We start from the raw sequence: 115,343 nt of genomic DNA, 5'->3' as shown, positions 1-115,343 counted from the left end.
AAGACCAGATTCCATTAATGATATACAGGAGATGCGCGAAGTTTTTAGGAGAATTGATGATCTTGTTCTTAAATTTTTGAATGAATTTAAAGGCAATTGGGATAAAACCCTACATGTATCCTTTGAGAAGGGTGGAAGTGCGGAGATATCTGCATTATGGCTTTTTACGCATACCATTACACATGAATTTCACCATAAAGGACAAATTGTAAAAATAGGCAGACAACTTGGATATATCCCTCCAGACACAGACCTCATTGAGTTTTAAAGCTCATTAAAGGATAAAACGCTTAATGCTGCCTAAATGGCGGCATTTTTTGGTTTGTTATTAGATGAAAAGGAGGTTAGTTCGTCAGACTGGAGTAATATAGGAGGGGAATAGCGAAATTAAAAGGAAATGGATTAAAAAGTAAAATTCTTTTTGGCATTATGGCTTATTCAGCTTTTTATATTCTGCTTAGGGAAATTATGTTGATGCTGCAGGTTAATGGCTATGTTATTTATTCTGCTTGGGATAAGAATGATTTTACAACAGGAAAGATTTTTAATGATGTTCTGGCTATTGTTGCGTTAGCAGTAACGTGTACGAATTATTTTCAAAAGTTGCGGTCTGGGGTTTACTATCATAGTATTGTTTCTTCCTCTCTATTTCACTTTTGTATTTATTTTTCTTATATTTACTGCATATGATTATCAACAACTTAATAGAGAATAGACCAAGGAGCAAAAAAATATTATTAAACTAGATATCAATCATATAAACGGGCAATACGATACGGTTTCTCTTTACTCTTACAAGAAAATGCTTCCGTTCATTTATAAATTTCAATCTAAGTATGATAAGGACTTTAAAGCTTCTGGTAGTTTTGATTATGTTTCTGATTTTGGTAATCACAAGTATTCTGTCAGCAGGGATGGAAAGACACTTACAATTGACGATCTATAAGTGAAATTAAATGAAAGCACATTATATTAAAGTATTATGTGTTCAGATTGCTTACTTCACTAGAAGAAATAGGGACATCAATACCTTGGCCTGCGATTAAATCGCAGGATTTTTTTAATACGAAACGGAGATCCATCACAGGGAACCTTTGTTCATTACAGTGAAGTTTGGAATAACAGAAGGATCTTTCATACTAATCGTGACGATTAAGAATTCCAAGGCTTAGCACTATTCTCAACTATATTACTAAAATTCCAGGAAATTTCGTTAAATAAAATAAATAACTATTTTACCATTTACTGTGTTAAAATTGACGAGTATTAAACTTAATATAATGGGGGGAGTAGTATGAAAAAAATAGTAAGCTTGTTATTGGTCTTTGTGTTTATCGCAGGATTATCTTTTCAATCGGCTGCCAGTGCTGCTGTGAAGCAGTATGCAATGGTGACAAAGGATGTAAATGTGAGGGGAAAAGCCTCCACTTCATCTAAAAAGCTTGGGGTATTGAAAAAGGGGACAAAAGTGACTGTTTATGCTAAAACGAAATATGGTTGGGCACAGATCGTTTACAAAAGTAAAAAAGCATATATCTATTCTAGCTATCTTCATTTCTACACATCTGCCAAGGCAGTAAGCTACAAAATGAACACAGCCAAAAAATACGTCTACAAGGATAACTTTGGAGATACTGTTACCTACACATTTGCTGGTATGAATAATGGCTGGAATCAATGGTATGAAAATAACTCCATTGCTTCTTGGGAAAAAGAAGACGCTAAAGGGTTATATACCCAGATTCCTTTTATTAAAAATTCAACGTCAACAGACTTAAAATATCCCATTAAAGTAGGCGAAAAGTGGCTATTTTCAAGTCTGGGCGGAACGAAAGCATACGCGACCGTCACAGGAATAAACAAAACGGTTAAAGTGAAAGCTGGAACATTTCAAAAGGTTATTGTTGTCAATATAACGGATGGTGAAACCACTGAAATCAACTTTTTTGCGCCGTCAGTTGGTATGATTAAAAGCATCATCAATGTTAAAGGTGATGATCAGAGCATTTCGATGGAACTGGCTGAAATAAAGAAAAAATAGAGGGAGAGTTATCTCTGTTTTTAATTACCCTTTAAGTATAGGCATTATGTTGATAATTGCTCGTTTTTTTGCTCATTTTACAGGAAAGAAGGGAACGAAAAGCAAAAATTTTGCTTTAGTTTCCTGTCTTTTTTGTAACCTTTCAGCTTGCTAAAGGTGTGTGAACCAGCCGTTTTACAAAAACCAACAGAATTTTTCTAAGTGTAAAAATAAGTCTCTGTTATTCTTGCGTGTTGATTTTCGCTGGAGACACTAGCAAGCTTTGCTAAGCACGAGTCTCGCGCCTTCGCTCAATCAACATCTTTTTTTACAGAGCAGAGACTAAAAAGGAAACAAGCCATCTGCTAAGAGAGGATTTGCTATATGTTAAGAAAAAATTTGATCTTTATTTTTATACTCGCCTTAAGTCTGGCTGGCGTGGTACCTTCCAAAGCTGATAGTGATACCACTCCGCTAATTCTTAAGACAGCTTCAATCAATCAGAAGGAATTCCATTCAGGCGATACCATTAAGATGGAATTTACGGTCGAAAACGATAATGAGTCAGGCCCCGCTGAAGATGCTGATATTACCTTGGCAAATGGTTCTTCCAGCAAGACCATTTACTCCATGATGCGTTATACCGGAAATAATACATATGAGTTTTCATATAGAACGGATGGCATGCTTCAAGGAAACTGGTATGTAGAGAGTATTACACTGTATGATAATGCCGGGAATAGTAGTACCTATGGAAGCGGGACACCTTTGATATCAAATTTAAGTTTTAGTATGCTGGATGGAGAAACAGATTCAACGCCTCCAGAGCTTACATCCGTAAAAATTAGCCAGTCTACAGCGAAGCCTGGTGATAAGGTAATCGTGTCAATCGAGTATAATGACGAAAGCGGGTTATCCAATGGTTCTGTTAGTTTTAGGCATATTGAAACAAACGATTATCCATCCTCCCTTTTCGCGGGCTTCCACTATAACGATGTAACGGGGCACTATGAAGCTGAAATAACCATACCAAAGAATGTGCGAAACGGGGAATACGATATCGGTGATCTCTCTCTTACAGATAAGGCGGGAAATGAAATTCGATATTGGTATAATAATCAAGACATGCTTGCGAATGCTAAATTGACCATATCAGGTGGAATTACAGATAATTCAGGACCTGTATTCAACTCTGTTACTGTTGGTGAGAATAAGCTATACCCTGGCGATTTATTGGGCGTAACTGTAAATGGAGAGGATGTAGGGTCCGGAATTAAAGCTGTACAGGTATCATTCAAACGCGAAAATACCCAAAACTCAAATGATGTCTTTTGGGGCAATCTCAGGGCTGGCAGCACGAATAACGAATGGACAGGACAATTGCAGGTGCCTGCCTATGCTTCCGAAGGGACTTATTATATAGACCAAATCTATTTACAGGATCAAGTTGGAAATTCAACCTTTATTAAGCCGGATGCGTCATTGCCAACTGTACAAATTTTGCCTTTTTATACGGGGGTAAATTCAGGGCTTCTTCAAAGAGGGACTGACTTTGATCCAATGGCGGGTGTAAAAGCCTTGTCCAATGCGGAAGGTGACAGGACAAAAGATATTGTTATGAAGGGGTCAGTTGATTCTAGTTCAGATGGTATCTATTTACTCACATACTCTGTACCGAGCTGGCATTTTCATGAAATGAATTCGAACACAGGTACTTACTATTACAATGCTTACAGATGGATAACTGTAAACGACCAGCAGCCAGCCGATCAGGATTTCGACACAACTTATTTTAATGAAAGTGTGAAGATCGGCGTACCATCCAATAGTACAGTTAGTTTGTCAGATGGGAAAACTCTGAAGAACCTTTCGTCAGCTACAACGGTGACAACGGACGGCTCTTATCAGGTAAGCACAAGCACAAACACAAGTAATGTTAGAATGGCAAGTGTAAATAATTTCTTGGCCATGAACCAAAAGAGTGCTTTCAGTCCAGTAGCAACAAAAAAAACAATCAAGTTTGTGATTGATAAACAAAAACCTGCTGCCCCTGTGCTTTCACCGATTTATAGTGAATCTGTTACAATAAGCGGTAAAACGGAGGCCTACTCAAAAGTAAAAATTTTATGCAATGGAAAGTTCCTTGCTGCAGGCAAAACTGACTCAAAAGGTCAGTTTTCAGTCCGAATTCCTAAACAGACGGCAGGAAGCACTATCTCTGTTCAGGCAACAGATCGGGCAGGAAATGTTGGAAGCGCTACTGTAAAAAAAGTGCTGTATGTACCATCTCTGCAGCCTGTCAGCAATGTATCGTTATATGTATCGGGAAAATCAATGCCAAAGAGCACGCTGAAAATTTACTCTAATGGCGTATACATTAAAACAGGTAAAGCAGATTCCAAGGGATATTATAAGATTTCGATTCCAAAGCAGAGCCAAGGGAAGGAATTAAAGGTAGTTGAAACTACCATCAAGGGTATCCGTTATACCAGCCTTCCAGTTAAAGTATTAGACAAGCTTCCTCCTGCTCCGCCTTCTATTAATAAGGTAACGAAGAGTTCTGTTTATGTAACAGGACATTCCGAGAAGGGGGCAACCGTTTTGGTATATAGGGGTAAGACAAAGATTGCTGCAGACAAAGCAGCGGCAACCGGAAAATTTAACATTGCCATTCCAAAGCAAAAAGCAGGGACTATTTTGACCGTCTATGCAGTGGATGCGTCAAACAATAAAAGCAAACCAGGTTATATAAAAGTGCAATAATAATCTATATAGGCATCCTTTTATTTATGCTTTGTTAAAATGTATATCATTTAACAAGCTTTTATAAAGGGTGCCTAATCTTTTATATGCAATTTTAAAGACTTGTTCTTCCTGCAGGTTGATACTCGCATTAGAGATTGGCTTTACGGCGTGGGCGATAGAGGAGCCTCTTCGTCGTTGTCTTCCCATAACTCGTTTATCAATGCCAATAGTGAGCCACAATAACAGTACCATCTTAAAAATCATAAAAGGAAGATAAAATGGATGCAGACAGAAGAAAAATCTAACTACAGTAAAATTATTGGAAAGTACAATCAAAAACACCGCAAAAAACTGCGATGTTTTTGATTGTACTTTAAACAGAACCCTTACAATATGATGCCCTTTGGTCAATGAGCCATTTCATGGCTTTGAACGGTTTTATGATGTGAGGAAGCAGGGGCATGTTTAGTGACTGTTCATACTATCAGCCTAAATTAACGCTCTTCCAAACTTGATACATTCACACTTTGCTTTTGGTTCGGGTTATCAAGAGGGTGAATTGTGGCTAAGCCGTTTTGTTGATCCACATGCTCAATGTAAACGTCGGTTCCATTATAGGTTACCTTTGTCATGCTGGATGTATTAGAAATTTCTTGTGCTCTCTTTGCGTCCATGATTACAGCCTCCTTTTTTATGTACAGTTACAGTATCTGTTTGTCGTCCAATTCTATACGCAAAAAATTTTACAGAATCAAAGACTCTGGAGTGGGATGAAAAAAGAAACATCATGGGGATGATTACAAAGAAAAAGGATGCGTGGTAAATAAAAATAGCTTCATTTCGAAGATAAAACAAAACAGGAAAAGGCATTCAAGTTTGTTGTTTGAATACCTTTGGGTTTGGTACAAGCTCCTCCATACAGCTGAGGAAATAGGGTCTATCCTTTTAACACCATTGCTTCAAGCCTCGGCTCTTTACCGGCAAACCCAATTGCTGCGACAGTGTAGGAACGATTAGCACTCAACTTAATATTTGGAATCATTAATACAGTTTGGCCCGTCTCTGAAACACGAACCTCCAGGTTTACCATGGAAGGAGCAAGTTCAAGATAGGGTGTTACTTCACCAAAGGATATGCCTTTAAATAATGTCTGGCCATTTTCCAGTACAATATCAACGGCTGGAGCATCTGGTGAAAGATGGAGGAAACGGACTTTTGTTCTTCTTGAAGGTGCTGCCGGTTCATCCACAACGACCAGTAAATCTAGCTGATCAACTGCTCCTTTTGCTGATGCAGTGTAATAAACACCTGGTTTTACGGTAATCGTTTTACTGATAATAGGAGACTTTGTTTCTCCTTCAGGGTAAATTTCAATTTTGTGGCGCCCTGCCTGGAGCTGTAAATATTTGCTTACCTGCTTGAAGGTCACACCTCGTAAAGCAGCCTTGTTATCAACATATATATCAACGGCTGGTGCATCGGGTGACGCATGAAAAACCCTGACCAAAGCGCTTTTTTTATAGGCACGGTCATTCTCTAGCGCCTTTTGCATGGCTGCTAAATGCATTTGGTAATAATGTATGTGTTTGGAAGGATCTAAGTATTTATAGTATTGTGCCAAAGAATCATACATAGATGCCTCTTGGAGATGATGCTGAGCACTGGATTTATAGTCCCGCATTGAGGTACAGTCCTTTCCTATATGGTTATATACCTAATTAAATTATGCGGAGTGGAAAATAGTGTGCTGGAAATTAAAAGACAAAAAGAAAAAGGATCTTCCAATTCGCAAGGAAGTATCCTTTCTTAAACTACGTTGTTAGTTCATCCGGAAAATAATAAGGCTCTTTTCGTAAACTTTGTTGTTATTTAACACAAACAGCCTCAGTAGTAAACCTGTGAATTGCTTACGAAAAGATGCCACGAAGACTCAATTTATACAGAATTTAAGATTTTTGCGATAAGCAGCAATCTATGCAAAAACAGTCAATAATGAAAACAACCTGTGGTGTTGGCCTACATCATAAAGGGGCGGGAGTGATGATAAAGCTTCAACGCCGGATGGGAGCCTTTCACTATAACTTCCGCAATGATTTTTGCCATTGCCCTGCTGTAAACCAGTCCATTATCCCCATAAGCAAATAAGAAGTAGCAGTTTGGATATTCTTCATATTCTCCGATGATTGGAAGGCCATCGTGCATGCCTCCGTAAAAAGCACCTAAGTAATATTCAGGCCTTACGTCAATGCTTGGAAAAAGCTTATTAAATTCTTTTATGAGCTTTTCTTTTTTATTGGGAATTTTAGAATCACGTGCATCAGGGTACATTGTATTTTCATCTAATCCCCCAATGATAATGCGATTGTCAAAGGTGGTTCTTATATAGATATATGGCCTGGCTGTTTCCCAAATCAGTGTTTGGTTATACCAGCCGTCAAAGCTGTCCACTGGATTAGTTACAACTGCATATGAGCTGGTGAGGATACTGTTCTTTTCTTTTTTAAAATCAAGCCCTTCATAGCCTGCCGCAATAATGGCATGACGTGCTTTAATAGAATGGCCTTTATCGGTATGAAAGGTTGCGATATCTTTTTGGAAAGATTGGCCGCTGATCCTTGTTTCCTCGAAAATGCGTACTCCATTTTGATGAGCTTTTAATAGAAGCCCATGATTATACTTAAAGGGATTTATCTCTCCATCGTTATAGATATACAAGGCAGACTCTTTTCGAAATGGATAGCGCTTGCTAATTTCATTTTCTGTCAGCATGTCGGCTGAAAATCCATGTTTGGAAAGATAGCTAAACTCTTTTTGCAGTTTTTCTGCACCGGCATGATCACTCGCATAATATAGGCTGTCCCTTCTTTTAAAATCCGGGTCAATGTCCATGTTTTGAGAGTCTGACTCAATATCCCGAATGGCTTCCTGGCAAAGCTTTGTATGCTGAATGGATGCTTCTTCCCCGAAGCTATTTACTAGCTCAAAGAGCATTTTATCTCCAAGGTACTGAAGAAGTGCCGTATTCACACTTGTACTCCCGGTACCTATTTTACGTTTATCAACAAGCACGACATCAAGGCCTGATTTCATAAGACTATAAGCGCATTGAGCACCTGAGTTTCCCCCGCCAATTATAACAACATCACACGTAATATCCTCTTCTAAAGATGGGTATGCAGGAGGCTCCTTCAGCGTAAGTGGCCAATAGTATTTTCCGCTATGTAAATCCATATCTCCAACTCCTTATTTAACATTTCTCTGCTAGTATTATCTCCTGATCTTTCAACACCATTCTTCAGAAAATGATTCTTATTCACTTTGCTGCTGTCTAAAAAGGACCATGAGTCATACAAAAGATTCAGTGAAGCAAAACGATTGAAGGGTGGTGACAGACCTGCATTGGTAAGAGGAGCTCTAGTGAGTGACCGATAGGAGCTGGAGCTGAAGAGGGACCACATTGCTTAATAAATTTATTCATTAGTAATGGCTTCCTGCAGGTTGATTTGCGCTGCAGACACTCGCTTTCCGCTCCAATCAACCATTGAGTTAAATCCAAATTGGGAGTGTACAAAGTCATAGGCAGAAGTTCTAATCGTCCTGCCGGTTGATTGCCACTCCGAGTACTCGCTTCCTGCTGGCTATAGCGGAACCCACTCCGCCGCAAGCTTTTGTGGGATATCCCCGTTCTCTTCCCTTTTTCTTTTAGGCTCTTTTCGTAAACTTTGTTGCTATATAACACCAAAAAATGAAATTCACAGGCTCTGTAGTAAACCTGTGAATTGCTTACGAAAAGAAGCCACGAATACTCACTTTACACGAATTTAACACTTTTGCGAAAAGCAACAATCTATGCGAAAACAGCCTTCTTTTATGTTCAGAAATAGTAAAAGAGGCGGCTCAAAAGACCACTTGTATCTGACCTTTTGAGTCACCCTCGAAATTTAATTCTTTATAAGGTTATTTCAATTTGATACTCTTCAATCCAGCTGTTAATTTGAATAAGATAGTCAAGCAAGCCTCTTGCCTCTGTACCATTAATCTGCTGATCCTTACCTTCTGCAATCGTTCTTACTCTTTCGGCATTAATGAAAGCAAGAATAGGGGAAGATGGTTCGTCGAGAATTCTAAGCATCCATTGACTGACAGCTTGTAGATAGTGCTGGTCTTTTGTGCTTGGATATGCGCTTTTTCTGCGGTTGCGCACATCGTCCGGCAAGATGCCTTCAAAAGCCCTGCGGAGAATGCCTTTTTCTATATTATCAATGCTTTTCAAATCGTAAGGTACGTTCCATAAATACTCTACCAGACGGAAGTCACAAAACGGTACACGAACCTCAAAGCCTGTCATCATGCTGGCACGGTCCTTGCGATCAAGCATGAACGGAAGAAATCGTGTGATAAACATATAGGACATTTGCCGTTGTTTGGCTTGCTTTTCATCTTCCTCTTCTAGAAAAGGAACTTCAGATTTAGCTTCTTGGTATCTTTTTCGGCGATATTCCTCCGGTGCAACCTTTTCCTTTATCTCATCTGAAAGGATTTCAGAGAAGTAGCCAAGGTTTACCAGCCAAGGGAATATATCAGCATTTAAAAACTGCTCCTGATGAAACCATGGATAGCCTGAGAAAACTTCGTCTGCAGATTCACCTGAAAGAGCCACTGTTGCATCTTTTTTCATTTCAGTAAATAAAAGATAAAGGGACGTCTCTAATTCACCGACTCCCGGCAAATCCACGCGCTCTCATTGGAACAAGGAGATTGTCAGCAAGCTTGTCCGCTCCCAATACTACCGAGTGATGGTCGGTTCCAACATATTCGGCAACCCGTTTTACCCAAGGCTCATCAAGATCGCGCCGGAGAAAGTCTTCTTTAAAATCCTGCTCATTATTAACGAAATCAATAGAGTAGGTATGAAGCGTTTTCCCTTCTTTTTTATAATTGGTTCCAGCTAAAGCAGTAAGACCGCTGGAATCAAGTCCTCCAGAGAGCATGGATACAAGCGGAACGTCGGAAACTAGCTGACGGTTGACCGTATCCTGTAAGAGAGTCTGAATAGTATCAACAGTTTTCTCGATATTGTCTGTATGTTTTTTGCTCTTGAGCTTCCAGTATTGTTTTATAGCAGCCCCATTTGCCTTAAAGGTTACATAATGGCCTGCACGTACTTCTTTAATTTCTTTAAATACACCTATACCTGGAGTCCGCATTGGACCCAGTGCAAAAACCTCAGCCAGACCCTCTTTGTCTATTTTAGCTTCAACAAAAGGGTGAGAGAGAAGTACTTTTAATTCAGAACCAAAAATAATTGAGCTTCCGCGTTCTGTATAAAACAGTGGTTTAACACCTAAATGATCACGTCCAAGCATAAGCTGGCCAAGTCTTTCATCCCAAATGCCAAAAGCAAAAATCCCATTAAAACGGGTAACACATGATTCACCCCATTCTAAATAAGCATGGAGGAGTACCTCTGTGTCAGATGAGGTTTGGAATTGGTGTCCAGTTTCTTCAAGCTCCATACGAAGCTCTTTAAAATTATATAGCTCTCCATTATAGGTAAGAGCAATTGTATGATTTCCATCTTTATAAAGCATTGGCTGACTGCCCCCTTCAGGGTCAATGACAATTAGCCTTCTATGGCCAAAAGCAGCTCGTTCAGATATCCAAAATCCTTCAGCATCAGGCCCTCTGTGAATAATAGAATCAGCCATTTTTTTAATTACCTGTTGCTGATTTGAAAGGTCTTGCTCCCAATCAACCCAACCTGCTATACCACACATATACTTGCCTTCTTTCTTTAATATGATTTTGCGATGATGTTGTAAACCAAAGATCACTCGGGCTAGGCATGTGTCCCATCAATCTTTTAAAAACACACTTTAATGGTAGAGATTTCCAAAGATAATCTCAAATAATTGTATGTTATCTTTCAAAAAAATGGCATAAAGCCCCAAATTGGGAATAAGTGATTGACCTTTTTTCTTATAAATACGGGTATGAAAGGAGAAGATTTGTGTAAAGAGTCATAGTTCGAAATAATTATTTTACTTAAATAATAATTGAGTAAATAAACTATTTTTCTGCCAAGGAAAACAGTTTATATTTTAGCTAAATAAAAAGCGGCTTTCGGGAAACATAAAAGTACAATCTGAATGAAGGAGAGAGAAAATGACCATTGATCGAGTTTGTACGATTGGGCCGTCCAGTGAGAGCAAAAAAGCTCTAGAAAGTCTCTGGAGGCATGGGATGACTATTGCCAGGCTGAATATGTCACATGGAAGCCATGAAAGCCATGCAAGGGTGATTTGCTTTATAAAAGAATTAAACCGTGAAAATAAAGGAGAAATTAAGATTCTCGCAGATCTTCAGGGTCCTAAAATAAGACTGGGACAAATTGAGGGAGAAAAAGTAATGCTGCAGCCAGGGCATCCATTTACACTTTCGATTGAGGAAATAGCGGGCAATGAGAAGGAAGCCAGTGTCGATTATAAGGGACTAGTAAAGGATGTAAAGCGAGGGGATCGAATCTTAATGAATGATGGAGCAGTGGCATTAAAAGTAAAAGATGTCACCCAAACAACTGTTTCGGCTGAAATTACATCAGGCGGTGAAATTTCTTCGCATAAGGGAGTGAATCTGCCGGGAATAGAGACACAATTGCCTGCTATAACAGAAAAGGATAAAAGCGACATAGAATTTCTTGTAGAAAAGGATGTTGACTTTATTTCCTGCTCCTTTGTCCGTAGAGCAGACCATCTCAAGGAAGTGCGAAACTTTATAAATGGTATGAAAAAAGTCTGTCCATTATTAATAGCAAAAATTGAAACCATACAAGCCGTTCATCATTTCAGAGAAATCTGCGATGAGGCAAATGCAGTAATGATTGCCCGCGGGGATCTTGGGGTGGAGCTTCCATTTGAGTGGATTCCGCTCTTGCAAAAAGCAATGATTCATGAGTGCAGACTAAAAGGGAAATTTGTTATCACCGCAACTCAAATGCTCCAGTCAATGGTGGAAAATCCACTGCCAACCAGGGCAGAAGTAACAGATGTGTTTCAAGCTGTATTGGATGGAACAAATGCTGTCATGCTTTCAGCAGAAAGTGCAGTAGGCAGCTATCCAAGTGAAAGTGTAAAGACATTAGCCAGTATAGCAGCATGTGCGGAGAGGGCGAAGGAAACAAAAGCATTTGACTTTGAAGCTATGATCGATTTAGTAAATACACTTAGAATATGACTTGTTATCGAATATACATTTCCCCCCTGGCTGTTAGAAGTCCGGGGGTGTCAGCATTTTAGCAGCAAATTCAAAGTTTTGATGAGGAAAAGAAAACGTGCCAAAGTTATAAAGGGTGTCAAAACAACGAAGCCCTTGATGTAAGCCAAAACATAAAAAGCAAGAGTCTCTAACATCATTTAAAAAGGACACATGGATAATCCTTTGTACGTAAAGCAACAATCTATGCGAAAACAGCCTTTAAAAAACAAGGGAAGACACTCTTACACATCAAGTGAAGAACTATTCTTTATAAGTTAAGATAATTCTGTCAACAGAAAATTGTGCAATCAGAAGAATAATCATCGCCTTATAGACATAGGGATATGGCAGGGATAATTAGCTGAGGCAAAGAACGAAAGGAGAAACCTTAGTATGATAAGTAAAGAAGCCATTGAATTAGCCAAAAAAATAGTTGAATTGGATATAAAAAGAGATATGATTTGGGAACAATTAGCAAGCTTGGCTGGTAAAGAGGCTTATAATCTGCTGCGTTATGTTCAAAATAGCTGAGAGAAATTTTACTTTAAAAGGATTAAGGGAGTTTTAAGTTGGGTAAGATAACCTTGGTGTAATTAATTTAAAAGATTATGGGACTTATATAATAAAAAACACTTTCTTACATTAAAATTAATGAATGTTCATATAAGACAGAAAGGTGATTTAGAATGGCTGTAAAGGATGAAAAGAAGAAAGGCACATTGATCAATGAACTAATTAAAAATGGTATTTATAAGCTGTTTGATAAACAGCTTTACGAATTGCCCATTATTGTACTGGAAAGCGAATATAATAAGCTAAGAGGCTGCTGACAAACATTCGTATTAAATCAGAAGTACGGTTAAGAAGCAAATAATCAGGAAACAAAGGGAGCAACAAATAGCTGTTGTTCCCTTTATTTGTTTGGGAGCACAAATATTGTGGATATAAAGTTTCAATACCCATAGCATCAAATCCAACAGCTTTACTTGCAGGAATCAAAAAAGCAATCTAATATTAATAGAGCAATAATTTGGTTGCATAAGGTCAGGTTTTTTAGTAGAAAATTAACTGGCAAAAGCTATATAGTATGAACTTAAATGTCAGGAGTTTTAGTATGTTTACAATTATATCTGCTATTATTATTTTTTTATTGACGTTACTGTTTGTTATTTGGCAGCCCAAGGGTCTTTCTATCGGCTGGTCTGCATGCGGCGGGGCAGTTCTTGCTTTGCTTTTTAAAGTAGTGAGCCTGCACGATGTAGTAAGGGTGGTTGATGTTGTTTGGGATGCCACGCTGACCTTTGTTGCCCTCATTATCATTTCCCTCATATTAGATGAAATTGGCTTTTTTGAATGGGCAGCGCTGCATACGGCTAATGCTGCCAAAGGAAACGGCAAAAAAATGTTTATTCTCATCTCGACATTAGGTGCTGTTGTAGCTGCCTTATTTGCAAATGACGGTGCTGCCCTGATCCTGACACCGATTGTGCTTACCATGGTCAAACAATTGAAGTTTGACTTGAAAATGGTTATCCCTTTTGTCATGGCAAGCGGCTTTATTGCGGATACTACTTCACTTCCTTTTGTAGTCAGTAACCTAACAAATATTGTGACAGCAGATTTTTTTCATATTCCATTTCTGAAGTATGCTGCAAAAATGGCTGTCCCCAATCTGTTTTCACTAGGGGCAAGCATGCTATTCCTTTATCTTTTTTATAGAAAAAGTATTCCAAAATCATTTGATCCATCGGTTTTAAAAAAACCTTCGAAAGCTATTAAAGATAAAGAAATGTTCAGGTTTTCCTGGCTGGTGCTTTCAATATTATTAATCGGCTACTTTATCGGACCAGCCTACAGGATTCCAGTTTCGCTTATTTCAGGGGTTGTCGCAATATTTTTTCTGGTAATGAGCCGGAAAAGTCCTGTCATTCATACAAAGGCTGTCCTAAGAAATGCACCTTGGGCCATAGTGTTTTTTTCAATTGGTATGTACATCGTCGTATATGGGCTTCGTAATGCCGGGTTGACAACTATGCTTGGTGATCTGATTGAGGCTTCTTCACATCATGGACTTCTTGCGGGCATACTGACGATGGGTTTTGTATCCGCATTTTTATCTTCTGTCATGAATAATCTGCCGACTGTTTTAATTGATGCGCTCGCCATATCAGGTGTCCATGTGAGCAGCATTATGCGGGAAGGGTTTATCTACTCCAATATTATTGGGACAGACCTGGGGCCAAAGATGACACCGATTGGCTCGCTTGCAACACTTCTTTGGCTCCATATATTAGCTGGAAAAGGTGTGAAAATCACTTGGGGTACCTATATTAAAACAGGGATTATTCTTACCATTCCTACTTTGCTTTTAGCTTTAATCGGGCTTTATATCACACTGATGCTTCATCATGGCTGAGAAGAAAAGGGATTCAGACGTAGAAAAAAGCAAGGTTTTAATAAATAGTCTTTGTTTTTTAAAAATTGCCGAGATATAAAGAAGAGCTTGCCATTATTGGGCAAGCTTTTCCTTTTTTATCAATTTTTTTTAATAAGAAAACAAGACATTTCACACAGCCCTGCAGCATAGACATGTTTGCTGAAAAGCCGGAAGCAGCTGCTTCTATTTCCTAAAACCGTGTATATTTTTTAAAATGAAAACCGCCAGCCCCATCCTTCGCTGCCGGAAGTGACGGCCCCTATTGCCGTCCTGCCATTTATAAGTGTAAAAAAGAGAAATGAAGAAAAAGTGAATGTAACGTTAAAATTTTATTAAGAACAAAATATAGATAATAAAGGTGGAATTATCAATATAAGTCAAAAGGAAAACCGTCGAAATTTGCTACATTAATCCCTAGGTGAATTTAAGAAAAAATTAAGGATGAAAGGATACCATGAAAGAAACAAATGGGCTGAATGGAGAGAGATGAAAGTGAATTCAAATAAACTGGTGAGTAATGGCGTAAAGGTGGTATTAGTTTCGTCGCTGGTCGGATTTGGAACAATTTCGGTGCCCGGGGCGTATGCTTCTGTGATACCGAATACGGCTGCTTCAGGCACAGCAGGATCAATAACTGCAGGGACAGGCAACGGCAGCTCAAATGTGGATGGTACACAAGAGTCCCCAGAAGCTTTAACGGATATTGAAGTAAATGGGAGTAAGCTTGGCCTTTCTTCTCAACCAGCTACATATACCGATACTGTGGTTAATAATACAGACAAAATAAGCCTGCTGCTAAAAAGCGGAGATCCACAAGCAATGATCAAAGTGAATGATCAAGAAGTTCAAAATGGTCTCGCATCTGATTTCCCCCTGCAAACAGGAACAAACGAGTTTACAATCCAAATAGAGAGCAGTGACCAAGTCGTAACATCCACCTATCAGCTAATCGTTACACGGCAAAAAAGCAGCGATAACATTCTTAAAGATATAAAGATTTCAGCAGGAAAACTATCGCCTTCATTCCAAGCAAACGTCACTGCTTACGATGTTAATCTGGATGAAAATACTTCTTCTCTTATTATTGGTACAGAGCTCGAAGACAGCACGGCCAGTGTTACGGTAAATGGTAAAAAGGATGAAGGTAATGGGATAAAAGTGGATGTTCCACAAGGCAAATCTTCCGTAAATATTAAGATTACGGCCGAAAATGGAGCAGAGAGAGTGTATACCCTTTCAGTCGTACGGGCCGTTCTTTCTCCTGGTACGGATAACGGGCATGGAAAGAAGCCTGTCAGTAATCCTTCTCCGTCGCATGGAAAAGGGGCAGGAAAACCAGGGGCAGGGGGCTATTCCGGGAAACCGGGGGGCTATTCTGGGAACCCAAAAGGAAAGCCCTCTTCTGATACAGGCTGGAAGGGCAAGTCTGCTCCTGCCAGCCATAACAGTTCAGAAAGAAGCTTTGGGAGTGGAAGTAAAAGCAGTCAATACACGACTCACTACCAAAATATGAGTGCAGGCACCATCACGAATGCAAATAGCAGGACAGCTGGTTTCCTGGGAACAGCAGGAGGCGGCTCTCAAAACAATCAAACGGTAAATAGTGCAGCAAATCTATCAGGATTAACGGTTTCAGCAGGTACCTGGAACAAGGAGTTTAAACCGAATGAGTATACGTACCATATTGCATTAACAAGTGATATTGATAAGGTAACTATTCAAGCTGTACCGAGTGACAGCGGGGCATCCGCTGATATTCAGGGAAGCAGTGATGATACCATTGCCATTGGTGCAGACCAAGCTAAAACGATCATTCCTATCGTTGTGACAAAGGGGACTGAACGTAAAACCTATGTTTTGGTTTTTGATAAACAAGTGGTGACACCGACTGTGAAAACGGCTGTAACCAATGATACAGATTCAAGCTCAAGTTCTGTAATAAATACATCAGCTTCTTCCAATTCTTCTGTCATTAATACTGTGCCCAACACCAGACAAAATCAGAGTTTATCGCTATGGACCCGTATCATCCGGGCAATTCAATCTTTTTTTAGCTAACAAGAAAAGCGCAGGCGCCTTGCACATCGGCGTATGGATTTCATAGTCTGCGACTGAGATAAAGGAAACACAGCGAGGCCGTTCACGAGCTGATGTTGACTTATCGCAGGGAGGAGACGTAGAAATCCACTAGACGAAAGGCGCTGGAGCTGGACAGAGACTACCCTATGTTAATAATTGATTTAATAAAACATTTCACTTCTTATCTTAAAATAAAGGCAAAAAACAAGTCAGGTGTCTGCGGGACATCTGACTTGTTTTTTTGTTTTCTAATTTAAAATGATAACTTTTACAGTTTGGCGGCCAAAGTTTAGGGCAGCCTGTGAGTTTGGCATTAAGATATCAATGCGGTTTCCTTGAATGGCTCCGCCCGTATCACCAGCAATGGCAATTCCGTAGCCTTCTACCCATACTTTTTTGCCAAGCGGAATGACACTTGGATCAACTGCAATAAGCTTCATGTTTGGGTTGGTTGCTATATTATAGCCTAGTGTGGTGATATCACCTTTTGTATCATCATGGCTGTATGCTGTTGCAGTGACATAAAATTCTTTACTGCCAGAAGGGCTGCTGTCATTTGAAACGGATTGTGGCGGGGTCTGGTTTGCCGGCTGTACTGCAATCTGTTTTGCTTGTGCTTGTGCAGCTTGTTCTTCTTTCTGTAAAGCGGATTGAATGTCACTGATTTTAGCCTGCAGGCTGGATTTACTTTGATTTGCAGCAGATAAATCCTTATTAATGCTGGAATAACTGGATTTAAGCTCGTTTAATTTCATTTGCTTCGCTTTAAGATTTGCCTGAAGCTCGTTTTGCTTAGCAAGCAATTGAGATTGATCCTCTTGAAGAGAAGCTTGTTTTTTATCAATGGCTTTTTTGTCTTCTTGTATTTTGGCAATGTCGTCTTTTTGTTCTTTAATAATATCATCATCTGCATTAAACAGAGTGCTAACGGCACTGATACGGTTTACAAAGTCTCCAAAACTATCAGCATTCAGCAGGGTGTCAATGACAATATTAATTCTATCGCTTTGCTGAAGTGCAACCAGACGTTCTTTAATAATATTTTTTCGAGCAAGGACCTTATCCTCAAGCTTCACAATCTCTTCTTTTTTCTGTTCAATTAATTGATTGGTTTGCTTTATTTTTTGCTCAGTTACAGCAACATCTTGTTTATTTTTATCTATAACAGCTTGTATTGAGTTCCATTCTTGCTGGGCTTGATTCATTTCTTGGCTAACTTGTTGCTTTTGTGCTTCCTTGTTTTGAATCAATGTTTGATTTTGTTCAAGCTTATTTTGTGCGTTATGTAATGTTGATTGATTTGTTTTTGCGTATACTCCGATGGTGGCCGAAATACATAATACGATTGTTAAAAATGTGACAAAACTGCGTCTTATGTACTGCATAAAACAACCCCTTTCTTCGTAGTTACATTTATATCATAAAAAACGCAAGGAAAGGTTACAAAACTATTAAAACAAAATCGTTTTTGTCATGAAAATTTAACATAAAGTAAATGGTTCAATAGTTGGATTTTACAGGAAAAGACCACAAAAACTTAACTTATAGCAAATTAATTCCTTGATTATCAGCAGTTTTAAGCTAAGACCCCGCAAAAAAACGGAATAATATGGGTTGATTCCGCCGTTATGGAAGAGGAGCGGTGCGTTGAAATAATTTTGAAATATAATAGAGTAATTTTGATGATTTTTAAAATATTTCATAGGCGTCAGCCCAATTTTAAATGAGAAAAGCCTCCAAAATTTAAAGAAGCACATACAGTATAAAGAAAAAAATGAGAGGAGGTGAGTGTATGCCTCCATATATTTATCAGCCGATGGGATACAGCCATTATCCTGGCCATCCTTATTATTCTCAACCTATGGGATATTATCATGGTCACCATCCGTATTACCATCACCATTATCATCCCTATTATCCTGGTTATCACCATGGTTATTATCACCCAATGGGCCATGGCGGTTATTATGGTCACATGTAAAAAGACAATAAGACTATCTGAGAAGGTATGGAATCTTCCATATCTTCGCTACATAAGAGGAGATATAGGCAGCGTTCTGACCATCCTGCTGGTTGATTTCCGCTGCAGGCACTCGCTTTCCCCGGGGCGGTTGGGAGCCTCATCATAGCAGGCTCCTTCGGGGTCTCCCAAAGGCCGGCTGATCCCGCAGGAGTCTCGTGCCTTCCGCTTCAATCAACCTTAGAATTAAATCCAAATTGGGAATGGACATAGATATAGGCAGCGGTATGATCATCCTGCTGGTTGATTTCCGCTGCAGGCACTCGCTTTCCGCGGGGCGGTTGGGGAGCCTCATCATAGCAAGCTCCTGCGGGGTCTCCCGAAACACGCTGATCCTGCAGGAGTCTCGTGTATCCGCTCAAATCAACTTTGGATTCGTTTCTATTCCTGGCTCTAACAGAGATATGGTGGAGTGCCCCGATCATTCTGCTATTGAATTCCTCTGCAGATGTCATTGCTATTCAACCTGTTTGTTCTTTTCTGCTCAAATAAATTTTTGTCAGAGACACCATGCTATATTCGCATTAATTGTTCTTCTACCCTTTTCCTTTTTCTGTCCAAAAATAAAAAAGAGGTGACTCAAAAGGCCGCTTATAACCGCCTTTTGAGTCAGCCTCTTCCTATTGATTTGCGGAAAAGCAGGGGCTTTCTGCTTTTCTTAATACCCTTTTCCATAGTCTACTACATTGATAAAGGGCTTGCTTTCTGTTAAGTAGTTTTTGAGATTTGGAATAAAAATGTCTTCCAGCACTCGTTTATCATAATATTCTGTAGAGCCGGCAGTATGAGGCGTTATGATAACATTCTCCATATCCCAAAGAGGACTTGCCTGATCCAGTGGCTCGTTTTCAAAGACATCCAATCCTGCACCGGCAATTTGCTCTTCTTGCAGGGCATGTATGAGTTCTTTTTCAACTACTGTCTCCCCGCGTCCGATGTTAATAAAGAAGGCTGAAATCTTCATAAGAGAAAACTCTTTTGCCCCAAAGACATTGCGGGTATTATTTGTTAAGGGCAATGTATTGACTACATAATCACATTCTGGCAGTACAGAATGAAGCTCATCCATCACAGCTATTTTGTCCACATTTTCTTCATTTTTAAGGGAATTGCGTACACCAATGACCCTCATACCAAATGCTTTTGCTATTTTAGCGGTTTCTTTACCAATAGCGCCGATTCCCAAAATGCCGATTGTTTTTTCGTGAATTTCTAGCTTCAGACCGCTATGGTCCCATTTTTTCTTTTGTTGATTCCGAACATATTCAGGAATCTTCCTTGTTAGTGAAAGCATTAAAGCAAAGATTGTTTCAGAAATAGGATAAGCATGCACGCCGTTTGCGCTGGTTAATTGGATGTCTCTGGCTTCAAGCTTTTCGAGCGGAAGGCTATCAACGCCCGCACTCCAGGTTTGAATCCAGCGTACCTTTGATTCCTGTTCCGATACACTGGATGCTAGTTCCTTCTTCCAGCCAACAATGATTTCTGCATCCTTGATATGATTACTCCAGATAGAAGAATCCTTTCCGGCTATAACCTCCCAATCCTGCAGCAGCTCTCGTATTGCATTGATATAGTTTTCATCAATATTCTGTGTTATGACTACTTTTCTTTTTGCCATGCTGTCACCTCGTCTCATATTCTTCCATTCTATGTTATCAGAATGGACAAAGACAGAACTAGTAAACTGTCTTCCTTTCTTTAGAAAAATGCTTTTCGGCTGTCCAAGAAAAGGAAAGGTATAAAAAAAGCTGACTCTAAGGCGTTTGATGTTAGCCTTTTTGAGTCAGCCTGCTGTTAGGCTTCTATGATTTTTTCAAAATCAACTCTTTTATTAATTAAATACATAATGGGTGCCCCAATTACCAATACCGCAAATTCCCCGATAGCTGTAACAAGCCATGTAGCTATAAAAGGGAGATGAAAGGCAAGATGAAGCTCCAGTGCAATCAGGAACATTGTTATAGTAAACACTACAGTGTTTACGAGCATCCTGGCCCAAGTGGTTTTGATAAAACGGGAAGTAGCCATCGTGATTAAAAGAGATATGGCAGACTGTCCTACTCCAAAAACAAGATCATAAGCGACCATTGGAGAGAAAAATAAATTGGCTAAAAAGACGCCAATAACGATTCCGAAGAAATATTTTTTATTGAAAACAATCAGATGATTAAATATTTCGGGAACGCGAAATTGGAAACGGCCAAAGGCAATAGGCTGAATAATAAAAGAAATTACAACATAGAGAGCTGCCACAATGCCGTTTACAGCAAGTGTTTTTGTGTTCATTGAAAGATTCCACTCCTTAGTTTTTTAACGTGGGATGGTTTCGAACCACGTGAGGAATAAGATCAAAAAAATATCTTATCGTACATTAAAACGGCATGTCAATACAACAATGCACCTATAAGATTCTATTGGATGTTTTTCCGGCTATTGAAATAGGAATCTTATATCCCTGTATCTCGAGAGACGAGGCGTGTGCCACTGGATTTACAGATTTCATTCCATATTCGCCTTGTTCGCAGTCAGCTTTTACATTTTTGATCGATGCATGGACGTTTGCACCAATATCAATTCCTTTGGGAGAGGAATGGTCAATAGTTATGTTTGAAAGAATAACCTGATCTGCATGATTGTCTCCTCCGAATACTTTCAGGTCTGTGCCTGCTGTACTAAAATCGCGAAATGAAACATTCTGAAGCCTAATATTTTGTGCACGATATTGTATAGCAAGAACAGGATTTTTTTTATAATCATAATTCCGATCGCCAATTAAGGTGAAATGATTGATTGCGACATTTCGATAGGCAGAGATGACCATCCCACGTGGACTTGAATCAGTATAAAGATCCGAAAACACAGGGGCCATCGCCACAATACTGGTAGCCATGATATTGTAGGCTGTTTTGGATTCTGGATGTTCCTTGTAATGGTGGCCTATATGGCGGAAATTATAAGAGCGATTATCATGGAAAGAAAAGTGTCCAATAATTTGTACATTACTCGCTGCAGAAGAGTTATGGTGTGCCTTGATTTCAACGCCTCCAAAACAGCGTGCTGAAGAATTGTTCACAAGCCAAACGTTTTGAGAGCCATCATCAATTTCAAAACCATTAGAATTTGAAAAGCCTTTTTTGTGTGCCCTTCCACTGGGATCGCACATATGGGAATGGGTAATGAGGATATGCTGGCTGTGGTGTGTGGTAATTCCGTCATCTCCAAAACCATAGCCGGTCAATTGGTCCATCCAAATGAACTCACTTCCGCGGGAAGCCCTGTTGCCGTCACCAGAATAATTGTACCGTACAGAAGTAATATCAAAGCAATGAAGGCCTGGATTGATCGCCTCTGTATTCCTGACCCATCCGTATTTCACATTAGCGAACGTTAAACAGCTGGATCGATTGCTCCCTGTACTTGAATTTTCATTATGATTAAGACGTTCTACATTCCAGTCAAGGCTTAGATTCTGAACAAGAATATGATGATTTCCTCGGCGATAATGCATGTTGGTAATTAGTCTCCTGCTTTTTGGGGCCAAGGGGTGCAATTTTATGGTAGTAGCACCTTTTCCCATGCCCTCGAGAAATGTCCAGGAAGGCAAACGGAGCCCTTTTATGATAAAGACCCCTTCAGGAACAATTACCTTCACTTTTCCTTTGCCAATTGCCTTTTGAAAAGCTGCTGTATTATCGGTTTTTCCATCGCCTATTGCGCCAAAATCTGCTACATTTACTTCTCTTTTGGTTTCCTTTGATAGATTGGTATATTCCTGGTCTAACTGGCTTTTCCAATATGGAACGGGGGTTCCTTCCTGATCCAGTAGTGTATTCGGCATTTCGGTATACTCATATTGAACTGTTTTCTGAAATACTCGCCGGAAAAGGAGAGGGATTAACCTTTTGTTTATAGGGCGGGGACAATGTGTATCTTCTTCATATAACAGCCTGGTTTCTTTTAATGCTTTCTCTATATCAAACGAATAACCATGGGTTTGTTTTATTAGATTGCCATTTTCTAGAGGATCATGATTTTTTCCAAGAATGATCAAATGATTCACCTCATTTACAATTTCTCAGGCTGTATAGTATTCCCTCTGTCTTTGTGTGTAATCCCCTTTAAGTTAGTTGGATGTGATAGCAAAATTATGCATAATCCGCTTTTCATACTGAGATTTGTGCATCTTATCCAATCAATCAACATTGATTTTTACCATGGGGATTGAAAAACAGCCAGCAAATGCTGACCGGCATTAGCTGGCTGTTCTACAATGGTTGTGTTAGAGAATAACATCTTTCCTTTGGAGTTCTGAACTGATTTCTTTTGAACGCCTTGCAGCATTTTGGATGGCTTCAAAAATGGCTTTTCCTCCTCCGTACTGTTCTAATGCTTTAAGTCCGGCTGCTGTTGTTCCATTTGGTGAAGTAACCTTTTGTCTTAGCTGTGATGGAGTATCTTCCTGCTGAATCATCATTTTAGCTGCACCTTGAATCATTTTTGCAGCAATTTCTCGGGCAATTTCCCTGTCTAGTCCATTTTCAATAGCAACTTCTTCTATATGCTCCATTAAATAATAAAAGTAAGCAGGCCCGCTTCCAGCAATTCCTGTAAATATATCCATATGTTCTTCTGGAATTTGATATACATCACCTATACATTTTAACAGTGCCTCAGCCGTTAAGATGCTCTCATCATTTGTATAGCTGCCAGTTGAAAAGGCTGTAACTGATTCACTTATCATGGCAGAGGTATTGGGCATTACCCGAATGAGCTGCTGTCCTTCTTTAAAAAAACTGCCCATATAATCTAATGAAATGCCGGCTATGACAGACAGAATTAATTGATGGGGAGCCACTTTATCACGAATATAATGAAGGGCAGTTTCTGCATCCTTAGGTTTCATGGCTAAAACAAGGACATCCATTTCTTCAAAGGGAATATGTTCCTTATCCATAATGGTTATATCGTATTTCGTTTGGAGATGGTTCAGTCGATTCAGGTTGCTTTTATTTGTAACGGTAATGGTATTAGGAGGTATATCACCTTTATTTATTATTCCTGAAATCATGGCTTCCGCCATGGATCCTGCACCCAAAAAGGCAATCTTCTTCGATTGTAGCATGTTTTTTCTCCTCTCTAAGACCGTTAGATTGTTAATTATCTTAACATCTTCAAGAGGAATGTCAAGGCAGCAAAGGTGTATTTTTATATAGCTGGAGCATTGTTTACAGAAACACTTTTTTAGTATTGGATTATTTAATGAAGAAACTCGTCTAAATCGGGCGATATTTGTCGCAAACCTAGAATTGTTTTTCGTAAGATAGAGAGGATGAACCAGGGGACTTTCGCAGTAATCTATTCCTTTGGTTTGCAGTTGCAGAATCAAGAGTATGACTCGCGAAAATGTATCAAAGGAGTCTTAATAAAAGCGTTAATAAACCAGAATCAATTTGTTGACAAAAGCATTTCTAATCCGTAATATAGTTCTAGTATCAAATATTTTGTGTCACTAAATATTCGAATCTAGCACTATTTTTATACTTTTCTCCCGCTATAAAGCGGGAGTTTTATTTGAGTTTACCAGTGTAAAAGTATAAGGGTGCCAGCAGAATATTTCTAAGTAATCATCCTATATTTTTCAATTCTTCAAGGAGGTCCATCACAATAAATGGATATTCATCAAACTTCATCTGATTCTCGCAGCAGACGTTCCATCTTTGGCATTATGATTGCAGGGGCTGTCGTAGCATTTTTAAATCAGACTCTTATCAATGTTGCCTTGCCTCAAATGATGAATTCACTTCACATTACAGCGAGTGTCGCCAACTGGTTAACCACAATCTTTATGCTGGTTAATGGGATTGTCATTCCGATTACCGCCTTTTTAATGGAACGATTCACTACAAGGCAGCTTTACCTTTCTTCGATGGGATTTTTTGCATTAGGCACTCTGATTTGCGGAATTGCTCCGAGCTTTTCCATTATTTTGGTTGGAAGGGTTATTCAGGCAATTGGTGCAGGTATTCTTTTTCCGCTTATTACGAATGTTATCTTCACACTATACCCTCCCAACCGCCGCGGATTTGCAATGGGGATATTCGGCGTTGCAATGAACTTTGCCCCAGCGATAGGCCCTACTCTTTCAGGATGGGTTGTGGAACACCATTCGTGGAGAGTACTGTTTTTCATTATCTTTCCTTTTGCACTGTTAAATTTTTTATTGTCCATTTTTATGGTGAAAAACGTAACAGAAACAAGCCGTCCAAAGCTGGATGTCCTAGGGGTTGTATTATCAACAATTGGATTTGGCGGGATTCTTTACGGATTTGCTGAGGCTGGCACGAAAGGCTGGACAAGTGCTGATGTATTGATCATGTTTGTGGCAGGGGCCATAAGCCTATTGGTGTTTGTTTGGAGACAAATGACGGTAAGCCATCCAATATTGGAATTTAGAATTTTCCGTTACAAAATCTTTACTTTAACGACGCTAATTAATGTGATTGTCACTATGGCCATGTTTTCCGGTATGATTTTAATGCCTATCTATATGCAGAATGTTAGAGGTTTTTCTCCATTGGATTCAGGCTTAATGCTATTGCCGGGCGGAATTGTCATGGGAATCATGTCTCCCATTACGGGAAGATTATTTGACCGCTATGGGGCGAAATGGCTCGCGGTTTCCGGTTTGGCCATCACGATTATCACAACCTATGCACTGTCACAACTAAAAACAGACACTTCCTTTACGTATGTAGTAATCGTTTATACTGCCAGGATGTTTGGAATGTCTATACTTATGATGCCTATTTTTACTGCAGGCTTAAATGAACTATCTCTCGACATGAATAAGTATGGAACAGCTATGGTGAATACACTGCGAATGGTAGCAGGTGCAGTTGGAATGGCTTTCTTTGTGTCCATTATGACAAATAGAGGGGCTATACATGCAAAACAGCTTTTTATAGACAAGCACATTCTTCCTGCTGATAAGTATCATGCTGCACTCGCTTTGAAACAAGGAGCCGTAATGGGAATTAACGATGCCTTTAACATCGCTACGATTTTAACGGTTATCGCCTTTGTTTTAGGTTTCTTTATCCGAAAGACCTCTCCAGAAGAGCAAGAAGTGGAAGAAAAGGAACTGTCTCTTTCAGTAAACTAAAAATCCACTTATAATTATATAAATGAAGGCTCCCCCTCCTTAATGGATGGGGAGCTTTTCTGCTTTAGCTCACTAAAGGGGTCTGACCCCTTTAGTGAGCTAAAGCGATAATTTTCATGTTCCAGTATTTTTCATGTAGAAAAAATATGAAAGAATTGCCTAACTATGATATCTTTGAAAGGGAGGATTTTTACTTAAAACCTCTTAAATCACCATGCATTATAGATACATACAGATATAAAAATAAATGGAAGCAGGCAGCTTTTCTCATTTAAATGGCTTTATTATTTTCAACGTTGAAAATTGCACGTTTTTTAACAAGAAAGTGTTAAAAAACAGCAACAGCCTTCGTTAAGACATCGCCCTAAAGAAAAAGACTGCACTGGTATGAATTTAGTGAAAAGGATAGGATTAGAATGCGAAAAGCGGCAATTGGATTGCTTGTAGTAGTCATATTCATGTTAACTGCTTGCAATAATAATAAGATATCGAACTCAAGTAAAACAGCACAAAAGAAGCCAGTCGTCCAAGGGAAAGAGTTATACCTGACAAAGCAATCTTCCACACCGAGTGACACACGCGGACTCATTTTGAAGAATATTGGAAATCCATTGGACGTTGATGAATTAGATACGGGTTTAATGGATTTATCACAGGAGCACTTTTCTCCTCAGGATTACTATCTTCAAGTAGGAAAGTACATCAATAAAGCCAATTTAAATGAGTGGGTAAATCGAAAGTCAAAATCAAATCCCAATGGTCTTAATCCAGAAATCCCGGGGAATAAGGATTCCCTGCAATTAGAAAAAGCTTATCCGCCTATCTTATCCTATGTCCTTGAACAGGATTATCTGGATAAAAGCGGAAAGACGGCGGGGGTATCTATTGCGGTTGCTTTGGATAAGACGGTTCAGGTCAGCTATACGGATGCCCAGGGGCTGGTTTACAGCGACAGTGTGACCGTCGGCGACAGCGCGTTTACCCAAGAGGGTGAAAACATTGGGGAAAGTATTATTAAACAGCTTAGGAACAAACATATCGTTCCCAATGTTCCTATATTTTTAACCCTGTATCAAACGGCAGATACTGATAAAAGCATTGTACCGGGATACTTCTTTGAAAAAGCCTTTGTGGATACAGGTGAAGGATCTATCGATAGCTGGTCAGGTGTGGACAGAAAGTACTATCCGTTTCCAGATTCCTCAACAAGTACACTGGACAAGGGAACATCGGACATGTTTCAGAATTTAAAGGATGATTTTGGAACCAATTTTCCAGATGCCAACTATACAATGGTAGGAGAGGGTCTTTATGTTGATAAACAGCTTACCAATCTGGAAATTGACATAAAAGTTCCAGGTGCGGACCGGCCTCTTGTAGAAGCAATGACGCAGTATCTTGCCTCAGAGCTCCAAAACAAGGCGCTGCCGGATTATATTCCAATCAGCATCAGGCTCATGGATATTGATGACGAAAAAGCTTTGATTACTTGGGACCCGGAAAAAGAATCAATTGGGACATATATCTATTAGTATAATACTGAAATGAAATAACCATGAGAGAGCCGCAATTACCACAAGTGAGCTCTCTTTTTTGTTTTGGCAATCATGCGTTTTAGGGTGTATAAAAGCAACAATCTATTGTAGAAATTCTATACAAATAGAGACGTTCCGCTGCTAAAGAGGACGAATAAAGGGTAAAGGACATATTTCTAAAAAAATACGGGGAATATGTTGTAAAATGTTTAGAAAAATATTGAAACAATTCGTGAGCTTAATGCGTCTAATTATTAAAAGGAAAGCTCTTTTCGTAAATTTTACAGTATTAAAACTTGTGAATAGGATACGAAAAGATGCCACGAAGACAGACAACACACGCAATAATCCTTTGTAAGTAAAGCAACAATCTATGCGAAAACAGCCAAAGGAAAAATAAAATTGGGAGGACAGGATTCTCAAATAAAATGATTCCACAGCCAATACTATTATTAATGAATACTTATATAAGATAGGGGTATTAAAGTAGCAATAGATAAGTATAAAAGGATATATTTTTTCATACCATATTAATAGAGCAAAAGGTGAGAGGATGGAGTTAAATGCTAAAAAGAGCAGCTTTTATATTGATTGCAGCAGTAGCGTTGTTTGCAAATGTTTCTGTTTCTGAAGCTAAGACTGTAGCCAGGAAGCCTGTAATTGAAAAACAAACTACTTATATCACAGGAATCTATAGTAAAGGCAATCATATGTATGGACGTTTTGATTATATTCAGTGGTATTTTGGAAAAGCGGCAGACAGAGAGTTTTTGAAGGATTGCAAGTGTAGTAAATATATGAAGCATGCTCCAGATATGTATTATATTCGGAATGTGAACCCGAGAATCCGCACCATTTCAATTTCTAAAAACGCACAATATGTACTTCAAACCTATAATGATGAAATTAAGTGGAATCAAAAAGTGACAAAGGCTCAATTCTTAAACTTTCTGAAGAAACGCAATCAGTATCATAGTATTCCGTTCCATTTAGAAATAAAGAATGGCGTTATAACAAAGATTACTGAGCAGTATATACCTTAATGGAGAAGGATATTTATATTACGCGAGAGGGGGCAATGCCCTCTCTTTATTTTGTGTTAAAGCACACAATTGATAGTGAATGGGGCGATTAAAGAGGAAATCAACAGACAAAATTAGCAGAGAATCATTTTGTAATGGTTACCTGCGCAAACATAACTATTTTTATAAGGCTGTGCTAAATTTCAATGTTGTTAACTGCTGTTTTTTAGCATATTCGTGTGAAACAGCAGTTTCACACGCCTTTCAGCAAAGCTGAAAGGTTCCTTTCTTTACTGTAAAATGAGCCAAAAAACAACATTGTCTTGTAACAAAGCCTTTTATAAAGTTACTAGGCAGCCATTGTGCTTGTTCCTTCTATACAAAACGATTTTATTTCGTTCTATCATAGCGCAGGAAAATGTACGAAAAGAAGCTTGTAAAAAGTTTTTAAAAGGAATTTGAACTTTTTTGCACAACAGCTAGTCTTTTTGTTATAAGATAAATCAAGTAGTCATTATTTTGATAGGAAGGGGAAACACATTGAATTATCGTTTATTTAAAGACATCCATGGATTGGCCGGACATAATCATGTAATTGATGCATTTATGATATTCTGTACAAATAAAGCTATTTATATTTTCGCAATTGCTTTGCTGCTCATTTGGATATTTGGAAACAAATCATACAAAAGGGATGCATTATATGCAGGTATAACAGGGATTGTTGGACTTATTGCAAATGTAATCATTTCACATATCTATTATGAGAAGCGTCCATTTGTAGCTCATCATGTTCACACACTCATTTCTCATGCTGCTGATGCTTCTTTCCCTAGTGACCATGCGACTGGCTCTTTCGCTATTGCATTTTTCATGCTTATACGCCATCGTAAAATAGGCGGGCTGATGCTAATATTAGCTCTGTTAACAGGATTTTCCCGTATCTATTGCGGCATTCACTACCCATTCGACGTAGTTGGAAGTATCGTAGTAGCCTTTATTGTTACTTTTGTTATTACTAAACTGGCACCAATTCTGGATCCGCTTGTGAATGCCATTGTTTCTCTGTATCTGTCCATTATTGGCAAGCTGACAGGCAGATCCTCAGAAAAAACAATTGGTCAATAATAATAATGAATATGGCTTCTTATTCAAAGAAAGCCCATCGCGCAAAAAGCCGGGAGAAGATAGTTTCTCCCGGCTTTTTATAATGCTGTTTTCGCATAAATTGTTGCTTTACGTACAAAGGATTATTTCTTGAGTTGTCTGTCTTCGTGGCAACTTTTCGGAAGCTCTTCACAAGTTTTAATACTGAACACATATTTATAATGATATTACTGTGCCCAATAGCAACAAAGTTTACGAAAAGAGCCTTTTATAAAGATAAGTAGTTAACCCATCCAGCCTTTGTCTAGCTCCAGCGTCCTTCTAGTACTCCTCCGATAAGTAGGCATTAACTCTCATGAACTGCCTTGTTATGTTTCCTTTATCGCAATAGAAGACCATGAAATCCGTACGCCGATGAGCAAGCGCTTGTGATTTCCTTTTTCCATTTTTAAAAAATAAGGCTCTGCAAAGCTTCCCTATTGATTTTCGCTGCAGTCACTCACTTTTGCCAGGCGGTAGCGGGACTGTCATCATAGCAAGCTCCTGCGGGGTCTCTTCTTACACACTTTTCTGAGCAGGAGTCTCAGGCCTTTCACTGCAATCAACGTTGAATTCTAATGAACATTAAGTATTACTCAGATTTGCACAGCGCAGTTTGTCCTGCCTGTTCAGTCCTGACCAATCAATTTGGGGATAAAGTCAACATAGATTTGTCACAGTGCCAAAGAAAAAAGAAACTGATGAAGTATGATCAATCAGAAAAATGGAGCTGGTACGGCAGTTTTTACAAAGTATTCGCTGAATGTTCCGTTCAGAATTTCAAGGCAATTCAATTGGTATCCAAGCACACAGCCGCCATCAATGCAAATTTTATTATGTCCGTAGTAGATATTTGCCTTATTATGAAGCTTTATCGCTGGGGTATGTCCATGTATAATGGTTTGCTGGAAAGGATGGTCAGTAAACAAAAAGGGATCCCTTATCCAAATCAAATCATCATTCATTGTTTTTTTCCAATCTGTATGGATTGGATTAATGCCTGCGTGGACAAAAATATACTGTTCTAATTCATAATAATAAGGAAGAGAGGATAGAAATTGAAGTTCTTCCTTGTATTGTATCTTTAAGTAGTCTCTTATTCCACCCTCAGAGATAGCGCTTACATTTTTGTCCCTAAGAAAGGATTCAATAGTGGTTATTCCTCCGTTGCGAAAAAAACGATTTTCGTTCCGGGCCGGATCTTCAAGCCAATCGCAAAACATTTTATCATGATTCCCTTTTAAAACAATCGCACCGTCTTTTTCTGCGAGTTCTTTTATAAACATAACCACTTCACGGCTGTTCGGTCCTCTATCTACGTAGTCCCCTAATAAAATAAGCTGATCACTTGAAGCATTATACTTCGCTAACGAAAGCAGCTCTTTAAATTCATTGTAACAGCCGTGAATATCGCTGATTGCAAGTATCCGTTTCAATTTGGATCAACTCTTTCCCATAATGTAATAGCAGAAGGAAAATGCGGACATGGCCGCGATGGTATAATAGATTAAATAAAGTATACTATAAAATAAAATGATTTAGCATAATCATATTGAAAAACCATTAATATATCAATATTGCAAGTATTAACAAATATGAACAATATTGTATTTAAAAAATATTTATTAACTCAAATAGAAGTATAAAGCATAAAAGGAGTGATTTCTAATGAACCTTTCTTTTGATCACCTGGTGCACTTTACAAACAATCCGATCGTGACCGCTGAAACATTAAAACAAAAAGGGTTTTCAGTCTCTCAGGGCGGCGAGCATGCTCATTGGGGCACCTTTAACGCTTTAAGCTATTTTGGTTTAAGCTACCTCGAATTTCTGGGGATCAATCATCGTACTATTGCTGAAACTGCAGCATTAGAAAATAACTTAATTGAGCAAGCAGTCCAATGGCTTCCGAACAGGGAGGGGTTTGGAAGAATTGCGCTTAGAACAAATGAAATTGATTCTGTTGCTGCAAGAATGAAAGACTTGGGGTTTAAGATACATGGCCCTGTACCTGGAAAGAGGACAAGGGAAGATGGCATCACGATCCAATGGAAGATGCTATTTATCGAAGCTTCTAACGATGAACTCCCATACCCATTCTTCATTCAATGGAATCAGTCAGACGAAGAAAGAAAACAGGATCTTGCTAAAAATCAGCAAGCTCATTCCATCAGCAATTTAACATTCAAAGAGGTTGTGTTTGCTGTTCACGACAGCTATAAGACTGCCAATAGATGGGCTGATTGCCTCGGGCTAAGGATGTCTCCTCTTGAAAAGGAAAAAGAAACACACAAGCTTGTTCTGAATGGTGGAGATCTCATATTTACATCAAGCAAAAATAATAGAGTTTCTGAGTATCTCGAAAGACATGGAGAAGGCCCTTTTCTAATGAAGTTTATCGGGGATAAACCCCTTCCTGCAGCTGAAATTTCAGGAGCCTATTTTCAAGTTAATGAGTGAGGAGATGATTCAATGTCGCAGCTTTATTTTGCGTCATCAATAGGAAAGAAAAAACCGGTTACTGTCAACAATCAAAACACAGCCTGTCCATTTTGCCAAACTAGTGAGCTTCAAAACATCATTGAAATGGATGAGTCAATTATTCTGCTTAAAAACAAATATCCTACATTGCAGAAAACACTTCAGCTTGTGCTAATCGAGACGGATGATTGCTTTGGCAATCTTTCATTTTATGATAAGAAACATTTATATAAGCTTTTGAAATTTGGTATTCGTCACTGGCTGAAATTGGAAAAGGACCCGCAATATCAGTCTGTTATTTTTTATAAGAACCATGGTCCGCTTTCGGGAGGCACCATTCGCCATCCTCATATGCAAATCGTTGCTCTTGAGGATGTGGACTACAAAAGTAAAATAGAGCCTAAATATTTTCAAGGAGTGGAAATTTATAAAGACAATTCAGTCGAATTTAATATTTCCAGTTTCCCTATCATGGGCTTCCGAGAATTTAATGTTAAGCTGTTTGATATGGAAAAAGTAGAAACGATGGGGGATTGTATTCAGACAGCTGTCCGATTCTTAGTAGACAATCCAGAATCGAAATGTGACAGCTACAATTTATTTTTTTATAACATGGGAGAGTATATCGTTTGTAAAATTGTCGCTAGGTATGTTGTGTCGCCATTGTTCGTAGGATTTATGATTCCCCAGGTGGCAAATGATATTGAAAGGACAGCCGAAAAAGTAAAAGAAGACTTTCTTCATCTCTAATAAAATATAAGAAACCTTAAAAAAAACCTGGTTTGTAAGTATTACAGGAATTCGTTTTCGGGTACTTTCTTAATAAGAAATGGCGTATAAATTGGTATACGTCATTTTTTCTTTATTAAAATTACTGCGAGTTTTTTATGAATTTAACATAGCAATTGACAACATTAGTTAGGATGGACAATAGGTAACGTATAAATAAAAAATAATGATATTTTTCAGTATTAGAGTTATGAAGGGGATTTATTTCAAATGAGGCTAGTTTGCCGTAAATGTAAAGTAGAGATTTCTAAAGAGATAACAGCATTAAAAGATTTAGCTTTATTAAATAACAATGATGGTGAAGATTACATACCTAAAGGATTTTTTAGGATTTTTTAGGATTGAAACTGGTGCACAAGATATTAATACTAAGGGTTTAATTATTATAAACTTAACGGATTTAATCAACACTAACTATCATTCTGATACAAGCAAACTAAATGGGTGCTGTGGATATGATGGATTAGACGGAAATAACCGTGTTTGCAAAAATAATCACCAAATAGGAACTGAGAACTCGGATTGTTGGATGTCACATTTTATTGCGTTGGAACCACATTTATTTGAATTTGTTTAAAATCACGAAAGGGGCGCGCTAGTAAAAGAAGGAATAATTAAAAATAAAGTAGAATATACATAACTGTGACTTCTATTTTTTAGGCTGTGTTAACTTTTAATGTTGATAACTGCTCGTTTTTTAGCTCATTTTTATAGTAAAGAAAGGAACAAAATGCAAACAAGTTTGCTTTTTGTTCCTTTCTTTACTATAACCTTTCAGCTCTGCTGAAAGGCGTGTGAAACTGCCGTTTCACACGAATGAGCTAAAAAACAACAGTGTCCTTTAACTGAGCCATTTTTTAAAGGGGACTTGATTTATGCCGGAAATTAATTCAAAACACTTTAGACTTGAAAAGATACAGGAAGGTGTATATGCAGCAATTGCAAAAGACGGCGGCGGAGCAGCTGCAAATGCAGGAATTATAGATTTGGGAGATAAAACAATTGTTTTTGATACGTTTAACACGCAGCAAGCTGCAGGAGATTTAAAGGAAATCGCAGAAAGAATTACAAAACAACCAGTTTCTTGGGTTGTTAATAGCCACTGGCACGGTGATCATATTAGAGGAAACCAAATCCTTAAAAACAGTAACATATTAGCTAGTGAAACAACACTTCAAAAAATGAAAGAAAATCACCCCAAAAGAATTGCTAAACAAAAAGAGGATATATCTGGATTGAATCATTATATAGAATCACTCCTCCAGCAAAGCAAGATTTCCACAGATCAGAAGTTAGAACATAATATAAATTTCCTAAGAGAGATAGCATTATCATTGCCTACCCTTGAATTAGTATTGCCGCAATATACCTTTAAGAGCGAATTCACCATATATGGAACAAAACGAAATGCTATAATATCATCACTTGGCACCGGACACTCAGAATGTGATTCTATCCTGTACTTGCCTGAAGATAAAATAATTTTTATGGGTGACCTATTGTTTGTTGAGACTCATCCATCCATCTTCCCTGAGTCGAACCCCCTAGAATGGGCAAACACCTTAAATAGAATGAGTAAATTTGATGTTAAAAAAGTGGTTCCTGGCCACGGTCCAGTTGGTGTAACAGAAGATATAACAAAGTTAAAGGACTACTTAAACGAATTGATTACTTTGTCAAACACAGACATTAATACAGAAGAAATTTTGGTACCTAGGAAATATAAAGAATGGGTATCCTCTGAATTATTTATTGGAAATTTAAGAGCGTTAAAAAAGGCTAAATGTAATCCTGTTCTATAATTAAAAATGCAAGCTTCTTTCTGATATAGCTTATCGAGTGTATGAGATAAAAGCAGGCTGTCATTGTGGATAGCCTTTTTGTTTTTACCGTGAAATTACAAATTACTAAAATTGTAGATGTTTCTTGTCCAGATCCTGGTAGAAGCTTTCAAATCAAACCTTCAAGCCGACTTGTTTTATGCTTGTCGCCGATAAGCAGGCTCCTTGCGCTTTTTTATATAGTCGAGAAAACATCATAATCCTCCAACGTTAAATGCTGTTTATTCGCCAGCTTATTCAGGCTGTCCATATACCTGTTCATTATATTTCTTGCATCTTCAAGCATGCTGTTTACTTCTTGCACTTTACTTTGATCATTATTAATAAGCACCTCTGACATCATACTAAATGCCTGAAGCTGGAGGCTGGCAGCCTTAACATATAAATGATGGATATCTTGCACTTCTTTTGTTTCGGGATGGATTGCCTTTAATTGGGTCACGAAATCTGCATACATTGGAATGACATCATGATTTAAAGTAGTATATAAGCTTTGATCGCTCGTATAATTTGAGCCTGTAACAGATTGATAGGACTCCACTGCTTTCTTTTCTAACGGTATAACTTCCTTTAAGTTGTACTGGATATAGGTGTAAAGATCTGCATGAACAGTCTCCTTCATACAGCCAGCAAGCAATATAATAAATAAGAACAGAGGTACACATTTTATGATCAACGTATTGGCCCCCTTTTCTCAATCATTTTATGGAAGAGGTATGTCCAGTATTACTGAAGGTTTTTTGATACAGAAAGCTTTTTAGCTTTTTTGTAAAATCGGCAGTTTAAAAAGGACTTTAGTAAGATGGAAGAGTTCTTGATTGCACCTATATGAATGGCAACCTATGAATTTCAGCAACAACTTTCGAATTTTTTAGGGGCATTCATACCGCTAAATATTAGAAGTGTCCTCCAAAAATGAACCTCATTTATTTCACCATCGCAACATTTTCTTATTGAAAGAGCTGCTTCAAATAAAATCGTCCAATAGAAATAGTGTAAAATAGATTATAGGCGAACAATTTATTTTTGAACAGTTTAGTATTGAACTATTCAATTGGGAGGCATGGAATAATGGAGTTGAATTTTACCGATCCAAAAGTTAAGCAGGTAATGGAAGTGTATCAATCATTTTGGGCTATTAACAAAACTACTGCAAAATTAACAAAAAAGAATGCTGAAGGATTTGGACTTTCCTTACAACAGTTATCCATTCTTAATACAGTATTTGCATTTCCTGAATTAACGCAGCAGGAGCTGGCTGATAAACTTATTTCTCCAAAAAGTACAGTTAGTGTGGGCATAGATAAATTAGTTAACATGGGGTTGTTAGAAAGAAGATTTTCTGAGGAAGACCGCAGAGAAGTAAAGGTAAAATTAACGAATAAAGGTGAAGAAGTTTCAAAAAAATCCAGTAAAGAATCATTATCTTATAGGGCTATGCTTTTCGCATTAGATAAAATGCCAGAAGAAGATATCCAGTCATTGCTTCGCATTCATAAAGAACTATCCAATCATCTAATGGAAAGCGGTTTTTAATCATGACTATTGATGCAGATGCCGTTATGACTGTTTTTTAAAGGGCTTTGTTAAATAGGGGACAGTAATCAATATTGAGGTTGTAGAGAGCCTAACAAAAATATTACTAGAAAGTAAAATGGTATCCATATCATAGAAAAAAGACGCCGAATAGGCGTCTTTTTGTACGTAATGCGGCGAGAGACAGCACTCCACATTGTGCATTGCCATAAAGGCGCGTCAATCTCGTCTTATGCATATTAGCTCATCGCTAGTTTACTATACCACATTTCTTTTTAAAAGAAAAGGAAAAAATCATTTTAACCGCTAAAACTTAGCGGAATAATGGTTATCCTTTCTTTAGAATGACACTCACAATTGATTCAAATCGGCAGGCATAGGGCAGCGGCAAATGTGTTGAATATAATCCTAATATTGATTGAAGTGATTACATGAAGGGTAAATCAGCCAGCAGAAAGGATGGAAGCACATCCAATGTCTATTTGAAAGCTAAATGTAGAATTGAACATAATGTTGATTGGAGCGGAAGACACGAGACTCCTGCGGGATCAGCTGGCCTTAGGGAGACCCCGCAGGAGCTTGCGACGAGGCTCCCGGCCACCCGCGGAAAGCGAGTGCCTGAAGCGAAAATCAACCAGCAGGAAGGATGGAAGCACATCTAATGTCTATTTGAAAGCTCAATGAGAATTGAACACCAATCTGATTTTCCACTTTACTTAAAAAAAAGAATTGATTTATTTCGGATGAAAACATCAAGGGATAGTAATGAACGATCTTGAAAAGAAAAAATTGGTACTTTTAAATTTGTATAATATTTGTACAACTATTATAATAAAAAGTGTACAACACATAATTTGTAAATTCCCAGAACGGAGAGAGTAAAAATGATTGTAAAAAGAAATAAATTAATGCTTTTATTCGCTGCAATTGCCTGTATCATGTCGCTCGCTGTCCACTTCATATACCCATATATAAGCGGAGGAATGGATGGAGCTTCGACTTATTCTCCTCTAGTAACAATTGGAATTGCTGCATCTCCATTCTTGCTGCTTTTATTAAGCCTCGTTTTATACTGGAGAAGTCACCATAATCAACTCCCTCTTATCCTAGCGCTTTGTATGACCTTTGCGAGCATTTCCATGGTAGCGGGTGCGAATGGTATGGTGGAATTTCACTTCTCCATCTTTATGGTCATGGCCATTATTGCTTTTTATGAAAATATGAAGCTGGTAATTATTTCAACTCTTATTTTTGCTCTCCAGCATATTGGCGGTTTTTTCTTTTTTCCTGACGTTGTTTTTGGGCGGCATGATTATTCATTTGGAATGGTAGCCATCCATGCGGTCTTCCTGCTGTTTACTTGTTTCGCTACTATTTTACAGATTAAAACGAATAAGGGCATTACGGCTTCGCTGCAAACAGATAAAGAGGAGAAGCAGAAGATTATCCAAAAGCTGCTTAAGGAACTAATAGCGTCTTCTGATCATCTGGCACAGTATGCAGGAAGGTTAACCATCAATGCTGAAAAAGCCGTTGAATCTACGCACCAGATATCAAATGCAGTAACCAATATAGATACACGAATGGCCGGACAGGCTGCAGCCTCCCGTGAAAGTGCAGCGGCGATGGAGCATATTTCGTCAGGAATTATCGAAGTGGCCGAATCGGCTTCCATGGCTACTGAAACAGCAGAAGTGATGCTTGAAAAAGCGAATGAGGGAAGTGTCTATATTAAGAATACCGTTTCTATCTTTGAAGATATTGAGCAGTCTGCCATTGAGGTAACAGAATCTATGCAAAACCTTAGAGTTCAATTGGTGGAGGTGGATGAGATGGCCAAAATTATATCGGGGGTTGCCTCTCAAACGAACTTACTCGCCCTTAATGCAACGATTGAAGCGGCAAGGGCCGGGGAAAACGGGCGAGGTTTTGCTGTAGTGGCAGAGGAAGTGAGAAACCTCTCTGAGCAGACTGAAGAATTGGCAAAAAAAATAACTGCTACCATTATGAATATACATAAAGCAACAGGCTCCCTTTCTGGTTTAATGGAAAAGGAAACAAATGAGGTAGGAGAAGGCGCTGGAATTGTAAAGGCGGCAGGATTTGCTTTTGAAACTATTTATGCCAGTATACAAACACTAACTAATCAAATTCAAAAGGTGAGTGCGGCATCAGAAGAAATCTCTGCGGGTTCTGAGGAAGTAGCCGCCTCTTTGGAAGGCGCAGCGAATCAATCCGCTTTAATTGGCGCCGATATGCAAAATGTGAGGGCTTCCTCTCTTGATACAAAGTCCTCAATGGATCATATTTTTGAAGGTATCCATAAATTAAAAGGAATTGCAGAAAATCTCACGGAATTATCAGGACAGCTTACACAAGGAGAAGACAGTTAGATATAGCAAAAAATAAAAAGGAAGTAATTATACATCTATCTATTAAAACTCGCTACAGCGAGTTTTTTATGATTTTTATTGTATGCAGGTAAGACACGGGCATACAAAATCAGCTTTTTGAGTTCTTCGGTAGTTACAGAACGATTAGCTTTTTCGGGTGAAATGGGCTTTTCAAACACCTCTCATTACGGCTCCAATTTAACAAAGCATAGTTCTTAATAAATAAGCAGTGATTGGTAAAGATAAGGCAGATGGAAAAAAGATGTTAAGAATTGTGAATTTGAGTTATAAGAGGTGCAGTCATGATAATAGAACTAAAAAAGGTGGTAAAGACCTTTTCTCGGAACCAAGCCTCATTTACAGCCATTAAGGGAGCGGAATTAACCATTGACAAAGGAGAATTTGTTTCCATTATTGGCAAATCAGGAAGCGGTAAATCTACCTTGCTAAATATGATGACAGGAATTGACCATCCTACTTCAGGAGAAGTGTATATTCTTGATACCAATCTCGGACAAATGCGGCGGAGTGAGCTTTCGAAATGGCGGGGATTACATATCGGGATCGTCTTTCAGTTTTTTCAATTGCTCCCTGGTTTAACCCTGCTTGAAAATGTAATGCTGCCCATGGATTTTTGCAGGTGCTACTTAAGAAAAGAGCGGAGAGAAAAGGCATATCAGCTTCTTAGCCGAGTGGGCCTTGAAATGCAGGCTAATCAGTATCCATCTGAAATATCTGGAGGACAGCAGCAACGTGCAGCGATAGCCCGGGCACTAGCGAATAATCCCCCTATAATTGTAGCGGATGAACCAACGGGCAGTCTTGACGAAAAAACCGCCGCATCTGTTTTGGGTCTCTTTAAGGAATTAGTAGCAGAGGGAAAAACCGTTGTAATTGTTACCCATGATTTAAGCATTGCATCGCAGGCAGGTAAAAAGATACGGGTTGTAGACGGTGAGGTAAAAGTGGATAACCGAGTGGATAGAAGCGAGCTTCATTCCATGGAGGAGAGGCTGGAGCCGTATGCTTAGCCCCCGCTGGAAAAAAATACTCCATGATGTATGGGAGGATAAATTCCGCACATTGCTAGTGGTGCTTTCTATATCCCTTGGAATTATCGGTGTAGGGGTTATTGGTCAGACGAATTATATTCTTTCTAAGGGGATGGAAAACGGATATAAAACATCAAGCCCTGCTAACATAGTTTTAAAGCTCGAAGGCTTTGGAGCAGACTTTCTTCATAAAACAGAACGCATAAAGGGAGTCAAAGAAGCTGTCGGCAAGTCAGTCTTTCCTGTGGAATTTCAAAAAGGAACAAGTACTGGATCTCAAACCAGCAGCTGGAACCATGGCGTTTTGTTGGCTATGGATTTTCAGCATATGCCAATTGAGCGTTTTTATTTTAGAAAAGGAAGCACCAGTCCAAGGGCGGGAGAGGTGCTTATAGAAGAAACCTCTCTTGCCCACTTCCATTTGAAGATAGGGGATTCGATTTGGATTGAAACTTCAAATGGAAAAAAACACTTAATGAAAATAGCAGGGACTGTATATGATTCTGGTAAAATGACGGCCCTGTTATCAAATAATATGTTTATGTACATTCCGGTAAATCAATTAAAGCAATTCTCGGATACAAACAAGATGAATACGCTGTTTATTGCAGTGGACAAGCGGGAAGCCGGAAACAGGGGACTACGGGATATTGCATTGAAAATTAGAATTCTTGCTAAAACCTCTGGAATTCCTGTTTATTCAACGGTTATCACAGAAAAAGGCCGCCATTGGGCATATGATATTGTCCATTCGATGATTTTAATTTTTACTAAATTTGGTTTTCTGATTTTTATTGCTTCTATTGGACTGGTTATGAATACAGTAATGTCACTGTTAAAGGGACAGCTGAAACAGATTGGGATTATGCAGGTAATTGGTGCAGCACCCCGTCAGCTTTTTGCCATGTACACAAGCACTGTCCTTTTTTATAGCTTTTTATCTCTAAGTGTAGGTATACCTGCAAGCATATGGGGAGCGAGGCATATAACAGCTCATTCTATGGAAATGCTCAATTTTTCCAGTTCTTACATAGGATTGTCTTCTCAGGTTGTCTGCAGCCAAATCTTGATTGGAGTGATTGTCCCGGTGCTGGTATCCTTCTATCCAATTTATAAGGGCAGCCGGATTTCAGCACGGGAGGCCATACAGGGAGGTGAGGAATCACAGCCTTTTCAAAGATTTTACATTCGAAGGTGGCCTCATTTTATTTCGTCTACTCATATTCTCGCGTTTCGAAATGCCTTTAGAAAAAAAGGACGGCTTGCATTGACATTGGGTACGCTGGCTTTAACAGGTACGACGATCATATCGGTAGCTGCCATTTACTCTTCTATGCAGAAAACAAAAGCGCAGTCGCTTCACTATACAAAATATGATTACCAGTTGGAGCTGGAAAGTCCAGTTGGCACGAAAAAGCTGCAGAAGATCATTCAAAGAGTCAAAGGAGTAAAGAAAGCAGAGTTTTGGGGAATGGCCTCAGGATCTTATAAGCAAAGAAATGGATTGAAAAGCAGTGATCTCATGATCCTGGCTCCAAAGACAGCAACGCAGATGATAGATCCTGAAATGGCAGAAGGAACCTGGCTTACTTCTAAAGATAAGCATACCATTGTTTTGGACACAAATATTTTGAGAACGGATCCAGGAATCAGAGTAGGGGACAAGCTGAAATTTAGAATCAATAATAAGGAAATACCGTTGAAAATAGCAGGTCTTGCAAGAAAGGCTGCCGGAGAGGTTGTTTCTTACATCAGTCCAGAAACTCTTCAAAGCTTTCAATTAAAGGATTCAACTATGCTGATTAACATTACAGCCAAGCCTGCTGTTTGGAAGGGCAAAGAAAAAATAGCAAGAGAAGTAAAAGAACAATTAAACGCGAATAAAGTGAATGTATCCCAAATGAAAAGTACAAAAGACTTTCAGCAGGGGCTTGAGGTTAGGTTTAACATTGAACTGGTACTGCTTTCCATGTTCTCTTTTTTACTTGCCTGTATTGCAGTAGTTGGACTAATGGGGAATATCAGCCTAAATGTCCTGGAAAGGAAAAGAGAGGTGGGCATATTGCGCAGCATTGGAGCTGGGGATAAATCGTTATATTTTCTCGTAACGGCAGAAAGCATGGTCATTGCACTGAGTGGCTGGTTTAGTGCAATTCTGCTGTCGTTCCCGATCAGCAAAAGTATTTCCGATGAAGTAGGTTATTCATTATTTCAAACGCCGCTGGATTACTGTTATTCCTATATCAGCATATGGGAATGGCTCTTTTTGTCTTGTTTTATAGCACTGGCAGCCAGTATATTCCCTGCACGTAATATGGCAAAAACTCAAATTCGGGATGTTATTGCTTACGAATAAACAGATTTTATAGGTTGTTATAAAAGAATATCTTTATGCTGGATAATAAAGATTACACTTTTGCACACCGAAAAAAGAAGCTGTTGAAAGCATAGACCATTAAAAGGGCAGCATGCCTGAAACGTGGTCTATGCTTTTCTTTTTAATACAATGACATTTTTGTATAGATTTCTAAATCCTCATGTAACACTGCTTTCTGCTATTTTTCCAGTCATTACTGGTTTAATGAATATCATTCCTAAAGGGTTTGCGGAGTGGTGTTTAACATAAGGAGATAGTTAAGGGGCAAGCTAAGGTGATAGGAAATGCTCTAGCCGTCTGTTACTGCAGGGAGGTATAAGAGCGTTCTTAAGAATTCTTAAGATTTTCCCATGCTTTTTCTTTAGGTTTTCTATCTATGATAGGATTATCCAATTTATAAAAAGAGGTGTTATGATGATGAAAAGTCTTGCCTTTTTCATACAATATTTAACGAAACCACGGACAGTAGGCGCCATTTGGCCAAGCTCGCATTTTCTTGCCAAAAAGATGGTGAAGGATATTGCTTTTGATCAAACGAGTTGTATTGTGGAGTACGGACCTGGAACGGGAATTTTTACAGAACAAATAATTAAAAACAGACAGGAAACAACCTTTGTTTTGCTTATTGAAGCGAACAAAGAGTTTTACAAGCTGTTAAAGTCCAAGTTTGGAGAAGAAAAAAATGTCTTTATTGAACATGGGTCAGCTGAACATATTGATGATTATTTAACCAAGCATCAAATTTCCCATGTAGATTATATTGTTTCAGGGCTGCCATTTGCCAGCTTGCCAAGCGGGGTGTCCAATACTATCTTAGAAAAAACCAGGAAAGTTCTTGGCGGTACAGGCAGATTTATTACCTTTCAGTATACATTGTTTAAAATGCAGATGATCCGCGGATTTTTTAATCAAATCGAGGTCGATCATGAATTTCGAAATATGCCTCCTGCTTATGTCTTAAACTGTAAAGGAGCACCGAGGTAAAAAAGCAGGGAGGAGCAGAATTGGAAACTAAAATCCTAATAATAGATGATGATGAGAAAATCAGGAATTTAATCTCTATCTACTTGGAAAATGAGGGATATAAAACAGTAAAAGCAGACAATGCCCTAAGGGGTTTAGATTTAATGGAAAAAGAATGGTTTGATTTAGTGATTCTGGATGTTATGATGCCAGAAATGGACGGAATTGAAGCATGTCTTAAAATAAGGGAAGAACGGAGCATGCCGATTATCATGCTTTCTGCTAAATCTGAGGATATGGATAAAATCCAGGGTCTTGCTTCAGGGGCAGACGATTATCTTACTAAGCCATTTAATCCTTTAGAGCTAATTGCGAGAGTGAAATCCCAGCTCAGAAGATTTAAAAAATATAATGCAGATGGGGTTGAAGTACAGGGCAGAATTGAAATCGGCCAGTTGCTTATTAATACGGATACCCGGCAAACGTGGGTGAATGATAAAGAAATTAGACTGACTCCAAAAGAATTCGACATTCTTGAACTCCTGGCGAGGAATAAGGGATTTGTATTAAGCATCCGCAAAATATACGAAGCTGTTTGGAAAGAGGAATTCCTTAACAGTGATAATACAGTTATGGTTCATATCACCAAAATCCGTGAAAAAATAGAGGATGATCCCAAACATCCTATTTATATAAAGACCATTTGGGGAGTAGGCTACAAGATATGATAAGACGCTTTAGAATCAAAAAAATTAGTATTAAGCTTCTCCTCTCTATTGGAATTAGTTACGTATTCTCTATATTAGTGCTTGCTGTTACTTCTAGATTCTTTATGATGTATTACTATGCTCATGGCAAGGATTTGGGGATCCTTCAGTATAATCTTATGAGCTTCGCCATGGTCTCCATTTCCATCATTACGTTTATACTTGTTTTTCTTTTATTAATCCGAAAAAAAATAGCCTATATCAGGTATATATCCATACGCGTCAAGAGCATTGCAGCGGGTGATTTGGGGGCAGCCATCCGTGTAAAAGGCAAAGATGAACTGGGACAGTTATCAGAGAGTATTAATGCCATGTCCCTGGAATTAAAGCGGAAATTTGAAAATGAAAGAACAATGGAAAGAACAAAAAATGATTTGATTACAGGTGTATCCCATGATCTAAGGACACCCCTCACATCGATCCTTGGCTATATTGATTTGCTTAAAAACGGCACCAAACTTACCTCGGAACAATTTTATGAGTATACAGGCATCATTGAAAGTAAGGCAAAAAAGCTGGAAAAATTAATGAATGAACTGTTCGAATATACGAGACTATCAAGTCCCGACATTCAATTAAATCTAGAGCCTATTGATTTAAGAGTACTGCTGGAGCAAATGATGGGAGAGTATCAGCCTATTTTTGAACAGGATGGTTTGCAGATTCACCGTAAGTTTTTAGATGAGGACTTTATGGTTCGTATGGATACCGAAAAGATGGTAAGGGTATTTGATAATTTACTTGGCAATATCCAGAAATATAGTGATAAACCCTCTGCAGTGAGTGTGGTGTTAAGTAAAAAGGACGGGAAGGCACAAATCTCTGTTTCTAATAAAACGGAGTCTTTTTCTGCCGAAGATCCATCCAGACTGTTTGAACGCTTTTATACAGGCGACAAATCAAGAAGCGGCAAGAATGGCACAGGGCTTGGACTGCCAATAGCCAAAAGAATCGTCGAGCTCCATCAGGGACATATACATGCAGCCTTTAAAGAGGGAGGGCTGACTCTAACTATAGAGCTTCCGGTAGATGTGTAAGAAAAGCCTTCAGTTAATCTGCTGGTTTTTCTTTTGAATCCTATGCGAATCTCAGTGTAATTTCCATACAAACCGCTTAACACCAATTAAAAATGAGTGTCATATTCATATACAATATGGCACTCATGTTCATGTACTTTTAATGTTTATAACAGATAACAATCCGTCAAGCTATGGAGATGTTCCTTTAAAACTGTCAAACTGTATTAAAAAGAGATAATCATGCCGCCTTTTCCAGCATACGTCCCCATTGCAGCCCCCATGTAGTGGAATAAGATTTCCTTTGGCTGAAATTGTTTTTGTATTTCATCACGAATTTTCTCTGCTTCTTCCAAATTTCCTGTATGGGTGATGCCGAAGACAGTAGTGGAAAAATCATCTTTTTTTGATTTAATAATGTCAAACAATCGTTGGTGAACCTTTTTCCGTCCACGTACTTTCTCTAAAATCTCAACCTCTCCCTGATTCCCCTGCAGAATCACTTTTATGTTCAGAATTTTTGCAAGCGATCCTTGGAATCGGTTCAAGCGTCCGCCCTTTACAATATTCTCAAGCGTGTCCAGCATAATAAGGATTGTCATTTGGTTACGGTATTCCTCCAGCTCTCGAATAATGTCATTTATCGAATGTCCTGCTTGTGCCAACTCAGCTGCCCGGATTACTTGAAGTCCATGGCCCAGAGAACCGGCAAGAGTATCAAAAACATATACATCGGCTTCAGCCAATCCTTTGCCAATAGAAGCTGATTGATAGGTACCGCTCAATCCTGAAGAGATAGTAAGGCAAAGAAGCTGTTGATTCTCAGTCTCCCTGAGCCTTAAAAATGCCTCTGCAAAAGAAGAAGGCGAAGGCTGTGAGGTTTTGGGAAGCTCAGTAGATGAAAACATTTTTCGGAAAAAGTCCTCTGGAGTTAAATCTGCCCCTTCCCGGTATACCTCTCCATCCAATGTTATAACAAGCGGAACAATGGATATATCATATTTTTTTAGCAAATGCTCCGGCAAATCACAGGAGCTATCCGATATGATTTTAATCATGCAATTTCCTTCCCTCTGAAACGGCGTATTTTAAAATAAAGTATAGCATGATAAGTTTTACTTTTTGGGATGAATAAAAAATTTTCAGTAAAAAGAAGACGGGTTTACATGTTTCCTTCCTGATAACAATATTGTTAAAATGTTTCACTAATAAGTATGAAAAGAAAAAACATAAGAATAGACCAAAATTCCATTTCATAAATAAATTTACTTTAATCTATGAGCATACGGGTAAAATATGGAGAATAGGAGCAGCCTTAATGTAATGGCTAAGCTATCTCCTAACTGGATGATAAAAGGAAACGCGGGGTGGATGTATGCAATTATTTGACGAGTTTGCTGAGAAGATAAGAAGAATCCCAAATACTCCAACAAAAAAGGATCTGCTGATAAATGATTTTTTACTTGAAAAGGAAGGGTCCATTGAGATCTTTTACTCTCCGCATAATCAGTATGTCAATAAGAATGCAAGAGTATTGATCATAGGGATTACGCCAGGATGGACCCAAATGGCGAGAGCTATGAGTTTGGCTAAAAACTATCTGGAGGAGGATATGCCATATGATCTTTTATTAAAGCGTGTTAACAGAGAAGTTCGTTTTTATGGATCCATGCGCACTTATCTGGTAGGTATGCTAGATGACCTGCAGCTTTCGAAATATCTTGGCTTATCTTCGGCGGAGGAATTATTTAATAGCTGCATGCTGCATACAACCTCTTTAATAAAATTTCCTGTTTTTGTGAATAGCCAAAATTACAATGGCCATAATCCCGTGCTTTATAAAAGTCCTCTTTTAATGAAATACGCCAGAGATACATTGAAAACAGTTATCCTATCTCAAAATCGGCCCTTCATCATTCCTCTCGGAAAGTCAGTAGATCATATCTTAAATATGTATGTTAAAGAGGGGAGACTTGCAAAAGAGCAGTGCTTATTTGATTTTCCACATCCATCAGGAGCAAATGGCCACCGGCAAAAGCAATTTGAAATACATAAGAACGATTTTAAAGAAAAAATACGGAACTTTTTTACGTAACATGGGTTCATAGCTATGTTGATAACTGCCGAAACGAGCTTAGCAGGAAGACCAGGGCACACTCGTATTCTTTTATAATTGAAATTAGGATTGATTCCAAAGTTGATTGGAGCGGAAAGCGAGTGCCTGTAGTGGAGATCAACCAGCAGGAAAATTTAAAGCACTCCCCAAATCTCAATAAAAGCCTGGAGTAGCAAATCAACCAGCAGGATAAAACTATATATTATGTAACCCATAATGTTTATTTCTGGCTCGGGTCCTAGCATTGATCCCATTTCTACATATTTACGCAGCATTCTTATTGAAGACAACAAACAAGCCTTTCCTAAATAATAGATTCTATTTTTCTTGTGCTCATCATAGATTACTAGTACTAGGAGGTAATCATATGTACCAAGAAAATCAAAACGCCGTTCATCCAATTGTCCTATTCAGCAGAGTCTTCCTGGGAGTAATTGCTGTTTTTCTTCTTATTGCCTGTTTGGTCCGAGCACCTGTCAGCCTGTCATCATCAGAAATGAAGCATTCTCTTAGAGAAATAAACTTTTCCAATCTATTTGTCTACATGCTTCAAAGTGAAAACCATGCCATCTATTCCAATAAAAAGGAAGAAGATCCGTTGTCCTTTTCCAAAATTCTCTTTACCCTTGCGACCAATATTAATCCCTCAAACTCCATTACACTGCTGGGAAGAGAGATTCCGGGTTTAGATATTTATAACACCGAGATTGCAGTTGCCGGAAAGGGGACAAATTTAAAAACAATCCCATATGATACACTTCCGGATTCCAGCAATGAGATTTTGAAGAATGGAACGAATTCAGGAGGAAATAAAACGAATAATCAACAAAATAATTCAACCAATAACTCGAATCAAACGACTCCAAGTCAAAAAAACCTCAAAAAAGTCGTTTATATTTATCATACCCACAGCTGGGAATCATTTCTTCCTTTGTTAAATGGTGTGACAAACCCAAATAACGCCACCAGCACGGATAACAACGTAAATGTAGTAGCAGTGGGACAAAGGTTAACAGATGACCTCATTAACAAAGGAATTGGCGTTGACCATGATACAAGTAATATGGGTCAGCAGCTTAAGCAAAGAAATTGGGGCTATGCCAATGCCTATGAACTTTCCCGACAGCACGTTGAGGAAGCAATGGGAAGCGATAAACAGTTAAAATATTTAATTGACATTCACCGTGATTCACAAAGGAGAGGCGTTACGACTACCACAATTAATGGAAAGTCCTATGCAAGAATTGATATTATTATCGGACAAGAAAATCAAAACTATGAAGCCAATTTAAGCTTTGCAAAAGGGTTGAACAGTGAATTGGAGAAACTGTATCCCGGACTAAGCAGAGGGATATTCGTCAAAGCAAAGAGTGAAGGAAATGGTATTTATAATCAAGATCTGTCTAACCGTTCAATCCTGCTGGAATTTGGCGGAGTGGACAATAATATGACCGAGTTGGATAATGCGGTTGACGCTTTCTCCCGTGCCTTCAGTGAATATTACTGGAATGGAAATGGTGCAACCTCTCAATAAAAAACAAAACTGCTGGCGTTCCTTTATAGAAGGAACGCTTTTTTTTCGGACACCCCCAATCAAGTGCGTTTCTTTAACGGCCTAGGAACTCTTTTGGCGTTTTCTGGTGTACATATCGGTACACCATTTGATTCCTTTAGAATGAAGGACGAAAGGAGTAGGAGGATTGGGAGAAAAGTCCTTCATAGAGGGGATGAAAGACGAAAGTGGCAGGAGTGAAGTGCGATAAGTCCTTCATCAGGCTTATGAAGGCCAAAACCAGGTCAAGAATAGCGCGAAAAGTCCTTCATTGGGCTTATGAAGACCAAAACCAGGTCAAGAAGAGCGCGAAAAGTCCTTCATCAGGCTTATGAAGACCAAAACCAGATCAAGAAGAGCGCGAAAAGTCCTTCATTGGGCTTATGAAGGCCGAATCCAGGTTAAGAAGAGCGTGAAAAGTCCTTCATTGAGCTTATGAATACCAAAACCAGGTTAAGAAGAGCGCGAAAATTACTTCATTGGGCTTATGAAGACCAAAACCAGGTCAAGAAGAGCACGAAAAGTCCTTCATTGGGCTTACGAAGGCCGAGTCCAAGTTGAGGGGATGAAGGTAGAAAGAGGCAAGATGGGAGCGTAAAAAGTTCTTTATAAAGTTTGCGAAAATGGGTAAATGCAATGTCAACATTATCTAAATTCAAATCAGGGTTAAAACGTGGTAATTGCGCCGTTTTATGTATTTAACGACGGTTCCTGATGGAGTCATAGAAATAGCAGAACGTGTTAATGCTGAGTTCATAAAACAGTCATCTAATATCAAATCCGCTATGCTCAATAAGGACTTTCATGGAAGTGAAATTATAATACATTCATTATTATTGAAAAATGGTGTGGTAAAATTGACATAAATTCTTTTGTTGGAGGATGTAATGGTTAAATTTTTTATGTGTCTCGTTTTGTTTGCTGGCTTATTGGGATATTTTCAGGTTAACATCTGGATTATGTACGGTCTGTTAACAGTGCTATTAGTATTTTTTATATATAGAAACCCGCTTATATTAGGGAAAAATGTAGAGAAAATGCTGGCTTACCTAAAAAAATCCAAAGCACCACATTTGCAATTTCTTTACTATTTTCTTAATGGCGACTTATCGAATGGGGAAAAAGCAAAGGAGAAAATTCGTTCAAAAAAATTAAAGCTCAACTCTGAATTAATGCTCTTAATAGAACGTAAACAATATGGAAAAGCAAAAAAGCTTATTATAAAAATGGGTGGGCATAAGAGTACGTGGTACGCTTTGTCCTATATTGCAATTCAGGAAGGGAACACAGATGGGTATAACCAATATAAGAGGAAGATAAAAGACTCCTTCCTTATAAACATGTTGGGAGTTGATCGAGCTGTTTATGATGGAAAAAGGGAAGAGGCTGTTACACTCCTCGATAATATGACACCTAAACTAAGAGGATATAGCTTACTGACTGCTGTCCAGTATCGAAAGCAAATACTTGAAGAGAAAGTCTGATTGAATTTATCAAAAAGTAATTCCTAAAGTTTACATGCTTTCTGGATTCTATTTAAATACCTTGTTGATGTATGGTATGGACTGTTAATGCAATATATCCCTTAAAAATAGTTCTCCATAGCACTAGCGTGTGGAGCATAAGGAAATATTTTTACCCAAGGGATGAGTCAGCGAATCATGAGTATTTCTTTCTAGGTGTTCTTCTAATGTGTTTTATAAATGGAGCAAAAAGGATAAAGTATAAAGGGAGATATTAATTCAATAATTTTTCACAGGAAACCGGCAGTAATTTTAGTATACTTGTAAGGGGTTATAAAGTTAGGAGGATGTAACATGAATATGGGGCTTGAGTCGTATAACTGGTTTTTTTTAATAGGATTTGCGGTTGTTATGATTGTTGTAATCGGCCTGCTTGTTTTCTTTGCAAAATATCTTAAGGATGAATAGGCTCTTGTATGATAAATGTTTTCGGAAGTGAATTTCTAGAGAAAAAAAGATGATCGCTGTTTTTGGCAATCATCTTTTTTGTGTGTTTTCTGCAGCTTTGCAATCGAGGCCATCTAGTCCGTACGGCGCTGAACGTCGTCCTTTGCTTTTCTTGATGTCCAGCTCCGGACTCCAACGCCTAGCGGACTATCTATCCTCTCCCTACGATAAGTCAACATCGAAAGTCCCCTTTTCGTGTTTCCTTTATCTCAGTCGAGGCCATCTAGTCCGTACGGCGCTGAACGTCGTCCTCCGCTTTTCTAATCACCGCTCTTACCGGGCTTCCATCGGCTTCTGCTAAGGGAAGCGGGAGTGCAGCCAATTCATAGTCTCCTGGAGGGATGTTCTCTAAAATAAGGCCTTCCAAAATATGAATTCCGTGCTCAGTCAGTTCATGATGGGCTAATAGCTCCTTGCTGTCGATTGGATCTACGGAAGGAAGGTCAAGACCAATTAAACGAACCCCCTTGCTGGCAAGAAACGATGCTAATCCAGGTTCAATAGGAGGGATAGTAGACGGAAAAACCTTTCGATTCTTCCACGCATCTGTTCTTATAAGCAGGCGTGATACTCCTTTTAAATCCAAATGAGAAAGCTCCTTTATGCCAATTGCCGTAGGAGTGGGAAGATGAACAACACGTGCCATACCAATATATAAATCAAGATCTAGTTCAATGACTTTTTTGCCTTTATTGTCAAAATGAAAAGGGGCATCTATATGTGTACCGGTATGTGTACTCATTTGAATTTGCCCGACATTGACAGAGCCGCTTTCTTCCTTGCTCCAGCTGACTTTGTAGGTGAAAGGAGTATCTCCAGGCCAGACTGCTATGCCTTGCTCCAGCGGCTGTGATATATCAAGCCATTTTTTCATCTGCTTACCCTCGCAATCCATTTACTCTCGTTTTCCGCTAATAGGTTTTACGTCATTCTAAAGCTTTGTTCGAAGACTTAATAATTCAGGGAAAAAGGGCTGATCCAGTACCTTTTTTAAGTAAGTGACGCCTGAAGAACCGCCGGTACCTTTTTTGTGTCCAATAATTCTTTCTACAGTGGTCATATGATTAAAACGCCAAAGCTGCTGTTGATGGCCAATATCAACTAATTTTTCTGCAAGCTCATACAAATCCCAGTATTGTCCGGTATGGCGGTAAACGGTTAGCCAGGATTGCTCTACGCTTTCATTCGCCTCGTAGTTTTTAGACCAATCTCTATTCAGTGCCTGTTCATTAACAGAAAGTCCATGTGCAGCTAGAGCATGGATAGCTGCATCATAAATACTTGGTTCGTGAAGAGCTTGATTTAATTGCTCATATAATTCGGGCTGGTGCTGATAAACTGCCAGGGTATGTGCATTCTTGTTTCCTAAGGAAAATTCTATCAACCGGTTTTGATAGGACTGAAAGCCGGAAGAATGACCTAGTTTATCCCGAAATTCCATATATTCGGATGGGGTCAAAGTGGCAAGGACATTCCACGATTGAATCAGCTGCTGCTGGATCCGCGAAACGCGTGAGAGCATTTTAAAGGACGGCTCCAGGTCATTTCGGAGGATACACTGGGTGGCAGCATGAAGCTCATGCAGAATGAGTTTCATCCATAACTCACTTGTCTGATGAATGATAATAAACAGCATTTCATCATGATGGCTGGAAAGCCTATGCTGGCTTGATAGGATTTGATCGAGGTGAAGATAATCACCATAGGACATATCCTTTTGAAAATTTGTTTGGATTTCTTTTTCAAACGCTGCCGAGTGGCTTTGAGATTGATTTTCTATATTTCCCATTCTCGTTCCTCTTTCATAAGGTATTATTTGAATTGCTCATTTTCGGATTTTTTTGATTCCTCTTTAAAATCGACACCCTTGTTGCGCCTTGCTAATAAAAAGTAGGCAATCCCTAAAAGGAGTAACCATGGAATACCAAACTGAAGCAAAATTTTAAAATCGGTAAACCAAGTGGTAATCATAAGACCTGCTAAAAGAACAGCTCCTAAGAGTGTTAAATAGGGAAAACCGATCATTCTTACAGGCAATTTCCTGCCGCCTTTTTTTGCCCACATCCTTCTGAAAAATAAATGGGAAATGAAAACCATCAACCAAGTAAAAATGGCGCCGAACATCGATATTCCCATCATAAAGGCATAAGAAGAACTAGGGAAGATCCCACTGACCACTGCAGCCAATACAATTCCCAAAGCAGATACAGCCACTGCTGCCAGAGGAACGCCTCTTTTGCTTACTTTCCCTAAAAAAGCGGGAGCAAATTGCGCCTTTGATAATGAAAACATCATTCTTGTGGATGCATATAACTGACTGTTCATGGCTGATAATGCTGCAGTGAGAATAATAAAATTCATGATTCCGGAAGCGTAAGGAATGTTTAAAATCCCCATTACTTTGACAAACGGGCTGTTATTCACTCCACCGGCTAATTTCCAAGGGACAATCATCAGCATGACAGCAAGTGTCAGCACATAGAAGGTGGATAACCGAAAAACTGTTGCTTTTAATGCTTTTGGGACAGCTGTATCCGGGTCTTTTGCTTCCCCTGCTGTTACAGCAATCAATTCAGTACCCAGGAAACTGAAGAGGGAGATGAAGACAGCAATCCATGTTCCCTTCCATCCAAAAGGAAAAAATCCGCCGTTATCCACTAAATTATGCGGCCCTAAATGCCGATTTCCCGAGGAGCTGAATAATACATAAGCTCCAAGAAGAATGAAGCAGATAATCGCTCCTATTTTAATCAGTGAAAACCAGTATTCAAAGGTAGCAAAGGTGTGAACGCCGGTAGCGTTTACATAAAGGAGAACGGCTCCAAAAACCAAAATCCAAACGATCCCGGGAACACTTGGAAACCAATACTTCATATAAACCGATATAGCACTTACTTCAACTCCAACCGCCAGAACATTGGCAATCCAGTAGGAGTACCGCACAAGAAATCCTGCCAGTGGATGAATATATTTTTCGGCAATAACCCCAAAAGATCCCGAAGAGGGGTGCGCAACGGTCATTTCAGCGAGACACCCCATTAAAAGAAGAACAATAAATGCACCAATTCCATAGCTTACCAGTACACTTGGCCCTGCCGTTTGAATGGCAAGACCGCTCCCTAGAAACAGGCCTGTTCCGATGGCGCACCCCATTGCAATCATTGTAAGCTGGCTTGTTTTTAATTCACGCTTTAAACCCTGTTGATACCCTGGTTCATTCTTCTCCATTATCCTTCACTTCCTTGGCCCGATTTTAATTAGAAATGACTAAGCAACGATTTCTCTCCCAGTTGAAAACTTTTCATACTGCTTTTCTTCTATAATCACTTTTAGGGTTTGCACCACTTTCCAAACATCCTCGTAAGAAGTATAAAGGGCAACAGGAGCAAGTCGGATAATGTTCGGTGAGCGGAAATCCGGAATGACGCCGTTTTCTTTTAATGCCTTACAAATGCGGGCTGCTTCCTTGTGTTCAAGGCTGACATGGCCGCCTCGCTGATGGTCAAGCCGCGGGTTACCGATCACATAGCCTAAATCTGCTAATTCGTGCTCAATTAAATCCATAAAATATTGATTGATGGCAAGAGATTTTCTCCGAATATTTTCAATGCCTGCTTCCGCGAAAATTTCTAAGGAACCGATTAAGGGGGCCACACTTAAAACATGAGGTGTTCCTATTTGATAAGCTCCGGCTGACTCTGTGTGAGTTAACGTCTGCTCAAGATCAAACTGTTTATCCTTTCTGGATCCGAACCATCCGGCTAATCCAGGGCTGGTCCCAAAATGCCTGCGATTCACATACAAGCCTCCAACCGCACCAGGTCCGCCGTTTAAATACTTGTAGTTGCACCAATAGGCAAAGTCAAGGTCCCACTCGCTGAATGAATGCGGAATGGCTCCAATGGAATGGCAGGCATCAAATCCAATCAGGATATTGCGCTTATGTGCTTCAGCAGTCAGCCTTTTGATATCCAATATTTGACCGCTTCGATAGAGGACAGTAGGAAGAATAATTAAAGCGACCTCATCCGTCATTTCCTCAATAATATCCTCTTCTTCAATTAACCGTCCGTCACGGCTTTTCACACATATTAAATGCTCATCAGGGTCATAGCCCCGCGTGCGAAGATGGCTTTGAAGGGCATAAAGATCCGTCGGAAAGGTGAGTTCGTCTGCCAGGATTTTCGTTTGTTCGCCTTTGGGTTTGTAGAAGGTGGCCGTTAACTGATGCAGATTTACTGTAGTAGAGCCTGTTACAATCACTTCATCGGGAGATGCACCAATGAGCGGAGCTATACTCTCTCCTAATTTTTCTGATAGAAAAAACCATGGATGAGTTCCATTTGTCCATCCGTCAATTCCGTAATGCTTCCAATCCTCCAGTGATTCCAGGAGGGTCTTTTCTGCTCTCTTTGAAAGAAGACCAAGTGAATTGCCGTCCATGTAAATGGTATCAGGCCTTAAATAGAATTCTTCGCGGAAGCGGCGAAGTGAATCTTCTCTGTCCAATTGTTGTGCATATTCTAAAGAAGCGTGAAAGAAAGTTGAACCCATCATAATCCCCCATTTCATTAATGAAATTTTCAAGGCAAATCATATCAATAAATATGACATAGTGTCAATAATATTATTAGAAAATTTAAAACCTTAATAAAATTTATATATGTTTGTGCAAATTTCTCTTTATTTATGCTATAACTCTTATATGCTAAGTCTCTTTTTAAATACCAGAGACTGATTGTAAAATGATGAAACTTGCGAAAAGATGCCAAGAAGGTGGACAAAATACAGATTTATCATTTATTCGTAAAAGCAACAATCAATTTGAAAACAACCTATGCTAAAGGTGTGGGAAGAGGGGGCATGCACAATGACTGATCAAAAAGTGGAGGATAAACGGCATCTCCGTTCTATAAAAACTAAACAAAAGCTTTTAGAAGCTGCAAAAGATGTGTTTCTTAAAGAAGGATTCCAGAAGGCAACAATATCTCAAATGATTAAAAAAGCCAATATTGGTTATGGAACTGCATATGTTCATTTCCAGGGAAAAGAGGATATATTGATCGTGCTCATGGATAACGTGATGGAGAAATTCTATGAAATTGCCGAGATTTCCTTTCTTCCAAAATCAAAAAAGGAAGCAGAGACAATTATTCAGGCACAGGCAGCCGCTTTTTTGAAAATGGCAGAAACCGAGCGTGACATGATGCAGGTATTTGAACAGGCAATTGGAATCTCTGCAGCGGTTTCGGATAAATGGAAGGCAATCCGTGAAAGGTTCATTCAGCGGATTTCAAAGGATATTGTATATGCCGGTCAGAAACGTCTCGCCAGATCAGAGCTTAATCCACATATCGTAGCGAGAGCATGGTTTTTCACCAATGAAATGTATCTATGGGAGATTGTACGGAACGAACATCAAGGAACAGTAGAAGAAATAGCCCAAACCATTACGTTTATCTACACAAAGGGGCTTTATTGCTAAACCTAAAGAATACAGAAGGCCCGTATATCATCCTAATTTTTTCTAGAATCTACAGCGGTACTAAGTGAGCAGCAAAGTCCAAAAGCATTTAACAGGGATTTAGCTTATAACAACTTGAAGTATAGTGTAAAAATAAAGATTATAAAGAAGGTGATGAAATGAAAGAACTTCTCTGCAAATGGGAGCCATTTTTAGAATATGGACAACGATTGGAAGTAAAAAGAAATAAGATGATATACCGACAAGGCGAACAAGGAAAAGGATTTTACTATTTATTAAATGGTGAAATAAAAATTACACTTCTTTCTGATAAAGGAGATGAACGGATTATTAATATGGTTCCACCTGGAATGCTATTTGGAGAACATGGTTTTCAAAAGGAACCATATTTAACAAGTGCTGCCGCCACCTGCCAATCCGTTCTCTATCTCTTTTCAGACGAAGCTGTTTCACAAATAGTTTCAAAGCATCCGGATGCGGCTGTTATCTATACAGATTCACTTATCTACAAATTGCGGACCCTTGCCGAAATTCTTTCACTTATTGAGTGTCCGATTGAGCAGCAAATGGCTTACTATTTATTAAAGCTTTATAACGAAAATGAAAACGCTTCCATAAATCAAACTTCTTTTGCCAAGTATTTAGGAAAGTCCCGTATTACTGTGAATAAAGTGATACAGAGCTGGAAAGAAAAAAATTTAATAGAATTGAAAAAACGAAAGATTCAACTACTCGATATTAGAAGTATAAAAGAAATTGCCAGTCACAGAAAGAAATAGTGATTTACCTTACCAGATTTCTTAGGAAATCTGGTTTTTTTATATGATATTTATGATGAAGGACATCGACAATGCCCATCTCTTGCCAATGCTTTATGATTTTGTAAACAGTAATTCGAGTCAGTCCTGTGCAGCTGGCAATCTCCTGCTGGTGGATAGGAACTTCAAGACTGTGAAATTCATAGCAGATCGTATAGAGAAGCCAGGCTACTTTTTGTTCTGATGTAAGCGCATCCAAATTAATCCTGTCTAAAAGAATTTTCATTTTATGAATGACGGTACGAGAAAATAACTTAAATAGTTCAGGATAGACTCTGATAAGTCCCTTCATTTGTTCACATGAAAAATGATAAACAACGGAATCCGTAATGGCAATGGCAGTGGTGAAATGCTCTTTTTGATCAAGTGTCTGTACGCCTATAAGCTGGCCGGGTATAACAATGTTCAGCGTGCGCTCTTTGCCGCTGGTATTGGTACTTACAATTCTGACGATTCCTTTTAATAGATAATAAAAGCCATCTCCGTAAGTCCCTTGTGTGTATATGCGTTCTTTTTTCTTGAAAAACTGCCTCGTTCCAAACCTTAAATAAGAATCCCAATTAAAATCCTGATCATATAAAGTAACCATATCATTCTCTCCTAACATCTTTTGGATGAGTAGATCATTTTGAATGGCTTTCAATTATATCTTATTGGTCTTTAAAGAAATAGTCCATATGGAGATTGATCAATTTAATTTTTTTATTTTTTTCTTTGTCAATGGACGCTGTTGTTTTTTTTGCTCATTCGTGTGAAACGGGGGGTCACACGAATGAGCAAAAAAAATGAGCAGACACAGCCAATTTTTAATAGAAAATGTTAAATAGGTTACAGTTTGACTTCAAGCTTAGGATTAAAATTTAGCTAACTACTAAATTATCATATAACAAGGAGGCAGCTATGGGAATAAGAACAGGGAATCAATATTTGAAAGCGCTTAAATCAAGGGAACCTGAGATATGGCTATCTGGAAGGAAAATCACAAACTTAATGGAGGAGCCGGTTTTTAGGCAGCCTATTTTGGAAATTGCCAGGCTCTATAATATGCAGCATGATCCTGGTTACCAGGATCAAATTACACATATTTGTGATGAGACAGGAGAAAGAGTAAATAACTCATTTTTGGTTCCAAAAAGCTACGAGGATTTAATGAAGCGTAAAGCTGTTTTCGAAGTTTTTGCAAAAGCTACATTTGGTTTAATGGGACGGACACCGGACTTTTTAAATGTAGTTCTTACTTCAATGTACTATAATTCCAGTTTCTTTGAAAAATACAATATAGATTGGGCACGGAATATTCAAAATTACTATCGATATGTTCGTGACAATGATTTATTTCTTACACATGCTATTATTAATCCGCAAAACGACCGAAGCAAATCATCCCACGAGCAAAAAGACGTTTATACTCATCTCGGTGCTGTCAAGGAAATTCCTGAAGGGCTCGTGGTAAGAGGGGCAAAAATGCTGGCTACGCTTGCTCCCATCACAGATGAGGTCATTATTTATTCTTTCCCTGGCTTTAAACCTGGAGATGAGCGATATGCACTTGCTTTTGCAATTCCGATTGATACAAAAGGATTGCGAATTATTTGCAGGGAACCAATGCAGGACGGGACCCGTTCATTCTTTGATCATCCTCTCGCTTCCAGGTTTGAAGAAATGGATGCCTTACTTGTTTTTGATGACGTAGTTGTACCGTGGGACAGAGTCTTCCTTTATAACAATGTTGAAGCTGCCAATTTATTGTATCCAAAGACAGGAGCTGGACAGCAGCCAGCACATCAGTCAGGTGTAAGAGGCTTGGTCAAGCTGCAATTTGCTACAGAGGTTGCAATGAAGCTGGCAGATTCCATAGGGGTAGACATTTATTTAAATGTTCAAAATGACCTTGCAGAACTAGCTCAATCTCTTGAATCCATCCGCGCCTTACTGCGAGTCTCTGAAATTGAATATACAATTACCGAAAATGGAGAAGCAATGCCTGATTATACAGCACTTGAAACAATCAGGGGACTGCTCCCAACCATGTATCCCAGAGCGATTGAAATCATTCAAACAATTGGTGCCGGCGGCCTCCTAATGTCACCAACTGGAGCTGATTTTGAAACGGATGAATTAAAAGAGGCTATGGACCAATATTATGTGGGCCGTGAAGGGGTATCCTCCTATGAACGTGTTGCTTTATTTAAACTGGCATGGGATCTATGCGGAGAAGCTTTCGGTCAGCGATTGCTTCAATATGAACGTTATTACACCGGAGACCCAGTCCGGAAAAAAGGAATATTCTATAACAACTATAAACGCCAACGCTCGCTTAACTTGGTAGAAGACGCACTGAAGACAAGTGTTTGGGATAAACAAGTGCCAGTAAGATAGCTCTACCAGAAAGGGAGTGTAACCTATGAAGCTGTTAGGCATTTCTGGCACAATTATCGGTGCCAAAACTGGAATTCTTGTCAAAAAGGTATTAGAAACAGTCAAGCTTTCTTATCCAGAAGTAGAAACAGAGTACTTGGATTTGATGGACTATACGATCCAATTTTGTGATGGCCGGCCCCCATCTGCTTACTCGGAGGATACAAGAAGCATCATAGAGAAGGTATCCAATGCAGACTTTTATTTGATCGGCACTCCAATCTTTCAAGGCTCCATCCCAGGTGTTTTGAAAAATGTTTTTGACTTAATCCATCCTCGGGATTTTCGTAATAAAGTCATGGGGTTTGTTGCAAATGGAGGGACATATCAGCATTATCTCGTAATAGAAAACCAATTGAAACCAATTGCCGGATTTTTTCGGGCATTTGTAGCACCAAGCTATGTCTACGCCAATCATGAGCACTTTAACGAAAATAACGAAATTGTGGATCCGGATTTACTTGAAAGGATCTCTCGTTTGGCAGAAGAAATCGTAGAGATGCAAAAAGCTTTAAAAAGTGATCAAGCCATTAGTATCAAAGAACAATTATTGATAAAGGAGGAAATTGGAAGATGAAGACAGAAATTAACAGAGCATTTTTACCGATTAATTTAATGAAATTTATTGAGGAAAACAAGGACCAGCTAAAACCGCCTGTAAACAACAAGGTAATTTGGAAAGATGCTGAGTTAATGGTCATGCTGCTTGGAGGACCAAATAAAAGGCGCGACTTCCATGTGGACCCTTCTGAAGAAATTTTTTATCAAATTCAAGGAAGCTGCTATGTTGAAGTCATGAATGCTGAAGGAAAACGAGAAGTTGTTGAGGTGAAAGAAGGAGAAATGTTTTTACTGCCTGCAAATGTACCTCATTCACCTCACCGGGTTGCGGATACAATTGGCCTTGTCATTGAGAGAAATCGAGCTGAAGGGGAATTAGAAGACTTCGTTTGGTTTTGTGATCAATGCGATCATGAAATGCATCGAGTGACAATACAATTAACGAATATTGAAGTTCAGGTGAAAGAAGCTATTGCTGCTTTCAATGGCAGCCTGGAATTAAGGACCTGCAAACAGTGTGGACACGAAATGCCGAATGAAGCGAGTGAATGGAAATGAGAGTAGATTTTCATACGCATATCATTCCGGAAAATTTTACGGATTTGACGAGGCATCTTTCGGGTGATAGGTGGCCGATGCTTGAAAGAACTTGTGCTTGCGGAGCCAATATCATGGTAGGAGGTAAGGTATTCAGAGAAGTCACCGACCAAGTCTGGAGTCCGGGAAAACGGATATCTGATATGGCACGTGAATCAATAGACATACAAGTATTGTCTCCTATTCCCGTTACATTCTCTTATTGGGCTCCTGCGGAAGAAGCTTTAACGCTTGCCAGCATCCAAAATGATTTTATTGCGGAAACGGTAAGTCAATATCCTGATAAATTTGTAGGTTTAGGTACGGTTCCGCTTCAGGATGTCGAGGTAGCAACGCGTGAAATGGATCGCTGTATTCATGAATTAGGATTAAAAGGGATTGAGATTGGTACAAATGTAAACGGTAACAATCTGGATGATTCCTCCCTTATTTCTTTTTTTGAAATGGCTGAGAAGTGGGAGGTTCCACTTTTTATTCATCCATGGGAAACGTTGGGGAAAGAAAGAACGCCGCGCCATAATTTAATGTATACAGTAGGAATGCCCAGTGAAACAGCATTGGCAGGAGCAAGCCTGATTTTAGGAGGAGTGCTTGAAAAGTTCCCTGGTCTAAAAATCTGCTTTGCCCATGGCGGCGGATCACTTCCGTATCTTCTTCCGCGTCTGGATCAGGGCTGGAAGGTTTGGCCTCACCTGAGACTGCTTAACAATCCGCCAAGCTATTATGCTAGAAATTTTTATTTTGATTCGCTGGTGAATGATCCTATTAATTTGAAATATTTAGTTGATCTTTTCGGGCATGATCGCATCCTGATGGGCTCTGATTATCCCTTCTTATTAAGAGAGGTTCCTCCGGGAAAAGTGATTGATGATACGCATGGGCTTAATCAGGATCAAGTGGAAGCCATGCTTTGGAGAAATGCCCTTCGGTTTTTGAATATTCCAATTAAAGCTGGGGTGAAGGGGTGAACATATCTATGCAGACACCAGAACAAAAATTGGAGGAACTGGGACTGGCATTGCCAGTTCTTCGTCCGTCATCGGGCAATTATATAAGCTGTGTCAGAACAGGAAATCTTCTATTTACCTCCGGGCAGGGCACAGATGAGTACCGGGGCCAGCTGGGCAAAGATGTTTCCATTGAAACAGGTTATGAAGCAGCCAGACAATGCATGTTAAATCTATTGAGCGTGGTTAAACACGAGATAGGTGATTTGAACAAGGTAAAGCAGATTGTGAAAATACTGGGATTTGTCAATAGCACACAGGATTTTATTGACCAGCCGAAGGTCATGAATGGTGCCTCGGATTTGCTAGTCGAAATCTTTGGCGAAAGAGGAAAACATGGCAGATCCGCAGTAGGAATGGCTCAGCTTCCACATGGTAATGCAGTGGAAGTAGAAATGGTGCTGGAAGTAGAAGCTTAAGGAGGCGGTATTCCGTGAATGGAACGAAACAAAGGGTTATAAAAGATGCAAAGCTGTTTATCAATGGGGAGTATACGGATTCCTTTTCTGGAGAAACGTTTGATACCATTGATCCTTCTACCAACCAAAAGCTGGCATCGGTAGCGAAGGCAAATGAAGAAGACGCAAGGCATGCGATTGAAGTCGCTCAAAAAACCTTTGAAAGTGGGATTTGGAGTGAAATGCCTGTCGCAGAAAGGTCAAACATTCTATGTAAAATGGCTGACCTTGTTTTAGAACGAGTAGAGGAACTTGCGCTTATCGAAACACTTGATGTAGGCAAGCCCATTAAAGAGAGCAGAGGGTTTGATATCCCAAGGGCAGCCGCGAACTTGCGCTTTTTCGCGGAAATGGCTAACTACATCCATCACGAGCATTATGACCAGGCAAAATATATGTCCTATTCAAAATATGCACCTGCAGGGGTGACCAGTTTAATTATTCCTTGGAACCTGCCATTCATGCAAATGACCTGGAAGGCCTCCGCTGCTTTGGCAGCAGGAAACACGGTAGTAGTGAAGCCTGCTTCCTATACACCGCTGAGTGCAGTCATGCTTGGAGAAATTGCGAATGATGCAGGCCTGCCTCCTGGTGTTTTAAATATTTTAACAGGGCCAGGGGGAACGGTTGGTACGGAGATGACCAGGCATCCGTCTGTACGCCGGATATCTTTTGTCGGGGATAGTACAACGGGAAGGACTGTCATGCAAAATGCTGCTTCTCAATTAATACCTGTTTCGCTTGAATTAGGAGGGAAATCAGCCAATATTGTATTTGAAGATGCCGATATAGATGAAGCTGTAGCCGGTTCCATTGATGCTATCTTTAGAAACCAAGGCGAGATCTGTTTGGCTGGCTCCCGTTTGCTCGTTCAAGAAAGCATTTATGATCTTTTTATTGAAAGATTTGTGAAGGCTGTTAGAAAAATCAAAGTTGGAAATCCCCTAAGTGAAGAGACGGATATGGGGGCATTAGTGTCTAAGAGCCATTTGGAAACCGTTGATCAATATGTTCAGCATGGTCTTTCTGAAGGAGCTAAGCTGGCAATTGGGGGCAAGAAAATCGTCTCCCATGGCGAAGGTAATTTTTATGAGCCGACCGTCCTTTATGATGTAGATAATAAGATGAAGGTGGCACAGGAAGAAATCTTTGGGCCTGTATTAGTGGTGATTCCTTTTAAAACTGAGGATGAAGCCGTCCGGATTGCGAACGATTCCATCTACGGCCTCGCGGGTGTAGTTTGGACAAATGATCTTCGCCGTGCACATCGAGTGGCGTCACGTGTACATTCCGGGTTGCTGTGGATTAATTGCTGGTATTACCGGGATCTCAGAACTCCTTTTGGAGGTGCAAAAGCAAGCGGCATTGGACGTGAAGGAGGCCGCCACAGCTTCGAGTTTTATACGGAAGCGAAAACTATTACGTTAAAGCTATAAAACATAAACATTCTGTATCTTAAAACATTACATTACGGATAGAAATGAAATACACGTTCATAAGAGAGAGTGAGAATATGAAATTATTTGTAGAAAACCTGGCAGAAGCTTTAATAGAAGCAGAGAGAAGTAGAAAATCAATACTGCCTCTTACTAAAAGCTATCCTGCATTAAGCACAGATGATGCTTATCGTATACAGCTGGAGGTTATTCAAAAAAAACTGAATACTGGAAGAAAGATTATCGGAAAAAAGGTTGGCCTAACAAGCAAGGCAATGCAATCGATGTTAGGAGTAACGGAACCGGACTATGGCCATTTGCTGGACGATATGACTGTACCCGATGGCGAAATAGTAGAAACAGGGGAAATGATCAGTCCAAAAATTGAAGCAGAAATTGGCTTTATTCTGGGTGAAGATATAAAGGGACCTAATATTACATTTTTAGATGTATTAATGGCGACAGAATATGTCACGCCAGCCCTGGAAATCATCGATAGCCGAATTGAGAATTGGGATATTCAGCTTGCTGATACAGTTGCAGACAATGGTTCCTCTGCCAAAGTAGTTATCGGGGGATCACGAATTAAAGTAGAAGAAGTTGATCTGCGTACAGTAGGAATGACGCTTTACAAAAACAGAAGACTTCAAGCAACTGGGGCAGGGGCAGCAGCTTTAGGCCATCCGGCTCATGCCATTGCATGGCTTGCCAATAAATTATCAGAATTTGATATCCCTCTGAAAGCTGGCGAGCTCATTCTTCCCGGTGCTCTGTCAAAAGCGATTGAGGTACAAAGCGGTGATTCCATCTCTGCTCTTTTTGGAGTATTAGGATCTGTTACGGTTACTTTTAAGTAAGGGGTGTTATAAATGAAAAAAATAAAAGCAGCCATTATTGGATCTGGCAATATTGGGACGGATCTTATGTATAAGCTGGAGAGAAGTGATGTCATTGAACTTACCTCCATGCTGGGTATCGATCCAGAATCAGACGGGTTAAAAAGAGCGAAAGATAGAGGATACCGTACTTTCTCAAACGGGATAACAGCTTTAGAAGAAAATCCAGATTTAGCTGATATCGTTTTTGATGCCACCTCCGCAAAGGCTCATATTAACCATGCTAAGATACTTGAAAAAATGGGGAAGGTTGTCATTGATTTGACACCAGCAGCTATTGGACCATTTGTGTGCCCGGCAGTTCATTTACAAACCCCATTACAAGGACTTAATGTAAACCTCATTACTTGCGGAGGGCAGGCTACGATACCAATTGTTCATGCCATCAATCGTATAGCAGATGTTCGATACGCGGAAATAGTTGCCACCATTTCAAGTAAAAGCGCAGGTCCCGGCACGCGTGCTAATATTGATGAATTTACCATTACAACAAAAAGAGGGATTGAGGAAGTGGGAGGTGCTGACCAAGGGAAAGCCATCATCCTCTTAAATCCCGCAGAACCTCCAATTTTAATGCGGGATACCGTTTATTGTGAAGTAAAACAAATGGATAGGGAAAAGATTACGGAATCAATAGAAGAGATGGTTGAAGTGGTTAGGGAATATGTGCCGGGTTATCGATTAAAACAGCAGCCTTTATTTGAAGAAAGTCACGTTACTGTCTTTATTGAAGTAGAGGGCATGGGGGACTACTTTCCGGTTTATGCAGGAAATTTAGATATTATGACATCTGCAGCCACTCGTGCAGCAGAAAATTTTGCAAGTCATCTTAACAATCAGAACAACACGCAGAATGTATGATTAAAAAAGAGGGGGTGAGTGCGGATGGAGCGAAAGAGTAATAAGCCCATTCGAATGACAGAGGTATGTTTGCGCGATGGCAGCCATGCCCTGCGCCATCAAATTACGGATGCTCAGGTTCGCCGTGTGGTACGCGAGCTGGATGATGCCGGTATGCATTATGTTGAAGTTTGTCATGGAGATGGTTTAGGAGGATCTACTCTTCAATATGGAAAATCTCTTATTAATGAAATGAAGCTCATTGAAGCAGCTGCTATGGAGGCTAAGCGGGCATCAATTGCAGTACTGCTGATTCCGGGGATTGGTACGGTTCATGAATTAAAAGAAGCCCATTCATTAGGTGCAGGACTAGTGAGGGTTGCGACTCACGTTACAGAAGCAGATGTGTCAGCCCAGCATATTCATTTTGCGCGGGAATTGGGAATGGAAACGGTGGGCTTTCTTATGATGGCCCACATGGCACCTGTTGAGAAACTTGTGGAACAGGCAAAATTGATGGAAAGCTATGGTGCACAAGCTGTGTATGTTACGGACTCAGCTGGAGCGCTTTTACCACATCAAGTAAGGGAAAGAATTGCAGCTTTACATGAATCTTTAAAGATAGAGGTCGGGTTTCATGCGCACAATAATTTATCACTTGCTGTTGCGAATACCCTTATTGCCATTGAAGAAGGAGCAACAAGAATTGATGGAAGTGTCAGATGCCTTGGAGCAGGAGCGGGCAATACACAAACAGAAGTATTAGTGTCCGTCTTAGATAGATTGGGGTGCGATGTTGGAATTGACCTTTACAAGATGATGGATCTTGCGGAGGATACCATTGGTCCAATCATACCGCAGCCTATAGAAATTAATAAGGGCAGCCTGGTTCTTGGGTATGCCGGAGTGTATTCCAGTTTTCTGCTGCATGCCCAAAAGGCAGCTAAGAGATTTGACTTAGACGCGAGAGATATATTAACCGAACTGGGAAGAAGGAAAGTTGTCGGCGGACAAGAAGATATGATACTGGATGTAGCAGCAGAGTTGGCAAAAGGTAAATTGGGGGTGTAGAAGCTGGTGTTAACAAAAGGAATGGACAAGGAAATTGTGGAATATTTGTATGCAGCTGAAAAAGATCGTCGTGAGGTTGTAAAGGTTACAGAAAAATATCCAAAGATCAATTTTATTGATGCTTATTCTATTCAAGAAAAACTTATTCAAAAAAGGGAAAAGGATGGGTCCCGGCGTATTGGCCTTAAGCTTGGGCTGACAAGCAAAGCTAAGCAGGAAATGATGGGGGTTCACGAAGCTATATATGGTTATTTAACAGATGACATGCTCGCATTGGAATGGGAGCAGCTGAGATATGAAGAATTCATTCATCCAAAGGCAGAACCGGAAATTGCGTTTCTGATAAAAGAAAATCTACACGGAAAGGATGTAACAGCTGAAGATGTGCTGAGTGTCACCCAATTTGTCGCGCCTGCAATTGAAATTATTGACAGTCGTTATCTGAATTTTAACTTTACATTAACGGATGTAATTGCTGATAATTGCTCATCGTCCCGCTTTTTTATTGGCAGCAAATGGACAAATCCAAAAGAGTTGAATTTAGAGGAAATTGGAATGGTAATGTCAAAGAACGGAGAAGTGCTTCAAACCGGTTCCGGTGCAGCAGTATTGGGACATCCCGCAACAGCCGTAGCATGGGCAGTGAATAAACTGGGGGAGATGGGAAAAGGGATAAAAAAAGGGGATATTATTTTAAGCGGAGCACTTTCAGAAGCTATTTCATTTGAACCGAGTGATACCATTCAGGTACAATTCGATAAATTAGGCACTGTTTCTTTTAGCTGCAAATAACGGGTGCAGGAGATCTGAAAGCCAAAATTTGTATTTAGGATTTTTGTTTTTTTAAAAAATTGGCTTTGTTAGAGGACTCAGTTGTTTTCTAGCTCTATCGTGTGAAACGGCTGTTTTACACGCCTTTCAGCAAGCTGAAAAATGAGCTGAAAAGCGAGCAGTTATCAACATAAAAATTTACCCAAGCCTTTAAGATAAAAGAGGGTGACTCAAAAGGTGGTTATTAAGCTGCCTTTTGAATCACCTCTTTTTTATTTTTGGACAGAAAAAGGAAAAGGGGGGAAAGAACAATTGGTGCGAAATAGCATGGTTTCTCTCTGTTGAAATTTATTTGAGCAGAAAAGAACAGGCAGGACGAATAGCGCTGAGCATATCTAGTAATACTCAATTCTCGTTTGATTCAACGTTAATTAGAGTGGAAGGCAAAAGAATTCTGCAAGTTAAGCAAGTTGTTGGGGGGATCACGCAAAAGCTTGAAACGATATGGGTTCCACTGCCGCCCATGCCTATGTGCATTCCCAATTTGGATTTAGCTCAAAGGTTGATTGAAGTGAAAAGAAGTGCTTGCAGTGCAAATCAACAAGCACGAAAAAGTTGCTGTCGCCAAGGTCACTTAATATCATTGCACCATTTGGGACAGCCTCTTTTACATGGATTTCAATCCTTTTCATTATACCTCCATTTCAAGAGAAGAGGGCCTTCAAGCCCGTAAACGGGATCAGTTTCAGGAAGAGGCACACACGGAATATCTTTTAATGAAAGCAGCCGATCCTCATCCTTTTCTGTCATCGTGTTATACTCCATCCCATTTGGATATGCGCCAACTATCTTGAAATCGGTGGTGGATGTTAACCGTTTATGGCCGGTTCCGGCAGGCAGAATTAGAATATCACCAGATTGAATCTCAATCTGCTCTCCTTTTTCACCGCCAATTTGAAGTGTAGCCTGCCCTTCACGAACACCAAGGACTTCATGAACATTGCTGTGGTAGTGATGAAAATCAAAAACCCCATTGACCCAGCTGTTTTTCCAGTTGTTGCGATTAAACGTTTCTTCAATTTCTTCCTCCCTGCCAGTGAATGCACCTGGATAAACTAATACAGGAAGGTAAGGGTTGTTAGGAATAATACCATCATCTTTAAAGAGAAATTGCCGTACATTTTCTATACTCATAGGTTCCTCCATATGTTGTTTTTCTATTTTATTTCCCTGCCAGAGGATAAATAAACAAGTGTTGCTTTGTCCGGAAAAAAAGGGAATAATAATGTGAAGGATAGGAAAAATCAAAATAAACTATTTTCAATATGTTTAATAATGTTGTAGAATATAGGAATAAATTACTAGTAAGGGTAGAACGGGATGCTTACATTATTCGATTTAAGAAGAAAATTGATAGATGAAAAGATCTTTAAGGGAACGCCTTTAAGGGTCATTGCAAAAGAATTGGAATTATCGAATAGCTATATGACAAATTTCATCGATTTTCTAGATGAAAAAGAAGGATGCCACGAAGTTAAGTTTGATACCTTATTGAACATTGCTAAAAGATACTTCAAGAAGCCGGCGGATATTAAAGAAATTATGACTGATTTTGCAAAAAGAGCAACAAAGCCTCAAAATATGAGAATGCTGCTGGAATTTGCAGATGAAATAAATGACCTGCCATTTTTGGCTGAGCTTATTGAAAAATGCAAGGACTCTAAGAATCGAAGCCTGGAGGCTGTGTCTAAAATTTATGAGCTTCTTTATAAGCGTAAGACATCGCAAATCAGTTTAATAGACTTCAGGGAGAGGCTCTCCATCCTAAAATCTGATAATACCACAGAGAGCACCTATTTAATCATAATTTTGGAGTCCTATATCTTATACGATTTGCGCTCTTACACACTTTTACAATCGTATATCACACTTTTGGATAGTCTAATCAGTCAACTGACATGTGAAAAGTACCTGATTCTTCGTTACGAACAGCGCAAGGAAGAAATAAAAATGAGGCTCTATCTTAAAACCAATGAGCTAGAAAAATGCCGCGCAGTAGCAGATAAAATGATAAAAAGCAAAGATAGTATGAGGCTCTTGGCTTCAAGCTATTACACTAGGGGAGTCTCTTATCTTTTTGAATCCTTTGAATCCTGCTTGTTTAACATGGATAAAGCAGCCGTGTATTATGAAAGTCTGGGTTTGAAAGAGCTTCAGCAAAAAACACGTACATACATCGCTTTAGCCAAGTGCATACACAATCAAATGGAATTGGTTGATGTCAGTATGCTGTCTAAAATTGAACAAATTTATTACTTTGCCAAACAGAAGGATTATTTAACCGCCGACCAGTTATATACTGACTATATTAAGAAGAATGATGAGGAATTTCCTGAAATCCAATTTCCTTTCAGAATGCTTTTAATGGGACTGATTAAGCAGGAAAAGGATATTATTTGGCAGTCCTACACCGAATATATGAGACAAGGTGAACTTTTCTTTGCCAACTTTGCGATGATGGAGCTGGAACAGTTAGGGCTCGTGCCATTTAGCATTCAAAGCTGATATGGACATACGGTTAATAAAGACCTATATACAAATTTGATGAAGCGGCTGCATTCTAGTGCAGAGCCGCTTTTTTATTTTTTGACTTAGTTAAAGGATACTATTGTTTTTTAGCTCATTCGCGGGAAACGGCCATTTCACACGCCTTTCGGCACAGCTGAAAGGTTCCTTCCTTTACTGTAAAATGAGCTAAAAAACTAGCAGTTATCAACATTGAAATTTAGCACAGCCATTTTTTATGAACCCGCGGGAGCATGCGCGAAGAAGGCTCCCTAACTTGCCCGCGAAATGAGAGCGCCCGCAGCTGAAATCAACAGGCAGGATGGCAGAGCCTAATTTTTTATGCATTAAAAAGGGAAAAGAAAGGATGTCATAGTAACAATTGAGTTTTTAAAAAACTTCAACAAAAATAGTGTTATTATTAACAATACATAATAACTTGCAAAGGATAGGATATCGTTGGAAAATGTTAGTACCAGAAGGAATACCAATCGACTCATGATGGCACTTATACTAGGGTCATTGTCTGCGCTTGGTCCATTATCTATGGACATGTACTTGCCTTCTCTGCCTATATTGGCAGATGATATGCATACAAAGGCATCACTGGCGCAATTGAGTATCACCGCTTGTTTACTTGGAATGGCAGGGGGACAGCTTTTCATAGGTCCTTTAAGTGACAGGCAGGGAAGAAGAATGCCTCTTATTTTTTCTCTGCTGGTTTATTGTGCTGCCTCCCTATTATGCAGCTTTGCTTCATCTATCTGGGTACTTGTCCTACTAAGGCTGGTGCAGGGGCTTGCAGGGGGAGGCGGTATCGTCATATCCCGTGCCATAGTCCGTGATATGTACTCAGGAACCGAGCTGACAAAATTCTTTTCCCTGTTAATGCTTATAAATGGTGTTGCCCCTATATTAGCTCCTGTAGTCGGGGGACAACTGCTCAAATATACTTCATGGAGAGGCGTATTTATCGTTCTTTGTGTGTTAAGTCTTGTTATGCTGGCAGCATCTGTTTTGGGGGTAAAAGAAACACTTTTACAAGAAAATCGGGTAAGCGGCGGGATGAGAGATACCTTTTTAATTTTTGGAAATCTCCTGAAGGATCGTATGTTTATGGGCTATGCGTTGGCACAGGGATTCGCCATGGGAGCCATGTTTGCCTATATTTCAGGATCCCCCTTCGTTGTACAAAAATTATTTGGTGCTTCACCTCAAATGTTTAGTATTATTTTTGCCATAAATGGAATAGGGATTATTCTGGCATCACAAATTACTGGGAAATTGGCAGGCAGCATAAAGGAATCCGCACTTCTCGGAGCAGGGCTCGCCATTGCGGGGTTAGGAGGATTCGTTCTCCTGCTTATGGTCTCTATTCACGCAGGCCTTATCGGCATTTTAATTCCGCTATTCCTGGTGGTTTCAAGTGTCGGAATAATTTCAACAACCAGTTTTTCGCTTGCTATGCAGAATCAGCAAAAATCGGCTGGGAGTGCTTCAGCACTGCTTGGACTTCTTCCATTCGTACTCGGATCGATTATGGCCCCGCTTGTAGGAATTGGTGAAGGGAAATCCGCATTCCCAATGGGACTCATTATTGCATTATGCGAGTTAGCTGCCATTTTATTTTGCGTTTTGCTTTCAAGGAGCACGGCTGAATCTACTTTGGATTCTTAGGTAAGAGACTTAGTTTTATGGATTAGATGCGTCTATTATTAAAGGCGCATCTTTTTTTAGTAGCCCATTTTGTATGGAATGTTATGGACGAATCCGGCATACTGACTCTCAATAGGATTGCTTCGATACACTAAACCCTATTCTTTGAGAAAGGCTGTTTTGGCATACTTGTTTTACGTACAAAGGATGCTTCAGTGTGTTGTCTGTCATCGTTGCATCTTGTCGTGTGCTATTCACAAGTTTTAATACTGAATATATATATAATGATATCTTTGTGTCCAATAGCAACAAGTTTACCAAAAGAGCCATGAGAAATCATATACCAAACGCCCAGCTTTAAGAAAAAACCTGTATTTCAAACATCATCTTTCTGAAAAAAAACCAATGGAGAAGGCTATTTTATATGTAAATTTCTTTTTGCAATTTCTTCTTTTAAAATATCTAGGAAATCTTGTTTCACTCTAAAACCGCGTGCTTTTTTGTAAGTAGTAAGAAGGCTTTCATCTGAAAGCTTTTCAAGAGATTTCATCAGTCTCCCTCCTATTGCAGGTATGAATGGTATTTTACATACCCTGTCATCCCAGGATAAAACGCCTTAAAAAAAGTAAAAAAAATTTAGTTAAGAACTCTGCTGCTTCGAAAGAATTACAGAGATTTTATAAAAATACTCAATGGGCCGTGTCATACGTCCCATTGAGTGAAATTCTAGACCTACAATCTTATCGCATCATTGTAGCTCCAACGATAATCAACAAAATGAAAAGGACAACGATTAAGGCAAAAGAAGAACCCATTCCATAGCCTCCATAACCGTAACCTCCATAACCGTAACCTCCATAGCAACCCATAATTCGCACCTCCTCTTGGTTAAGATACTTTATTCTATGGGAGAATTCCTATTCGGTAAGGGATAGAAGCGGACAGGGCTTAGAATAAGGCTCTGTAATGCACATTGTTAATATTGACCCAATGGGATTGAAACGTAAGGCGATAGTCTCCTGGTTTGAAAAACGGGTTTAAGGGAGATTCCGCAGGATTGGGAAGCGGCGAGGAGGCTTCCAATCCACCCACGGAAAGCGAGCGACCGGAATGGAAATCAATACGAATGATTATCAGAGACTAAAATAAAAATAATTAGATTAATTTAGATTATAGGTAAGGGTGTATTGACTAGAGATTGGAACTAAACGGAAGAACGATGAATAGACGGCTTCTTATAAAAAGAGCCGCCTCCAATTCAATTTGTCGAATCTGCCAGTTCATCAGGAAGAATGGGACTATTGTTTGTAAGATTGATTTCTTTGTCCTTCATCATGCAAAGACCCTGCATCTTCAGCATCCGTTTCAACCATTCCGTAATTCCCGTTCATTTCCTGTTCTTTAGGATTTAATCCAAGAGAATGAGCGGATTGCCGTGGTTGCATATTTTCTTTTTCTTCATTTCTTGAGTTTTTATTAGTCATCGTCATTACCTCCCATTTTTATCATCTCACAAAATGGAATTATTATTCAGGGATAACTGGTAACACTTTTCTGTTCTTTTTCTAATAGGAATTAGACAGCACGACAGTACTCTTTTCGTAAGAGTATAAGCCAAATCATTGTGGATTAGGCAATTGAAGATAGGGTGATGGGCTAAAAAAGCGGCAATTATTGTTCTTCCTTCATTTTTTCTTCTACATACTGAATAAATTCTTCTGTAATGAAATCTGACTTTCTAGCCGGTTTATCTTTTTTAGGCACAAATAGATCATCTAAGAAACCGTATTCTTCATTCACTTCCATTTGAATTCTCCTTTCCTGTAGAAATTTAATCCTTTCTTTTACTATTACCATATATTCTTTTTTTAAAAACGAAAAGATTGCTGTAGGAAATCCTAACCGTCTTTTTTTGTGTATTTATTTTACTCTTTTTATATCAAAACTGCATTAAAAAATAATTAGAATTTTCAATAAGTAGCGAGAGAGAAATGTTTTGTCACTTTCCGTCCGTTTGTAACATAATTGAAAGAAAAATGTAATATAGGTTGTCTGGTAATGAAACTTTAAAGCGTTATAATATGGAAGAGTTAGTTAGTAAAGGATAAAAAACGAGCAAAAAGTACATAAATATCCTTTTATTTCTTTTAATAGACAAATATTATTTCTTTTAATAGACAAATAAGTACATAGAAATATATTTAACAACATGATTTTGACTTAAAACGCATTATTTTACAATATATTACATTTAATTTAGCGCGGCTATAAAAATATAAAAAAGTACATTAATAGGATGTACAGTTGAATAGGGGAGAAGAGAAAATTGAAAAAGAAAGTGATTTCCTTAAGTTTGGCAGCCATTATAGGAACAAGCAGTGCACTAATTCCATTTTCAAATGAATTTGCTTTTGCTTCTACTTCAATCGAACAAAAAAAGCTGGACATTCAGAACAAACAATCTAAGGTAAACGCATCGATAAACGATAAAAAGAAAGAAATTCAGTCATTGGAATCTGGAGAACAGCAAATGATGGATGCTATGAAGGCAATTGATGCCAAAGTAGCAAAGACCAATGCCGAAATTACAAATACAGGGAATGTTTTAGCGGAAACGAAAATAGAAATTACAGCATTGCAAGAAAAAATAGCTCAGACACAAAAACGTATAGAAGAACGGAACCAGATCTTAAAAGAAAGAGCCCGTACTATTCAGCAAGGCAGTGATACCGTTTCTCAATACATAGACGTTGTGCTGGAAGCGAAAAGCTTCAGTGAATTAATGAGCGGAGTAATGGCTGTCAATACAATCGTCAATGCTGATCACTCCATACTAGAACAGCAGCAGGCTGATAAAAAAACATTGGAAGAATCCCAAAAGCAATTGAATGATAAATTGGCTAAAGTACAAGCCAGCATGAATGAGCTGCAAGACCTGAAAGACCAGCTGAAATATCAATTAGACGATAAGAATAGCCTTTTGAAAAAATTAAAAGAGCAGCATATGAATGCAAATGCAGATCTTGGGAACCTGCAAGGACAAGCAGCAAATCTTGCTAACCAAGAAAAAGCAGCTGAGGCTGAACAGGAGAAAGAGCGAATAGCAGCATTAGCTCTTATTCAAAAAGAACAGCAGGCAGCAAAAGCCCGAGAACAAGCACAGCAGCAGGCTCAAAATCAACAAAACGCTTCATCTGGTTCTCAATCAACGGATCAATCGAATTCCAATACGGCACCTGAATCAAGTTCTCCTCAAGTTTCTAATCCAGCACCGGCTCCTCAGGTTAGCCAGGGAGGAAGCAGTACAATTGAAGCAGCCATCAGTATTGGTTCCAGCATTGTCGGAAGATCGCCATATAATTGGGGCGGCGGACGAAACAGTACGGATATTCAAAACCGTTCATTCGACTGTTCATCATTTGTCCACTGGGCTTATGCAACAGCTGGCGTAGACTTAGGGCCTATCACTTCAGCGTCGACTGATACGCTTGTCCAATATGGAACACCTGTAAGTGCTTCTGACATGCAAAGGGGAGACCTGGTATTTTTCGACACCTATAAGACCAACGGACACGTTGGCATTTACTTAGGTAATGGAACATTCCTTGACGACAACAGCTCCCGCGGTGTTTCCATCGATTCCATGGATAATCCATATTGGAAATCAGTATTTAACGGAGTAGTACGTCGTATCGTTCAATAGATTCTTCTAGTAATAAATACCCGTTAGTAAATGTACTAAACTTTTATTAAAAAAGATTAAAAGAAATAGGGTGACTCCAAGAGCTGCATAGTGCAGCTTTTGGAGTCACCCTTATTTTATTACTGAATAAAAAATGGGAAATGTAGGGGGGGTTCTATATTTTTCTATTTAGTATTAGACTAGGCTACCCTGGTAATAACGTTATACGAGTTCAAGTATCAAGACAAACCAACCTATTGTAATCTGTATTGCCTAATCGATATGGAAGAAAGAACATATTAGGGTGGCCTCTGAAAAATCTATGTTGATAAATGGAAGTGAACAGGCAGACAAACAGCAGTACGCATATGAGTAAAACCTAATGTTCGTTTTCAATCAAGGTTGATTGGAGCGGATAGACCAGACTCCTGCGGGATATTCTTGTAAGGGAGACCCCGCAGGATCTTGCAAAGAGGAGGTACAGCTACAGTCACTAAAATGGAAATCAACCAGCATCTTTTTGGCTGTCCTGAACATCTTGACAGCTTTTTTTATTGCCAGGAAATTATTAAATGCTAAACCAGTGAATATTTTTCTTGTCTAGCTTCAGCGCCTATCATCTATCGGATTTCTATGTATCCTCATTAAGATAAGTCAACATCAGCTCGTGAATAACCTCGCTGTGTTTCCTTTTTCTCATTCGAAGACTCCGGAGTCCTGTCCATGGTAAGTTCATGCTCTATTCATTTTCAGTATCCTTGCAATGTTTCTGACAGTGTTTTCTATATAGAGAGAAGTGTGGGAAAAAGCATGTTCAAGCTTAACCACACCGGGTATAATACTGAAGACTGCATCTAATCCATATTCATACACCTTACTGTAGTCATCTGCTATACTTCCAGCTATAGCGATGACGGGAACATTTAGCTGCTTGGCTATTCTTGCGACACCAATCGGTGTTTTGCCAAAGACTGTCTGACTGTCTATTTTTCCTTCCCCAGTGATCACAATATCTGCATCCATTACATGCTTTGCCAAATCAACTGCCTCCATTACTATATCAACACCTTTATTAAGAATCGATGGTAAAAATGCGAGCAGTCCTGCACCAAGACCGCCAGCTGCCCCAGCACCTGGAATATTGTTAATATGCTTGCCAAGGTCCCTTTCAATAACAAATGCATAATGAGCCAGATAATGGTCAAGCAAATCTGCCATTTTTGGAGTTGCACCTTTTTGGGGGCCATAAATGGCAGAAGCTCCTTTTGGACCGGTAAGCGGATTATCAACATCGCATGCAACCTCAATTTTCACGTTGGACAAGCGCTCATCCAAATCGGAGACATCAATTTTTGCAAGTTTTGCTAATGCTCCTCCGCCTTCCCCAATGTCATTTCCTTCATGATCGGTAAAGCGGACTCCAAGTGCCTTTGCCATGCCCATGCCGCCATCATTGGTTGCACTGCCTCCAATTCCAATGATGATGTGCTGAATATCATGAGCAAGGGCAGATAATATCAATTCTCCGGTTCCGCGAGTAGAAGTAAACATCGGGTTCCTCTTATTAAATGGGACAAGATGGAGGCCAGAGGCTGACGCCATTTCAATCACAGCTGTTTTTCCATTGCCAAGAATTCCGTAAATAGCATTAACAGGTTCCCCGAGCGGTCCTGATACCGAAGCAGAATGTGTGCTGCCGCCAGTTGCATGAATAAGTGACTGAACAGTGCCTTCCCCACCGTCTGCCATAGGAATTTTTATAATTTCTGCATTTGGAAAAACCTTTAGAAATCCGTTTTCTATCGATTGAGCTACCTCTATGGAAGTCAAACTTTCTTTAAATGAGTCTGGTGCAACCACAATCTTCATTTACTCACTCCATTCTTATTTAAAGCGGTAATCTAAGGTTTACAATGTTCATTCAATGTACTTTCCTGTAAAAAAACGCCTTGTCACATAACAAGGCGTTTCTCGTTTTTCACTTAGGCTGTTTTCCCAAAAGTGTTTAATTCGTAATAAGTGAGACATCGTGGCATCTTTTCGTCTTCAGCAATTTTGTTTTCAATCCTGAATCCTGTGTATCCTCATTTATATTTATAGCAACAAAGTTTACGAAAAGAGCCTTTACTTATTCACGCGGTTCGCGGCGCGCAACTCCTGTTTCGTGTGCAGCTTTAATTACGGCTTCACGAACTTTTTCTACGACTTTTTCGTTAAAGACGCTTGGTATAATATAGGCTTCGTTCAGCTCTTCATCTCTTACGACTGAGGCAATTGCATGTGCAGCTGCAAGCTTCATTTCTTCGTTAATTTCAGTCGAGCGGGAATCCAATGCTCCGCGGAAGATTCCAGGGAAGCATAAAACATTGTTAATTTGGTTAGGGAAATCAGAGCGGCCAGTCGCCATTACTCTTACGTATGGTTCAGCTTTTTCTGGATCAATTTCTGGAAGAGGATTTGCCATGGCAAATACGATTGGGTCCTTCGCCATGCTTTTAACATCTTCCACTTTTAGGATGCCGGGAGCTGAAAGGCCGATAAAGACATCGGCGCCTTCAATGACTTCGGATAGGTTACCGCTAAGGTTGTCCGGATTTGTCATATTGGCATATTCAGTCCAGTAAATATTGTCATATTTCTCATTTCGGTTAATAGCACCCATACGGTCAACACCGATAATGTTTTTAACCCCGGCGGATAGAAGCATTTTGGAGCAAGCCATCCCTGCAGCACCAATACCGGTAATGACAACTTTGATATCTTCAAGTTTTTTCTTTGTAATTCTTAATGCGTTAATTAATCCTGCTAGAATTACGACAGCTGTACCGTGCTGATCGTCATGGAAAACAGGGACATCCAGCTCCTCTTTTAACCTGCGTTCAATCTCAAAGCAGCGCGGAGATGCGATATCCTCAAGGTTGATTCCTCCGAATGCAGGAGCTACAGCTTTTATAGTGCGAATAATTTCTTCAGTATCCTGGGTATCCAGGCAAAGAGGGAACGCATCCACGTTTGCAAGCTGTTTGAAAAGAAGAGCCTTTCCTTCCATAACCGGCATAGCTGCAGCTGGACCGATATTTCCAAGACCTAGTACGGCTGTCCCATCTGAAATAACTGCTACTGTGTTTCGTTTAATGGTTAGTGAATAGGCCTTGTCCGGTTCTTCCGCAATAGCAGTACAAACACTTGCTACACCCGGAGTATAAACTCTGGATAAGTCATCACGGTTTTTAATTTTGCTTTTTAAGCCTGTTTCAATTTTTCCGCCAAGATGCATAAGGAACGTTCGGTCAGAGATGTTAATAACCTTGACACCGCGCAGCTTGGATATTAAGTCTATTAGCAATTTACTATTGGTTAAATCAAGACCGTTTACAGTAATGTCGCGTACGGTATGTGTCTTGGTTGATGAAATGACATCAATACCGATAACATCTCCGCCAGCGATGCTGATACAGTTAGCAATCTCGCTGAAAGAGTGAGTTTCTCTATCTAATTGTAAGCGCATAATTATGTGTGTACTCGTACCACTTGTAATAGCCATGTTAGCCTCCCCTAGGTTCTCGTTAAAGTTAGATTTTTGTTTACCCTTCTATTTTACGTTTTTTTTGTGCAAGAAGGTATGATTATATTCATTTAATTTAATTTTTTGCTATAAAGATTATACTTCTTTTGCTATATAAGGAATAGTAAAGATAAATCTAGTTCCTTTTTCTGCAGTTGAAAAAAGTTCTATTTCTCCATGAAGCTTATCAATACTTGATTTTACGAGATACAGACCGTAGCCCCGATTAGTGCCTTTTGAAGAAAATCCTTTCATAAATACCTGCTTTGCTATGGATTCAGATAAACCAGGACCGTTATCAATGACCTCAAAAGACAGCTGGCCATCCAGATATTCATAAAAAATCTCAATTCGTCGTTCCGTTTGTCCCGAAACAGCTTCTAATGCGTTGTCGACTACATTACCAAGGATCGTAATCAATTCATGGGTCAATTCCGGAGTATGAGGTTCCGGCAAAACTCCCTGACCGTCAAATAAAAGCTCTGTGCTGCATTCTCTTGCATAGCTTATTTTACCAAGGATGAACCCGGCTAACGCAGGATCTTTGACTTTTTTTACAATATACCCAACCTCCTGCTGAAGATGGTCCGAAATAAAAGTTATGTAGTCTGCAAGTTTATCATAATGTTTAAGATTGACAAGCCCAAGTATAACATGAAGCTTATTCATAAACTCGTGTGATTGGGCACGCAAGGCTTCTGCATAAAGCTTAACACCAGTAAGCTGCTCTGCTAAATGGTTCATTTCGGTTTTATCCCTAAAAGTTGCAACAGCTCCGACAATGGAGTGACCGACTATGATGGGAAGCTGGTTTGATAAGAGTGTAATATTCGATAAGTGAATTTCCTCATTAATTTTTGGAATCCCCGTTTCAAGAATATTTTTCAGCAGCAATTGTGGAAAGCAGGAGTCCACTAAGCATCCTACAGGATTCTCAACGATTCCTGCCTCTTTCAACAAACGAAGTCCCTCACTATTAATCAGCGTTATACACGTGTTTTGGTCAATGGCGATGATGCCTTCCTTTGTGGATTGCAGCATTGCATTTCGCTCTTCAAGCAATCTAGCAATCTCATAAGGCTCTAAGCCAAACATAGTATTTTTTACTTTCTTGCCTAAAAATAAAGCGCCAATGATTCCGACGATAATGCCTAAAACAATTGCAACGTAAATCATATATCGGCTGTTTTTAACATCCTTATTGACATTATTTAATGAAATTCCCACTGCAACGGCACCAATTTGTTTTCCATCTTCTGAATAAACAGGAGAAAAAGCACGAAGCGAATATCCCAGAGTCCCTTTTGCTATGGATACATTCTCTTTTCCATGGAGGACAGGGCCCTCATCACCGCCGACAAATCGCTTACCAATTTGATTTGGGTCCGGATGGGATTTACGGATTCCATGCATGTCCATTACCACTATAAACTGTACCTGTGTAATATGCATTAGCTCGTTGGCATAGTTTTGAATATCCTGTTCATTTGTTTTCTTGCTTAAAGCATTAATGACAATAGAAGAGTGGGAGACAATCCTGGCGATATTAGTTGCTTTTTCAGCCAGATTTTTTTGAGTAGTGCGGCTGATTTCCTCACTCATCAGGAAATCCGTTACTAACAGGGAAAGAGCTACAACGCTGCATACCAAAAGAGCAATTCTTGTCTGTAGTGATAATGCAGACTTTTTCTTTAACACAAATTTTTCTTCTTTCATGATGTGCATTACTCCTGCTTAAATCCTGTAGCGATTGATAGGTCTGCCAACAGATCCATACTGTACTTCAATTTGAATTTCGCCCTTTTTTTGGAGAAATTCTAAATATCTTCTTGCTGTGACACGTGCCAGTCCTGTTCCTGCGGCTATCTCCTCTGCAGATAGGGGAGAGGATTGATCGTGCAAAAATTCAAGGATTTGCTGCATGGTTCTTTCATTTAGCCCTTTTGGGAGCCCTTCATCCATTACGGCAAAAACCTCGCCTGAAAAAGTGCGTGGGAGCTCATCAAGTTCATCCTGATTAAGAAAGCGGCTTTCTGTCAGCTTTTTTTTCATTTTACGATACTGTGCTAATGATAACTGAAATCGCTCGAATCGAAAGGGCTTAACAATGTAATCTGCAGCACCTGCACGAAAGATTTCTTCAATATGAAGGGAATCGCGATTGGCCGTCAGCATAATGACATCGACGGGCAAGCTCTGTGAACGAATTCTTTGAAGCAGTGCAAGACCATTCATATCAGGTAAAAAATAATCGAGTAGTATAAGGTCAGGACAAAACGTTTTTAAAAAGGAAAGCGCCTCTGTGCCGGATCCCGTTTTTGCAATGACTTTAAAGCCCTCAAGCTTGGACACAAATTCAGCATTTATTTCCAAGACCATTGGGTCATCCTCGACAATCAGCACTCGGATGGTTTGCATAGAATGTCTCCTTTTTACACAGATTTACTTTATTATAACGTACTTGTTTCGTGTGCTTCAAAAAATGACTGCGGTTTCATTCTGCGGTACTTAGAAACTTAGGAATGGGCACGAATAGAAGGATCGGCTTCAGGTTTAATAGTATTCCTGTCATCGAATTCTTTTTCCGTTTTTGATACAACAACGGCAGCAACTCCATTTCCTATTAAATTTGTTAATGCACGGGCCGTCGACATAAATCTGTCTATGCCCAATAGAAGAGCAATTCCTGCCACTGGCACACTAGGGAATGCTGCAAGCGTTGCCGCAAGTGTAACAAATCCGGAGCCTGTCACGCCGGCAGCACCTTTAGAGGTCAGCATTAGAACCCCGAGAAGAAGGACCTCCTGCCCGAAGCTTAAATGTACGTCGAATGCCTGGGCAATAAACAAGGCAGCCATGGAAAGATAAATAGATGTCCCATCGAGATTAAAAGAGTAACCTGTCGGGACAACAAGCCCTACAACTGATTTGGAGCATCCGTATTTTTCAAGCTTTTCCATCAGGCGTGGTAGGGCTGATTCCGAAGACGAAGTACCCAAAACGAGAAAAATTTCCTCTTTAATATAAGCGATAAAATGGAAGATATTAAAACGATAAAACCTTGCGATTAACCCAAGGACTACTATGATAAAGATGGCCATAGCAGCAAGAGTTAATACGAATAATGTGCCTAATGATCTTAGTGAACTAATACCGAATTGGCCGATAGTATACGACATAGCGCCGAATGCAGCAATAGGAGAATAATACATGATAATGTTCACTATTCGAAAGAATACATCTGTTAATTTTTCAAACAGCTCTACAATAGACTTACCACGCTGCCCTAATCCTGAAAGGGCAATACCGAATAGGACGGCAAGGAAAAGAATAGGGATCAGCTCACCATTTGCAAGGGCGCCTACAAAGTTATCAGGGATAATCCCCATGATAAAATCCATCACACCATGACTGCTCTCGGCAGCCTGTTTGGTATACATGGAAATATCCGCATGTCCGGGTTTTGCATGCATGCCTGATCCCGGATGGAAAACAGTCGCAATCAGAATGCCGATTGCAAGTGAGAAGGTAGAAACGATTTCAAAATAAAGGATTGCTTTGCCTCCAATCCTTCCGACCCTTTTTACATCCCCCATACCAGCGATACCAACCACAATGGTTAAAAAGATGATAGGGGCAATGACCATCTTAATCATTTTGACAAAAATATCAGCCAGTACCTTCAGGTTAGCACCAGTTTTCGGAAAAATAGCTCCAAAGATAATACCGAGAACAATGGCAATCAAAACCTGTGTAGTAAGACTTCTAAAGCTGAATCTCATATTGGTCCCTCCTTTTTTTTAGCATGATAACAAGAGATTACAAGCTAGAGGATTATATTCGGAAGTTCCATTCTTTCGAAAGTTTCCCGCAGCTCTTGTTTTCTGCTCCACTATAAGCTTTAAATGAAACGCTTACAAAATTTAAAATGCAGCTTAGTGAATGGAATGTTATGTTTAGTATAAAATTCCTAGAATTATCAGACAATATTTTGGTTATATCGTTCATTTTGGTGATTTTGGTCTTTTGTGTTAGGTCATCCCTCTGCCACAAGAGTTCATTTCACGGGAAAAAATATTTATGCTGAATTTAATTTTTTGTTCTGCTGATTGGAACGGATAAACGAGACACCTGCGGGACACACAGGCAATGGGAGACCTCGCAGGAGCAATGTACGCCGAGGAGGTTCCCCTTCTGTCCCACAGCTAATTTATAAGAAAAATCTAATTTTCACCTATATAGAACATATACTTAAATATTCATCTTTTTTATATTTAGGGGAACGAAAAAAATAGATGACTTTTTAGCGGAATGGAGGTATGTTTTATAATGAAACTCTTTTTATAAATTTTGCTGCTGAATGACTTGAATAAGGTAATAAAACATTGGCTCAGTCTGGAAATTTTCTGAAGAGAAGACTGATGCATAACGATTTTATTGATGATAAGAAAAAGCAGCAATTCATGTGAAAACAGCCCATCTATATTGAGCTGCATCAAAAGAGGAAAAAACAACTGCAAGAAGGTGGAAGAGAAGGATGAGATTTTTAACTCAATACATGGGAAAGTATTTAAAGCCATTTGTCATTGCTATTATCTTTCTGATGGTTGAAGCCTTGTGCGATTTAATGCAGCCCACCATTATGTCAAAGATTGTGGATGTGGGTGTCGCTCATAAGGATATGCATTATGTATTGCAAAACGGCGGCGTTATGCTGTTGATTACTGCCGTAGGTGCAGTTTCTGCCTCAACAAGGAATATCCTTTCAAGTAATGTTTCACAGCGATTCGGCTCAGATCTGCGCTCGGACTTATTTAGAAAGATTCAGGGTCTGTCCTTTAAAAGCATCGACAGATTTGACCGTGCTTCATTAGTCACTAGATTAACAAATGATGTCACATTGATCCAAATGTTCGTGAATGGGCTCATGAGAATTTTTGTAAAAGCTCCTTTGCTCGCTATCGGGGGCTTATTTATGGCAATAAGGCTGGATCCAAGCCTTTCCGTTGTCCTTGGGGTAGTAGTCCCTATCGTTGCCATATTCATAATTATTAATATGAAAGTCGGCTTTCCTTTTTTTATGAGGGTGCAAAGGGCGCTGGACAAAGTGAATGGCGTCATGCGTGAATATTTATCAGGGGTGAGGGTGGTAAAAGCCTTCAACCGTTTTGATTATGAAGTGGATAAATTTAATACTGCCAATGAGGAATACAAAAATAAATCGATTGCTGCAACAAGGGTGATGTCTGTCTTCAGTCCTGCCATTATGATAACTGTCAATTTAGGAATTATTGCTGTCCTTTGGCTCGGGGGTCATTGGGTGGACACTGGGAAAATGCAGGTTGGCCACATTATTGCTTTTATTAATTACATGACTCAAATTCTTTTTTCCCTTATGACGGTCTCCATGGTTTTTAATATGTTTGTTCGGGCAAGGGCTTCCGCAGGACGAATTAATGAAGTGTTCCTTGAACAAAACGATATGACCTGGAAAGAGGAACAAGCAGAAAACAGGCAAATAGTGCAAAAAGGAAGAATTGATTTTGAGAATGTTTCATTTGCTTATAATGGTGCAAGCGGTGAGCCAGTTTTAAAAAATATCAGCTTTAGCTGTCTGCCTGGCCAAACGGTTGGAATTATTGGTTCTACGGGTTCGGGTAAAAGCAGCCTTGTTAACCTGATACCGAGGTTTTATGATACTTCTGCAGGAACGATTAAAATAGATGGGGAGAACATCAAGGATATGGATCCGAGAAGGATAAGGGAGAAAATATCCATTGTTCCTCAAAAAACAACTCTTTTTTCCGGAACGGTACTTGAAAATATTCGATGGGGCAAAGAAATGGCCGGCATGGATGAGGTGGAAAGAGCCGCCCGCATGGCACAGGCACATGATTTTATCTCAGAAACCCCTGAAGGCTACAATACTAGGCTCGGTCAGGGCGGTGTTAATTTTTCTGGCGGACAAAAACAGCGTGTTTCCATTGCAAGGGCACTTGTCAGAAAACCGGAAATCCTTATTTTGGATGATAGCACAAGTGCTGTCGACATGGCGACTGAAGCACGAATTAAAGCATCTCTTAAAAAATATGCCAGCGGCTTAACCTGCCTGCTAATCGCTCAACGGATTACTTCCATTATTGATGCTGATGTCATTATTGTCCTGGATGACGGCGAGATTGCCGGAATAGGCAGTCACGAGGAGCTCATACGAAATTGTAAGGTTTACCAGGAGATTTATCAGTCTCAAATTGGAAAAGAGGTGTTATAGCATGGCGAATGAAAATCAAAACAGGACCCAGCAGCCAGCCCCCGGCATGCCGGCCGTTCCGGGGAGACCTGGAGGATTTCGGGGACATGGGGGCAGAGGGGCTCCTGTTGTTAAACCTAAGAATTTCAAAGGAACACTAAGAAGGCTTTGGGCGTACTTCGGCAGAGAAAGGAAGCTTTTATCCATCATCTTTGTTTTTATCGTTGTTGATTCTGTGCTGACCCTCTCTGCCCCTTATTTGATCGGAAAGTCGATTGACGGCATGTCCGCCAATCATGGCAAAGTAGATTGGGGAATTTTAGACATTACAATCGTAAGCCTCTTTGCCGCTTATATTGGAGATGGTCTGCTGACTTTCCTGCAGGGCTGGTTGATGGCTGGAGTCGCACAGCGTATTGTCAAGAGCTTGCGGAAATCCCTTTTTGGAAAGCTTCAAAAGCTGCCTGTATCGTTTTTTGATACCAGGACCCATGGAGAATTAATGAGCCGCTTATCAAATGATATTGATAATGTAAACAACACTATTTCTCAATCCACGACACAGCTCATGTCAGGTGTTATTGTAATCGTTGGATCGCTTTTGATGATGCTAATCCTCAGCCCGCTTCTAACACTTGCCAGTCTTATTACGGTACCATTGGTCTTTCTTTTAACAAGAACGATTGCGAAAAAAACAAGTGTGATGTTTAAAAACCAACAGGTACAGCTGGGAAGGCTGAACGGTCATATTGAGGAAACCATTTCGGGTATCCATGTAGTAAAAGCCTTTAACCATGAAGAAAAAGCCATTCAGGAATTCGAGGATGTCAATGCGACTCTTCGGGAAGTGGGATTAAAGGCGCAGATCTGGTCCGGTTTTCTAATGCCAATCATGAACGCCATTAATAATCTCGGCTTTGCGATTGTTGCCATTGTAGGGGGGCTTCTGGCTGTAGAAGGGCATATTACAGTTGGGGTCATCGCGAGCTTTCTTAGCTATTCAAGGCAATTTGTCCGGCCATTAAATGATCTTGCCAATATCTTCAATGTCCTGCAGTCAGGTGTGGCAGGAGCTGAGAGGGTATTTGAAATTCTTGATGAAAAAGAAGAGCCTGAGGATATTCCAGGTGCAATAGAGTTGAAAAACCCTCGCGGAGAGGTTGTATTTGAAAATGTCAGCTTTGGTTATCGTCCGGAGGTGTCCATTTTAAAAAATGTTAGCTTTACATCTGGCAGCGGGAGCAGCACAGCTCTTGTCGGCCCTACCGGAGCTGGCAAAACAACGATTGTTAATTTATTGACCCGTTTCTATGACGTAACCGGCGGTACGATTTATATAGATGGAGTCGATATCAGAAACTACACAAGAGACAGTCTCAGGAAAAGCTTTGGCTTTGTTCTGCAGGATACCTATCTTTTTTCTGGAACCATTCGGGAGAATATAAAATACGGTAAGCCTGATGCAACAGATGAAGAAATCAAAGCGGCAGCAGCGGCTGCCAACGCCGACCTATTTATTAAGCGCCTGCCAAACCAATATGATACCGTATTATCCGAAAACGGCGGAAATCTCAGCCAGGGGCAGCGCCAGCTTTTAGCCATTGCGAGGGTTATTCTTGCGAGACCGTCCCTTCTTATATTGGATGAAGCGACAAGCAGTATTGATACCCGAACGGAGCTTCACATCCAGGATGCTTTATTAACGATTATGCAGGGGCGCACAAGCTTCATTATCGCCCACCGCCTTAATACCATCAGGGATGCCGATACCATTATGGTCATTAATCATGGTGAAATAGTGGAAAAAGGCAGCCACGACCAACTTTTGGGTCAAAAGGGTATTTATTACAACATGTTCTATAATCAATTCAAAAATATTGAAGCTGCTGCCGAAAGCAGCTGATGAACCCAAAAAAGCCTGCATGCATGCGGGCTTTTTTCTATAAATCTGAATGCAGATACTTTAGCATGGTAACGCAAAAAAGGGGTCAGACCCCTTTTTTGCGTTAATGTAGTAAAGAAATAGATAGACGGTTCTTTAGTTTGCTGCTTTCATAGATTGGATATGCAGCTTTTTTATCCGAGTCACAGTTTCCATGTTTCATCCATTATTGGAGGCTGGACTAAAATATGCTCGGGCAAACCGCTCAATTTGTACACGTCTTAATAAAGTCCTTTCTATAATATAAAGAATTAAAAATCTTAAAAAAATCAGGGTTTTAACTTTCATTAAAGCAAGATAGTCAGCACAGTATATTACTAGGAAGGGAGAAACCAGTATGGACTTATTTGAATTGTTTAATCTAAAAGGAAAAACGGCTATTGTCACAGGAGGCGGCAAAGGGCTTGGTGCACAAATGGCAGCTGCTCTCGCTGAAGCCGGTTCCAATGTTGTACTTTGCTCCCGCGACCTTAAAGCGTGCCAATCAATGGCCGAGTCATTGGAGTCTAGAGGAGTAAAGACCCTGGCTGTACAATGCGACGTAACAAAAAAGCAGGATATTCAGCATGTCATCGATGAAACATTAAAAGAATTTGGGCAGATCGATATCCTGGTGAATAACAGCGGAACCTCTTGGATTGCCCCTGCTCTAGAACTGCCTGAAGACAAATGGGACAAAGTCATGAATGTCAACATGAAGGCGGTCTTTTTATTTAGTCAGGCTGCTGCTAAAGCCATGATGGCACAGGGCAGCGGAAAAATCGTGAATATCGCTTCCGTTACAGGATTTGGAGGCACCCAGCCAGAGCTTCTCGATACCATTGCATACAACACAAGCAAGGGAGCAGTAATGACATTCACAAAGGACTTAGCTGCAAAGCTGGCAAGGCATAACATACAGGTGAATGCCATTGCTCCAGGATTTTTCCCTACTAAAATTAGTAAAAAAATACTTGAATCGAATACGGCCATATTAAAGCAAATACCGGCCAGACGTTTTGGCGATGATGACGATCTTAAAGGAGCGGTTGTATTCTTAGCCTCAAGAGCTTCGGATTATGTATCGGGCCATGTGCTGGTAGTAGATGGAGGCATAAGCAGCTTAGTTTAATAATGAGAGGGTGAGAGAGCATGAGCGATAATGACCATCAGGAATTGTATGATGACTTAAAAAAAATAGGTTTTAAACTGGAGCAGGAAATTAACGATTGGATCAAGGAAAACCTCAATCATGAAAAAGTGATTATAGGTGCAAGTGCGGCGGGGAAGTTCTATTCAGAAATGATAAAAAAACTTCATTACTATGCAAATTTTCTTTCCTTACAATTAAATTTCCCTACTAAGGACGATGTAGCCAATACTGCAAAACTCATCATTCAGGCAGAAGAAAAAATCGACCATCTGGAAGAACAGATCGACCAATTATCCAAAGCAATCGAAAGCATGAAAGGACAGTTAAAAGAACAAGCACCAGCTGAGAAACAGGATGAAGACACGTTTTCGTTTGTTAAAGATGAAATATTAAAAATGCACCTTACGCGTTGGAAAAAGAACAGCGATACATTTTTGAATCAGACATATAAGCAGCATTTGATACAGAAAAAAAGGAGAAAAGGAAGCGATGGAAGGTAAAGTAAATCGAAACCAGCACCATGAGGATCATGTGACAGGGGAGGCTGCAATTAACCAGGAGAGGATCTCCCCAGAAAAGGAAGAGAACAATGAAAATGCTTCTTTTACTTTCAGCACATTAGATTTCAAAAAAGAATACGCCAGGTGGAGAGGGTTCTTTAGTCATTGGCTGGATCCGGAGCCTGAAACAGCCAATACTCCGAGAGAGGCAGTTTGGAAGAAAAATAAAGCAGTTTTATGGTACTATCCTGCTGTAGAAAAAAAATACCGTACACCTGTGTACCTTGTTTATTCTCTTGTAAACCAGCCTGTTATTCTCGATTTGCAGCCAATTGGAAGCAAAATAAAGGCTTTTACAGAAAGCGGATTTGAAGTATACCTGCTTGATTTTGGTTCTCCCGGCTATGAAGACCGCGATATTAATGTGGATGATTATATAGTAGATTATATTCAAAAAGGAGCAAAACGGGTGCTGAAACATTCAGGTGCAGGCGAAATAAGTGTTATAGGCTATTGCCTGGGAGGAACCTTTGCAGCAGTTTATGCTGCTATAGCTGATGAGCCCATTCAAAATCTAGTGTTGATCGTTGCTCCATTTGATTTTCATTCAGTCCCATTTTTTGAGGAGTGGGCTGAGCCAATCAGATCGGGAAGAGTAAGCTTTGATGAAGTGATGGATTCACTTGGCGTACTGCCAGCAGGGTTCATCAAAGCGGGTGTTAGATTAATAACATCTCCAGTGTATTTCAGTCCCTATTTATCTCTCTTGAATAAATCCCACGATCCAGCATATGTAGAAAAATGGCGCAGATTTAATAGTTGGACAGAAGGACATATTCCTTTTACAGGAGCAGCCATGAAGCAGCTATTCAATGACTTTGCAAAAGAGAATAAGCTGATCAATGGAAACCTCACGGTGAGAGGGAAAAAAGTTGACCTAACAAATATTCATTCCAATTTACTTGTGGCATCCTCGCAATTCGACCGTCTTGTACCCCATGAACAAAGTGCTCCTATTATGGAATTGGTCTCAAGTACAGATAAAACCTACAAGCTTTTGGAAGGAGGCCATACCCATATGGTGGCAAAGGCTGGAAACCTGCCGGAATTTTTGGAAGAATGGCTTCCTCGGCGTTCAAATCCGATAAATACTTTATAAAGGAGAGAACAGCATGTATATACTATATTCAACGATGTGGAAAACACTCAGACCATGTTCGGAATATCTTGGATTTGCCGGAATTGTATTTAGTGACTACTTTAAAAGTTTATGATAAATTGTAAAGAAAAAAGATGGAAAGCTGCCTCGATCCGGGCCTTTCCATCTTTTTATTTCGAGATGCCAGCTACTAGCAGACTCCCTGTCTTCACCCTGCGATAAATCAACATCCAGTTTCCTTTATCCCCGACGAAGACCTTCAGTCAGCACGTCGCTAATCAGCACCTTCCGCTTTTCTATCTGTCCAGCTACAATCTGGAAGGATAAAAATCAATCCTTCCTTACCACCGGCTCGAGGGCATAAGACCGGCCATCCCATAGGTTAAAAGCAAACCTCCAGGATGGCCGGTTTATGCTGGCCGCCGGCAAACGGGCGATCTCCGCTTTTATTCTTACGATACATTGATTCCATTGTCTTTCCCCGGAAATAGTTTTGCTTCAATAAATCGGTAAGAAGCTCCAATTAGTATTCCGAAAATAGCAGGTGTGATCCAGCCTAAACCGTATGCCGAAAGAGGAAGCATGTCCAAAGCGGAGGAGAGGGTTCCAAGACTGATTCCAAAATCCTTCAGCCCGCTTGCGATTGCTGAAATCCCTGTAAAGAACATAGCTCCTCTATATACATGTTTGGACCCTCTGAAGCTGCGATGGAAAAAGGTTAATACTATTAAAACAATCGTTAAAGGATAAGCCATGCCAAGAAACGGTACAGAAACCTTTAAGATTTGCTCTAATCCAAGATTGGAAAACAAAAAGCCAACGATAGCGACTGTAAGGGTAATTCCTTTGTATGAAGCTTTTGGGACGAGCGCAGAAAAATACTGGCCGCACGCAGATGTCAGTCCCACTACCGAGGAGAAACAGGCTAATGTGAAGATAAGGCCTAACAGCCATTTTCCCTGCTGACCAAGAAACAGAGTAGAAGCGGCTGTAAGGATTTCAGTCCCAGATGCATATGTACCTGTACTTGCCATCCTAGCCCCAATTAAGCCAAGCGCCACATATACTAAAGCCAGTGCAGTTCCAGCAACGAGGCTGGATGCAAGAGTATACCTTGTAAGCTGTTTACGGTCTTTAACGCCTTTTTGTTGAATAGTGGTTAGGATAACAATGCCAAAGGCCAGGGCCGCTAGAGCATCCATAGTTGAATAGCCGTCAATGAAGCCCTTAAAGAAAGCTCCCTTGCTATAATTGAATGATGGTTTTTGCAATGAAGAGTGCAAATGGATAAATCCAGCTATACATAGGACAATCATAGCTAAAAGAAGAACCGGAGTAATCCACCTTCCCATGTACTTTTCCATTTTTTTTGGATTTAAACTAACAAAATAGACTAATGCAAAAAACAGGAAAGTAAATAGCAATAGAAATAAGGAAGATTCCTTTCCTCCAAGAAGTGGCTTGATGCCCATTTCATACGCAACATTGGCGTTTCGGGGAATGGCGAGAAAAGGACCGATGCACAAATAGACCACTACTGTAAAAATGGTGCTGAATAAAGGATGAACGCGTCTTCCGATGGTCTGAACGCCCCCTTTGACCAAAGAAACCGCAGCCAGCACTGCAAAGGGGAGCCCTACTCCTGTAACAATAAACCCTGCTATAGCCGGCCAATACGAGGTACCGGCATTTAATCCTAAGAATGGAGGGAAAATCAAGTTGCCGGCTCCAAAAAACATGGAAAATAACATAAGTCCGATAAATAAGGTGTCTTTTTTTCTCACTGTGCTCACTCCTTTAATTGTATTAAAAACAAGTGATATTCCGCAGCATTCATAGAGGGAAAATCAGTTTGAGCGTTAACAAAGCCAAAAATAAAAACCCGTCCCCAAAATAGGGACGAGTTATCTCGCGTTACCACCCATATTCCGCAAATTCATCTGCAGCTCTCAGTCACGTACATACATACGCCTTCCATGATAACGGAGGAATATCCGTCAAGGCTTACTTTCATTCGGCCTTGAATCTCAGAGATGATTTTCAGAGGTGTCTTGAACGCCGGCTTGCACCTTTTCCGGCTCTCTGGTGAACAAGGGTCACTTCTTACTCCTTCTCGTCAGCGATTGTAAAGATTATGGATAAGAATATCAGCCATTATTTGATTTGTCAATCAATTGAGGAGACTTAAAAAATTGGTAACTTACCTAGTCGGTTTACTTTACATATTGATTTTTGCTCCAATCTGCAATCGGAAAAATTAATCGAGGGTTTTAACTGAGCCATAAAGATTAATAATTTTTAAGAAGTTCAACAAACTAAAGGAAAAGCAGCTGGAAGGAGTTTTCTATGTCACATCACTATGAAGAATTTTTAAAAAGCAAAAATTGGTTCGATAAAGATTTGGATTCTCGATATATCCATCTCGGCCATCCCTATGCTATCTTGCTTTCGGAAAATGAGGGGCAAATTATGTTAAGGGGAGAAGCGGGGACCGACCATGGCTGGAATGGTGAGGAGATATTTACTTTTACGGCTTTGCATGAGCTGCAGGAGTGGTTTGAAGAAAATATTGGCGAGTAGATTCTCACATAAGTAAGGTAATCATTCATTAGTATGGGAATATTTAAGGCCGATAAAAAGGCTATTTGAGACAAGCTGAACGCAATTTTAATTGTTAGGCTTTGTTAAAGAATACTGTTGTTTTTTAGCTCATTTGTGTGAAACGGCCGTTTCACACGCCTTTCAGCACAGCTGAAAGATTACATTAAAGAAAGGAACCAAAAGCAAACAAGTTTGCTTTTGGTTCCTTTCTTTAATGTAAAATGAGCAAAAAACGAGGAGTTATCAACATTGAAATTTAACACAGCCAATTGTTAAAAGTGTTAAGTTGAAATTTACAGATTGCTTTTGCCAAATAGCCCTTTATTTATTTTTCCTTAAGGCTGTTTTCGCATAAAAATGAAACAGTACCGCTTAGTATTCACAAATAAACAGGAATAAATCTTCATGATGAAAATGACAATTGTCATTTAAAAGACATGACATTATTGACTTAAATGCTTTCATTATTCCATTTAAACTTAAGCTATAAGTTGACACGGAGGTAGATGGTTGATGAGAGAAATAGTATCTGTGAAAAATGTAAGTAAAATGTTTCATGGGAAGAAAGCGGTGGACGATGTTTCCTTTTCAATTAAACAAGGAGAGGTCACTGCAATCCTGGGACCGAATGGAGCAGGAAAATCAACGACGATTCATATGCTTCTGGGGCTTGTACATCCTTCTGAAGGAGAGGTTGCTTTATTCGGGCAGCGCCCGGATTTAAAAGAAGTGCGAGAAAAAATCGGAATTATGCTTCAGGAGGTCAGTGTAATGCCTGGTTTAAAGGTAAGTGAATTACTGGATCTGGTGCGCCATTATTACCCCGAGCCGCTGGCGATGGAAGACCTGGTCCGGTTAACAGGTCTGACAGAGTCTGATTTAAAAACAATGGCAGAGAAGCTTTCAGGCGGGCAAAAGCGCAGGCTGAGCTTTGCCCTTGCCTTGGCTGGTAATCCGGATTTAATTGTTTTGGATGAACCGACAGTAGGAATGGATACCATTGCAAGAAAGTATTTCTGGGATACAATTCATGCACTTGCCCATCAAGGAAAAACCATTATTTTTACTACACATTACCTTGAGGAAGCAGATGATACAGCCGGCAGAATCCTTTTATTTAAGGAAGGGAGAATGATTGAGGATGGATCTCCAGAGCAGATAAAAGCAAAGCTTAAGAAAAAAACGATATCCTTTATTGTCGATCCCTCCGTTTCACTGGAAGCTTTTTTAAAGGTATCGGGTGTTAAGCATATTTTTCGGAGAAACGGCAGGGTTATTATACACACAGACGATACGGACAGAATCCTTTATCTTCTGTTTGAAGAAAAAATAGGAGCGCGCGATATCCAAATTGAAAGCGGAAAACTCGAAGAGGCATTTGAACAATTAACGGTAAGTCAAAAGGGGGCCATTTAAATGAAAGCTCTGCAGCTGCAATGCAAGGCGGAGATGAAGAGAGTGCTCCGCAATCGATACTTTGTATTTTGGTCATTGTGCATGCCTATTTTGTTCTATTTCATTTTTACAAGGGTGGTGAACACAGGAGCGTCCAATCAAACAGAGTGGCAGGCTCACTATTTAATGTCCATGACCGTTTTTAGTGTAATGGGTTCTTCCATTATGACACTGGGAATACGAATGGTACAAGAGCGTACCCAGGGCTGGTCGACGTATATGAGACTGACTCCGCTTCCGGATAATGTCTATTTCTTTGCGCAGATGATGGGCCAGACCGTAATCCACATGCTTTCCATTGTCATTATATATATTGCCGGAGCACTTATTAATCATATCCACCTGACCTTTGCGGAATGGGTGCTCAGCGGTTTGTGGATTTTGATCGGATCCTGCCCTTTTCTTGCACTTGGAACCGTCATTGGCAGTATGAAAAAAGTGGACACTGCTGCAGGAATCAGCAATATCCTTTACATGGCCCTGGCTGTTTCAGGAGGGCTATGGATGCCTTTAAGCGTAATGCCAAAAACGATGCAGCGGATTGGCGAATGGCTGCCTTCTTACAATTTCGGAAATGGTGCCTGGGACATCATTCAGGGACATTCTCCTGAATGGAAAAATATGATTATTCTGGTGTTCTACTTTGTCTTTTTCATGCTATTATCAAAATATATTAGAAGAAAACAAGAAGCGGTGTGATGAATGCATGTTGAAAAACCGGATAAAAGGTTTTCAAGCTTTTCCTCCAAGAATGGGAATTTTGCCGTATGTATTTCTGTGCTATTTATTAATGCCTGCATTTTATATATGGCAGGCATCCTTTCTGAAGGAAGTACTGGGCTTTGGCTTGCTTGCTGTATTTATTTGGTCCTATCGCAAACTGTATTTTTTGGATTCTAAAACCTGGAATTTTTCGGTATGGCTGGGTATACAAATGGCCATCATTCTTGTTTTTACGTTTTTTTACAATCCAGGCTGCCTTTTTTTAGGCTTTTACCCTGCAAATTTTATCGCATACTTCAAGGATAAAAAGAAATTTAGAAGATGGCTTATTGGTTTGTTCTTTATATTAATATTACCTTTAATCTATTTTGAAATAGCTTATAAGGTTGAAGGGATCTGGTATTTCATTCCGTTTTTCATTGTGATGCTGGCCACTCCTTTTGGAATGCGGTCGATGTATGCACGCCAGGAACTGGAGCAGAAGCTTGATCAGGCGAACGAACAAATTAAAGAGTTGGTGAAAAGGGAGGAGCGCATACGGATTGCCCGTGATCTCCATGATACGCTTGGCCATACCCTTTCACTCATTACGTTAAAAAGCCAGCTTGTCGCAAAGCTTGCTATTATGGATCCCCAACGGGCACAGGCTGAAGCGAAGGAAATAGAAAAAACCTCAAGGGCGGCCTTAAAACAGGTTAGGGGGATGGTTTCTAATATGAAGGCGGTATCCCTTTCAGAAGAGCTTTCACAGCTGCAGCAGATATTCCTGGCAGCAGGGATTGATTATGAAACAGCAGGCAGGCTTGATTCAGTCAGCATTCCTCTTCTCTATCAAAATATGATCAGTATGTGTATAAGAGAGGCTGCGACTAATATCGTTAAGCACAGTTATGCTACAGGATGCAGAATTACAATAGAGCAAACAATGGATCGTCTTTTTATTCAAATTAAGGATAACGGTGTGGGATTTGGGAACAGGGCAAATGCAGGTAACGGATTGATGGGAATGGAGGAAAGGCTTGCCTTAATTGATGGAGAAGTTCAATGCTTCAATGATTCGGGAGCAGTCGTACAGCTGAATATCCCCATTGTACAAAAAGCGAAGAAGGAGGACTCTGCAGGATGATTAGATTATTTATCGCGGAGGACCAGAGAATGCTGCTGGGTGCACTGGCATCTTTGCTGGATCTTGAAGGGGATATGCAGGTAGTGGGACAGGCGCAGAATGGCGAGGATGCCCTTGCTTCTATTATGAAGCTCCAGCCTGATATTTGTCTAATGGATATTGAGATGCCTTTACGAAGCGGGCTTGAAGTTGCCGAGGAGCTTTCAAAACAGTCTTCTTCAGCAAAAGTGATTATTCTTACCACTTTTGCACGGCCGGGATATTTCGAACGTGCAGTAAAAGCAGGCATTCATGGTTATTTGCTAAAAGACGGATCTGTCGATGAACTGGCAGATTCTATTCGAGGAGTAATGAAGGGAAAAAGAATTTTCAGCCCGGAATTAATGTTTGAGGCGATAAGGGAGGAAAATCCGCTTACACAAAGGGAACAGGAAATCCTCATCATGGCTGCTGATGGAAAAACCACAAAGGAAATGACTTCGCTTTTATTCTTATCATCTGGCACCATTCGAAACTATATGTCTGAAATCCTTCAAAAACTCAATGCCAAAAACCGGATAGAGGCAATAAGGATTGCAAGAGGCAAAGGCTGGCTCTAATGGATTTACTGGCAGCTGCTGTCACAGCTGTTGTAAATCAGAATTTATTGGTAAAAAAAATTAAATAAAGGGGATGGAAGCGATGGTTTCTATTAGGGAACTTGCAGAAAATGAGCAGGTGTTTTTAATGGAGATGCTCTATGAATCAATGTATATTCCTGAAGAAAAGCCTCCCAAAGAAGTTCTTCTTAAACTGCCACATTTAAAAAATTACAGTGAGGGGTGGGGAAGAAAAGGTGATCGGGCACTTATTGCAATAAATAATGATGACGAGGCTATAGGGGCAGCGTGGTACCGCTTATTCAGTGAAACTGAAAAAGGATACGGCTTCGTAGACGTTTGTATTCCTGAACTGGGGATTGCGCTAAAAGAAGAAGCAAGAGGAATGGGGGCAGGCACTAAGCTGATGGAAGCGATTCTTTTACAGGCAAAAAGAGACGGATACGCTGCCCTATCCCTAAGTGTTGATCCCGCAAATCATCAAGCAGTTCACTTGTATAAGAAGCTGGGATTTATAGAGTGCGGAGCTTCAGGGACATCCATTACCATGTTATGTTCACTTGCTGAAAAATCATAGCTTTGGAATGACATTCCTATGAAGACTAATGCCTCCTAATTGGAGGCTTATTTTAGAGAAAAGCATAGAATTTTTATTAAAATAATATTTAACCAATGTAATCTCTGTCTAGCTATTGGCTAGCGAAATTTCTGCGTCTCCTCCCTCCGATAAGTCCATATCAGCACGTGAACGGCCTCGCTTTGTTCCCTTTATCTCAATCAAAGACTATGAAATCCGTACGCCGATGAGCAAGGCGAGTGCTCTTTTCTTAAGGTTGTTTTCGCATAGATTGTTGCTTTACGTACAAAGGATTATTCCATGTATTGTTTGTCTTTGTGGCATTTTTTCATATGCTATTCACATGTTTTAATACTGAACATATATTTAAAATGATATTTTTGTGCCCAATAGCAACAAAGTTTACGAAAAGAGCCTTTCTTAAACATCCTCCTTTTGCAATCAAATAGTGAGGTCTGGGAGAGGACAGCCGATTGGAGCAATAAAGTTGGAGCAGTTTGGCACTGTCTCTCTTCAATGAAGGGAACAAAGGATATGGCTTCGTGGAACCTTGCATTCCAGAGATCATACATCCCTTAATTAACACTTGGGCAATAGAAAGTAAAATAGTTCTATTCTGTTCCGGTCTTTTTATTTGTGAAAATTATGAAAATTGACAAGGCCTACAATTGGTCCAGTTTGACGCTTGTCACCCTTCCTCTAGACGAAACGGTTTCAAAAAGAGAAATTATAAATAAAGTAGGAAAATTTGTGGAATATTACTATCGTTTACTATCAATAGGTACGAGCATTGCATTAAACTGAGTCCTGAGGAGGAAAGGAATTTGAAGTGCACGAATTGTGACTATTCCAACCATGATGAAGTATCGTTTTGCGTAAATTGTGGCGAGAGGTTTTTAAAAAAGAATAACGGTGAGGATGAAAACAGTTTTTTTTATGAGTTTGCTCATTATGTAGATTTTGTGCCAAAATCGGAAAGGTCGATTCAGCCGAAATTCCATAACATATTTTCGCGGGTCTTCCGTAAACACAGCAATTTGGAAGCTGAACGTTTGTTTATCGTAGGAACTGCTCTCACAACGCCTAAACTCTCGGAAGTAAAAGACACATGGCCTAAACCTTGGCTTTTTTCCAGAGTATTCATCATAGCACTTCTGATTTTTGCAGGTTTTTATATAGGCCTTAATTATTTTAATAATGTAAATTTTTTGCCTGGATTGATTATTGTGGGTGCCTTTGCTGTGCCATTTACAATACTCATCTTCTTTTGGGAAATGAACGCTCCGCAAAATATTGCCTTTTATCAAGTGATTTATTTCGTGTTTATTGGAGGGATTCTCTCCATGTTGGCGGCACTCGTGTTTTTTGATATATTAAAACACAATACCAATCCCATTGCGATTGGCATAGTGGAAGAAACAGCCAAAACTGTAACGGTGATTATGTTTGTACGGTTCCGTAAATACAAATATATTCTAAATGGTCTTCTCATAGGGGCTGCCATTGGGGCGGGTTTCTCAGCTTTTGAAACATCCGGATATGCTCTTAGGGCACTTCTCTCCGGAGGCGGACCGAACCTCTACAACACCATCCTATGGCGATCCATCTTTGCCCCGGGAGGGCATGTTGCATGGGCGGCTTTGACCGGTGCAGCATTCTGCCGATCAAAAAGGGACCGACACTTCAAATTTAACATGCTGTTAAATTTTAAATTCTTACGTGTCTTTATCTTAGTGGTTGCCATGCATGCGATTTGGGACTCCCCGACCCTCGGGATGTATCCCCTTGTCCAGCTTTTTTTAATGGTTATTTCCTGGGTGGTTGTTTTCCTGTTCATTCGAGCAGGTCTTAAGGAAATTGGGAAAAGAAACTTAGCGGTCTAACCGCGCGGGAACTGCGATATAGCCAATCACTAATTAATTCATATTGATCATTTAGCCCCCTCAGAACGTAATTCTTCATCTGATAAATCATAAATAATTAGTAGCATTATTTATGAATAGCCAATACCACATGAATAGTAGTGATTATTTAAAACTTCACCTTTTTGTGGGGATGAAATTTAAAGGGCATATCCCTTTCTTTAAAGAGTTCCATTTTTGAGGTGCTTTTCTGAAAAATTCGCATCAACATTAGAATCGTTTTAACATGACAAAGGTCATAAAAAGCAAAACTCGCCATTGTAAATTGGCGGGTCTTTTTATTGCCAAGCACCTGATCTTAATTTAGCCAGCACCAGTGTGTTTAAGTACAATTGTTTCAATATTCATTAACCATTTATAAAGGAGTAATTTTACGTAAAAATCACCGATTTCACCAGAGCCAAAAAAAAGCCATTCCACATTTTCAAAGGGAATTCTGGTTTTTTCTACAAAAATTGCCCGGGGAATATGGGAAAGGTTTGTTTGCCTGCTCGATGTATTCAACAATGAAAAGAATACCAAGTACCAAAGCTTACCTGGCAAGGCTGATTGGCAGCCTTAAATGCTTCTTCATAAGGATTGTAATGTAAAGCTTCTTTAAAAGAAATTCTTTCAGATAAACTGCCGGTTTGGTGATTCATATGGCTTTTTATATAATCAAATGGGCAGCTGCTTTTGGTGTTATTTCTGTGTACAGTGAGTTTCCATGAAGAAATATTTAGAACAGAATTCAGTTCTAAATATTTTCCAAAGTACAGGAAGAAACAAAAACCATAGGAAGGCAGAGATGTTGTGCTGGAAAAAAATGATAAGGATTGGAAAAGCCCTATTGCAGATAGAATTTTGGAAACCTGGGGATATGAAATGGGCAGCGTTTTTTTCATTCGGGCAGCTTCTAATTTTTGTGTTTGTTTTTAAAAAGGTTGCTATAGGAGGTTTCTCCGATTCATTCATTCTGATGATAGAAAAAAAGGAATACATTGAAGCAGAAATAAATCTGCTTATCAAAAGATAACAGGTATTGTATGAAAACCTGTGATTTGCTTAAGAACAGGTGCCAGATGGAAAGCACACTGGTTTATTCATTGCGATAGCAGATAAAGCCTGGATAAATGATATCCAGGCTTTACTCATTAATAATTTAAGAATTTCACACAAACTGGATAAGGAACTACTGCATCAGATTGAAGAACAGAAAGTTTTCCTGATTCCGTATTGCGTGAGTACAAAACAAGATTACCGGATTCTTCGTTAGAGGCAACAAGGAATTGTTCCGTTGGATCAAACTCAAAGTCCCTTGGCCAGTTCCCTTCTGTAGAAGTGATTTCCACAAGTTCAAGCTCTCCGTTTCCTTCATGGATCCGGAAGACAGCAATACTGTTATGTCCTCGGTTGGCAGCATAAACAAATTTTCCATCAGCAGAAACATGAATGGCACTGCCCTGATTATTTTCTGTAAAGTCTGCTGGAATGGTTGAGATATATTGAACTTCTTTAAAGCTTCCATCTTCTTCATTATATTGAAGGGCAATGACTTCTGAGCTTAGCTCTGTCATGACATATGCAAATTTTCCGTTTGGATGGAATTCCAAATGGCGGGGACCGCTTCCTGCTTTAACCGTTAGTCTGTGGGCGTGCTTTAGCACCCCTTCTTTTACTTCATATGTATCTATTGCATCTATTCCTAAATCAATTGCTGCAACATATTTTTCATCTGGTGTAAAACCGGAATAGTGGGCATGGGGTTTTTCCTGTCTGTCTTTGTTTGGGCCGCTTCCCTGATGCTCATCGACAGAAAGACGAGGCTCTACTTTTCCATTGTCTTTTACTAAATAAGATTCAATGGTTCCTTTATGGTAATTAGCAGTTACAATCGTGCTGTTATCATGCTTTACACTGATGTGGCAAGGGGATGCGCCTTCAAGAAGCTGCTTGCTTAAAAATTCAAGCTCTCCCGTTTCTGAATTAACTGAGTAAGAGGAAACACCGCCTGAGCCCCCATCTTTTTCGACAGCATACAGATATTGGTTATCTGGGCTGATGGTTAAGTAGGTAGGGTTGCCAAGCTCAGCGACCGCTTTTACATCTTCAAGCTTTTTTGTTTCTGTATTAAATGTAAAAGTATAAATGCCTTTGCTGTCCCCTTTTGTGTATGTACCAATAAATCCTCTAAATGTTTTGCCTGTAGCCATTTTTACGCTCCTTTCGGTTACTTCTAATTCTGTAGGGGTATTCTTTTGCCTGAATGATAGGGAATACCTAGAAAGAAAACCATTATTATAGAAGGAATTCTCACATTGTGTAGACATTATAGCATATCTTTTCTTGATTCCTTCATGAAAAGCTTGTAGCAATAAGAGTACGGTTGAATTCCTCATAAGAATACCCGACAAACATGTGTTTTTACATAGCAGTATTGTTTACCCTGAAAAATGTTTCTATACACTTTCCCTAAGACAAAATCAGAGCATTAAAGCGGCCTTAATGGACTTCTGCATCATATAATGGTGCTTAAAACAAATGAGACCGTCCTATTGTTTACCTAAGCTTTTACGAATTTGCCACCCGGGTTTCAACAAATCTACTATAGTTTCTATTTCAATAAGGCTCTTTTAATTTTCTATGAGGCTGTCCCAAAAGTTCCAATACTTATCAAGTGACCATGGGGAGAGCAACTTTATCAAGCTAGTTGATTTCCACTGCAGGCACTGTTTCCACGGGCGGCGGAGTCTCATGCTTTCCCTTCAATCTACTTTTCATATAGAGCAATATTGGGATTGAGCTGAAACCTTGGTTTTGCACCGATCATCCTGCTGGGTTGCTTTCCGCTGCAGGCATTCGTTTTCCGCGGGCAGTCGGGAAGTTTCCTCGTCGCAAGTTCCAGCGGGGTTTCCCTAAGGCCAGCTTATCCCGCAGGAGTCTCGCGCCTTCCGCTCCAATCAACGTTTTTAGTTGAATCATAATTTGGAGTGTACAAAGATAGGCAGCGTTCTGATCATCCTGCCAGTTGATTTCCACTCCGAATACTTGCTTCCCGCGGCATAAGTAGAAACTATTTGACACAAATTAAAAATGTGCGTTCAGTATTAAAATTTGTAAATAGCTTCTTAAAGGTGCCACGAAGAAAGACAACATACGGAATGATGCAATGTACGTAAAGCTACAAGCTAAGAAACGTCTTTAACTGCAAAACAGATTCTTCACACCTTTCAGAGCGTTTATTGATATAGGAAAAAGGTTATTAAAAAAGAAAGAATTATACAGCTTGAAAAGATGGTAAGGCAATTATTTGTAAAGAAATGAAGAAGAATATTTAATTTCTTTACAAAATCTGTTGAATTTTGTCGCTGAAATGAAAGTAAAATGAAACTTTTGCCCCATTAAAACTTTGTTAAAATGTAAGGATAGAGTTTGGAGAGATGAAAAAGGATAAGGCTCCATTCGTAAAATTTGTTGTGATTCGATAAAATGATTATAAGATTAGGTTTGAATTTGTGATTAGTCTGTGAAAAGTTGCAGTGAAAACGGAACATCACGTAATTTATTTATCGTACGAAAAGCAGCAATCTATGCGAATACAGCCTAGATTATTAAAGGATGTTTATTGAAATCGATAATCGGGGGATCAAAATGACGATTGAGAAGCAACTAATCAATAAGACTTATTTTGAAAGGTTTGTAGAAGAGGCTGAAGGCAGCCATCCGGTGCAGATCCTTGGAAATGCATATATGGAAGAACAGCAAAAAGAAATGTCTGATTTGTCATATATCCGTTATGCACAAGGAGAGGTATATTTTCATAACCGAGATTATGAAGCCGCCATTTTTAAATGGGAAAACATTAGGAATGAGCTGGAGCCCTGGGCAAAGAAAAATATGGCTGATGCCTATTTAGAATTAAATTTGCTGCAAACAGCTGAGGATGTATACAAATCCGTTACATCTGTCAATGTAGATTTGAATACAGAAGTGTCCTTACAGCTTTTCTCCATATACATAGAGCAGGGCAAATTAGACACTGCCGTCAGGGAAATTAAAGGGACCATTTCCTTGAATCCTGATTATCCAAATGTGACCGATATTGCACGATCTTTCTTTGCCGAACAAAAAGATTGGAAAAATGCAGTTGAGCTTGCTGTCAACGAGGCACTGCGTACGGATTCAGTCCAATGGTTTGATACACTGAAGTCTTATATTGATAAGGGATATACCGCGGAATTGCCTCCGGGTTATTTTGATGAGGTTTTATTAAAGCTTTATGACATAGATCAAATCCGTTTTGAACAGCTGGTTCTTTCTTTATGGGAAAGCTACAGGCAAAATGGCAACTATTTTGCCTGGATTAAAGGATTTAACCGTCTTTTTATGCCGCTTGAAACCAATCATTACGATTCATGGAATCAATTAACTAAGGTTTACTATGATGATTATGTTGCTTTTATCAGCGGAAGCTACTTAATGCGTGATTTGCAGGATATCATACCTGATTATCTCGTTAATTGGCTGAAAATCTCTACAGCTTCAAACGCCCTTATTGCATCAGCAGCTGTTTTATCATGGGGAGAGCTATTCGAAGGCAGCATCAGCTTATCGTCCGTACAGGAAGCTGAAAAAATTCTCATGCAGTCAAATGAACAAATCGATGTCATAGGAGATGCTCTTGATCTCTTTGATGTATTGAATATATGGGCTGCTAAGCATGATCTATCTGCAGGTCATAGGCTGGAATGGATCATTCAGGAGCTTGCTGACGTAAATGCTAAGCACGCATTGGTTGCTGGTGCATCAAACAGCGGGCAATCGGCATTTATTAATTCAGTATTGGGAGAAGATTTGTTGGAAATGCCTTCATCTACTGTCATCGTCCTTAAAAATCATGAAGAGGCAGAGATGAATGAGGTAACGGATAGCCAAATTAATCCCATTTCCTCTCTGGATGATTTTGATCAAATAACTGCGTTGAATGCAAGAAATGATGCAGAGAATGCATTGATAGAATTTAAAATTCCGTCTGCCTTTTTAGAGGAAAATGGCGCAGTTTTAGTTGATATTCCGCCTTTTAACGAAAATAGAAGACATCGCATGGAACTGTTCGATTATTTGCCGATGGCGGATAGTTTGCTGTTTATCTTAAATCCGGATACTCCATTAACGGATACAGAATGTGATCTTTTACTTCAGGTGAAAGAAAGACATCCGTTGCTGCCAGTTTTATTTATTTTAAATCAAACCGAAAGCACCATTAATGAACAGGAAATGCTTCAGGTACTAGAAGATACGCGTTCTAGGGCTGCAGCCTATTTTCCTAATGCAAAGGTCGTTGCTTATTCTTCCCGCAATGCCAGCAGTACGCAGCTTCTGGAAATTACGCGGTTCATTCAGTCTCAAATACATGAAAGATATGCCTCTCAGGAAAGAGCAAACAAGGTACTATATTTTGTGAGAAAGGCGATTTCTACCATTTTGGAGACCCGTGTAAAAATAGAGAACCAGCTTTCAGATACAATTAAGTGGAATAAAGAAATGGTGTCTAAAATTAATGGTGCCATTCATCAAGTAGGAGATATGGAAAAAGAGAAAAACTACGTAATAAAGAAATCCTTCCGTAATATCATTGAGGAGACTAAGCAGGAATTAAAGGATGAAATTCCAAAAATTTTGCGCGGATCCTCAGAATATATTACAGAAGACAGTGATTTCCGCAAGATACATTTACAGTTGAATGAGGAAATGAATAAAAGAGTCCATGTTTACTTACAGGAAACGGTATTGCCGAAATTCTATCAATCCATTCAGGGATGGATTGCATCTTCCAATGGAGAACTTTATCAAGCACAAACATATTTAGAAGAAATGAGCGAGAGCTTTAACGCTCTTTATGGCGAAGAGCGGATTGCGCTTGAATGTGACTTCAAGATCCTGGATGATTGGCGGAGAGATGCTGACAGGATGACTAGCGGTCTACATCTTGAAAAAGTAAATATTTTGCTTCGCCATACACCATCTCAAATTCTGCTGAAGAGTGCAGGGAAATTATTTGGCAGCCTGGGACAAAACAAAGCCATGCTTTATACAAGGTATAAAAGATTTGTAGAAAATGAGGACTATCAGGAAGCAACGGCTTCCATCACCGATAAGTTTCTTCAGCAGTTTGAGTTATTTGAACAGGCGCTTGCCCGTGATATAACCATGTTCTTCAGAAATTCTTTGAATGTACTGAATCAAAATGTGGAGCAGGCTAAGCGTGAAATTACGAAAGACGAAGACATGCTCGAAAAAATGAATGCAAATCCTGAAGTATACCGTGATCCGCTGACTCTGTTTGAGCTAAGAGTGCGCCAATATGAGTGGGTAGCAGAAATGGGCAAAATCATAGAGTATGCTTAATAGAATGATGAATGAAAAGAGGACGGTGCTGCCGTCCTCTTTTTTTGAGGAAGCCGTGTATTAATGATAGGCTTTATCGCTGGTGTAAGGACTTATACCGAGAATAAAAGGTGATAAGAGTCCTTCATCGCGGGTATGAAGAATAATTCGCAAGAATAAAAGGTGGTGAAAGTCCTTCATCGCAGGTGTGAAGGACTTTTCGCGAGAATAAAAGGTGGTAAAAGTCCTTCATCGCAGGTATGAAGAACTTTTCGCGAGAATAAAAGATGATAAAAGTCCTTCATCGCGGGTATGAAGAACATTTCGCAAGAGTAAAAGGATTAAGTCTATATAATTGTGTAAAAAGAAAAGGGCCATATCAGCCCTCCATGTTACAATGTTTTTCTACCACGAAAAAACATAACAGGAGGACATGATAATGACCCAAATTAATTTTACACTAGACTTCGATAAACTTAAAGAGGAGATCGGAAAATCAGATCTAAACGATATTGTGAAATCCTCTATTGTCCTTGTATTGAATCAATATATGGAAATGGAAAGAGATCGCTATATACAGGCAAATTCCCATGAGCGTTCATCAGAACGGACCGATTATCGAAATGGATACTATGAGAGAGAAATGATTGTGAACGTTGGAAAAATCCGTCTTAAAGTGCCTCGGACAAGAAATGGCGAATTCGCTACGGACGTCTTTGAGAAGTATGCAAGATGTGATAAGGCTTTGCTTTTGTCTATGCTGGAGATGGTCGTAAACGGGGTGTCCACTCGTAAAGTCACGAAGATTATGGAAGAGCTTTGCGGAGAATCTATCTCAAAGTCCATGGTCTCTAATCTAACCAAAAAGCTGGATCCATTGGTGAATGACTGGGCAAACAGGCCTTTAAATGTCATGTACTTCCCCTATCTTTTCGTGGATGCCATGTATATTAAAGTTAGGGAGCACAATAAGGTTGTCTCTAAGGCGGTCTACATCGCGATGGGTGTCAACGAACAAAACAAACGTGAAATCATTGGGTTAAAGGTGGATCATTCCGAAAGTGAAACAAACTGGAGAGAATTCTTTGAATCCCTTAAATCCAGAGGTCTTCAGTCACCAAAGTTAATTATTTCAGATGCTCATCAGGGGTTGAAAGCTGCCATTACCAAAGCCTTCATTGGCACCAGTTGGCAACGTTGTACCGTACACATGTTGAGAAACATGATTCAAACCATGCCCCGTAAGGACTCGAAAGAGGCACGCTCTCAATTAAAGGCGATCTTTAAGTCCTCTAATTTGGAAGAGGCTAAAAAGCTTAAAGACGAATTTATGGCCACATATGAAGAACAAAAGGGATACCAAAAAGCCATTCTTATTCTAGACGAGGGCTTTGATGATGCCACACAATTTTATACAGAATCAGAGGACTTCCACATCCATCTCCGTACGACAAACGTGCTGGAGAGATTAAATTCAGAGATTCGACGGCGTGAACAAGTGATTCGGGTTTTCCCCAATCACCAGTCTGCCTTCCGCTTAATTGGAGCTGTACTGATGGACTATGCCGATACTTTAGATCTAGGTAACCGAAAATTCCTGCATCCTCAATAAGGACATTTTATTAAAAGCTTAACTAGGAAAGCTAGAGTAAGAAGATTTTGATTGAGGAGGGGGCTAGCCCCCTCCTCAACCAAAACCCCATACTCAGACGTATATTCGTGGTATCCATTGAACATGCTTTTTACACATAATAGTGGACTTGACTAGTAAAAGGTGATAAAAGTCCTTCATCGCAGGTATGAAGGACTTTTCGCAAGAGTAAAAGGTGATAAAAGTCCTTCAACGCAGGTATGAAGGACTTTTCGCGAGAATAAAAGATGATAAAAGTCCTTCAACGCAGGTGTGAAGGACAATTCGCAAGAATAAAAGGTGGTGAAAGTCCTTCAACGCAGGTATGAAGGACTTTTCGCGAGAATAAAAGGTGGTAAAAGTCCTTCATCGCGGGTATGAAGAACATTTCGCAAGAGTAAAAGGTAATAAAAGTCCTTCATTGCGGGTATGAAGAACTTTTCGCGAGAATAAAAGATGATAAAAGTCCTTCATCGCAGGTGTGAAGGACAATTCGCGAGAATAAAAGGTGGTAAAAGTCTTTCATCGCAGGTATGAAGAACTTTTCGCGAGAATAAAAGATGATAAAAGTCCATCATCGCGGGTATGAAGAACATTTCGCAAGAGTAAAAGGTGATAAAAGTCCTTCATCGCAGGTATGAAGAACTTTTCGCGAGAATAAAAGATGATAAAAGTCCTTCATCACTGGTATAAATGACTTTTCCCGTGATTATTCTGTAGTATTTGTCCATCATCTTCAAAACGATTGAAGTTCTTCAAAATACATTGCAGCCTCTATATGAGGTATGAACAACTCTTCTTTTAATCTGAGTTATTCCATTTATTAACTTAATTGTTTCACCATCTGAACCTTCATAAAAAACGGTTTTCCAGCCGTTGTCTAAGGTATAAGGAGCATCGGCCGGGTAATTTCCCTTATTTTCCAGACTAGACTGTGTATAGTCATGTGAAATAAAGCTGTATAAAAACCAATGAAGGAAGAAAGAAGGGCAGTCATTTCGATGAGTACAATGCTTAACCCTTCTCTCTCAAAAGATAATTTTTATCCATTTTTCAAAATGGGTGAATGTTAAGCATTTCAACCATGTGCATAGAATACACCATGCTCCCTGATAACAGGACAATGAGCAGAAGATAGGCACCAAAAGTGAGCCATCGTTCCTTGGGCGAGGTTTTTTCATAACTTTCTTGTTTCTTCACTTCTTCACTGATTTGGTTAAATTTTGATTGAACAATTTGTTCCGTAGAATCATTGTCATATAGTGATTCCAGCTGCTGGACAACTCCTTGGATGGCTTCCGCTTTTGCGTTAAACCCAGACTGTTCCTCCCAGTTTTTCGCAGCCTCGAACAATGATTTTATTTGTGCTATTTCCTGCTTGTACTCATAAATTTTGCGATTCAACCACAGCTGCCTTTCATTTATTTCCAAATAAGAATACTCGTGGAGAAGCTCTTCCCAAAGCAAGGATCCCATTTTAAACTCGTCCTGCCAGATTTTTAACTCTACTAATTCCTTTCCTTCTTTACGCATGGTAAAAATATGGATGGTCCCAAAAATGAGCAGTAAAATCAGGATGGGGTCCGGACTGAAAATAGCCATGGCCAATACACCAAGCAGCCCTGCAATTAAGAGTTTTTTACTTAACATTCTTGCAATATGGCCGCCGTCAAGAGGCATCATTGGGATAAGGTTAAATAGGTTTAACATTGCGCCAACTTGTATCATAACCATCCAAAATCCTTGATGAGTTACAAAATACAGCAAGTAGAGCGGAAGAATGGACAGCAATCCAGCGAGCGGCCCCATATAGGCAATATAGGCATCATCTTTAATCGTTTTTGGTTTTTCCTTAATACCTATAAGAGCACCCATAAAGGGGATAAAGACAGCGGCTGTTGTCGGCAAGCCTTTTCGTTTTGCCGCTATAAGATGTCCCATTTCATGAATAAATAGCAAATAAACAAATACAATGGCAAACTTCCAGCCATATATGAAAGCGTAAGCGCCAATGCTGAGAAGCAGGGAAAGAAGGGTATGCAGCTTGGCAATTTTCAGTACGACAACGAGATACTTAAGCTTTGACAGCAGAAGAACGAAAATGCCCCCTAAAAAACCGGATGCTTTCTTGGATGTTTTCATATAAGGCCCCCTTATTTGTATGTAGTACATCTATGTATACGATTCAACAGCAAAAAAGGTTTTGTTCTTTTTAGCGTAAGCTGGCAGACTGATTCTGTTTTGCATAGATTTTTGACATGAGTTAACTCAGCAGCTTTTTAATGTTTAGTAGTTTTTAGGTAGAATATAGCATTTTTTATGAAGGTTCTTTTCGTTACGAATGCTCCTATTTGACACAAAAATCCGTTAAATATGCAACGTTTGTATGAAATTTATGAATAGCTTACGGAAAGATGCCAATAAGTCACGCTACAAACGGAATAATCCGTTGTACGTTAAGTGAATTTATACGAAAAGGATGTTCTAAGCATTGGAAAAGGAGGCAGAGCCTTGTGGCTTGCTGTAAAGAGTTTCTATTAATTCAAAAATAGAAAGCAATTCATAAAGAATGATAAATTCAGAAGAGAAAACCCCTGCAGAATGTTCCCTTTCATCTGCCTCTAATTCTAGAATAAGAGTTTTAAAATACGCACGTGCTTCTTTTACTAAGTGCAAATTGTTATACATAGTTGCAGGGGTTCTAAGGGCATTAACCAAAGATTCTGTAAGTGAGGCAATATTCTCTTTTTGGTCCATTGTCCATCGTAAAGGCTGTTTTGGTATAAACATGAGATTTCCCAGATGATAATGAATTTTCCTTAATTGCTGAAGCTTATATTCATCTATATAAAAAGCTTGATATTCCACCTCCGTGAAACGGTGAAAACGCCAATCCTCTTTTTGAAACTGACAAAGCCTTTCAGACTTATCCAATTCCTCCCTTGCATGGAGGAATGAATCTACAGGATGTAAAAAATCATTTTCTGAGTTTAAAAGTGTGTCAATAATAGCAGTTAGATTTTTTCCTGTGTCCGCTAATAGTACAGTAATACGTTTTGAAATCGTTAACGAATAATTCGGGGGCAGAATGAGAAAATTTACTAATGCAGATACAACTAAGCCGATAGTAGTTGTTCCAAGACGTATAAAAAAAGCAATAATAAGATTGCTGTGTATGACATCCACCATGGCTACCGAAGTAAGAGCAGCAACAAGCAGACCATCATGAAGCTTTAGCTTGTAGCATGTGAATATAGTAAAGACAGCAGCAGCTGCGTAGGTAATGGGTGAATCGTGAAATAAGGAAATAAAAAGGACAGCAAAGGCTGATCCAATAGCGGAGGCAGGAAACCGGACTAATCCTTTTTTTATAGAATCCATTACTGTGGGCTCAATAGAAACGATAGAAGTAATAACTGCAAATACAGCAGGCCAGTGAAGCCAATTGCATATGAGTGCAGTTGACAAGACGGCAATACCTGTTTTCGCAATTCTGCCGCCAATAAAGTGTTGCTTCTTCAAATTAAATCACCAACCTTAAAAATAAAATATAATACCATTATACAATACTACTAAACAACAAATTTACACTGTTACACTAAAGCGTAAAAGGGGTCTGACCCCTACAATTCTGAATATTCAGCTTACACGGGGGCTTGTCATATATAAGAAAATTTTATGAGAAGATATCACTTTTTACGATTAGTGGGTATTGGTAAGGAGTGGTAAAATTTAATCAGAGGTGATGGCTGATGAAAAAGGATTTTTTTGAAGGAATTCAAAAGGACACTTACGCTAATCGCGGAGCAGGGGACAATTGGAAAGATGCCATTCGAAAGCGTGTGGACATCAAAAATAAGACTGCAGCCGACATTGGAATAGGAGGAGGTATTTATTCCATTGCCCTGGCAGAGCTTGGTGCAGCAAGGGTTATAGGAATCGATATAGCTGAAAACATGCTGGCAGCAGCCCGCAGTAACTGCCATTCGTACCCTCAAATTGAATTTCAGCTGGGCCATGCAAGCGATACAAAATTAAAGGATCAAGAAGTAGATGTCATTTTGGAAAGAGCATTGATTCACCATCTTACAGAGAGTCAATTAAAGGATTGTTTTGTGGAGGCAAAACGCATCTTACAGGATGAAGGTGTGTATATTATACAAGACAGGACATCGGAGGATTGTCTGGTGAAAGGCAGTCCAGAGCACCTGAGAGGATACTTTTTTGATATATACCCTCAGCTTAAGAAGAAGGATATTTCCAGAAGACATTCTATTGAGACTGTACATGATACATTATTTCAATCAGGATTTAGAGAAGTTGAATTTTTTACACTTTGGGAAAATAGAAAACTTTATCAATCCGGAGAAGAACTGAGACAGGAAATTTTAGATCGAAAGGGCCGGTCCATTCTTTTTGAATTGAACGATCAACAGCTTGAAGTGCTTGCAGATAAGATTCTGGAAAAAGCAGAGGGGGAATTCCCGCTTCAGGAAAAAGAAAGATGGACCATTTGGATTGCAATGAAATAACTCCCATAGTAAAGAAGCAGTGTATGCAGGGTGCCTGTTATCCGGGAATTTTGATGTATGTCCATCGGCCAGGCATTTAGAGGGGTTTAAAAAAACATAAAAAAATAAAGTAAGTATGGTTGACAAAGAAATTAATTCGTAATAACATTAGTACCAATAAATCAAATGAAACAGTAAATTTTAAAAATAGATTCAGGCAATGATGGAGAGTAGTAGTCTAAATGGACACTTTAGAGAGCTGGTGGTTGGTGCAAACCAGTGTGGAAATCTAGATGAATGGACTTCTGAGCTTCCAAACCGAACCTCAAAGGAGCAGTAGGCTTTGGCGAAAGTCTCGTCGTTATAAGAGACGGATATTAAGGCAGGTTTATTTTGCCTGATATTGTCAAAGTGAGCTGTTCGTTCAGCTAATAAAGGTGGTACCGCGGGTTCCTCGTCCTTTTTGGATGAGGGACCCTTTTGTATTTTAAAGGAAAAAAATACTAGCTCAGCGGCTAGCGAATTTCATATATATAAATCATTGATTAAGGAGAGTAGGTTTCACTAAAAGCATTACAGAGAGCCGGCATTGGTGAGAGTCCGGTATGTGGAGTGAGATTGAATGGTCTTATGAGAGGTTTCCTGAATTGGAGTAGGGAGACACGGAATTCCCCCGTTAAAAGGATAGGGTATCGGCTGAACCAAAATCATCCCGTACCTGAACAAAGAGGCAGGATTCTTTTTATATCTTTTTATATCCTGCAATAAGAGGTGGCACCGCGATCTGTATCGTCCTCTATAAACGAAGGCAAAAGCTTTTGTTTATAGAGGACTTTTTTTATTTCTGGATTACTACAGCAGCAAAAATCCTGATAAAAGGAGAAGGAAAAATGACACAGACACAGCATACACAATATAAAATTTTGAAGCTAAATGGAGACACTCTTACCCCCATAACGGTTTTTAACCGGCTGAGAGGCAGAAAAAAATGTCTTTTGGAAAGCTCATTAAAACATCAGGAAAACGGAAGATATTCCTTTATTTCCTTGAATCCAATCAAGGAAATTAAAGGAGACATGAATGGCATTACGATTCTTGATCATACAGATGGCAGCATCCAGATAGCAAAGGGTCTGCCTCATGAAGTGATACAGGCACATCTTCCTCATCAGGAGCTGGATCTCCCGTTTCCGTTTTATGGAGGATTCATTGGGTATCTTGGATATGATGTCATTCGGCAGTACGAAAATATCGGCCGTACCCCGCATGATGAACTAGGTATTCCTGACTTTCATGTTTCGCTATACCAGGATGTCATTGTTTTTGACCATGAACATTTAACCATCTATCTTATTGCACTGAATGGATCTGAGAGTGAGCTTGAAACAAGACTTTCAGCATTGAAAGAAATGATTTACACAAATAAAAAGGATGAAGAAGATCTTGAGAATTCCATAATGGCTTTTAAACCCGCCATTGAAAAAAAAGACTTTGTAAACATGGTAGAAACAGCTAAAAAGCATATTGAGCAGGGAGACATTTTTCAAATCGTTTTATCTCAAAGGCTGAAAAGTGAAATGAATACGGATCCGTTTCATTTTTATCGAAAACTTCGAAAGGCAAATCCATCCCCTTACATGTTTTATATGGATTATGAGGACCATGTTCTGCTGGGAGCTTCTCCTGAGAGCCTGATTAAAACAAAAGGCAGGACAGTTATCACGAACCCTATTGCTGGTACAAGAGCGAGAGGAGTAACAATGGAAGAGGATCAAAAGCTGGCTAAGGAGCTGCTGGAGGATGAGAAGGAGCTGGCGGAACATAAAATGCTGGTGGACTTGAGCCGGAATGATCTTGGCAGGGTATGTGAGCCTGGATCCATTGAGGTTTCTAAGTATATGGAAATCGAGCGCTACCAGCACGTCATGCATATTGTTTCCGAAGTACAGGGAACATTGCATGAGGAGTATACCGGGCTGAATGCTTTAATTTCCTGCCTGCCTGCCGGGACCGTATCGGGTGCCCCGAAAATCAGGGCCATGCAAATCATAAATGATCTGGAGACAGTAAAGCGGAATGCTTACGCGGGTGCCATAGGATACATCAATGTAAATGGGGATGTCGACTTTGCCTTGGCTATCCGCTCACTCGTTGTAAAAGACGGCTATGCCTATGTTCAGGCAGGAGCAGGTATCGTGTATGATTCAGTGCCTGAGCTTGAATATGCCGAAACCTTGAATAAAGCAAAATCCCTTTTGGAGGTGCACATCAATGATCTTACTGTTAGATAACTATGATTCCTTTACCTATAATTTGTATCAATATATCGCGGAGACCGGTGAACAAGTAAGGGTTGTCCGGAATGATGAGATGACAGTTGAAGAGCTTGACAAATTGAAACCTGAAGCCATAATCGTTTCTCCTGGACCAGGAAAGCCGGAGGATGCCGGTATAACGATTGAGGTCATCCAATCTTTTTATCAAAAGGTTCCCATCCTTGGGGTTTGTCTGGGACATCAGGCCCTCGGTGCAGCATTTGGAGCTGAAATAGAGCAGGCGCGTGAAATCAAGCACGGAAAAACCTCCATGATCACACATGTGGGAACAGGAATTTTTGACTATATGCAGCAGCCTCTTGAGGTCATGCGTTACCATTCTCTCGTGGTAAAAAAAGAAACCATTCCTCCCTCTTTTAAGGTGCTGGCACGCTCCATGGATGATGGGGAAGTAATGGCTATCAAACATTATGGCTTCCCGCTTTACGGCGTCCAATTTCATCCGGAATCAATAGGGACAAAGGGCGGCAAGATGATTATTCAAAACTTTTTAAAGGAAATTCGAAAGGAGGCCCAACATGCAACAATTTCTTGAAAAGCTGCTGTACCGGGAGAATTTGCCTTTTGATGAAATGGTGTCAGCATCACGGAATCTTTTTTCAGAAGAAACAACGGATAGTGAAATGGGAGCTTTTCTTGCGGCGCTGAAGCTAAAAGGAGAAACACCGGATGAAATAGCAGGACTGGTCGAGGCAATCCGTGAAAAATCCGTTCCAATCCGGCACACAGGCATGAGTGTAATGGATAACTGCGGAACAGGCGGCGACCGTTCGCAAAGCTTTAATATCAGCACTACTTCTGCATTTGTTATAGCGGGAGCAGGTATTAAAGTAGCCAAACATGGAAACCGGAGTGTCTCAAGCCGCACAGGAAGTGCCGATGTGCTGGAGCATTTAGGTATTTCATTGTCTTTTCCGCCTGATGCTGTTGAGGAGCTGTTGAATGACAATGGAATTGCCTTCCTGTTTGCTCCTTATGTTCATCCGGCTTTAAAACGAATTATGAAAATCAGAAAGGATCTTAAAGTGCCTACTGTGTTTAACTTAATCGGTCCGCTGACAAATCCCCTGGAACTGGATACACAGCTTGTTGGAATTTATGACAGAAGTATGCTGGACATGATGGCCAAGGTGCTTCAGAAAATGGGGAGGAAACGCGCACTTATTGTAAATGGAGCAGGTTTCATGGACGAAGCCTCACTATCCGGTGAGAATCATTTAGTACTCCTGGAAAAGGGGAAGACCACTCCATTAGTGATAACCCCTGAAGATGTCGGCCTTCCTGTTTATGAGCATAAAGAGATTATTGGCGGTGGGGCAAAGGAAAATGCAGCAATCCTGCTCGGTGTCCTTCAAGGAAAGAAGGGTGCCTATCGGGATACGGTCCTTTTAAATGCAGGCCTCGCCATATTCGCCAACGGCGCTGCAAAAACCATCCAAGAGGGAATTAACATGGCAAGAGAGAGTATTGATTCCGGAGCAGCTGAAAGCAAGCTTCAATATTTAGTAAACTACAGTTCAAAACTTGCACATGAGGTGATATAAAATGACCATATTGGATACGATTTTAAAGGAAAAAGAAAAGGAGGTAGCCTTGTTAAAAGAACAGGGTGAAAATTATCCGGAGGCACTTCCGAAAAAGAAAATCCCTTCTTTTTATGAGACATTCCAACAATCAAAAACAATGTCCATTATTTCAGAAATCAAACGCGCATCCCCTTCAAAGGGTGACATTAATGCAGGCGTAGACCCGGTTGAACAGGCAAAGCTTTATGAGGAGAATGGAGCGGGTGCAATTTCCGTGTTAACCGACCAGGCCTTTTTCAAAGGAACAATGGATGATTTATATGCTGTACGGCAGGCCGTCAGCCTTCCTATTTTATGTAAAGACTTTGTAATTGACCGAGTACAGATTGACCGCGCCAAAGCTTATGGAGCAAACATTATATTACTCATTGTAGCTGCTTTGCCGAAAGAACAGCTGAAAAGTTTATATGATTATGCAAGAAGTAGGGATTTGGAGGTATTGGTGGAGGTCCATAACGAAATGGAACTAATCGTTGCACGGGAAATAGGGGCAAATATTATTGGCATCAATAACCGTGATTTAAAAACATTTCAAGTCAGCCTTGAAACGACTGAATGTCTTGCAGATCTAGTAGAGGATCCTTCCATTTTGCTGATCAGTGAAAGCGGAATTCAAACCAGGAAGGATGCAGAGAAAGTAAGAGACAGCGGGGCCAAAGGATTGCTGGTAGGAGAGACGCTTATGCGTTCAGGAGATATAAAAAAAACAATTGAAGACTTAAAGGTACCGTATTCTTTACCTAGTGCCTATTAAAGGGAGTCGTTAAAGTATGCTAGTAAAAATTTGCGGAATTAAAAGCAAAGAAGCAGCAATGGCGGCAGCAGA

At 39.6% G+C, this 115,343-nt stretch carries 96 protein-coding genes, 1 pseudogene, 1 riboswitch and 3 other annotated features (2 of these 101 only partly in view); of the genes and pseudogenes, 62 read left to right on the top strand and 35 right to left on the bottom strand.

What is annotated here, in order from left to right; all coding sequences use genetic code 11:
- The 3 genes from A5N88_RS12525 to A5N88_RS12510 form a co-directional block, all read left to right on the top strand.
- On the top strand, nt 1–268 hold the 3' portion of the coding sequence (locus tag A5N88_RS12525; RefSeq protein ID WP_066266530.1) for a DinB family protein. 206 nt of this gene lie to the left of the window's left edge; the window shows 268 of its 474 coding nt (coding positions 207–474); its start codon lies beyond the left edge, outside the window; the stop codon is at nt 266–268.
- 1,026 nt (nt 269–1,294) lie between these two features.
- Nucleotides 1,295–2,041 (top strand): SH3 domain-containing protein, encoded by a 747-nt coding sequence (locus tag A5N88_RS12515; RefSeq protein ID WP_066266526.1) that lies wholly within the window; start codon nt 1,295–1,297, stop codon nt 2,039–2,041.
- Between the two features lie 363 nt (nt 2,042–2,404).
- Complete coding sequence (locus tag A5N88_RS12510; RefSeq protein WP_066266521.1) at nt 2,405–4,783, top strand: Ig-like domain-containing protein; 2,379 nt, start codon at nt 2,405–2,407, stop codon at nt 4,781–4,783.
- A gap of 476 nt (nt 4,784–5,259) precedes the next feature.
- On the opposite strand, the gene A5N88_RS12500 is transcribed toward A5N88_RS12510, so the two are convergent.
- From A5N88_RS12500 to asnB, 4 genes and pseudogenes are all read right to left on the bottom strand, one after another.
- Nucleotides 5,260–5,439, bottom strand: coding sequence for a small acid-soluble spore protein H (locus A5N88_RS12500; RefSeq protein ID WP_066266519.1), 180 nt, complete (start codon nt 5,437–5,439; stop codon nt 5,260–5,262).
- Between the two features lie 263 nt (nt 5,440–5,702).
- Nucleotides 5,703–6,446, bottom strand: a complete 744-nt coding sequence (locus A5N88_RS12495; protein WP_066266517.1) for a DUF4397 domain-containing protein — start codon at nt 6,444–6,446, stop codon at nt 5,703–5,705.
- A gap of 335 nt (nt 6,447–6,781) precedes the next feature.
- Entirely contained in the window at nt 6,782–7,996 is a 1,215-nt protein-coding gene (locus tag A5N88_RS12490) for an NAD(P)/FAD-dependent oxidoreductase (RefSeq protein ID WP_066266515.1), read from the bottom strand.
- Between the two features lie 718 nt (nt 7,997–8,714).
- Nucleotides 8,715–10,542, bottom strand: a pseudogene (gene asnB / locus A5N88_RS12485) (asparagine synthase (glutamine-hydrolyzing)).
- A gap of 388 nt (nt 10,543–10,930) precedes the next feature.
- Here asnB and pyk point away from each other — a divergent pair.
- The 5 genes from pyk to A5N88_RS12470 all read left to right on the top strand — a co-directional run bounded on the left by pyk (nt 10,931) and on the right by A5N88_RS12470 (nt 16,514).
- Nucleotides 10,931–11,998, top strand: coding sequence for a pyruvate kinase (pyk, locus tag A5N88_RS12480; RefSeq protein ID WP_066266512.1), 1,068 nt, complete (start codon nt 10,931–10,933; stop codon nt 11,996–11,998).
- Between the two features lie 414 nt (nt 11,999–12,412).
- Nucleotides 12,413–12,550, top strand: a complete 138-nt coding sequence (ykzB, locus tag A5N88_RS25545; protein ID WP_198160262.1) for a protein YkzB — start codon at nt 12,413–12,415, stop codon at nt 12,548–12,550.
- 155 nt (nt 12,551–12,705) lie between these two features.
- Complete coding sequence (locus A5N88_RS24385; protein WP_083953139.1) at nt 12,706–12,849, top strand: Fur-regulated basic protein FbpA; 144 nt, start codon at nt 12,706–12,708, stop codon at nt 12,847–12,849.
- A gap of 284 nt (nt 12,850–13,133) precedes the next feature.
- On the top strand, nt 13,134–14,435 hold the full coding sequence (locus A5N88_RS12475; protein ID WP_066266510.1) for an arsenic transporter: 1,302 nt from the start codon (nt 13,134–13,136) through the stop codon (nt 14,433–14,435).
- Nucleotides 14,436–14,948: 513 nt separating this feature from the next.
- Nucleotides 14,949–16,514, top strand: coding sequence for a cadherin-like beta sandwich domain-containing protein (locus A5N88_RS12470; protein ID WP_198160260.1), 1,566 nt, complete (start codon nt 14,949–14,951; stop codon nt 16,512–16,514).
- Between the two features lie 269 nt (nt 16,515–16,783).
- On the opposite strand, the gene A5N88_RS12465 is transcribed toward A5N88_RS12470, so the two are convergent.
- A complete protein-coding gene (locus tag A5N88_RS12465; protein WP_066266506.1) occupies nt 16,784–17,920 on the bottom strand; it encodes a 3D domain-containing protein in 1,137 nt (378 codons plus the stop codon).
- Nucleotides 17,921–18,327: 407 nt separating this feature from the next.
- On the opposite strand from A5N88_RS12465, the gene A5N88_RS12460 reads away from it, so the two are divergent.
- Nucleotides 18,328–18,516, top strand: a complete 189-nt coding sequence (locus tag A5N88_RS12460) for a hypothetical protein (RefSeq protein ID WP_083953138.1) — start codon at nt 18,328–18,330, stop codon at nt 18,514–18,516.
- A gap of 209 nt (nt 18,517–18,725) precedes the next feature.
- Here A5N88_RS12460 and A5N88_RS12455 read toward each other — a convergent pair whose 3' ends face one another.
- The 5 genes from A5N88_RS12455 to proC form a co-directional block, all read right to left on the bottom strand.
- Nucleotides 18,726–19,010, bottom strand: a complete 285-nt coding sequence (locus tag A5N88_RS12455) for a hypothetical protein (protein ID WP_066266500.1) — start codon at nt 19,008–19,010, stop codon at nt 18,726–18,728.
- 203 nt (nt 19,011–19,213) lie between these two features.
- Nucleotides 19,214–20,176: a D-2-hydroxyacid dehydrogenase gene (locus A5N88_RS12450; protein ID WP_066266498.1), complete on the bottom strand. Its 963-nt coding sequence runs from the start codon at nt 20,174–20,176 to the stop codon at nt 19,214–19,216.
- Nucleotides 20,177–20,352: 176 nt separating this feature from the next.
- The gene (locus tag A5N88_RS12445; RefSeq protein WP_066266495.1) at nt 20,353–20,844 is read right to left on the bottom strand and encodes a QueT transporter family protein; all 492 of its coding nucleotides are present in this window, start codon (nt 20,842–20,844) and stop codon (nt 20,353–20,355) included.
- A gap of 10 nt (nt 20,845–20,854) precedes the next feature.
- Nucleotides 20,855–20,899: riboswitch (PreQ1 riboswitch) on the bottom strand.
- 60 nt (nt 20,900–20,959) lie between these two features.
- A complete protein-coding gene (locus A5N88_RS12440; RefSeq protein WP_412733838.1) occupies nt 20,960–22,618 on the bottom strand; it encodes a glycosyl hydrolase family 28-related protein in 1,659 nt (552 codons plus the stop codon).
- Nucleotides 22,619–22,837: 219 nt separating this feature from the next.
- Nucleotides 22,838–23,680, bottom strand: a complete 843-nt coding sequence (gene proC, locus A5N88_RS12435; protein ID WP_066266486.1) for a pyrroline-5-carboxylate reductase — start codon at nt 23,678–23,680, stop codon at nt 22,838–22,840.
- A gap of 546 nt (nt 23,681–24,226) precedes the next feature.
- Between proC and A5N88_RS12430 the strand changes: the two genes are divergently transcribed.
- From A5N88_RS12430 to A5N88_RS12415, 4 genes are all read left to right on the top strand, one after another.
- Nucleotides 24,227–25,720, top strand: coding sequence for a DHA2 family efflux MFS transporter permease subunit (locus A5N88_RS12430; protein ID WP_066266482.1), 1,494 nt, complete (start codon nt 24,227–24,229; stop codon nt 25,718–25,720).
- 416 nt (nt 25,721–26,136) lie between these two features.
- Nucleotides 26,137–27,252 carry a CamS family sex pheromone protein gene (locus A5N88_RS12425; protein ID WP_066266480.1) on the top strand — a complete coding sequence of 372 codons (1,116 nt, stop codon included), beginning with the start codon at nt 26,137–26,139 and terminating at the stop codon, nt 27,250–27,252.
- Between the two features lie 566 nt (nt 27,253–27,818).
- Entirely contained in the window at nt 27,819–28,298 is a 480-nt protein-coding gene (locus A5N88_RS12420) for a hypothetical protein (RefSeq protein ID WP_066266478.1), read from the top strand.
- A gap of 519 nt (nt 28,299–28,817) precedes the next feature.
- Nucleotides 28,818–29,405 carry an undecaprenyl-diphosphatase gene (locus A5N88_RS12415; protein WP_066266475.1) on the top strand — a complete coding sequence of 196 codons (588 nt, stop codon included), beginning with the start codon at nt 28,818–28,820 and terminating at the stop codon, nt 29,403–29,405.
- Between the two features lie 734 nt (nt 29,406–30,139).
- On the opposite strand, the gene A5N88_RS12410 is transcribed toward A5N88_RS12415, so the two are convergent.
- The gene (locus tag A5N88_RS12410) at nt 30,140–30,859 is read right to left on the bottom strand and encodes a metallophosphoesterase family protein (protein ID WP_066266472.1); all 720 of its coding nucleotides are present in this window, start codon (nt 30,857–30,859) and stop codon (nt 30,140–30,142) included.
- Between the two features lie 232 nt (nt 30,860–31,091).
- Between A5N88_RS12410 and A5N88_RS12405 the strand changes: the two genes are divergently transcribed.
- The 3 genes from A5N88_RS12405 (at nt 31,092) to A5N88_RS12395 (ending at nt 34,495) form a co-directional block, all read left to right on the top strand.
- Entirely contained in the window at nt 31,092–31,883 is a 792-nt protein-coding gene (locus A5N88_RS12405; protein WP_066266469.1) for a VOC family protein, read from the top strand.
- A gap of 12 nt (nt 31,884–31,895) precedes the next feature.
- Complete coding sequence (locus tag A5N88_RS12400) at nt 31,896–32,654, top strand: DUF4931 domain-containing protein (RefSeq protein ID WP_066266467.1); 759 nt, start codon at nt 31,896–31,898, stop codon at nt 32,652–32,654.
- A 914-nt stretch (nt 32,655–33,568) separates the two neighbouring features.
- Nucleotides 33,569–34,495 (top strand): MBL fold metallo-hydrolase, encoded by a 927-nt coding sequence (locus tag A5N88_RS12395; RefSeq protein WP_066266465.1) that lies wholly within the window; start codon nt 33,569–33,571, stop codon nt 34,493–34,495.
- 214 nt (nt 34,496–34,709) lie between these two features.
- On the opposite strand, the gene A5N88_RS12390 is transcribed toward A5N88_RS12395, so the two are convergent.
- Nucleotides 34,710–35,210, bottom strand: coding sequence for a hypothetical protein (locus tag A5N88_RS12390; protein WP_066266463.1), 501 nt, complete (start codon nt 35,208–35,210; stop codon nt 34,710–34,712).
- A 395-nt stretch (nt 35,211–35,605) separates the two neighbouring features.
- On the opposite strand from A5N88_RS12390, the gene A5N88_RS12385 reads away from it, so the two are divergent.
- From A5N88_RS12385 to A5N88_RS12350, 8 genes are all read left to right on the top strand, one after another.
- Complete coding sequence (locus tag A5N88_RS12385) at nt 35,606–36,070, top strand: MarR family winged helix-turn-helix transcriptional regulator (protein ID WP_066266462.1); 465 nt, start codon at nt 35,606–35,608, stop codon at nt 36,068–36,070.
- A 431-nt stretch (nt 36,071–36,501) separates the two neighbouring features.
- Nucleotides 36,502–36,732, top strand: coding sequence for a hypothetical protein (locus A5N88_RS12380; RefSeq protein ID WP_066266460.1), 231 nt, complete (start codon nt 36,502–36,504; stop codon nt 36,730–36,732).
- A 222-nt stretch (nt 36,733–36,954) separates the two neighbouring features.
- Complete coding sequence (locus tag A5N88_RS12375; RefSeq protein WP_066266457.1) at nt 36,955–38,463, top strand: methyl-accepting chemotaxis protein; 1,509 nt, start codon at nt 36,955–36,957, stop codon at nt 38,461–38,463.
- Between the two features lie 302 nt (nt 38,464–38,765).
- Nucleotides 38,766–39,494: an ABC transporter ATP-binding protein gene (locus A5N88_RS12370; protein WP_066266454.1), complete on the top strand. Its 729-nt coding sequence runs from the start codon at nt 38,766–38,768 to the stop codon at nt 39,492–39,494.
- On the top strand, nt 39,487–41,871 hold the full coding sequence (locus A5N88_RS12365; protein ID WP_066266449.1) for an ABC transporter permease: 2,385 nt from the start codon (nt 39,487–39,489) through the stop codon (nt 41,869–41,871). Before A5N88_RS12370 ends, A5N88_RS12365 begins: the two co-directional genes overlap by 8 nt.
- Before the next feature lie 438 nt (nt 41,872–42,309).
- Nucleotides 42,310–42,876 carry a class I SAM-dependent methyltransferase gene (locus A5N88_RS12360; protein WP_066270486.1) on the top strand — a complete coding sequence of 189 codons (567 nt, stop codon included), beginning with the start codon at nt 42,310–42,312 and terminating at the stop codon, nt 42,874–42,876.
- Between the two features lie 20 nt (nt 42,877–42,896).
- Nucleotides 42,897–43,583: a response regulator transcription factor gene (locus A5N88_RS12355; protein ID WP_066266447.1), complete on the top strand. Its 687-nt coding sequence runs from the start codon at nt 42,897–42,899 to the stop codon at nt 43,581–43,583.
- Nucleotides 43,580–44,659 (top strand): sensor histidine kinase, encoded by a 1,080-nt coding sequence (locus A5N88_RS12350; protein ID WP_066266445.1) that lies wholly within the window; start codon nt 43,580–43,582, stop codon nt 44,657–44,659. The genes A5N88_RS12355 and A5N88_RS12350 overlap by 4 nt, the downstream gene beginning before the upstream one ends.
- Nucleotides 44,660–44,865: 206 nt before the next feature.
- Here the strand turns inward: A5N88_RS12350 and A5N88_RS12345 are convergent, their stop codons facing one another.
- The gene (locus A5N88_RS12345; protein ID WP_066266442.1) at nt 44,866–45,696 is read right to left on the bottom strand and encodes a DegV family protein; all 831 of its coding nucleotides are present in this window, start codon (nt 45,694–45,696) and stop codon (nt 44,866–44,868) included.
- Nucleotides 45,697–46,013: 317 nt separating this feature from the next.
- Between A5N88_RS12345 and A5N88_RS12340 the strand changes: the two genes are divergently transcribed.
- The 3 genes from A5N88_RS12340 (at nt 46,014) to A5N88_RS12330 (ending at nt 49,790) form a co-directional block, all read left to right on the top strand.
- Nucleotides 46,014–46,733 carry a hypothetical protein gene (locus A5N88_RS12340; RefSeq protein ID WP_066266437.1) on the top strand — a complete coding sequence of 240 codons (720 nt, stop codon included), beginning with the start codon at nt 46,014–46,016 and terminating at the stop codon, nt 46,731–46,733.
- Nucleotides 46,734–47,121: 388 nt separating this feature from the next.
- Nucleotides 47,122–48,288: a stage II sporulation protein P gene (spoIIP, locus tag A5N88_RS12335; protein WP_066266432.1), complete on the top strand. Its 1,167-nt coding sequence runs from the start codon at nt 47,122–47,124 to the stop codon at nt 48,286–48,288.
- A 905-nt stretch (nt 48,289–49,193) separates the two neighbouring features.
- The gene (locus A5N88_RS12330; protein ID WP_066266430.1) at nt 49,194–49,790 is read left to right on the top strand and encodes a hypothetical protein; all 597 of its coding nucleotides are present in this window, start codon (nt 49,194–49,196) and stop codon (nt 49,788–49,790) included.
- Nucleotides 49,791–50,499: 709 nt separating this feature from the next.
- Here the strand turns inward: A5N88_RS12330 and kynB are convergent.
- The 4 genes from kynB to kynU are packed head-to-tail and all read right to left on the bottom strand — an operon-like array spanning nt 50,500 to nt 54,830.
- Nucleotides 50,500–51,150 (bottom strand): arylformamidase, encoded by a 651-nt coding sequence (kynB, locus tag A5N88_RS12325; protein WP_066266427.1) that lies wholly within the window; start codon nt 51,148–51,150, stop codon nt 50,500–50,502.
- Nucleotides 51,151–51,207: 57 nt separating this feature from the next.
- A complete protein-coding gene (kynA, locus tag A5N88_RS12320; protein ID WP_066266425.1) occupies nt 51,208–52,065 on the bottom strand; it encodes a tryptophan 2,3-dioxygenase in 858 nt (285 codons plus the stop codon).
- A 23-nt stretch (nt 52,066–52,088) separates the two neighbouring features.
- Nucleotides 52,089–53,504, bottom strand: a complete 1,416-nt coding sequence (locus tag A5N88_RS12315) for an amino acid permease (RefSeq protein WP_066266422.1) — start codon at nt 53,502–53,504, stop codon at nt 52,089–52,091.
- A 39-nt stretch (nt 53,505–53,543) separates the two neighbouring features.
- Nucleotides 53,544–54,830: a kynureninase gene (gene kynU, locus A5N88_RS12310; RefSeq protein WP_066266421.1), complete on the bottom strand. Its 1,287-nt coding sequence runs from the start codon at nt 54,828–54,830 to the stop codon at nt 53,544–53,546.
- 316 nt (nt 54,831–55,146) lie between these two features.
- Here kynU and A5N88_RS12305 point away from each other — a divergent pair, with 316 nt between their 5' ends.
- Together A5N88_RS12305 and A5N88_RS12300 are read left to right on the top strand one after the other, a co-directional pair.
- On the top strand, nt 55,147–55,761 hold the full coding sequence (locus A5N88_RS12305) for a TetR/AcrR family transcriptional regulator (protein ID WP_066266418.1): 615 nt from the start codon (nt 55,147–55,149) through the stop codon (nt 55,759–55,761).
- A gap of 158 nt (nt 55,762–55,919) precedes the next feature.
- Nucleotides 55,920–56,540, top strand: coding sequence for a Crp/Fnr family transcriptional regulator (locus A5N88_RS12300; protein ID WP_066266416.1), 621 nt, complete (start codon nt 55,920–55,922; stop codon nt 56,538–56,540).
- Nucleotides 56,541–56,544: 4 nt separating this feature from the next.
- Here the strand turns inward: A5N88_RS12300 and A5N88_RS12295 are convergent, their stop codons facing one another.
- Nucleotides 56,545–57,168, bottom strand: coding sequence for a Crp/Fnr family transcriptional regulator (locus A5N88_RS12295; RefSeq protein WP_066266415.1), 624 nt, complete (start codon nt 57,166–57,168; stop codon nt 56,545–56,547).
- Nucleotides 57,169–57,479: 311 nt separating this feature from the next.
- Here A5N88_RS12295 and A5N88_RS12290 point away from each other — a divergent pair, with 311 nt between their 5' ends.
- From A5N88_RS12290 to A5N88_RS12245, 10 genes are all read left to right on the top strand, one after another.
- A complete protein-coding gene (locus A5N88_RS12290) occupies nt 57,480–58,958 on the top strand; it encodes a 4-hydroxyphenylacetate 3-hydroxylase family protein (protein WP_066266410.1) in 1,479 nt (492 codons plus the stop codon).
- A gap of 25 nt (nt 58,959–58,983) precedes the next feature.
- Entirely contained in the window at nt 58,984–59,574 is a 591-nt protein-coding gene (locus A5N88_RS12285; protein WP_066266408.1) for an NADPH-dependent FMN reductase, read from the top strand.
- A gap of 8 nt (nt 59,575–59,582) precedes the next feature.
- Nucleotides 59,583–60,116: a 3-hydroxyanthranilate 3,4-dioxygenase gene (locus A5N88_RS12280; protein ID WP_412733840.1), complete on the top strand. Its 534-nt coding sequence runs from the start codon at nt 59,583–59,585 to the stop codon at nt 60,114–60,116.
- Nucleotides 60,113–61,123, top strand: a complete 1,011-nt coding sequence (locus tag A5N88_RS12275) for an amidohydrolase family protein (protein ID WP_066270484.1) — start codon at nt 60,113–60,115, stop codon at nt 61,121–61,123. Before A5N88_RS12280 ends, A5N88_RS12275 begins: the two co-directional genes overlap by 4 nt.
- 8 nt (nt 61,124–61,131) lie before the next feature.
- The gene (locus A5N88_RS12270) at nt 61,132–61,581 is read left to right on the top strand and encodes a RidA family protein (protein ID WP_066266403.1); all 450 of its coding nucleotides are present in this window, start codon (nt 61,132–61,134) and stop codon (nt 61,579–61,581) included.
- A 14-nt stretch (nt 61,582–61,595) separates the two neighbouring features.
- A complete protein-coding gene (locus A5N88_RS12265; RefSeq protein WP_066266400.1) occupies nt 61,596–63,056 on the top strand; it encodes an aldehyde dehydrogenase in 1,461 nt (486 codons plus the stop codon).
- Nucleotides 63,057–63,133: 77 nt separating this feature from the next.
- Nucleotides 63,134–63,913, top strand: coding sequence for a 2-keto-4-pentenoate hydratase (locus tag A5N88_RS12260; RefSeq protein WP_066266398.1), 780 nt, complete (start codon nt 63,134–63,136; stop codon nt 63,911–63,913).
- A gap of 12 nt (nt 63,914–63,925) precedes the next feature.
- Nucleotides 63,926–64,813, top strand: coding sequence for an acetaldehyde dehydrogenase (acetylating) (locus A5N88_RS12255; RefSeq protein ID WP_066266394.1), 888 nt, complete (start codon nt 63,926–63,928; stop codon nt 64,811–64,813).
- Between the two features lie 24 nt (nt 64,814–64,837).
- Nucleotides 64,838–65,863: a 4-hydroxy-2-oxovalerate aldolase gene (gene dmpG, locus A5N88_RS12250; RefSeq protein ID WP_066266391.1), complete on the top strand. Its 1,026-nt coding sequence runs from the start codon at nt 64,838–64,840 to the stop codon at nt 65,861–65,863.
- Nucleotides 65,864–65,866: 3 nt separating this feature from the next.
- On the top strand, nt 65,867–66,655 hold the full coding sequence (locus A5N88_RS12245) for a 2-keto-4-pentenoate hydratase (protein ID WP_066266388.1): 789 nt from the start codon (nt 65,867–65,869) through the stop codon (nt 66,653–66,655).
- Between the two features lie 506 nt (nt 66,656–67,161).
- Here the strand turns inward: A5N88_RS12245 and A5N88_RS24935 are convergent.
- Nucleotides 67,162–67,326, bottom strand: a complete 165-nt coding sequence (locus A5N88_RS24935; RefSeq protein ID WP_157090671.1) for a hypothetical protein — start codon at nt 67,324–67,326, stop codon at nt 67,162–67,164.
- A complete protein-coding gene (locus tag A5N88_RS12240; RefSeq protein WP_066266385.1) occupies nt 67,313–67,828 on the bottom strand; it encodes a cupin domain-containing protein in 516 nt (171 codons plus the stop codon). Before A5N88_RS12240 ends, A5N88_RS24935 begins: the two co-directional genes overlap by 14 nt.
- 186 nt (nt 67,829–68,014) lie before the next feature.
- Between A5N88_RS12240 and A5N88_RS12235 the strand changes: the two genes are divergently transcribed.
- Both A5N88_RS12235 and A5N88_RS12230 read left to right on the top strand, forming a co-directional pair.
- Complete coding sequence (locus A5N88_RS12235) at nt 68,015–69,199, top strand: AimR family lysis-lysogeny pheromone receptor (RefSeq protein WP_066266383.1); 1,185 nt, start codon at nt 68,015–68,017, stop codon at nt 69,197–69,199.
- 498 nt (nt 69,200–69,697) lie between these two features.
- Complete coding sequence (locus A5N88_RS12230) at nt 69,698–70,876, top strand: multidrug effflux MFS transporter (protein WP_437177133.1); 1,179 nt, start codon at nt 69,698–69,700, stop codon at nt 70,874–70,876.
- Between the two features lie 394 nt (nt 70,877–71,270).
- On the opposite strand, the gene sda is transcribed toward A5N88_RS12230, so the two are convergent.
- The 4 genes from sda to A5N88_RS26145 all read right to left on the bottom strand — a co-directional run bounded on the left by sda (nt 71,271) and on the right by A5N88_RS26145 (nt 72,661).
- Nucleotides 71,271–71,405, bottom strand: coding sequence for a sporulation histidine kinase inhibitor Sda (sda, locus tag A5N88_RS24380; RefSeq protein ID WP_083953137.1), 135 nt, complete (start codon nt 71,403–71,405; stop codon nt 71,271–71,273).
- A 190-nt stretch (nt 71,406–71,595) separates the two neighbouring features.
- On the bottom strand, nt 71,596–71,724 hold the full coding sequence (locus A5N88_RS24375; protein ID WP_083953136.1) for a YjcZ family sporulation protein: 129 nt from the start codon (nt 71,722–71,724) through the stop codon (nt 71,596–71,598).
- 429 nt (nt 71,725–72,153) lie between these two features.
- Complete coding sequence (locus tag A5N88_RS12225; protein ID WP_066266381.1) at nt 72,154–72,339, bottom strand: DUF4021 domain-containing protein; 186 nt, start codon at nt 72,337–72,339, stop codon at nt 72,154–72,156.
- 187 nt (nt 72,340–72,526) lie between these two features.
- Nucleotides 72,527–72,661 carry a hypothetical protein gene (locus A5N88_RS26145; RefSeq protein WP_260525556.1) on the bottom strand — a complete coding sequence of 45 codons (135 nt, stop codon included), beginning with the start codon at nt 72,659–72,661 and terminating at the stop codon, nt 72,527–72,529.
- 520 nt (nt 72,662–73,181) lie between these two features.
- Between A5N88_RS26145 and A5N88_RS26285 the strand changes: the two genes are divergently transcribed.
- Nucleotides 73,182–74,558 carry a C40 family peptidase gene (locus A5N88_RS26285; RefSeq protein WP_066266378.1) on the top strand — a complete coding sequence of 459 codons (1,377 nt, stop codon included), beginning with the start codon at nt 73,182–73,184 and terminating at the stop codon, nt 74,556–74,558.
- A 711-nt stretch (nt 74,559–75,269) separates the two neighbouring features.
- Here A5N88_RS26285 and A5N88_RS12215 read toward each other — a convergent pair.
- From A5N88_RS12215 to A5N88_RS12195, 5 genes are all read right to left on the bottom strand, one after another.
- Nucleotides 75,270–76,406 carry a glycerate kinase gene (locus A5N88_RS12215; protein WP_066266375.1) on the bottom strand — a complete coding sequence of 379 codons (1,137 nt, stop codon included), beginning with the start codon at nt 76,404–76,406 and terminating at the stop codon, nt 75,270–75,272.
- Between the two features lie 259 nt (nt 76,407–76,665).
- The gene (locus tag A5N88_RS12210) at nt 76,666–78,045 is read right to left on the bottom strand and encodes an NAD-dependent malic enzyme (protein ID WP_412733839.1); all 1,380 of its coding nucleotides are present in this window, start codon (nt 78,043–78,045) and stop codon (nt 76,666–76,668) included.
- 153 nt (nt 78,046–78,198) lie between these two features.
- Complete coding sequence (gene dcuS / locus A5N88_RS12205) at nt 78,199–79,818, bottom strand: DcuS/MalK family sensor histidine kinase (protein WP_066266369.1); 1,620 nt, start codon at nt 79,816–79,818, stop codon at nt 78,199–78,201.
- Nucleotides 79,819–79,836: 18 nt separating this feature from the next.
- Entirely contained in the window at nt 79,837–80,520 is a 684-nt protein-coding gene (locus A5N88_RS12200) for a response regulator (RefSeq protein ID WP_066266367.1), read from the bottom strand.
- A 98-nt stretch (nt 80,521–80,618) separates the two neighbouring features.
- The gene (locus A5N88_RS12195; protein ID WP_066266365.1) at nt 80,619–81,884 is read right to left on the bottom strand and encodes a dicarboxylate/amino acid:cation symporter; all 1,266 of its coding nucleotides are present in this window, start codon (nt 81,882–81,884) and stop codon (nt 80,619–80,621) included.
- Between the two features lie 755 nt (nt 81,885–82,639).
- Between A5N88_RS12195 and A5N88_RS12190 the strand changes: the two genes are divergently transcribed.
- From A5N88_RS12190 to A5N88_RS12170, 5 genes are all read left to right on the top strand, one after another.
- Complete coding sequence (locus A5N88_RS12190) at nt 82,640–84,373, top strand: ABC transporter ATP-binding protein (RefSeq protein WP_066266363.1); 1,734 nt, start codon at nt 82,640–82,642, stop codon at nt 84,371–84,373.
- A 1-nt stretch (nt 84,374) separates the two neighbouring features.
- On the top strand, nt 84,375–86,255 hold the full coding sequence (locus A5N88_RS12185; protein WP_066266361.1) for an ABC transporter ATP-binding protein: 1,881 nt from the start codon (nt 84,375–84,377) through the stop codon (nt 86,253–86,255).
- A gap of 376 nt (nt 86,256–86,631) precedes the next feature.
- The gene (locus A5N88_RS12180; protein ID WP_066266359.1) at nt 86,632–87,405 is read left to right on the top strand and encodes a glucose 1-dehydrogenase; all 774 of its coding nucleotides are present in this window, start codon (nt 86,632–86,634) and stop codon (nt 87,403–87,405) included.
- Between the two features lie 20 nt (nt 87,406–87,425).
- Nucleotides 87,426–87,926 (top strand): hypothetical protein, encoded by a 501-nt coding sequence (locus A5N88_RS12175; RefSeq protein ID WP_066266356.1) that lies wholly within the window; start codon nt 87,426–87,428, stop codon nt 87,924–87,926.
- The gene (locus tag A5N88_RS12170) at nt 87,916–89,085 is read left to right on the top strand and encodes an alpha/beta fold hydrolase (RefSeq protein ID WP_083953134.1); all 1,170 of its coding nucleotides are present in this window, start codon (nt 87,916–87,918) and stop codon (nt 89,083–89,085) included. The genes A5N88_RS12175 and A5N88_RS12170 overlap by 11 nt, the downstream gene beginning before the upstream one ends.
- Nucleotides 89,086–89,537: 452 nt before the next feature.
- Here the strand turns inward: A5N88_RS12170 and brnQ are convergent, their stop codons facing one another.
- Nucleotides 89,538–90,869: a branched-chain amino acid transport system II carrier protein gene (gene brnQ, locus A5N88_RS12165; RefSeq protein ID WP_066266354.1), complete on the bottom strand. Its 1,332-nt coding sequence runs from the start codon at nt 90,867–90,869 to the stop codon at nt 89,538–89,540.
- A gap of 108 nt (nt 90,870–90,977) precedes the next feature.
- Nucleotides 90,978–91,214: a binding site (T-box leader), on the bottom strand.
- A 217-nt stretch (nt 91,215–91,431) separates the two neighbouring features.
- Here brnQ and A5N88_RS12160 point away from each other — a divergent pair.
- From A5N88_RS12160 to A5N88_RS12130, 7 genes are all read left to right on the top strand, one after another.
- Entirely contained in the window at nt 91,432–91,665 is a 234-nt protein-coding gene (locus A5N88_RS12160) for a hypothetical protein (RefSeq protein WP_066266350.1), read from the top strand.
- Between the two features lie 534 nt (nt 91,666–92,199).
- A complete protein-coding gene (locus A5N88_RS12155) occupies nt 92,200–93,102 on the top strand; it encodes an ABC transporter ATP-binding protein (protein WP_066266347.1) in 903 nt (300 codons plus the stop codon).
- Nucleotides 93,103–93,840, top strand: a complete 738-nt coding sequence (locus tag A5N88_RS12150; protein ID WP_066266345.1) for an ABC transporter permease — start codon at nt 93,103–93,105, stop codon at nt 93,838–93,840.
- A 7-nt stretch (nt 93,841–93,847) separates the two neighbouring features.
- Entirely contained in the window at nt 93,848–94,990 is a 1,143-nt protein-coding gene (locus tag A5N88_RS12145) for a sensor histidine kinase (protein ID WP_083953133.1), read from the top strand.
- Nucleotides 94,987–95,589, top strand: a complete 603-nt coding sequence (locus A5N88_RS12140; protein ID WP_066266344.1) for a response regulator transcription factor — start codon at nt 94,987–94,989, stop codon at nt 95,587–95,589. Before A5N88_RS12145 ends, A5N88_RS12140 begins: the two co-directional genes overlap by 4 nt.
- An 82-nt stretch (nt 95,590–95,671) precedes the next feature.
- Nucleotides 95,672–96,166, top strand: coding sequence for a GNAT family N-acetyltransferase (locus A5N88_RS12135; RefSeq protein WP_066266341.1), 495 nt, complete (start codon nt 95,672–95,674; stop codon nt 96,164–96,166).
- A gap of 824 nt (nt 96,167–96,990) precedes the next feature.
- Complete coding sequence (locus A5N88_RS12130) at nt 96,991–98,049, top strand: PrsW family intramembrane metalloprotease (protein WP_066266338.1); 1,059 nt, start codon at nt 96,991–96,993, stop codon at nt 98,047–98,049.
- A gap of 539 nt (nt 98,050–98,588) precedes the next feature.
- Here the strand turns inward: A5N88_RS12130 and A5N88_RS12120 are convergent.
- From A5N88_RS12120 to A5N88_RS12110, 3 genes are all read right to left on the bottom strand, one after another.
- Complete coding sequence (locus A5N88_RS12120) at nt 98,589–98,972, bottom strand: hypothetical protein (protein ID WP_066266335.1); 384 nt, start codon at nt 98,970–98,972, stop codon at nt 98,589–98,591.
- A 249-nt stretch (nt 98,973–99,221) separates the two neighbouring features.
- On the bottom strand, nt 99,222–100,280 hold the full coding sequence (locus tag A5N88_RS12115) for a lactonase family protein (RefSeq protein ID WP_066266333.1): 1,059 nt from the start codon (nt 100,278–100,280) through the stop codon (nt 99,222–99,224).
- A gap of 613 nt (nt 100,281–100,893) precedes the next feature.
- Complete coding sequence (locus A5N88_RS12110; RefSeq protein ID WP_066266332.1) at nt 100,894–101,106, bottom strand: hypothetical protein; 213 nt, start codon at nt 101,104–101,106, stop codon at nt 100,894–100,896.
- Nucleotides 101,107–101,718: 612 nt separating this feature from the next.
- Here A5N88_RS12110 and A5N88_RS12105 point away from each other — a divergent pair.
- Nucleotides 101,719–104,475, top strand: coding sequence for a dynamin family protein (locus A5N88_RS12105; protein ID WP_066266331.1), 2,757 nt, complete (start codon nt 101,719–101,721; stop codon nt 104,473–104,475).
- Nucleotides 104,476–104,893: 418 nt separating this feature from the next.
- Nucleotides 104,894–106,066 carry an IS256 family transposase gene (locus A5N88_RS12100; RefSeq protein ID WP_066263701.1) on the top strand — a complete coding sequence of 391 codons (1,173 nt, stop codon included), beginning with the start codon at nt 104,894–104,896 and terminating at the stop codon, nt 106,064–106,066.
- Between the two features lie 1,071 nt (nt 106,067–107,137).
- Here A5N88_RS12100 and A5N88_RS12095 read toward each other — a convergent pair.
- Together A5N88_RS12095 and A5N88_RS12090 are read right to left on the bottom strand one after the other, a co-directional pair.
- Complete coding sequence (locus tag A5N88_RS12095) at nt 107,138–108,226, bottom strand: site-2 protease family protein (RefSeq protein WP_066266328.1); 1,089 nt, start codon at nt 108,224–108,226, stop codon at nt 107,138–107,140.
- A gap of 342 nt (nt 108,227–108,568) precedes the next feature.
- A complete protein-coding gene (locus tag A5N88_RS12090) occupies nt 108,569–109,606 on the bottom strand; it encodes an aromatic acid exporter family protein (RefSeq protein WP_066266327.1) in 1,038 nt (345 codons plus the stop codon).
- A gap of 230 nt (nt 109,607–109,836) precedes the next feature.
- On the opposite strand from A5N88_RS12090, the gene A5N88_RS12085 reads away from it, so the two are divergent.
- The 6 genes from A5N88_RS12085 to A5N88_RS12060 all read left to right on the top strand — a co-directional run.
- On the top strand, nt 109,837–110,616 hold the full coding sequence (locus A5N88_RS12085; RefSeq protein ID WP_066266325.1) for a class I SAM-dependent methyltransferase: 780 nt from the start codon (nt 109,837–109,839) through the stop codon (nt 110,614–110,616).
- Nucleotides 110,617–110,806: 190 nt separating this feature from the next.
- Nucleotides 110,807–111,060: a binding site (T-box leader), on the top strand.
- A 67-nt stretch (nt 111,061–111,127) separates the two neighbouring features.
- Nucleotides 111,128–111,395 (top strand) — a binding site (T-box leader).
- Nucleotides 111,396–111,485: 90 nt separating this feature from the next.
- On the top strand, nt 111,486–112,886 hold the full coding sequence (gene trpE / locus A5N88_RS12080; RefSeq protein ID WP_066270477.1) for an anthranilate synthase component I: 1,401 nt from the start codon (nt 111,486–111,488) through the stop codon (nt 112,884–112,886).
- On the top strand, nt 112,867–113,466 hold the full coding sequence (locus tag A5N88_RS12075) for an anthranilate synthase component II (protein WP_066266323.1): 600 nt from the start codon (nt 112,867–112,869) through the stop codon (nt 113,464–113,466). Before trpE ends, A5N88_RS12075 begins: the two co-directional genes overlap by 20 nt.
- Complete coding sequence (gene trpD / locus A5N88_RS12070; protein WP_066266321.1) at nt 113,450–114,475, top strand: anthranilate phosphoribosyltransferase; 1,026 nt, start codon at nt 113,450–113,452, stop codon at nt 114,473–114,475. Before A5N88_RS12075 ends, trpD begins: the two co-directional genes overlap by 17 nt.
- 1 nt (nt 114,476) lies before the next feature.
- Entirely contained in the window at nt 114,477–115,271 is a 795-nt protein-coding gene (gene trpC, locus A5N88_RS12065; protein ID WP_066266319.1) for an indole-3-glycerol phosphate synthase TrpC, read from the top strand.
- A gap of 16 nt (nt 115,272–115,287) precedes the next feature.
- Nucleotides 115,288–115,343, top strand: partial view of a phosphoribosylanthranilate isomerase gene (locus A5N88_RS12060; RefSeq protein WP_066266318.1) — the beginning only. Its footprint extends 580 nt past the window's final position; 56 of the gene's 636 nt are visible here — the first part of the coding sequence; it begins with the start codon at nt 115,288–115,290; the stop codon falls past the right edge of the window.

This window comes from Heyndrickxia acidicola, from assembly GCF_001636425.1.
Taxonomy (GTDB): Bacteria; Bacillota; Bacilli; order Bacillales; family Bacillaceae_C; genus Bacillus_AE; species Bacillus_AE acidicola.
The sequence above is the reverse complement of the archived record's forward strand: the minus strand, read 5'-3'. Positions and strand labels throughout refer to the sequence as shown.

Bases quoted from the DNA above. Each gene is read 5' to 3' on its own strand.
- A5N88_RS12515 (WP_066266526.1), top strand. From the start codon at position 1,295: ATGAAAAAAATAGTAAGCTTGTTATTGGTCTTTGTGTTTATCGCAGGA.
- A5N88_RS12510 (WP_066266521.1), top strand. From the start codon at position 2,405: ATGTTAAGAAAAAATTTGATCTTTATTTTTATACTCGCCTTAAGTCTG.
- A5N88_RS12500 (WP_066266519.1), bottom strand. From the start codon at position 5,439: ATGGACGCAAAGAGAGCACAAGAAATTTCTAATACATCCAGCATGACA.
- A5N88_RS12495 (WP_066266517.1), bottom strand. From the start codon at position 6,446: ATGCGGGACTATAAATCCAGTGCTCAGCATCATCTCCAAGAGGCATCT.
- A5N88_RS12490 (WP_066266515.1), bottom strand. From the start codon at position 7,996: ATGGATTTACATAGCGGAAAATACTATTGGCCACTTACGCTGAAGGAG.
- pyk (WP_066266512.1), top strand. From the start codon at position 10,931: ATGACCATTGATCGAGTTTGTACGATTGGGCCGTCCAGTGAGAGCAAA.
- ykzB (WP_198160262.1), top strand. From the start codon at position 12,413: ATGATAAGTAAAGAAGCCATTGAATTAGCCAAAAAAATAGTTGAATTG.
- A5N88_RS24385 (WP_083953139.1), top strand. From the start codon at position 12,706: ATGGCTGTAAAGGATGAAAAGAAGAAAGGCACATTGATCAATGAACTA.
- A5N88_RS12475 (WP_066266510.1), top strand. From the start codon at position 13,134: ATGTTTACAATTATATCTGCTATTATTATTTTTTTATTGACGTTACTG.
- A5N88_RS12465 (WP_066266506.1), bottom strand. From the start codon at position 17,920: ATGCAGTACATAAGACGCAGTTTTGTCACATTTTTAACAATCGTATTA.
- A5N88_RS12460 (WP_083953138.1), top strand. From the start codon at position 18,328: ATGCCTCCATATATTTATCAGCCGATGGGATACAGCCATTATCCTGGC.
- A5N88_RS12455 (WP_066266500.1), bottom strand. From the start codon at position 19,010: ATGACATCTGCAGAGGAATTCAATAGCAGAATGATCGGGGCACTCCAC.
- A5N88_RS12450 (WP_066266498.1), bottom strand. From the start codon at position 20,176: ATGGCAAAAAGAAAAGTAGTCATAACACAGAATATTGATGAAAACTAT.
- A5N88_RS12445 (WP_066266495.1), bottom strand. From the start codon at position 20,844: ATGAACACAAAAACACTTGCTGTAAACGGCATTGTGGCAGCTCTCTAT.
- proC (WP_066266486.1), bottom strand. From the start codon at position 23,680: ATGCTACAATCGAAGAAGATTGCCTTTTTGGGTGCAGGATCCATGGCG.
- A5N88_RS12430 (WP_066266482.1), top strand. From the start codon at position 24,227: ATGGATATTCATCAAACTTCATCTGATTCTCGCAGCAGACGTTCCATC.
- A5N88_RS12425 (WP_066266480.1), top strand. From the start codon at position 26,137: ATGCGAAAAGCGGCAATTGGATTGCTTGTAGTAGTCATATTCATGTTA.
- A5N88_RS12420 (WP_066266478.1), top strand. From the start codon at position 27,819: ATGCTAAAAAGAGCAGCTTTTATATTGATTGCAGCAGTAGCGTTGTTT.
- A5N88_RS12405 (WP_066266469.1), top strand. From the start codon at position 31,092: ATGAACCTTTCTTTTGATCACCTGGTGCACTTTACAAACAATCCGATC.
- A5N88_RS12400 (WP_066266467.1), top strand. From the start codon at position 31,896: ATGTCGCAGCTTTATTTTGCGTCATCAATAGGAAAGAAAAAACCGGTT.
- A5N88_RS12395 (WP_066266465.1), top strand. From the start codon at position 33,569: ATGCCGGAAATTAATTCAAAACACTTTAGACTTGAAAAGATACAGGAA.
- A5N88_RS12385 (WP_066266462.1), top strand. From the start codon at position 35,606: ATGGAGTTGAATTTTACCGATCCAAAAGTTAAGCAGGTAATGGAAGTG.
- A5N88_RS12380 (WP_066266460.1), top strand. From the start codon at position 36,502: ATGAAGGGTAAATCAGCCAGCAGAAAGGATGGAAGCACATCCAATGTC.
- A5N88_RS12375 (WP_066266457.1), top strand. From the start codon at position 36,955: ATGATTGTAAAAAGAAATAAATTAATGCTTTTATTCGCTGCAATTGCC.
- A5N88_RS12370 (WP_066266454.1), top strand. From the start codon at position 38,766: ATGATAATAGAACTAAAAAAGGTGGTAAAGACCTTTTCTCGGAACCAA.
- A5N88_RS12365 (WP_066266449.1), top strand. From the start codon at position 39,487: ATGCTTAGCCCCCGCTGGAAAAAAATACTCCATGATGTATGGGAGGAT.
- A5N88_RS12360 (WP_066270486.1), top strand. From the start codon at position 42,310: ATGAAAAGTCTTGCCTTTTTCATACAATATTTAACGAAACCACGGACA.
- A5N88_RS12350 (WP_066266445.1), top strand. From the start codon at position 43,580: ATGATAAGACGCTTTAGAATCAAAAAAATTAGTATTAAGCTTCTCCTC.
- A5N88_RS12345 (WP_066266442.1), bottom strand. From the start codon at position 45,696: ATGATTAAAATCATATCGGATAGCTCCTGTGATTTGCCGGAGCATTTG.
- A5N88_RS12340 (WP_066266437.1), top strand. From the start codon at position 46,014: ATGCAATTATTTGACGAGTTTGCTGAGAAGATAAGAAGAATCCCAAAT.
- spoIIP (WP_066266432.1), top strand. From the start codon at position 47,122: ATGTACCAAGAAAATCAAAACGCCGTTCATCCAATTGTCCTATTCAGC.
- A5N88_RS12330 (WP_066266430.1), top strand. From the start codon at position 49,194: ATGGTTAAATTTTTTATGTGTCTCGTTTTGTTTGCTGGCTTATTGGGA.
- kynB (WP_066266427.1), bottom strand. From the start codon at position 51,150: ATGAAAAAATGGCTTGATATATCACAGCCGCTGGAGCAAGGCATAGCA.
- kynA (WP_066266425.1), bottom strand. From the start codon at position 52,065: ATGGGAAATATAGAAAATCAATCTCAAAGCCACTCGGCAGCGTTTGAA.
- A5N88_RS12315 (WP_066266422.1), bottom strand. From the start codon at position 53,504: ATGGAGAAGAATGAACCAGGGTATCAACAGGGTTTAAAGCGTGAATTA.
- kynU (WP_066266421.1), bottom strand. From the start codon at position 54,830: ATGGGTTCAACTTTCTTTCACGCTTCTTTAGAATATGCACAACAATTG.
- A5N88_RS12305 (WP_066266418.1), top strand. From the start codon at position 55,147: ATGACTGATCAAAAAGTGGAGGATAAACGGCATCTCCGTTCTATAAAA.
- A5N88_RS12300 (WP_066266416.1), top strand. From the start codon at position 55,920: ATGAAAGAACTTCTCTGCAAATGGGAGCCATTTTTAGAATATGGACAA.
- A5N88_RS12295 (WP_066266415.1), bottom strand. From the start codon at position 57,168: ATGGTTACTTTATATGATCAGGATTTTAATTGGGATTCTTATTTAAGG.
- A5N88_RS12290 (WP_066266410.1), top strand. From the start codon at position 57,480: ATGGGAATAAGAACAGGGAATCAATATTTGAAAGCGCTTAAATCAAGG.
- A5N88_RS12285 (WP_066266408.1), top strand. From the start codon at position 58,984: ATGAAGCTGTTAGGCATTTCTGGCACAATTATCGGTGCCAAAACTGGA.
- A5N88_RS12275 (WP_066270484.1), top strand. From the start codon at position 60,113: ATGAGAGTAGATTTTCATACGCATATCATTCCGGAAAATTTTACGGAT.
- A5N88_RS12270 (WP_066266403.1), top strand. From the start codon at position 61,132: ATGCAGACACCAGAACAAAAATTGGAGGAACTGGGACTGGCATTGCCA.
- A5N88_RS12260 (WP_066266398.1), top strand. From the start codon at position 63,134: ATGAAATTATTTGTAGAAAACCTGGCAGAAGCTTTAATAGAAGCAGAG.
- A5N88_RS12255 (WP_066266394.1), top strand. From the start codon at position 63,926: ATGAAAAAAATAAAAGCAGCCATTATTGGATCTGGCAATATTGGGACG.
- dmpG (WP_066266391.1), top strand. From the start codon at position 64,838: ATGGAGCGAAAGAGTAATAAGCCCATTCGAATGACAGAGGTATGTTTG.
- A5N88_RS24935 (WP_157090671.1), bottom strand. From the start codon at position 67,326: ATGAAAAGGATTGAAATCCATGTAAAAGAGGCTGTCCCAAATGGTGCA.
- A5N88_RS12240 (WP_066266385.1), bottom strand. From the start codon at position 67,828: ATGAGTATAGAAAATGTACGGCAATTTCTCTTTAAAGATGATGGTATT.
- A5N88_RS12235 (WP_066266383.1), top strand. From the start codon at position 68,015: ATGCTTACATTATTCGATTTAAGAAGAAAATTGATAGATGAAAAGATC.
- A5N88_RS12230 (WP_437177133.1), top strand. From the start codon at position 69,698: ATGATGGCACTTATACTAGGGTCATTGTCTGCGCTTGGTCCATTATCT.
- sda (WP_083953137.1), bottom strand. From the start codon at position 71,405: ATGAAATCTCTTGAAAAGCTTTCAGATGAAAGCCTTCTTACTACTTAC.
- A5N88_RS24375 (WP_083953136.1), bottom strand. From the start codon at position 71,724: ATGGGTTGCTATGGAGGTTACGGTTATGGAGGTTACGGTTATGGAGGC.
- A5N88_RS12225 (WP_066266381.1), bottom strand. From the start codon at position 72,339: ATGACTAATAAAAACTCAAGAAATGAAGAAAAAGAAAATATGCAACCA.
- A5N88_RS26145 (WP_260525556.1), bottom strand. From the start codon at position 72,661: ATGGAAGTGAATGAAGAATACGGTTTCTTAGATGATCTATTTGTGCCT.
- A5N88_RS12215 (WP_066266375.1), bottom strand. From the start codon at position 76,406: ATGAAGATTGTGGTTGCACCAGACTCATTTAAAGAAAGTTTGACTTCC.
- A5N88_RS12210 (WP_412733839.1), bottom strand. From the start codon at position 78,045: ATGCGCTTACAATTAGATAGAGAAACTCACTCTTTCAGCGAGATTGCT.
- dcuS (WP_066266369.1), bottom strand. From the start codon at position 79,818: ATGAAAGAAGAAAAATTTGTGTTAAAGAAAAAGTCTGCATTATCACTA.
- A5N88_RS12200 (WP_066266367.1), bottom strand. From the start codon at position 80,520: ATGCAAACCATCCGAGTGCTGATTGTCGAGGATGACCCAATGGTCTTG.
- A5N88_RS12195 (WP_066266365.1), bottom strand. From the start codon at position 81,884: ATGAGATTCAGCTTTAGAAGTCTTACTACACAGGTTTTGATTGCCATT.
- A5N88_RS12190 (WP_066266363.1), top strand. From the start codon at position 82,640: ATGAGATTTTTAACTCAATACATGGGAAAGTATTTAAAGCCATTTGTC.
- A5N88_RS12185 (WP_066266361.1), top strand. From the start codon at position 84,375: ATGGCGAATGAAAATCAAAACAGGACCCAGCAGCCAGCCCCCGGCATG.
- A5N88_RS12180 (WP_066266359.1), top strand. From the start codon at position 86,632: ATGGACTTATTTGAATTGTTTAATCTAAAAGGAAAAACGGCTATTGTC.
- A5N88_RS12175 (WP_066266356.1), top strand. From the start codon at position 87,426: ATGAGCGATAATGACCATCAGGAATTGTATGATGACTTAAAAAAAATA.
- A5N88_RS12170 (WP_083953134.1), top strand. From the start codon at position 87,916: ATGGAAGGTAAAGTAAATCGAAACCAGCACCATGAGGATCATGTGACA.
- A5N88_RS12160 (WP_066266350.1), top strand. From the start codon at position 91,432: ATGTCACATCACTATGAAGAATTTTTAAAAAGCAAAAATTGGTTCGAT.
- A5N88_RS12155 (WP_066266347.1), top strand. From the start codon at position 92,200: ATGAGAGAAATAGTATCTGTGAAAAATGTAAGTAAAATGTTTCATGGG.
- A5N88_RS12150 (WP_066266345.1), top strand. From the start codon at position 93,103: ATGAAAGCTCTGCAGCTGCAATGCAAGGCGGAGATGAAGAGAGTGCTC.
- A5N88_RS12145 (WP_083953133.1), top strand. From the start codon at position 93,848: ATGTTGAAAAACCGGATAAAAGGTTTTCAAGCTTTTCCTCCAAGAATG.
- A5N88_RS12140 (WP_066266344.1), top strand. From the start codon at position 94,987: ATGATTAGATTATTTATCGCGGAGGACCAGAGAATGCTGCTGGGTGCA.
- A5N88_RS12135 (WP_066266341.1), top strand. From the start codon at position 95,672: ATGGTTTCTATTAGGGAACTTGCAGAAAATGAGCAGGTGTTTTTAATG.
- A5N88_RS12120 (WP_066266335.1), bottom strand. From the start codon at position 98,972: ATGAAAAAAACGCTGCCCATTTCATATCCCCAGGTTTCCAAAATTCTA.
- A5N88_RS12115 (WP_066266333.1), bottom strand. From the start codon at position 100,280: ATGGCTACAGGCAAAACATTTAGAGGATTTATTGGTACATACACAAAA.
- A5N88_RS12105 (WP_066266331.1), top strand. From the start codon at position 101,719: ATGACGATTGAGAAGCAACTAATCAATAAGACTTATTTTGAAAGGTTT.
- A5N88_RS12100 (WP_066263701.1), top strand. From the start codon at position 104,894: ATGACCCAAATTAATTTTACACTAGACTTCGATAAACTTAAAGAGGAG.
- A5N88_RS12095 (WP_066266328.1), bottom strand. From the start codon at position 108,226: ATGAAAACATCCAAGAAAGCATCCGGTTTTTTAGGGGGCATTTTCGTT.
- A5N88_RS12085 (WP_066266325.1), top strand. From the start codon at position 109,837: ATGAAAAAGGATTTTTTTGAAGGAATTCAAAAGGACACTTACGCTAAT.
- trpE (WP_066270477.1), top strand. From the start codon at position 111,486: ATGACACAGACACAGCATACACAATATAAAATTTTGAAGCTAAATGGA.
- A5N88_RS12075 (WP_066266323.1), top strand. From the start codon at position 112,867: ATGATCTTACTGTTAGATAACTATGATTCCTTTACCTATAATTTGTAT.
- trpD (WP_066266321.1), top strand. From the start codon at position 113,450: ATGCAACAATTTCTTGAAAAGCTGCTGTACCGGGAGAATTTGCCTTTT.
- trpC (WP_066266319.1), top strand. From the start codon at position 114,477: ATGACCATATTGGATACGATTTTAAAGGAAAAAGAAAAGGAGGTAGCC.